At 40.1% G+C, this 115,343-nt stretch carries 119 protein-coding genes and 2 pseudogenes (1 of these 121 running past the window's edge); 55 read left to right on the top strand and 66 right to left on the bottom strand.

Translation table 11 applies throughout. From position 1 onward, the window contains the following. The 5 genes from ES896_RS20435 to ES896_RS16670 all read left to right on the top strand — a co-directional run. Window positions 1-399: the 3' portion of a CotZ-related putative spore coat protein gene (locus ES896_RS20435; RefSeq protein ID WP_035392640.1), read on the top strand. It extends 255 nt beyond the left edge of the window; 399 of the gene's 654 nt are visible here — the last part of the coding sequence; the start codon falls outside the window, past its left edge; it ends in the stop codon at window positions 397-399. A gap of 74 nt (window positions 400-473) precedes the next feature. After that, entirely contained in the window at window positions 474-818 is a 345-nt protein-coding gene (locus ES896_RS16685; protein ID WP_008343952.1) for a DUF3992 domain-containing protein, read from the top strand. A gap of 44 nt (window positions 819-862) precedes the next feature. Beyond that, a complete protein-coding gene (locus ES896_RS16680) occupies window positions 863-2,044 on the top strand; it encodes a BclA C-terminal domain-containing protein (protein WP_135227056.1) in 1,182 nt (393 codons plus the stop codon). A 245-nt stretch (window positions 2,045-2,289) separates the two neighbouring features. Then, on the top strand, window positions 2,290-3,402 hold the full coding sequence (locus tag ES896_RS16675) for a response regulator aspartate phosphatase (protein ID WP_135227055.1): 1,113 nt from the start codon (window positions 2,290-2,292) through the stop codon (window positions 3,400-3,402). Window positions 3,403-3,864: 462 nt separating this feature from the next. Continuing rightward, a complete protein-coding gene (locus ES896_RS16670) occupies window positions 3,865-4,086 on the top strand; it encodes a hypothetical protein (RefSeq protein WP_008343948.1) in 222 nt (73 codons plus the stop codon). 39 nt (window positions 4,087-4,125) lie between these two features. Here the strand turns inward: ES896_RS16670 and ES896_RS16665 are convergent, their stop codons facing one another. Beyond that, entirely contained in the window at window positions 4,126-4,821 is a 696-nt protein-coding gene (locus tag ES896_RS16665; RefSeq protein WP_008343947.1) for a YoaK family protein, read from the bottom strand. A 34-nt stretch (window positions 4,822-4,855) separates the two neighbouring features. Beyond that, entirely contained in the window at window positions 4,856-6,721 is a 1,866-nt protein-coding gene (locus ES896_RS16660) for a DNA ligase D (RefSeq protein WP_135227054.1), read from the bottom strand. A gap of 115 nt (window positions 6,722-6,836) precedes the next feature. Here ES896_RS16660 and ku point away from each other — a divergent pair, with 115 nt between their 5' ends. Next, window positions 6,837-7,685 carry a non-homologous end joining protein Ku gene (gene ku / locus ES896_RS16655; protein ID WP_007499384.1) on the top strand — a complete coding sequence of 283 codons (849 nt, stop codon included), beginning with the start codon at window positions 6,837-6,839 and terminating at the stop codon, window positions 7,683-7,685. Between the two features lie 28 nt (window positions 7,686-7,713). Here the strand turns inward: ku and ES896_RS16650 are convergent, their stop codons facing one another. After that, a complete protein-coding gene (locus ES896_RS16650; RefSeq protein ID WP_052321077.1) occupies window positions 7,714-8,157 on the bottom strand; it encodes a DUF2188 domain-containing protein in 444 nt (147 codons plus the stop codon). A gap of 159 nt (window positions 8,158-8,316) precedes the next feature. Between ES896_RS16650 and ES896_RS16645 the strand changes: the two genes are divergently transcribed. From ES896_RS16645 to ES896_RS16610, 8 genes are all read left to right on the top strand, one after another. Next, entirely contained in the window at window positions 8,317-8,790 is a 474-nt protein-coding gene (locus ES896_RS16645) for a VOC family protein (protein WP_052321078.1), read from the top strand. Window positions 8,791-8,838: 48 nt separating this feature from the next. Then, on the top strand, window positions 8,839-9,252 hold the full coding sequence (locus ES896_RS16640; protein WP_017367312.1) for an Rrf2 family transcriptional regulator: 414 nt from the start codon (window positions 8,839-8,841) through the stop codon (window positions 9,250-9,252). A 135-nt stretch (window positions 9,253-9,387) separates the two neighbouring features. After that, complete coding sequence (locus ES896_RS16635) at window positions 9,388-10,239, top strand: SDR family oxidoreductase (RefSeq protein ID WP_135227053.1); 852 nt, start codon at window positions 9,388-9,390, stop codon at window positions 10,237-10,239. A 224-nt stretch (window positions 10,240-10,463) separates the two neighbouring features. Then, on the top strand, window positions 10,464-12,062 hold the full coding sequence (locus tag ES896_RS16630; RefSeq protein ID WP_135227052.1) for a M48 family metalloprotease: 1,599 nt from the start codon (window positions 10,464-10,466) through the stop codon (window positions 12,060-12,062). A 245-nt stretch (window positions 12,063-12,307) separates the two neighbouring features. Further along, a complete protein-coding gene (locus ES896_RS16625; protein WP_135227051.1) occupies window positions 12,308-13,024 on the top strand; it encodes a (Fe-S)-binding protein in 717 nt (238 codons plus the stop codon). Window positions 13,025-13,045: 21 nt separating this feature from the next. Then, window positions 13,046-14,470 carry a LutB/LldF family L-lactate oxidation iron-sulfur protein gene (locus ES896_RS16620; protein WP_008343938.1) on the top strand — a complete coding sequence of 475 codons (1,425 nt, stop codon included), beginning with the start codon at window positions 13,046-13,048 and terminating at the stop codon, window positions 14,468-14,470. After that, window positions 14,467-15,189 (top strand): LutC/YkgG family protein, encoded by a 723-nt coding sequence (locus ES896_RS16615; RefSeq protein WP_008343937.1) that lies wholly within the window; start codon window positions 14,467-14,469, stop codon window positions 15,187-15,189. Before ES896_RS16620 ends, ES896_RS16615 begins: the two co-directional genes overlap by 4 nt. 330 nt (window positions 15,190-15,519) lie before the next feature. After that, window positions 15,520-16,428: a DMT family transporter gene (locus ES896_RS16610; protein ID WP_035391948.1), complete on the top strand. Its 909-nt coding sequence runs from the start codon at window positions 15,520-15,522 to the stop codon at window positions 16,426-16,428. A gap of 13 nt (window positions 16,429-16,441) precedes the next feature. On the opposite strand, the gene ES896_RS16605 is transcribed toward ES896_RS16610, so the two are convergent. After that, entirely contained in the window at window positions 16,442-16,633 is a 192-nt protein-coding gene (locus ES896_RS16605; protein ID WP_035391946.1) for a hypothetical protein, read from the bottom strand. Window positions 16,634-16,740: 107 nt separating this feature from the next. Here ES896_RS16605 and ES896_RS16600 point away from each other — a divergent pair, with 107 nt between their 5' ends. The 8 genes from ES896_RS16600 to ES896_RS16565 all read left to right on the top strand — a co-directional run bounded on the left by ES896_RS16600 (window position 16,741) and on the right by ES896_RS16565 (window position 28,601). Beyond that, entirely contained in the window at window positions 16,741-18,957 is a 2,217-nt protein-coding gene (locus tag ES896_RS16600; RefSeq protein ID WP_035391944.1) for an RNA ligase, read from the top strand. 64 nt (window positions 18,958-19,021) lie between these two features. Further along, window positions 19,022-19,732, top strand: coding sequence for a DUF421 domain-containing protein (locus tag ES896_RS16595; protein WP_135227050.1), 711 nt, complete (start codon window positions 19,022-19,024; stop codon window positions 19,730-19,732). A 228-nt stretch (window positions 19,733-19,960) separates the two neighbouring features. Further along, window positions 19,961-20,542 (top strand): TetR/AcrR family transcriptional regulator, encoded by a 582-nt coding sequence (locus tag ES896_RS16590; protein ID WP_007499369.1) that lies wholly within the window; start codon window positions 19,961-19,963, stop codon window positions 20,540-20,542. Between the two features lie 21 nt (window positions 20,543-20,563). Beyond that, window positions 20,564-23,707 (top strand): bifunctional cytochrome P450/NADPH--P450 reductase, encoded by a 3,144-nt coding sequence (locus ES896_RS16585; protein ID WP_135227049.1) that lies wholly within the window; start codon window positions 20,564-20,566, stop codon window positions 23,705-23,707. Window positions 23,708-23,951: 244 nt separating this feature from the next. Beyond that, on the top strand, window positions 23,952-24,860 hold the full coding sequence (locus ES896_RS16580; protein ID WP_048001486.1) for a trypsin-like serine peptidase: 909 nt from the start codon (window positions 23,952-23,954) through the stop codon (window positions 24,858-24,860). A gap of 146 nt (window positions 24,861-25,006) precedes the next feature. After that, the gene (locus ES896_RS16575; RefSeq protein WP_135227048.1) at window positions 25,007-27,001 is read left to right on the top strand and encodes a glycosyltransferase family 39 protein; all 1,995 of its coding nucleotides are present in this window, start codon (window positions 25,007-25,009) and stop codon (window positions 26,999-27,001) included. Window positions 27,002-27,228: 227 nt separating this feature from the next. Continuing rightward, a complete protein-coding gene (locus tag ES896_RS16570; RefSeq protein ID WP_224559893.1) occupies window positions 27,229-27,609 on the top strand; it encodes a NucA/NucB deoxyribonuclease domain-containing protein in 381 nt (126 codons plus the stop codon). A gap of 143 nt (window positions 27,610-27,752) precedes the next feature. Then, on the top strand, window positions 27,753-28,601 hold the full coding sequence (locus ES896_RS16565) for an STAS domain-containing protein (protein ID WP_048002683.1): 849 nt from the start codon (window positions 27,753-27,755) through the stop codon (window positions 28,599-28,601). 32 nt (window positions 28,602-28,633) lie between these two features. On the opposite strand, the gene ES896_RS16560 is transcribed toward ES896_RS16565, so the two are convergent. Next, the gene (locus ES896_RS16560; protein WP_017359584.1) at window positions 28,634-29,176 is read right to left on the bottom strand and encodes an IseA DL-endopeptidase inhibitor family protein; all 543 of its coding nucleotides are present in this window, start codon (window positions 29,174-29,176) and stop codon (window positions 28,634-28,636) included. 296 nt (window positions 29,177-29,472) lie between these two features. Between ES896_RS16560 and ES896_RS16555 the strand changes: the two genes are divergently transcribed. Then, the gene (locus ES896_RS16555) at window positions 29,473-29,916 is read left to right on the top strand and encodes a hypothetical protein (RefSeq protein ID WP_048002682.1); all 444 of its coding nucleotides are present in this window, start codon (window positions 29,473-29,475) and stop codon (window positions 29,914-29,916) included. A 47-nt stretch (window positions 29,917-29,963) separates the two neighbouring features. Here the strand turns inward: ES896_RS16555 and lexA are convergent, their stop codons facing one another. Beyond that, entirely contained in the window at window positions 29,964-30,584 is a 621-nt protein-coding gene (gene lexA / locus ES896_RS16550; protein ID WP_007499350.1) for a transcriptional repressor LexA, read from the bottom strand. Window positions 30,585-30,743: 159 nt separating this feature from the next. Here lexA and yneA point away from each other — a divergent pair, with 159 nt between their 5' ends. The 6 genes from yneA to ES896_RS16520 all read left to right on the top strand — a co-directional run bounded on the left by yneA (window position 30,744) and on the right by ES896_RS16520 (window position 35,160). After that, window positions 30,744-31,055 carry a cell division suppressor protein YneA gene (gene yneA / locus ES896_RS16545; protein ID WP_007499348.1) on the top strand — a complete coding sequence of 104 codons (312 nt, stop codon included), beginning with the start codon at window positions 30,744-30,746 and terminating at the stop codon, window positions 31,053-31,055. Window positions 31,056-31,072: 17 nt separating this feature from the next. Next, complete coding sequence (locus ES896_RS16540) at window positions 31,073-31,720, top strand: YneB family resolvase-like protein (RefSeq protein ID WP_017359583.1); 648 nt, start codon at window positions 31,073-31,075, stop codon at window positions 31,718-31,720. Between the two features lie 69 nt (window positions 31,721-31,789). Beyond that, a complete protein-coding gene (locus ES896_RS16535; protein ID WP_008343816.1) occupies window positions 31,790-32,020 on the top strand; it encodes a DUF896 domain-containing protein in 231 nt (76 codons plus the stop codon). 188 nt (window positions 32,021-32,208) lie between these two features. Beyond that, window positions 32,209-34,212, top strand: coding sequence for a transketolase (gene tkt, locus ES896_RS16530; protein ID WP_135227047.1), 2,004 nt, complete (start codon window positions 32,209-32,211; stop codon window positions 34,210-34,212). A 198-nt stretch (window positions 34,213-34,410) separates the two neighbouring features. Further along, on the top strand, window positions 34,411-34,857 hold the full coding sequence (sirA, locus tag ES896_RS16525; protein ID WP_007499339.1) for a sporulation inhibitor of replication protein SirA: 447 nt from the start codon (window positions 34,411-34,413) through the stop codon (window positions 34,855-34,857). A gap of 84 nt (window positions 34,858-34,941) precedes the next feature. Beyond that, window positions 34,942-35,160, top strand: a complete 219-nt coding sequence (locus tag ES896_RS16520; protein WP_003212379.1) for a YneF family protein — start codon at window positions 34,942-34,944, stop codon at window positions 35,158-35,160. A gap of 268 nt (window positions 35,161-35,428) precedes the next feature. Here ES896_RS16520 and ES896_RS16515 read toward each other — a convergent pair whose 3' ends face one another. Beyond that, window positions 35,429-35,602, bottom strand: coding sequence for an aspartyl-phosphate phosphatase Spo0E family protein (locus ES896_RS16515; RefSeq protein WP_369810454.1), 174 nt, complete (start codon window positions 35,600-35,602; stop codon window positions 35,429-35,431). Window positions 35,603-35,810: 208 nt separating this feature from the next. On the opposite strand from ES896_RS16515, the gene ES896_RS16510 reads away from it, so the two are divergent. After that, complete coding sequence (locus ES896_RS16510) at window positions 35,811-36,518, top strand: cytochrome c biogenesis CcdA family protein (protein WP_008343813.1); 708 nt, start codon at window positions 35,811-35,813, stop codon at window positions 36,516-36,518. Window positions 36,519-36,612: 94 nt separating this feature from the next. After that, entirely contained in the window at window positions 36,613-37,095 is a 483-nt protein-coding gene (locus tag ES896_RS16505; RefSeq protein ID WP_007499337.1) for a CcdC family protein, read from the top strand. A gap of 22 nt (window positions 37,096-37,117) precedes the next feature. Here the strand turns inward: ES896_RS16505 and ES896_RS16500 are convergent, their stop codons facing one another. The 4 genes from ES896_RS16500 to sspO all read right to left on the bottom strand — a co-directional run bounded on the left by ES896_RS16500 (window position 37,118) and on the right by sspO (window position 38,606). Then, complete coding sequence (locus ES896_RS16500; protein ID WP_007499335.1) at window positions 37,118-37,546, bottom strand: DUF2621 domain-containing protein; 429 nt, start codon at window positions 37,544-37,546, stop codon at window positions 37,118-37,120. Between the two features lie 257 nt (window positions 37,547-37,803). Next, on the bottom strand, window positions 37,804-38,193 hold the full coding sequence (locus tag ES896_RS16495) for an Hsp20/alpha crystallin family protein (RefSeq protein WP_025207398.1): 390 nt from the start codon (window positions 38,191-38,193) through the stop codon (window positions 37,804-37,806). A 102-nt stretch (window positions 38,194-38,295) separates the two neighbouring features. Beyond that, window positions 38,296-38,442, bottom strand: coding sequence for a small acid-soluble spore protein P (locus tag ES896_RS16490; protein WP_003211331.1), 147 nt, complete (start codon window positions 38,440-38,442; stop codon window positions 38,296-38,298). A gap of 17 nt (window positions 38,443-38,459) precedes the next feature. Next, the gene (sspO, locus tag ES896_RS16485) at window positions 38,460-38,606 is read right to left on the bottom strand and encodes a small acid-soluble spore protein O (RefSeq protein WP_017359581.1); all 147 of its coding nucleotides are present in this window, start codon (window positions 38,604-38,606) and stop codon (window positions 38,460-38,462) included. A gap of 220 nt (window positions 38,607-38,826) precedes the next feature. Between sspO and acnA the strand changes: the two genes are divergently transcribed. The 7 genes from acnA (at window position 38,827) to ES896_RS16450 (ending at window position 43,619) form a co-directional block, all read left to right on the top strand. Beyond that, window positions 38,827-41,556 carry an aconitate hydratase AcnA gene (gene acnA, locus ES896_RS16480; RefSeq protein WP_008343808.1) on the top strand — a complete coding sequence of 910 codons (2,730 nt, stop codon included), beginning with the start codon at window positions 38,827-38,829 and terminating at the stop codon, window positions 41,554-41,556. A 66-nt stretch (window positions 41,557-41,622) separates the two neighbouring features. Then, window positions 41,623-42,126 (top strand): TlpA family protein disulfide reductase, encoded by a 504-nt coding sequence (locus ES896_RS16475; RefSeq protein ID WP_135227046.1) that lies wholly within the window; start codon window positions 41,623-41,625, stop codon window positions 42,124-42,126. 76 nt (window positions 42,127-42,202) lie between these two features. Beyond that, window positions 42,203-42,328 carry an FbpB family small basic protein gene (locus tag ES896_RS16470; protein ID WP_003211002.1) on the top strand — a complete coding sequence of 42 codons (126 nt, stop codon included), beginning with the start codon at window positions 42,203-42,205 and terminating at the stop codon, window positions 42,326-42,328. Between the two features lie 51 nt (window positions 42,329-42,379). Continuing rightward, window positions 42,380-42,523: an acid-soluble spore protein N gene (locus tag ES896_RS16465; protein ID WP_008357830.1), complete on the top strand. Its 144-nt coding sequence runs from the start codon at window positions 42,380-42,382 to the stop codon at window positions 42,521-42,523. Between the two features lie 15 nt (window positions 42,524-42,538). After that, window positions 42,539-42,781, top strand: a complete 243-nt coding sequence (gene tlp / locus ES896_RS16460; RefSeq protein WP_017359579.1) for a small acid-soluble spore protein Tlp — start codon at window positions 42,539-42,541, stop codon at window positions 42,779-42,781. 103 nt (window positions 42,782-42,884) lie between these two features. Further along, window positions 42,885-43,307, top strand: coding sequence for an acyl-CoA thioesterase (locus tag ES896_RS16455; protein WP_008343800.1), 423 nt, complete (start codon window positions 42,885-42,887; stop codon window positions 43,305-43,307). Window positions 43,308-43,310: 3 nt separating this feature from the next. Beyond that, window positions 43,311-43,619: a hypothetical protein gene (locus ES896_RS16450; RefSeq protein ID WP_019744130.1), complete on the top strand. Its 309-nt coding sequence runs from the start codon at window positions 43,311-43,313 to the stop codon at window positions 43,617-43,619. Window positions 43,620-43,659: 40 nt separating this feature from the next. Here ES896_RS16450 and ES896_RS16445 read toward each other — a convergent pair whose 3' ends face one another. After that, on the bottom strand, window positions 43,660-43,947 hold the full coding sequence (locus ES896_RS16445; RefSeq protein ID WP_008343795.1) for a HesB/YadR/YfhF family protein: 288 nt from the start codon (window positions 43,945-43,947) through the stop codon (window positions 43,660-43,662). A gap of 96 nt (window positions 43,948-44,043) precedes the next feature. Continuing rightward, window positions 44,044-44,625 (bottom strand): glycerol-3-phosphate 1-O-acyltransferase PlsY, encoded by a 582-nt coding sequence (gene plsY / locus ES896_RS16440; protein WP_008343794.1) that lies wholly within the window; start codon window positions 44,623-44,625, stop codon window positions 44,044-44,046. Window positions 44,626-44,779: 154 nt separating this feature from the next. Between plsY and ES896_RS16435 the strand changes: the two genes are divergently transcribed. From ES896_RS16435 to parC, 3 genes are all read left to right on the top strand, one after another. Next, window positions 44,780-45,193: a CoA-binding protein gene (locus ES896_RS16435; protein ID WP_048001484.1), complete on the top strand. Its 414-nt coding sequence runs from the start codon at window positions 44,780-44,782 to the stop codon at window positions 45,191-45,193. Window positions 45,194-45,609: 416 nt separating this feature from the next. Then, window positions 45,610-47,577, top strand: coding sequence for a DNA topoisomerase IV subunit B (gene parE, locus ES896_RS16430; protein ID WP_017367329.1), 1,968 nt, complete (start codon window positions 45,610-45,612; stop codon window positions 47,575-47,577). A 2-nt stretch (window positions 47,578-47,579) separates the two neighbouring features. After that, a complete protein-coding gene (gene parC / locus ES896_RS16425; RefSeq protein WP_048001482.1) occupies window positions 47,580-50,021 on the top strand; it encodes a DNA topoisomerase IV subunit A in 2,442 nt (813 codons plus the stop codon). 53 nt (window positions 50,022-50,074) lie between these two features. On the opposite strand, the gene ES896_RS20430 is transcribed toward parC, so the two are convergent. The 3 genes from ES896_RS20430 to ES896_RS16415 all read right to left on the bottom strand — a co-directional run bounded on the left by ES896_RS20430 (window position 50,075) and on the right by ES896_RS16415 (window position 51,945). Then, complete coding sequence (locus ES896_RS20430; RefSeq protein ID WP_008343787.1) at window positions 50,075-50,200, bottom strand: hypothetical protein; 126 nt, start codon at window positions 50,198-50,200, stop codon at window positions 50,075-50,077. A gap of 29 nt (window positions 50,201-50,229) precedes the next feature. Beyond that, window positions 50,230-50,577, bottom strand: a complete 348-nt coding sequence (locus tag ES896_RS16420; RefSeq protein WP_008343786.1) for a hypothetical protein — start codon at window positions 50,575-50,577, stop codon at window positions 50,230-50,232. A 195-nt stretch (window positions 50,578-50,772) separates the two neighbouring features. After that, a complete protein-coding gene (locus ES896_RS16415) occupies window positions 50,773-51,945 on the bottom strand; it encodes an MFS transporter (RefSeq protein ID WP_135227045.1) in 1,173 nt (390 codons plus the stop codon). A 77-nt stretch (window positions 51,946-52,022) separates the two neighbouring features. Here ES896_RS16415 and ES896_RS16410 point away from each other — a divergent pair, with 77 nt between their 5' ends. After that, window positions 52,023-53,186 (top strand): isocitrate/isopropylmalate dehydrogenase family protein, encoded by a 1,164-nt coding sequence (locus ES896_RS16410; protein ID WP_056703236.1) that lies wholly within the window; start codon window positions 52,023-52,025, stop codon window positions 53,184-53,186. Window positions 53,187-53,188: 2 nt separating this feature from the next. Continuing rightward, on the top strand, window positions 53,189-53,743 hold the full coding sequence (locus ES896_RS16405) for a sugar O-acetyltransferase (protein ID WP_135227044.1): 555 nt from the start codon (window positions 53,189-53,191) through the stop codon (window positions 53,741-53,743). A gap of 210 nt (window positions 53,744-53,953) precedes the next feature. Here ES896_RS16405 and arsC read toward each other — a convergent pair whose 3' ends face one another. From arsC to ES896_RS16370, 7 genes are all read right to left on the bottom strand, one after another. Continuing rightward, window positions 53,954-54,373 carry an arsenate reductase (thioredoxin) gene (arsC, locus tag ES896_RS16400; protein ID WP_017367333.1) on the bottom strand — a complete coding sequence of 140 codons (420 nt, stop codon included), beginning with the start codon at window positions 54,371-54,373 and terminating at the stop codon, window positions 53,954-53,956. 14 nt (window positions 54,374-54,387) lie between these two features. Continuing rightward, on the bottom strand, window positions 54,388-55,692 hold the full coding sequence (locus ES896_RS16395) for an arsenic transporter (protein ID WP_395947868.1): 1,305 nt from the start codon (window positions 55,690-55,692) through the stop codon (window positions 54,388-54,390). Window positions 55,693-55,698: 6 nt separating this feature from the next. Beyond that, window positions 55,699-56,046 carry an ArsR/SmtB family transcription factor gene (locus ES896_RS16390; protein ID WP_017367335.1) on the bottom strand — a complete coding sequence of 116 codons (348 nt, stop codon included), beginning with the start codon at window positions 56,044-56,046 and terminating at the stop codon, window positions 55,699-55,701. A 695-nt stretch (window positions 56,047-56,741) separates the two neighbouring features. Further along, entirely contained in the window at window positions 56,742-57,194 is a 453-nt protein-coding gene (locus tag ES896_RS16385) for a VOC family protein (protein ID WP_025207410.1), read from the bottom strand. A gap of 106 nt (window positions 57,195-57,300) precedes the next feature. Further along, window positions 57,301-58,014: a DsbA family oxidoreductase gene (locus ES896_RS16380; RefSeq protein WP_035391913.1), complete on the bottom strand. Its 714-nt coding sequence runs from the start codon at window positions 58,012-58,014 to the stop codon at window positions 57,301-57,303. A gap of 126 nt (window positions 58,015-58,140) precedes the next feature. Then, complete coding sequence (locus tag ES896_RS16375; RefSeq protein WP_269380277.1) at window positions 58,141-58,452, bottom strand: NAD(P)H-dependent oxidoreductase; 312 nt, start codon at window positions 58,450-58,452, stop codon at window positions 58,141-58,143. A gap of 128 nt (window positions 58,453-58,580) precedes the next feature. Then, entirely contained in the window at window positions 58,581-59,225 is a 645-nt protein-coding gene (locus tag ES896_RS16370; RefSeq protein ID WP_135227043.1) for an NAD(P)-dependent oxidoreductase, read from the bottom strand. 231 nt (window positions 59,226-59,456) lie between these two features. Between ES896_RS16370 and ES896_RS16365 the strand changes: the two genes are divergently transcribed. Beyond that, entirely contained in the window at window positions 59,457-60,038 is a 582-nt protein-coding gene (locus tag ES896_RS16365; protein WP_017367339.1) for a TetR/AcrR family transcriptional regulator, read from the top strand. Window positions 60,039-60,406: 368 nt separating this feature from the next. Here ES896_RS16365 and ES896_RS16360 read toward each other — a convergent pair whose 3' ends face one another. Continuing rightward, complete coding sequence (locus ES896_RS16360; RefSeq protein WP_035391910.1) at window positions 60,407-60,988, bottom strand: NAD(P)H-dependent oxidoreductase; 582 nt, start codon at window positions 60,986-60,988, stop codon at window positions 60,407-60,409. A gap of 123 nt (window positions 60,989-61,111) precedes the next feature. Here ES896_RS16360 and ES896_RS16355 point away from each other — a divergent pair, with 123 nt between their 5' ends. Further along, window positions 61,112-61,456, top strand: coding sequence for a winged helix-turn-helix transcriptional regulator (locus ES896_RS16355; protein WP_007499303.1), 345 nt, complete (start codon window positions 61,112-61,114; stop codon window positions 61,454-61,456). A gap of 332 nt (window positions 61,457-61,788) precedes the next feature. On the opposite strand, the gene ES896_RS16350 is transcribed toward ES896_RS16355, so the two are convergent. The 5 genes from ES896_RS16350 to ES896_RS16330 all read right to left on the bottom strand — a co-directional run bounded on the left by ES896_RS16350 (window position 61,789) and on the right by ES896_RS16330 (window position 66,056). After that, the gene (locus tag ES896_RS16350) at window positions 61,789-62,892 is read right to left on the bottom strand and encodes a threonine synthase (protein WP_135227042.1); all 1,104 of its coding nucleotides are present in this window, start codon (window positions 62,890-62,892) and stop codon (window positions 61,789-61,791) included. 72 nt (window positions 62,893-62,964) lie between these two features. Continuing rightward, on the bottom strand, window positions 62,965-63,339 hold the full coding sequence (locus tag ES896_RS16345; RefSeq protein ID WP_135227041.1) for a RidA family protein: 375 nt from the start codon (window positions 63,337-63,339) through the stop codon (window positions 62,965-62,967). A gap of 11 nt (window positions 63,340-63,350) precedes the next feature. Then, on the bottom strand, window positions 63,351-64,001 hold the full coding sequence (locus ES896_RS16340; protein WP_135227040.1) for a helix-turn-helix transcriptional regulator: 651 nt from the start codon (window positions 63,999-64,001) through the stop codon (window positions 63,351-63,353). Between the two features lie 162 nt (window positions 64,002-64,163). After that, window positions 64,164-64,823, bottom strand: a complete 660-nt coding sequence (locus tag ES896_RS16335) for a TetR/AcrR family transcriptional regulator (RefSeq protein ID WP_038475220.1) — start codon at window positions 64,821-64,823, stop codon at window positions 64,164-64,166. 63 nt (window positions 64,824-64,886) lie between these two features. After that, the gene (locus tag ES896_RS16330) at window positions 64,887-66,056 is read right to left on the bottom strand and encodes an FAD-dependent oxidoreductase (protein WP_135227039.1); all 1,170 of its coding nucleotides are present in this window, start codon (window positions 66,054-66,056) and stop codon (window positions 64,887-64,889) included. A gap of 255 nt (window positions 66,057-66,311) precedes the next feature. Between ES896_RS16330 and ES896_RS16325 the strand changes: the two genes are divergently transcribed. The 3 genes from ES896_RS16325 to ES896_RS16315 all read left to right on the top strand — a co-directional run bounded on the left by ES896_RS16325 (window position 66,312) and on the right by ES896_RS16315 (window position 67,638). Further along, entirely contained in the window at window positions 66,312-66,500 is a 189-nt protein-coding gene (locus ES896_RS16325) for a hypothetical protein (RefSeq protein ID WP_108611257.1), read from the top strand. Between the two features lie 108 nt (window positions 66,501-66,608). Next, a complete protein-coding gene (locus ES896_RS16320; RefSeq protein ID WP_135227075.1) occupies window positions 66,609-66,776 on the top strand; it encodes a YdhR family protein in 168 nt (55 codons plus the stop codon). Window positions 66,777-66,870: 94 nt separating this feature from the next. Next, window positions 66,871-67,638, top strand: a complete 768-nt coding sequence (locus ES896_RS16315; protein WP_135227038.1) for a pentapeptide repeat-containing protein — start codon at window positions 66,871-66,873, stop codon at window positions 67,636-67,638. A gap of 43 nt (window positions 67,639-67,681) precedes the next feature. Here the strand turns inward: ES896_RS16315 and ES896_RS16310 are convergent, their stop codons facing one another. The 6 genes from ES896_RS16310 to ES896_RS16285 all read right to left on the bottom strand — a co-directional run bounded on the left by ES896_RS16310 (window position 67,682) and on the right by ES896_RS16285 (window position 74,262). Further along, window positions 67,682-68,104 carry a cytidine deaminase gene (locus ES896_RS16310; RefSeq protein ID WP_035391898.1) on the bottom strand — a complete coding sequence of 141 codons (423 nt, stop codon included), beginning with the start codon at window positions 68,102-68,104 and terminating at the stop codon, window positions 67,682-67,684. Between the two features lie 225 nt (window positions 68,105-68,329). Further along, window positions 68,330-69,256 carry an alpha/beta hydrolase fold domain-containing protein gene (locus ES896_RS16305; RefSeq protein WP_048001471.1) on the bottom strand — a complete coding sequence of 309 codons (927 nt, stop codon included), beginning with the start codon at window positions 69,254-69,256 and terminating at the stop codon, window positions 68,330-68,332. A gap of 26 nt (window positions 69,257-69,282) precedes the next feature. Beyond that, window positions 69,283-69,684, bottom strand: a complete 402-nt coding sequence (locus ES896_RS16300; RefSeq protein WP_017367349.1) for a MerR family transcriptional regulator — start codon at window positions 69,682-69,684, stop codon at window positions 69,283-69,285. 234 nt (window positions 69,685-69,918) lie between these two features. Continuing rightward, window positions 69,919-71,394 carry a glycoside hydrolase family 1 protein gene (locus ES896_RS16295; protein WP_058213716.1) on the bottom strand — a complete coding sequence of 492 codons (1,476 nt, stop codon included), beginning with the start codon at window positions 71,392-71,394 and terminating at the stop codon, window positions 69,919-69,921. 14 nt (window positions 71,395-71,408) lie between these two features. Continuing rightward, window positions 71,409-73,301, bottom strand: coding sequence for a beta-glucoside-specific PTS transporter subunit IIABC (locus tag ES896_RS16290; protein WP_135227037.1), 1,893 nt, complete (start codon window positions 73,299-73,301; stop codon window positions 71,409-71,411). Window positions 73,302-73,419: 118 nt separating this feature from the next. Beyond that, window positions 73,420-74,262, bottom strand: coding sequence for a PRD domain-containing protein (locus ES896_RS16285; RefSeq protein WP_108611251.1), 843 nt, complete (start codon window positions 74,260-74,262; stop codon window positions 73,420-73,422). A 373-nt stretch (window positions 74,263-74,635) separates the two neighbouring features. Between ES896_RS16285 and ES896_RS16280 the strand changes: the two genes are divergently transcribed. Beyond that, window positions 74,636-74,944 (top strand): magnetosome magnetite crystal formation protein family, encoded by a 309-nt coding sequence (locus tag ES896_RS16280; protein ID WP_007499277.1) that lies wholly within the window; start codon window positions 74,636-74,638, stop codon window positions 74,942-74,944. Between the two features lie 54 nt (window positions 74,945-74,998). Here the strand turns inward: ES896_RS16280 and ES896_RS16275 are convergent, their stop codons facing one another. The 16 genes from ES896_RS16275 to ES896_RS16200 all read right to left on the bottom strand — a co-directional run bounded on the left by ES896_RS16275 (window position 74,999) and on the right by ES896_RS16200 (window position 93,731). Next, complete coding sequence (locus ES896_RS16275; protein ID WP_135227036.1) at window positions 74,999-76,402, bottom strand: sensor histidine kinase; 1,404 nt, start codon at window positions 76,400-76,402, stop codon at window positions 74,999-75,001. A gap of 2 nt (window positions 76,403-76,404) precedes the next feature. Next, entirely contained in the window at window positions 76,405-77,112 is a 708-nt protein-coding gene (locus ES896_RS16270; RefSeq protein ID WP_008343743.1) for a response regulator transcription factor, read from the bottom strand. Window positions 77,113-77,243: 131 nt separating this feature from the next. Further along, window positions 77,244-78,509: a glucuronoarabinoxylan endo-1,4-beta-xylanase XynC gene (gene xynC / locus ES896_RS16265; RefSeq protein ID WP_081038966.1), complete on the bottom strand. Its 1,266-nt coding sequence runs from the start codon at window positions 78,507-78,509 to the stop codon at window positions 77,244-77,246. Between the two features lie 41 nt (window positions 78,510-78,550). After that, window positions 78,551-80,095 (bottom strand): glycoside hydrolase family 43 protein, encoded by a 1,545-nt coding sequence (locus ES896_RS16260; protein WP_057079472.1) that lies wholly within the window; start codon window positions 80,093-80,095, stop codon window positions 78,551-78,553. A gap of 223 nt (window positions 80,096-80,318) precedes the next feature. Continuing rightward, entirely contained in the window at window positions 80,319-81,779 is a 1,461-nt protein-coding gene (locus tag ES896_RS16255) for a CoA-acylating methylmalonate-semialdehyde dehydrogenase (RefSeq protein ID WP_019744147.1), read from the bottom strand. 372 nt (window positions 81,780-82,151) lie between these two features. Beyond that, window positions 82,152-83,483 (bottom strand): alpha-glucosidase/alpha-galactosidase, encoded by a 1,332-nt coding sequence (gene melA, locus ES896_RS16250; RefSeq protein WP_007499268.1) that lies wholly within the window; start codon window positions 83,481-83,483, stop codon window positions 82,152-82,154. Between the two features lie 31 nt (window positions 83,484-83,514). After that, a complete protein-coding gene (locus ES896_RS16245) occupies window positions 83,515-84,345 on the bottom strand; it encodes a carbohydrate ABC transporter permease (RefSeq protein ID WP_056703195.1) in 831 nt (276 codons plus the stop codon). Continuing rightward, complete coding sequence (locus ES896_RS16240; RefSeq protein WP_007499266.1) at window positions 84,345-85,277, bottom strand: carbohydrate ABC transporter permease; 933 nt, start codon at window positions 85,275-85,277, stop codon at window positions 84,345-84,347. Before ES896_RS16240 ends, ES896_RS16245 begins: the two co-directional genes overlap by 1 nt. Window positions 85,278-85,307: 30 nt before the next feature. After that, window positions 85,308-86,564, bottom strand: a complete 1,257-nt coding sequence (locus ES896_RS16235; protein WP_125588760.1) for an ABC transporter substrate-binding protein — start codon at window positions 86,562-86,564, stop codon at window positions 85,308-85,310. A 217-nt stretch (window positions 86,565-86,781) separates the two neighbouring features. Next, the gene (locus ES896_RS16230; RefSeq protein WP_081114674.1) at window positions 86,782-87,822 is read right to left on the bottom strand and encodes a LacI family DNA-binding transcriptional regulator; all 1,041 of its coding nucleotides are present in this window, start codon (window positions 87,820-87,822) and stop codon (window positions 86,782-86,784) included. A 183-nt stretch (window positions 87,823-88,005) separates the two neighbouring features. Further along, window positions 88,006-88,698 carry a D-allulose 6-phosphate 3-epimerase gene (gene alsE, locus ES896_RS16225; RefSeq protein WP_008343724.1) on the bottom strand — a complete coding sequence of 231 codons (693 nt, stop codon included), beginning with the start codon at window positions 88,696-88,698 and terminating at the stop codon, window positions 88,006-88,008. Window positions 88,699-88,715: 17 nt separating this feature from the next. Then, window positions 88,716-89,978, bottom strand: a complete 1,263-nt coding sequence (locus ES896_RS16220; protein WP_135227035.1) for a PTS ascorbate transporter subunit IIC — start codon at window positions 89,976-89,978, stop codon at window positions 88,716-88,718. 26 nt (window positions 89,979-90,004) lie between these two features. Further along, complete coding sequence (locus ES896_RS16215) at window positions 90,005-90,271, bottom strand: PTS sugar transporter subunit IIB (protein ID WP_017359544.1); 267 nt, start codon at window positions 90,269-90,271, stop codon at window positions 90,005-90,007. Window positions 90,272-90,286: 15 nt separating this feature from the next. Beyond that, window positions 90,287-92,359 carry a BglG family transcription antiterminator gene (locus ES896_RS16210; protein ID WP_276320962.1) on the bottom strand — a complete coding sequence of 691 codons (2,073 nt, stop codon included), beginning with the start codon at window positions 92,357-92,359 and terminating at the stop codon, window positions 90,287-90,289. A gap of 288 nt (window positions 92,360-92,647) precedes the next feature. Next, entirely contained in the window at window positions 92,648-93,088 is a 441-nt protein-coding gene (locus ES896_RS16205; RefSeq protein ID WP_008343720.1) for a hypothetical protein, read from the bottom strand. A gap of 199 nt (window positions 93,089-93,287) precedes the next feature. Then, window positions 93,288-93,731 (bottom strand): GNAT family N-acetyltransferase, encoded by a 444-nt coding sequence (locus tag ES896_RS16200; RefSeq protein WP_074042008.1) that lies wholly within the window; start codon window positions 93,729-93,731, stop codon window positions 93,288-93,290. Window positions 93,732-93,839: 108 nt separating this feature from the next. Between ES896_RS16200 and pdxR the strand changes: the two genes are divergently transcribed. Next, complete coding sequence (gene pdxR, locus ES896_RS16195; RefSeq protein ID WP_135227033.1) at window positions 93,840-95,216, top strand: MocR-like pyridoxine biosynthesis transcription factor PdxR; 1,377 nt, start codon at window positions 93,840-93,842, stop codon at window positions 95,214-95,216. 184 nt (window positions 95,217-95,400) lie between these two features. On the opposite strand, the gene ES896_RS16190 is transcribed toward pdxR, so the two are convergent. The 6 genes and pseudogenes from ES896_RS16190 to ES896_RS16165 form a co-directional block, all read right to left on the bottom strand. Further along, window positions 95,401-95,700, bottom strand: coding sequence for a contact-dependent growth inhibition system immunity protein (locus tag ES896_RS16190; protein WP_017359539.1), 300 nt, complete (start codon window positions 95,698-95,700; stop codon window positions 95,401-95,403). 113 nt (window positions 95,701-95,813) lie between these two features. Further along, a complete protein-coding gene (locus tag ES896_RS16185; RefSeq protein WP_017359538.1) occupies window positions 95,814-96,269 on the bottom strand; it encodes a hypothetical protein in 456 nt (151 codons plus the stop codon). A 15-nt stretch (window positions 96,270-96,284) separates the two neighbouring features. Next, window positions 96,285-97,883, bottom strand: a complete 1,599-nt coding sequence (locus tag ES896_RS16180) for a T7SS effector LXG polymorphic toxin (RefSeq protein WP_135227032.1) — start codon at window positions 97,881-97,883, stop codon at window positions 96,285-96,287. Window positions 97,884-98,185: 302 nt separating this feature from the next. Next, window positions 98,186-98,659, bottom strand: a complete 474-nt coding sequence (locus ES896_RS16175; RefSeq protein WP_017359536.1) for a GNAT family N-acetyltransferase — start codon at window positions 98,657-98,659, stop codon at window positions 98,186-98,188. 118 nt (window positions 98,660-98,777) lie between these two features. Then, window positions 98,778-98,913: pseudogene (locus ES896_RS20330) on the bottom strand (DUF6262 family protein); the annotation flags it as partial. A 35-nt stretch (window positions 98,914-98,948) separates the two neighbouring features. Continuing rightward, window positions 98,949-99,368 carry a MarR family winged helix-turn-helix transcriptional regulator gene (locus tag ES896_RS16165; protein WP_050805674.1) on the bottom strand — a complete coding sequence of 140 codons (420 nt, stop codon included), beginning with the start codon at window positions 99,366-99,368 and terminating at the stop codon, window positions 98,949-98,951. A gap of 169 nt (window positions 99,369-99,537) precedes the next feature. On the opposite strand from ES896_RS16165, the pseudogene ES896_RS16160 reads away from it, so the two are divergent. Then, window positions 99,538-101,059, top strand: a pseudogene (locus ES896_RS16160) (MDR family MFS transporter); the annotation flags it as partial. Between the two features lie 43 nt (window positions 101,060-101,102). On the opposite strand, the gene ES896_RS16155 reads toward ES896_RS16160, so the two are convergent. From ES896_RS16155 to ES896_RS16135, 5 genes are all read right to left on the bottom strand, one after another. Further along, window positions 101,103-101,972, bottom strand: coding sequence for a class II fructose-bisphosphate aldolase (locus ES896_RS16155; RefSeq protein ID WP_017359533.1), 870 nt, complete (start codon window positions 101,970-101,972; stop codon window positions 101,103-101,105). A gap of 2 nt (window positions 101,973-101,974) precedes the next feature. After that, window positions 101,975-102,433 carry a PTS sugar transporter subunit IIA gene (locus ES896_RS16150; RefSeq protein ID WP_017359532.1) on the bottom strand — a complete coding sequence of 153 codons (459 nt, stop codon included), beginning with the start codon at window positions 102,431-102,433 and terminating at the stop codon, window positions 101,975-101,977. Between the two features lie 15 nt (window positions 102,434-102,448). Further along, the gene (locus ES896_RS16145; protein WP_113747425.1) at window positions 102,449-103,864 is read right to left on the bottom strand and encodes a PTS fructose transporter subunit IIC; all 1,416 of its coding nucleotides are present in this window, start codon (window positions 103,862-103,864) and stop codon (window positions 102,449-102,451) included. 12 nt (window positions 103,865-103,876) lie between these two features. After that, the gene (pfkB, locus tag ES896_RS16140; RefSeq protein WP_041092776.1) at window positions 103,877-104,791 is read right to left on the bottom strand and encodes a 1-phosphofructokinase; all 915 of its coding nucleotides are present in this window, start codon (window positions 104,789-104,791) and stop codon (window positions 103,877-103,879) included. Between the two features lie 130 nt (window positions 104,792-104,921). After that, complete coding sequence (locus ES896_RS16135; RefSeq protein ID WP_007499235.1) at window positions 104,922-105,698, bottom strand: MurR/RpiR family transcriptional regulator; 777 nt, start codon at window positions 105,696-105,698, stop codon at window positions 104,922-104,924. A 161-nt stretch (window positions 105,699-105,859) separates the two neighbouring features. On the opposite strand from ES896_RS16135, the gene ES896_RS16130 reads away from it, so the two are divergent. Next, a complete protein-coding gene (locus tag ES896_RS16130) occupies window positions 105,860-107,266 on the top strand; it encodes a phospholipase D-like domain-containing protein (RefSeq protein WP_135227031.1) in 1,407 nt (468 codons plus the stop codon). Between the two features lie 12 nt (window positions 107,267-107,278). Here the strand turns inward: ES896_RS16130 and ES896_RS16125 are convergent, their stop codons facing one another. Genes ES896_RS16125 through ES896_RS16115 form a run of 3 tightly spaced genes read right to left on the bottom strand, consistent with a single transcriptional unit; the run spans window position 107,279 to window position 108,911 of the window. Further along, window positions 107,279-107,764, bottom strand: a complete 486-nt coding sequence (locus ES896_RS16125) for a DMT family transporter (RefSeq protein WP_024718278.1) — start codon at window positions 107,762-107,764, stop codon at window positions 107,279-107,281. 21 nt (window positions 107,765-107,785) lie between these two features. Beyond that, window positions 107,786-108,472 carry a Crp/Fnr family transcriptional regulator gene (locus tag ES896_RS16120; RefSeq protein ID WP_035704488.1) on the bottom strand — a complete coding sequence of 229 codons (687 nt, stop codon included), beginning with the start codon at window positions 108,470-108,472 and terminating at the stop codon, window positions 107,786-107,788. 13 nt (window positions 108,473-108,485) lie between these two features. Further along, window positions 108,486-108,911: a DMT family transporter gene (locus ES896_RS16115; protein ID WP_008343684.1), complete on the bottom strand. Its 426-nt coding sequence runs from the start codon at window positions 108,909-108,911 to the stop codon at window positions 108,486-108,488. A gap of 212 nt (window positions 108,912-109,123) precedes the next feature. On the opposite strand from ES896_RS16115, the gene ES896_RS16110 reads away from it, so the two are divergent. Further along, window positions 109,124-110,551 carry an aldehyde dehydrogenase family protein gene (locus ES896_RS16110; RefSeq protein WP_035391854.1) on the top strand — a complete coding sequence of 476 codons (1,428 nt, stop codon included), beginning with the start codon at window positions 109,124-109,126 and terminating at the stop codon, window positions 110,549-110,551. Window positions 110,552-110,730: 179 nt separating this feature from the next. Here the strand turns inward: ES896_RS16110 and ES896_RS16105 are convergent, their stop codons facing one another. Further along, entirely contained in the window at window positions 110,731-111,426 is a 696-nt protein-coding gene (locus ES896_RS16105) for a hypothetical protein (protein ID WP_135227030.1), read from the bottom strand. A gap of 159 nt (window positions 111,427-111,585) precedes the next feature. Here ES896_RS16105 and ES896_RS16100 point away from each other — a divergent pair, with 159 nt between their 5' ends. Both ES896_RS16100 and cysI read left to right on the top strand, forming a co-directional pair. After that, on the top strand, window positions 111,586-113,397 hold the full coding sequence (locus tag ES896_RS16100) for an assimilatory sulfite reductase (NADPH) flavoprotein subunit (protein ID WP_035391849.1): 1,812 nt from the start codon (window positions 111,586-111,588) through the stop codon (window positions 113,395-113,397). A gap of 33 nt (window positions 113,398-113,430) precedes the next feature. Beyond that, window positions 113,431-115,149 carry an assimilatory sulfite reductase (NADPH) hemoprotein subunit gene (gene cysI / locus ES896_RS16095; protein ID WP_035391846.1) on the top strand — a complete coding sequence of 573 codons (1,719 nt, stop codon included), beginning with the start codon at window positions 113,431-113,433 and terminating at the stop codon, window positions 115,147-115,149. The last annotated feature ends 194 nt before the right edge of the window (window positions 115,150-115,343 follow it).

Below are 115,343 nucleotides of genomic sequence, written 5' to 3'. Positions count from 1 at the left end.
TCCAGTTCGAAAATTCTTGTCGATCTTTCTTTTTTATGTGGAATGATTGAAGTAGAGCTTCCTGTATATGATGCGCTTATTTTAAAGAATATAGAATCTCACCACATCTTTCTTTGTTTTTCCACAACGCCCAGTTCGGTGGAAGTATGGCGGAATGGAACAAAATTTCTCAATACGGCAACTGTTGTGTTGCATCATCAAGATCATCAGGATGTACCAGTCGCAATTAGGATTCAAACTGGTACATTTTGTTATGATCTTCTTGTCCAAAAGGGAGAAAGTCGTGCGATTACTGTGAAAGATGTGAAATTTATCTTGAAATCTCCATCAACTGAAAGTGTGCAAGCACGATTAGACATGCAAATCAACATGGTGCAAAGAAGAAAAATAAAGCTTTGAAGCTGTGATAATCGCACAATCTTCAAAGGTCAATGGATCATAGTCTATCAAGACTAGGTTGAAGGAGGGTTAAAATGGCTATTTTAGGCGGATGTAGTAATGAACAAGCGGGCTTTGTAAATGATGCAGTATGCTTCACACTTGATTTAGCAGCAGCAGCTGATGCAGTTGTCGTCTGGACAGATGGAACACCTTATGTCATAAACGGAACCATCATGGTGGAAAACAATGGGATTGTGGCTGTAGCACCTACCGTGGCTTTAGAGGTAAACGGTACAGCTGTTCCTGATTTCACGGTACCGCCAGGAGAGAGTCGATCCATTACGCTCAGTGATCTGAACTCGATTGGGATTTTAGCTACTGGTGGAACCTCGACTGGAAGTATTGTCGTTTCGTTTTCTCTCAATTATCAGTATTAGTGTGTATGTCTTGAAGATTCCACAGTTTGAAAGTAGTGTGAGACATGTGCGCCCAACTTAATATGTGTGGAGGAATAACTGGTCCAACGGGAGCCACGGGCTCAACAGGAATAACCGGCTCAACGGGAGTAACCGGTCCAACCGGCCCGACTGGAGCCACGGGTTCAACGGGAGTAACTGGCCCGACTGGAGCCACGGGTTCAACGGGAATAACTGGTCCAACAGGAGCCACGGGTTCAACAGGAATAACTGGTCCAACAGGAATAACCGGCTCAACGGGAGTAACTGGCCCGACTGGAGCCACGGGTTCAACGGGAATAACTGGTCCAACAGGAATAACCGGCTCAACGGGAGTAACTGGCCCAACCGGAGCCACGGGTTCAACGGGAGTAACTGGCCCAACGGGAGTCACGGGTTCAACAGGAGTAACTGGCCCAACTGGTGCAACGGGCTCAACAGGAGTAACTGGTCCAACGGGAGCCACGGGTCCAACAGGAATAACCGGCTCAACCGGAGCCACGGGTTCAACGGGAGTAACTGGTCCAACGGGAGCCACGGGTTCAACGGGAGTAACTGGTCCAACGGGAGCCACGGGTTCAACGGGAGTAACTGGTCCAACGGGAGTCACGGGTCCAACGGGAGTAACCGGCTCAACGGGAGTAACTGGCCCAACGGGAGCCACGGGTTCAACAGGAATAACCGGCCCGACTGGAGCCACGGGTTCAACCGGTGCAACGGGCACAACTGGTGCCACAGGTCCAACGGGAGTAACTGGTTCAACCGGAGCCACAGGTGCCACAGGTCCAACCGGTACTAGTTTAACAACTAATTCGATGTACGCATCCAATACGTCGGGAAGTACGGTGCTGGTTGTTTTGGGCGGAACGGCAGTGACGCTGCCTAATAACCAAAGTTTAGATGGATTTACCGTAAGTGGTGGTAATACGGTGTTTACTGTACCTGTTTCAGGGCGATATTTTATCACGTATCAAGTAAATACAAGCGCTGCACTTCTGGCAGGAACAAGGGTGATTAACAACGGAACACCCATAGCAGGGTCTATTTTAACACCTGCTTTATCTACATCTACCTACAATGTATCTCTCATTACAACACTTGCAGCAGGGAATCAAATTTCTCTTCAAATATTCGGTTTAGTCGCAACCGTAGTATTACTTGGCGGGGGATCTGTTGGAGCGGCATTAACCATTATCAGATTGGAATAAATCCAAAAAGCCCAATAAGGGCTTTTTTTTCAATTCAACCGTGTCCTTTAATAGAAAAAAGACGGAATTTTTAGTGTATGCATCATTGACTAGGAGAAAGAAACGCAATAACAAAGGAATCGGTTATTGAAGATTCAAGTGATTCATATTAAAATGATGTCAAATGGACGAATTAGCAATTGCTAATAGAAGTTCCATATTTAGTGAAATCATGTGGTGTAGCTGAAGGTGATTGGGGGTGTAGAATGAGCAAAGTTCCTGTGGCGGAATTGGCATCACTATTAAATGACTGGAACATGGAAATCAAAAAAGATCATGCAGATGAGGCAGAACGGCTATTTGCTAAAGCGAAACAAGCAGTAGAGGAAATTGATGATGCTGACATCCTCATGTATTATTCTCTTCTTGAGAAAAGGCATCATATTCTGATGTACAATTTAAGAGGGCAAAAAGGCAATGTTTCAACGAAAAGTATAGAAGGCCATTATGGGAAAAAAGATGATGATTTGTCTAATCGCCTTGCTTACTATTTTGATTTTTATGAGGGTGTGTATGAACAGCATCAGGGGAATTATGAGGTTGCATTACAGATGTATCAAAGTGCGGAAAAGCTCTTAGATAAAATTCCAAGTGAAATTGAACGCGCTGATTTCGATTTTAAGGTCGCGTGGCTTTACTATCGCCTGAGTCATATCATGCTTTCATTAAGTTATATTCGCAGGGCTCTACACGTCTATAAACGTCACAAGCACTATGAAAGAAGAACTGCACTTTCATATTCTCTTATTGCAGCCAACCTTACAGAGATTGGCAGGTACGAAGAAGCGCTTGAGAATTATTGTTTAGCGGAAGAGGTGTTGACGAGCGAACAGGATGATTTTATGCTGGCTCAGCACCACCATAATGTGGCCATTTTATATTCATTTTGGAATAAACCGAAAGAATCCATACGACATCTTGAAAAAGCATTGTCTCATCAAGAGTATTATGATTCAGATTTCTTTTTCCATTCTACGTATCTGATCAGCCGAGAACTCTGTGTGATTGGTGAAAAGCAGCGTGCAAGCCAGTATATAGAGGCTGCATATGCCCGAATGAAAGAAGCTTCTCATGAAGTGTTTCAGCTCAAAATAGGCATCGTACATGATCTTTACTTAACCAATGTGCCACAAAGATTTCAGCAAATTGATGAGAAATTAAGAAAGTTAGAAGAAAAGAATGAATATCATGAAGTGAAAGAGCTTTCTCACTTTGCTGCAAAGTATTGTGAAAAGCAAGCACTTTATGAGCAGTCTGTTTTTTACTTGAATAAAAGTTTAGAAGCGGATTTACATATGAAAAGAATGGGGTTGATATAAGATGAAAACAGGATTAAAAGTATTATTCGTTGTGGGTTTAGCGGTCGCTGCGGCTGTTTTAACTGAAAATGTAGCGGGTTCTTTCGAAGTAGCAGAAAAAATCATTGGTGGTTAATCACCCAATCATTTCTCGCCCTTGTTGATGATGATCAGCAAGGGTTTTTTATATGTGTGAAAATAGGCTCTTCTTATTAAACGCTGCAAGAACGTTTAATAAGAAGAATTCGCAACAAAGGGGGTGTGCAAATTTGTTACCTGCTCCATTATTCTAAATAAATATAGGGCAGAGCAACAAGTTAAAAAGGTCACCTTTCTTTGCTTAATTTAATTTTTTGCAGGACTTTTCATTCAAATTTTAACAAATTGGTCTATTGTACATAGAAATTGTTACAAAAGAGGGAACACCGCTCCATTTGTCACGCATATGATGAGATGAAGTGTAAGTTGAAGGCAGGTGATTGTATGGATCCACGGGTGTATGGAGGCTTTCATGGCGGCGGTTTTAGCGGCGGAGCAGTGGGACCTCATATTGGCTTTGGCGGGTATTATGTGAGCCCTGGCGTGTTCTCGGGCTTAGGAGGTTACCCTGGATATGGAGGGTTCGGGACGTTTTCTGGATATTCTCCATATGGCTCCACATTCATTATGGGGCGTCCTCCTGGCTTTTATGTAAGAAGTTATTAATGTTTTATCACAGTGGTTGAAATAGCCATCTAAGATTGGCTATTTCAATTGGTGAAAGTGCTTAAATGTAGCTGTGATCACGATAACCCCTAGGATGCAAATAGGCAGCCAAATGATGATAAACGGATCGTAAGCATCTGTATACGCAGCTAAAGCAGCTCCTAGGCAGTAAAAGACAATAGAACCGATTCGCAGCAAGCTCACATGTTGAATAGGGGCTTTTCTTTTTTCCCGATTTGATAAGCGCTGCGCCAAATCTTCAAATAAGTTAGCAAGTGTACTCGTTAAAACTGTTGTAGAAATGCCAGCGACATTTAATTTGCGTGCGGCCGCCGTTTGCATGCCCATCGCCATACTTAAAAGGATAATCAGCATAAAATAAGCACCTTGCGTATAAGGGAAAATGGTCATAAGAGCAAATAGAAGCAAGATGATGACTTCTATGATAAAGATGCGTGTAACGGCCTTTGGCCAAAATGTTTTTTCTTGTTTTCCACCTATGACAACAGCTAATAAAACACCTAGAACAAATCCGCTAAGTGCCGTGATGGAATGAAGAGCGGTTAACTGCAATGAACTGCCTGCTGCAATGCCAAGCAGTACAATATTTCCCGTCATATTTGCTGTAAACACATGCCCAAGGCTTAAATAGCCAATAACATCCACTATTCCTGCGGTAAGACATAAGAACATCAGTGCAATGTTTCGTATTGAGTGTGCGGTCAAAATAGTCATCCCTTTCTTCCTCTCTAATGAATAAGTGTAACGCTTAATGACCGCGTGTGTCCATTTTATGAGCTGGTAATATGTCCTGCAGCTGATATAAAACTTGTCGAAAAGAATCATCATTCACATGGTGCCTCATTTGACGGAATGGATCGCCTTTTTCCTTTAGACGTTTCATAACAGCCGGCATCGTAAATAAAGAAGGATGACATTCTTCGCTATTTAATTCTTCCCATTCAATCGGTGTTGCAACAAGTCCAAGCTCGTTTCCTCTCGGGGAATACGGGGCGATGATTGTTTTTCCAGCATCATGTTGAAGGTAGTCTAAATATAAACGGTTGCCGCGGTTTTTCTTTAGACGCTCTAGCGTAAACAGCTCGGGTGCTTGTTCGCATAAAAATTGGCAGATGAACGCAGTGAATTGTCTAGTTTGTTCATATGTGAAGGCATTTTTCTTCAATGGGATATAAACTTGCAGCCCTTTCCCACCACTTGTTTTAATAAATGCGGTGAGAAAGAGTCCATCTAAAATGGCCTTGATTCGTTTGGCTGCTTCTATTGCTAGGTGAAACTCTTTAACAGAAGGCGGATCTAAATCAAATACAATTTCTACAGGCCGATCTGTATCTCTCGTTTCAAAAGGAATATGAAATTCCATCGCCAGCTGGTTACCAAGCCAAAGCAACGTGTCAGGATCATTACAGATTGTGTAAGAAATATCGTGCGCTTGATCTGTCTCAACAAAATCAGGCGCATAATCGGGCGTTGCCTTTTGATAAAAAGATTCTCCACCAGTGCCATGAGGAAAGCGTATTAACGTAAGACGTCTTTCACGTAAAAAGGGTAATAAATAGGGAGCGGCTTGCCTCAAATAAAGTAAGTAATCTGCCTTTGTGATATGAAGGGCAGGTACAACCGGTTTCTCTGGGTGGGTGACGTCAATCATAGCTGGGAGCGGATAAAGCTGTTTGAGCATGTGTTGAAAGGTACACGTTGCTGGATCTGCATCGAATAAAAACGAAAAGAACCGGGGCTCACGTAAGGCTGATCCATCAAAAGAAATACAGGCGATCTTTGCGACAATGGATGGTGGGATTTCATAATGTGATGCTCCAGTCATTTGACCTTTGGTTAGAAATAAGGTGCGCAGGGTTTGTTCTTCTTCTTTAGAAAAACCATGCTTAAATTGGACAACCTCTAAGAGATTCGTTTCTTGATAAAGACATCCTTGAAAATAGCCATTGTCTTTATCAAAACGAGTCACGATGACAGATACAAACCGCCAATTTTTGATTTTGAGCCATTCTTTCGAGCGGGTATGCTCCTGCCATTTACTCATTTTCTTTTTAGCAACTAATCCTTCCGCTAAATAGGTCAGCATGATTTTTTTCATGTCATCAGGGCTGCTATCGGTTTGGATGATTTGAAGAAGAGAAGGGTGATTCAGCTGAACGGAGGGAGGAAGATTTGCAGCTTGGAACACCTCATGCAGCTCAGCTTTTCTTTCAATCAGCGGTAAATCAACGAGGGATTTCCCTTTGCACCTCAATAGATCAAATGCAATCAAATGACATGGAAACCGCTTAGCCTGGCGTTGAATGGTTTCTGTGTTTTTCAGGCGGCCTCTTTGCTGAACTTTAGTAAAGTCGCTTTCTTGTTCACTCAGTAAAAAGACCAATTCTCCATCTAGGGTCAGCGGTAAAAAAGGTGCAAGCTGCTTTGTTAGTTGCTGGCACTGCTCAATGACTTCAGGAAATTGTTTGTTTAATCGTTTTCCCGCTCTGCTCTCTAAATGGATGGTGTCTTTTTCCCAAATAAGAATGGCCCTGAAGCCGTCATATTTTAATTCATACAGCCAGTCTGCTCCAGCAGGAATATCATGTGCAGACGTTAAACGCATCGGATTCATTGTGTTTTTCACTTCCTTACATCATGTGTTCTTATGGTGGGATGAAATTTTCATAAACATACATAACTCTGATGAAAACATTACATAGTAAGGAGAAAAGAACGGAGGCGTTACGATGCATACAGTATGGAAGGGCGGCATTAGCTTTGGACTGGTGAATATTCCAGTCAAGCTGTTTACCGCTACAGAAAACAAAGATATTAAATTAAGACAGCTTCATAAAGAATGCCATACGCCGATTAACTACAAAAAGGTTTGTGCTAACTGCGGCGAGGAGGTAGCGCCAGAGCAAATTGTAAAAGCGTACGAGTATGCCAAAAATAAATTCATTGAATTGGATGAGGAAGAACTCGAAAGGCTGAGAAAAGAAAATGAAGAAAAAGCCGTCGAAATTATTGATTTTGTGAAGATAGAAGAAATCGACCCCATCTATTATGAAAGAAGTTATTTTCTATCTCCAGATACCGGCGGAGCAAAGGCTTATTCATTATTAAGAAAAGCGTTGCAAGAATCAGGGAAAATCGGTGTAGCCAAGATCATGATTCGCTCAAAGGAGCAATTAGCGATTGTTAGGTGCTACGAACATATTTTACTAATGGAAACCATTCATTTCCCTGACGAAATTAGACAAGTATCAGACGTCCCGAATATCCCGCAAGAGGAAAACATCGTGAAGAAAGAGTTAGATACAGCACTCCTTTTAATTGAGCAGCTGACCACCACATTCGATCCAGCCGCTTATCGCGATGAATACAGAGAGCAGCTGATGAATGTCATTGGAGACAAAATCTCTGGAGAACATACCGTTCAACCAGCAACGACAGGTAAAAAAGAGGCTTCATCCAATGTCACTGATTTGATGGCCGCTTTGCAGGCTTCTATCGATCGATCAAAACCAGAAAAAACGAAAAAAGCAGCACCTAAGAAAAGAAAAGCACCCGCTAAAAAAGAAAAGAATGCATAAAGAAAAGACCGCTCGCCAAAGGGCGGTCTTATTTTGGCTTCACCACATCCTGAATCGTCCCATCTGTTCGGTGGATGACAACTGATGTTCCTTTTTTAGATGAAATCTCTTTCGCGCGGTCGATGGCTTCCTGTTTCGTTTCTTTTACCTCACTTGCACGCTTCGCTTTTTCAGTTTGAACCGCCCAGCCTTCATCATGTTTCACGACATGCTGCGCATGATCCATGAGCTCAGGTCGTGCAGAGCTGCTTTTCTTAGAAGGAGTCACAGAACCATGAGAGTGAAAGTCCTCCATTTCTTTTTCTGTCGCATTCTTTTTCCACTCTTTTGCTTGATTGATCGCAATTGGAATCGCTCTACCTTCTTCATAGCCTTCCTGCACCATTTTGTTGGCAATCTCAAGTGCTTTTTTTCGAATGACTTTGTCTAGTGATTGGAATGAAGCTGGATAATCTTCCATTGTCCAAGGCATATTGAACACTCCTTTCTTTTATTTGAACACCTTCCCCCATATGCAATGGATCAAACATTTAACCATCTCAATCCAATGGCTTGGTTGAAATACATCGTTTTGCTGAGGAAGAATGATTTCAATTCCTGCACAATAGAAGATAGTAAAGGAGTGAATGAAATGATGATGAAAGGCTTGTATGAAGCACATTTACCTGTGAGTGATTTGAAGGCATCCATTTCTTTTTTTGAAAAATTGGAATTAACCCTTGCTCATGAAAATGAACGAGTGGCCTTTTTATGGATTGAGAAAGGAAAGAGCTGGCTTGGCCTTTGGAAGGTTGATATGTCCACTGTTCCATATCATCCAGCGACGCGACATGTCGCCTTCCAAATAGAAACATCCAGCATTGAGCAAATCAAAGAATGGCTGATAGAAAAAGGGATCAGCATTCATCCGATGTTTGGTTTTTCGGAAGAGCAGCAGCCTTTAGTTCTTGATAATCCGCCACAATTTCATGCCGCGATTTACTTTCTTGACCCAGATGGCAATTTGCTTGAATGCATAGCACCGCTTGAAATTGATGCAGGAGAACATCATGAGATGATGACATTTGAAGATTGGGAAAGAAAGAAACATCCGTTTATTGATTGACAAATGCATTCATTGTAACTATATTGATTACAACGGTGGTGAAGGAATGTGAAACAAATTAGCAGCAGGTATACCATTGCTGTTCATATCTTGTCATTTATTGCGGGTGTTTCAAAAGAGTGCACAGGGGATTTTATTGCAGAAAGTGTCAATTCAAATCCAGTCATTATCAGAAAAATGATGGCTATGCTCAAAAAGGCGGATCTCATTGAGATTCGCCGAGGAGTTGGCGGTGCTTCCTTAAAAAGGCCGGCAGAGGACATCACTCTACTAGATGTGTACCGGGCTGTGGATGTAAGCGCAGATGAAGAGTTATTTAGCTTTCATCAACCAGTCATTGCATGTCCAATTGGTCAAGCCATGGATACGAGACTGCGGCAAGAACTTAAAGAAGCACAGTCCGCACTTGAGCATCATCTTAAACAAGTGACAATTAAGCAATTATTAATCGAGGCAGAGTAGAAAAAGCTCATACATAGAGCTTTTTTTACCCCTTCGTTGTAACCATTTCGATTATAACGAATGATCTGATGCAAGAAACCAGCTGCTTCATACATGAAACATCACCGTTGAACGAAAAATGAGGAGGTCAAATCAATGACATTATTAGTGACAGGTGCAACAGGACAACTTGGATCGCTCGTCGTCAAACATTTGCTCGCAAAAGTACCAGCTGAACAATTGGCGGTCAGTGTTCGAGATCCGCAAAAAGCAGTCCATCTAAAGGAAGCTGGGGTGGATGTGCGCAAGGGAGACTTCACACAGCCGGATACACTTCAATCAGCGTTTCAAGGGATTGATCGCCTTTTGATCATTTCGTCTGGGGATGGAGATCGCGTGAAGCAGCATATCAATGCCATCCAAGCAGCGAAAGCAGCGAATGTGTCATTTATTGCTTATACAAGTGTTGTCAATGCAAGAGAAAGTCAGCTTAACCTAGCACATGACCATGCAAAAACAGAAGAAGCAATTTTGACCTCTGGCATACCTCATGTTTTTCTAAGAAACAATTGGTATGTGGAAAATGAAAAAGATACGATTCTGGCATCAGTGAACGGAGCGCCGTTTATCAGCCCAATTGGTGAAGGTAAAGTCGGCTGGGCAACAAGAAATGACTATGCAGAAGCAGCAGCAAATGCGTTAACACTGCCGGCACATGATCAGGAAATCTATGAATTGTCAGGACCGCTTCGCACACACACTGAACTTGCACAAATGGTCAGCAAAGTGAGCGGGAAAGAAATCAAAGTAGAGCACATGGATGTAGATACATTTGGAGAATTTTTAGCGTCAAATGGTGTACCGAAAGAAGCTGTTCCATTTGTCAAAGCGATGCAAAGCGGAATTCGCGATGGGGCATTAGCAGTCGAAAGCCATGATTTCGAAAAACTATTAGGCCGCTCTTTAACACCTATTGAAGATAGAATACGAGAAATGATGTCAAACTAAACAATTAACAACGCCCTGTAAAAAGGGCGTTTTTTCTATCCTTGTTGATCCGTTATTTTGAAAATATAGGTGTAATGTCCATTTTGTCGTACATATTCTTGTATGTAGATGTTAGAATTTTATGAGACGATTCCAGCAAATGAATGACGCTTACTTTATTATGAAATACATTATTCAAGATATTCATTTTGTTTTAATCCTATTAAACAGCAGGATGTGATGACATGTTACGCAAAGCCTTCCTCTCTTATCTCACTGCCAGTATAATCACAATCATCGTCATTATGATTGAACTCGGTTTTCGTTCAGCCGTTGTTTCACCATTTGTTTTACTTGATTCGAACAAAGAAAGCAATCCAAAAGTATTCGTCGCTCATTCGCTATATCAGGGTGACGTTTTATTAACCTATCAAGACGGTTCTTTCAATGGCTCTTCAGAAGCATCCTTTCAATTAAGTGGAAAGTACATAAATCTCACACAGATCCCATCTGCGAATGGAATCAGTAAGATTGAAACAGACAAAATAATGAATGATAAGGCATTGGTTTTTCTAAGAAAAGGCTTTGTACCTATCCATGATGATACGATCATGATGGAACAGGTAACGCAAAATCCCTTCTTTTCTACATACAATCTAACGAATCTAACAGAAACAACTAAGATCAACACAAACTTTAAGTATAGCACCACATTTGTTACATTCATGACTTTAATGGGAATTCTTTTGCCCGCTTTGTTATTTTTCCTTTTTAACCTTCATGAATCGATGAAAAACCTATTCACATTATTCATTCCCTTTGTTCTAGCCATTTTTCTTCCCTTGGGATTAAATTATTATTTCTTAATGGGATACGTGCTATTAGTTACAGGATCTTATGTGTTGAGTATGATTCTCTCTATACTATTGCCTATTTTCCTGTCAGTCTTATTGACAGCTTATTCATTTGAGTATGTGACAAAAGATTCTTCTGATGTATTAGGAGAAAATGAAGCCACTTTAGGAAATTCATTCTTCCTGAACGTTAGGGAGCAAGCCGTTTTATTTGGTGCTATCACATTATCCTTGATATATTTCGGCTCTTATTTAGTCATGCCTTTGGCGTTTCAAGCGAAGGTTATGGATCATCTTTTTCTATTTTGTGCTTGGTATTTCGCCCTAGTCATCTTATTTATTATGGGTTACTCATTCATTCAAAAAATGATAAATAAGTATGAAATCTTACGGACGGACGAATTCATAAATATTTGCAAAGATATTGAGCATAAAACGAACCAAAAGGTAAATATATGGGTGAAAAAAGACTCACAACATGATGTGAATGCCTGGATATATTCATTTCAACTTCCATTTAGAAGAAAAGTCAATCTATATGTGACGGAAGGGTTATTAGATAAGTTTGATAGAGAGGAAATTCGTGCGATCTTATTCCACGAAATGGGACATGTAAAATTAAAACATGCGCATTTCACCATTTACCTCACTGTGATTGTCACCTTACTTATGGGAATCAGTATGTACTATGCCAGACAGGTGATGCTTGCCAATGGTTGGTGGCAATATATTTTGTTGTTCCCAGCAGGGTTATTGATCATGATATTTATGACGGAGTGGTTGCCAAAGAAAATGAGTCGCTTATTTGAGATTCAGGCGGATCGCTTTGCTGTTCACCATCTTGAGAATCAAACTCTATATCTCAATACTTTGATAAAATTAAGTCATTTGATTGAAGAAGATGGAGATGACGGAAGAAAATCTGAATGGCGTGAAAGTCATCCTTCTTTTGAAAAACGAATTCATCACATAAAGAAAATCATGAAGTGAAGGCGGTTTGTGTGAAAGACGACACTTCCTTCGGTAGTATGAAGAAATAAAAACATGAATGTTCTCAAACGCCCTGTAAAAAGGGCGTTTTTTCATGTATCACACAAGCATGATGTCCAAATTTTAGACAAATCCGTTCGTTGAAATTTCAGAAATTTGGGATTAAAATGAAATGAAGATCCATTATTCAGTCATCAGATGACCGGACATAAATCAAGGTGCAGCAAAAGAAAGGAAGTTCGCCGATGAGAGTCAGTTTATTTGTCACCTGTTTAATTGACACTATGCAGCCACATGTAGGAAAGGCGACTGTTGAGGTGTTAAAGCGGCTTGGTGTTGAAGTGGAATTACCTGAAGCACAAGTGTGCTGCGGGCAGCCCGCCTTTAACAGCGGCTATACAAAAGAAACAATCAAAGCGGCCAAAAATATGATGAAAGCCTTTGAATCAGCTGAATATGTCGTCACACCATCAGGTTCTTGTAAGGCCATGTTTTTAGAATATCCGCACCTTTTTAAAGAAGACCGAGCGTGGTTCGCCCGTGCTCAGGCACTTGCTGAGAAAACATATGAATTAACGGAATTTATTGTTGATATATTACATGTAACAGATGTAGGTGCGAGTTTGAAAGGAAAAGCCACCTATCATACCTCCTGCCATATGACGAGACTGCTTAGAATTAAGGAAGCGCCTCTCACACTGTTGTCAAATGTCAAAGATTTGGTGATGGAACCATTGCCTCGCGCTGAAAATTGCTGCGGATTTGGAGGAGCTTTTTCAATCAAAATGACACCCATTTCTGAGCAGATGGTCGATGAAAAAGTACAAAGCATAGAGGAGACAGGCGCTGAATATATCATTGGTGCTGATTGTGGATGTCTGCTCAATATCGGAGGAAGACTGAATCGTCTTCATAAGCCAGTCAAAGTGATGCATATCGCAGAAGTGTTGAATAGCCGCTGAAGCTAAGAGGGGGAACGGCACATGAGTATGAAAATTGGAGAGAAGGCTTTTAAAGAGCGGATCGGCGAAGGATTAGAAGACGCTGTGATGAGAGGAGCTGTTTCTTCGGCACAGGAGCGTCTGTATAAAAGGCGGATGACTGCAAGTGAAGAGCTTGGAAACTGGGAAAGGTGGCGTGAACTTGGAGAGGACATCAGGCAGCATACACTGGCCCATCTTGATGACTATTTATATCAATTAAGTGAGAGCGTGAGTAGACGTGGAGGTCATGTGTTTTTTGCAAAAACAAAGGAAGAGGCATCAGCGTACATTCAAGATGTAGCACAAAAAAAAGCAGCAAAAAAGATCGTGAAATCAAAATCAATGGTCACAGAAGAAATTGAAATGAATCAAGCGCTAGAAGAGATTGGCTGCGAGGTAGTTGAAAGCGATCTTGGAGAATATATTCTTCAAGTTGATGACCATGAACCACCTTCACATATCGTGGCACCAGCCCTTCATATGACGAAAGAACAAATACGGGAAGTTTTTCACGAAAAGCTTGGATATGATATGTCAGAGACTCCTGAAGAAATGACCAAATTTGTAAGAGCTTTGTTACGAGAAAAATTTCTTGAAGCAGATATTGGTGTGACGGGCTGTAACTTTGCTGTGGCTGACACAGGATCGATTTGTCTTGTGACGAATGAAGGGAATGCGGATCTTGTCACGTCTATTCCAAAGACACATATCGCAGTCATGGGGATGGAGCGGCTTGTACCAACGATGGAGGAGCTCGATGTCCTTGTCGGTCTATTGTGCAGAAGCGCAGTCGGTCAAAAGTTAACAAGCTATATCTCTGTCGTGGGACCAAAAGGAGAAGGAGAGGTCGATGGACCAGAAGAGTTTCATTTGGTCATTGTGGATAACGGACGGTCAAATATATTAGGGACGGAATTTCAGCCAGTTTTGCAATGTATTCGGTGTGCAGCCTGTATCAATGTGTGCCCCGTTTATCGGCATGTTGGCGGTCATTCGTACGGATCAATTTACCCGGGTCCGATTGGTGCTGTTCTTTCGCCGCTACTTGGAGGATATGACGACTACCAAGAGCTTCCTTTCGCCTCAAGTTTGTGCGCAGCCTGTACAGATGCTTGTCCAGTGAAAATTCCACTTCACGAATTATTAATCAAACATCGACAAGTCATCGTTGAAAAAGAGGGGAGAGCGCCTAAAGCGGAAATGATGGCAATGAAAATGTTCGGAATGGGCGCATCCACTCCTAGAATGTATCGATTTGGAACAAAAGCAGCCCCTGTGCTCTTGAAACGTATGGCTTCAAACGGACAGATTTCAAAAGGTGCGGGTCCTTTAAAGAATTGGACAGAAATTCGTGACCTCCCAGCGCCAAGCAAAGAAAGGTTTCGGGATTGGTTTAAAAAGAAACAAAAGGAGGAGCGACAATGAAAGGAACCATTTCTCATCGGGATCCATTTTTAGCACATATCCAGCAACAATTAGGCAAAAGCTCCTCCAAGCCTGCATCTATTCGGCGTCCGGTTTGGAAGCATCGAGTCAATTGGGAAACAAATGAAGGTCTGTCGAAAGAAGAATTGGTAGAGCAATTGAAGGTGCAATGTCAGCAAATTCATACGAAAGTGGTAGAAACAACGCCAAAAGAAGCACCCTCAACGTTACGATTATTGATGAAAGAGTATGGAGAAGGTCCTGTGATGACTTCGAGCGATAGACGTTTTGCACAATATGAATGTCATCCTATGTTTCAAGCCTTGCGGAAAGAAGGAATCTCAGTCACTAGCTGGAATGCAGATACATCAAGAGAAGAAAATATAAGGCGGGCAGAACAAGCGAAATATGCAGTGGTATTCAGCGATTACACACTTGCAGAATCCGGAACCGTTGTTCTTTCCTCCCATCAAGGTCAAGGGAGAGCACTTCATTTTTTACCGATGATGTATATCGTATGTATTGAAAAAAGCACAATTGTCCCGCGGATGATTCATGCTGTTTCAGCTCTTCATCGCCTAGTAGAAGAAGGAGAGCAGACGAAAGGCGCCATTCATTTTATATCAGGTCCAAGTAATTCTGCCGATATTGAAATGAATTTAGTCGTTGGTGTTCATGGGCCGGTGCGGGCTGTGTATGTATTAATAGATGATGAATGAGGGCTTTCGTGAAGAAAGCTTCAGCGTGTAGGCAAACCCTCGCATTCGGTGTCAGTCCTGCGCTTCGGTGCTCACGAATGTTAAATTCGCTCCGCGCCGATGCTCATCCTTCCTAGGACTGCAAAGGTTTTCTATCACGCTGAAAAGAAGACAAAGGGCTAAAATCAAGTTCATTTTAGCCCTTTGTCAACAATCTGGGGCTTTCGTGAAGAAAGCTTTTTTTATGTAAACATTCTTAAAATTCATCTTGCCTCTAGGCGAATGGTCATAGTAAGATGACGTCATACAAGATGAGAAGCTCATCTACTGCTGATGTAAAGGAAGCTGCTAATGGAAATGAAGACAAATGCTCCAAAGAAGTCGATTGCGGTGCCGCTTGTGATCTCCATCATTGCGATTTCGTTTTCGGCCATTATTGTGAAGTGGTCAAGTGCGCCTGCTGCTATTTTAAGTATGTATCGAATGATATTTGCGGCGGTTTTGATGCTTCCGTTTATTCTGCCGCGTCAAAAAGAGTTTGTCTCGTTAAAGCGGAGAGACTGGTTTTTCTTATGTATGTCAGGTTTCTTTTTAGGGCTCCATTTTGTTTTGTGGTTCGGCTCATTGAAGCTCACCACAGTGGCGAGCTCTACAATCATCATTGCACTTCAGCCGATGGTGTCATTATTAGGCGGATTTCTCATTTTTCGTGAACAAACAACGAAGTCAGCCATTTTCACAATGTGTGCGGCGATTGTTGGTGCGCTCATGATCGGATGGGGGGATATCGGACATAGCCAAGACGCCATTATAGGAGACATTTTATCCTTTTTCAGTGTAATCGCTGTTGTTTGTTATTTATTAATCGGTCAACAAGCTGTGAGAAAGATATCTCATTGGATTTATAGTTTTTGTGTATTTGGTTTTGCCGGCCTTTTTTTAATTTTATTTAACCTTATACAGCAAACGCCTTTTGTAGGCTATTCGGGTAAAGAATGGGGGATTTTTTTACTGCTCGCCATTATCCCTACCATGTCCCATGTCATTAACAACTGGCTGTTAACCTATGTGAATGCGACAACTATTTCAATGAGTATTCTAGGAGAACCTGTTGGGGCAACGATACTCGCTGTTTTACTGCTTGGAGAGAAAGTCACGCTGCTGCAAATGTTCGGTGGTCTTCTTGTCCTTTTAGGTGTCTTTTTCTTTTTGATGCAGCAGCGACAAGGGATCGTGATGAAAACAAAAAAATCCGGTTAACTCCCGGATTTTTTTACTCTTTTAAATGATTTTTTTCAATTACTTTGTTTAATCTAGCCTCGACTTTCTTCAATTCCACTTGTTTTCTTCTTATCATTCGAATCGCGATGACAACGATGGTCACGATCAATGCAATGAATAGAAGAGAAAATACTTGAAATACGATATCCCCAATGTTGAATGCAGTATTCGCTTCATTAGGCATGTGTAACCCTCCTTATATCTATATATTACCATAATCAATAAAAGATTGAGATTTATCCATAATTTATCTATAATAGGTAAAATATCACTCATTAAAGGAGAACCATTATGAGAACTTTAGTCCTTTTACGAGGTCTCCCAGGTGCAGGTAAATCAACTTGGATCAAAGAACAAGGCTTAGAACCATATACATTATCAGCGGATCAGATCCGTCTGTTAACCCAGCCTCCGCAGTTATCAGTCAATGGGAAACCGGAAATTTCAAGCAAACATGATCATAAAGTCTGGTCTTTATTATTTGAACTCCTCACAGCCCGAATGGAACGAGGAGACTTTACTGTCATTGATGCAACACATGTCACAAGTAAGTCCATTTCGCAGTATAAATCATTAGCTACTTCATACCGCTATAGAGTGTATGTCGTCGATTTTACGCAAGTGCCTCTTGAAACAGCCCTGCTGCAAAATCGCGGTCGAGAGCCGCACAAAGTAGTGAAGGAATCTGTGTTATATCAAATGAATGAACGGTTAAAGACAGAGAAGGTGCCTTCATGGGTAACCGTTTTGACGCCTGAGGAATATCCAGTCATTATGACGTATCAGCCCAGGTCTTTTGATCAGTATGAAGCCATTCACGTCTTCGGTGATATTCACGGCTGTTACACAGCTCTAAATACTTATTTGCAAGGAGACTTGAAAGAAAACGAGCTTTATATCTTTGCAGGTGATTTGCTTGATAGAGGAATAGAAAACAAGGAAGTTTTAGAATGGATGCTGGCACATAGAGAATGCCGCAATGTGATCGTCATTGAAGGAAATCATGATCAGCATCTTTACAAATATGCACATGAAGAAAAAGTGAGAAGTAATATGTTTAACCGTCATACTGCGCCTGAAATTGCGGAAGCAGGTTTTGACCTAAAAGAATTAAGGAAGTTTGTCAGAACATTTCATCAGCTCACCTATTTTACGTATCATGGTCAGACATTTCTTGTCACCCATGGTGGGCTTGCCCATTTGCCAGAAGAGCTTCTGCATGTCTCAACGCAGCAGCTTATTCACGGAGTAGGTGAATATTCAGATGACATTGACCACTTATTTGTGCAAAATACTTCTGGATTAGATATCATTCAAATTCACGGTCATCGCAATTTATATAGACTGCCTATTCAAGCGGCGGAAAGATCTTATAATCTCGAAGGTCAGGTTGAATTTGGCGGACAGCTACGTGTGTTAAAAATCACAGCAAGCGGGATTGAGACACATGAAATTGACAATCCTGTCTATAGAGCTTCTGAAAACAAGCAACCGGTCTTTGTTCAGCCCAATGTGACGCTGGATGATTTTTTAGCCCATTTAGATCAGCATGAATATGTACAAGAATTAAAGCTGCCACACGATATTTCATCTTTTAATTTCACCAAAAAAGCATTTAGTGAAAGACAATGGGATGAAATAAATGTCAAAGCAAGAGGGTTGTTTATCAATATGACTTCAAAGCAGATTGTGTCTAGAAGTTATAATAAGTTCTTTAATATTGATGAACGTCCTGAAACCAGAATGCAGCATTTAGTGAATCATCTTCAATTTCCTGTGACGGTCTATGATAAAGCAAATGGATACTTAGGCACGGTTGGGTTTAACGACATAAAAGATGAACTGGTGTTTACGTCCAAGTCGTATACGTCACATGTGAAGCAAAATCAGCATGCTGCTTGGGTCGAAGAGCTATTTTATGCGACCTTTGACGATGTGCAGGTCGACTACATCAAATCATACGTACGCGACAACCATGTATCCCTTGTATTTGAAGTCATTTTGCCAGAGAAAGACCCGCATATTATCACATATGATCATGATCAACTCATTTTACTTGATATCGTGAAGCGTCAGCTGAGCTATGAAAAAGAACCATTTGCTGAAGTGAAAAGGCTCAGTGAACAGCTTGGCATGCGGTGCAAACAGCAAGTGGCAGTGTTTCATGATTGGACTTCTTTCTATAAATGGTATCAATCTGTATCACATGATGACACAATCAAAGAAGAAGGTTATGTCATTGAGGATAACAGCGGCTTTATGACCAAGTTAAAGCTTCCTTATTATCAATTTTGGAAGCAAATGCGATCCATTAAACAGCGTGTTGCAGATAAGCGCTCCACCCAAAAATATATGCAGGCTTTGCAAACAGCAGAGCAAGCAAGATTTTATACATGGCTACTCGAGCAAGATCCAGTAAACGTGAGAAACAGCTCAATCATTGAGTTGCGTTCACAATTTGAGCAAACGGAAGCGGCCCATTTGAATAATGACGGAATAAATGCATAGTCTAACAAAGAGTCTTTTCTAGAGAAAAGGCTTTTTTTCATGAAATCGAAAGGTGGAAGCTGAAATGCCAGATCATATTGAAGTCATTCTTCGAACCATATTCGCTTTTGCTATTTTATTCGGCGGTGCCCGTCTTCTTGGAAAGCAAACCATTGCACAAATGAATATTTTTGATTTCATTGCGGCGATCAGTCTAGGTTCAATTGCGGCGAACTTGGCGTTTAATACTACACTTCCGCTTCATCACACAACCATTTCTTTTGTGACACTTGTGATCATTATTTATGTGATTTCTTTACTTGCTTTAAGAAGCCGGAAGATGAGAGGTTTTATGGCTGGTAAACCAACGCTTGTGATTCAAAATGGCAAAATCCTTGAAGAGAATATGAAAGGAATGAGGTATACACTTGATTATTTAAATCAACAGCTCAGAGAAAAGAATGTGTTTGACATTAGTGAAGTTGAATTTGCAATGATTGAAACAGATGGGCATATGTCGGTGAAAAAATACCCTTCATTTGATTATGTCACGCGAAAAGATCTTAACCTATGGATGCAGGCAGAGCGTTACATGCCCATTGAAGTCATTATGGACGGAAAGCTCATTTTGAAAAACCTTCATGAAAACCAATTAACGGAGCAGTGGATATATGAAGAAATTCAAAAAAGGCAGCTGTCTTTAAAAGACATTGTTTATGCGGTTCGTTCAAGTAATGGCAGTTTATATATTGATACATATGACGATCACATCCATTCTCCAATTGACCAAGAATGAACATATAGTTCAGACGACACCCGCGCGTCACAGAACTGCCAATATTTATAAGTCGTTTGGATGTCATCTATCTAGGTATCATTTCTCAATTATTATTATTTTCAGAAAATGTAGTGACGGAGAAAAATAAGTATGTTTAAGTATAAATAGAAGAATTTAAAATATTAATATAATATACACCAAGCGGAATGAATATTCATTCCTGATAAAACGAAAGGAGAGGATGAAATGCCCGCAGCAACTACTGATAAACAGGAGCAGATTATGAAGGCTTCTCTGGACTTATTTATTGAACGGGGTTTTGACGGTACAACGATGCCGATGATTTCGAAAAGAGCCAATGTTGGAGCAGGAACCATTTATCGTTATTTTGATAGTAAAGAGGCTCTTGTGAACATTTTATACCAGCGAAGCCTGACTGCATTTATCGACAAGGTGAATACAAACAGTCCAGACCCTAAAGCAAGCATTAGGGCTTATTTCAAACATGTCTTTTATTGCTTAGTGCTCTTTACAAAAGAGAATCCAAGTGGTCTGTACTTCTTAGAAATTGACAAACGCTCACACTATTTAGATGAGACAAGTAAAGAGAAGATGCAGCAGCTATTAAATGAGCTATTTCATATTTTTGAAGAAGGCAAAAAGGATGGAATTCATCCAAATCTTTCAGGGAGAACAATTTTATCCATTGTATTTGGAGCGTTCGTTCAGCTTCATAAACAGATTCTAGCAGAGGAAATTGAACCAACGATTGAATTTTTAGAAGATATTGAGCAATGCTTATGGCGTGCCATTAGCGTTGCATCATAAAGAAATAAAGGGAGTGGGCACATGCAACAAATATCAATCATTCCAAAACCAAAAACATACGGACCTTTAAAAAATATTCCTCATATCAAAAAAGGAGAGCTTTCTCAAACCTTTTGGCGGCTGGCAGATGAATTAGGGCCGATCTTTCAGTTTGAATTTTCAAAAGCAACAAGTATTTTTGTTTCCAGCCATGAACTTGCTAAAGAAGTATTTGATGAGAGGCGTTTTGATAAATTCATTGGAAGCAGTCTCAATAAAGTGAGAACATTTTCAGGGGATGGGTTATTCACAAGTTGGACAGAAGAGCCGAATTGGAGAAAGGCTCATCACATCTTGATGCCGGCGTTTAGCCAGCAGGCCATGAAGGGCTATCATGAGATGATGCTCGATATTGCCACACAGCTTGTACAAAAATGGCAAAGAACGGGCCGTGATGAAGAAATTGAAGTAGCAGAAGATATGACAAAGCTCACTTTAGATACGATCGGGCTATGCGGTTTTGATTTTCGATTTAACAGCTTTTACAAAGAAAATCAGCATCCATTTATTGAAAGCATGCTGAATGGTTTAAATGAAGCGATGGATCAAGCAAGTAGATTGCCGGTCGCAGATAAATTAATGATCAAAAGAAGAAAAAAATTTGAACAAAATGTTGATTTTATGAAGCAATTAGTAGATGACATTATTCAAGAACGGAAAAAACAAGATAAAACGGGCAATGATTTACTGTCTCTCATGCTACATGCAAAGGATCCTGAAACAGGTGAACGCCTGTCAGATGAAAATATCCGTTATCAAATCATTACCTTCTTAATAGCAGGTCATGAAACAACAAGTGGATTGTTGTCATTTGCGATTTATTTTTTACTAAAGAATCCAGACAAATTAAAAAAAGCCGTACAAGAAGCAGACGACGTGCTACAAGGCGAACTGCCGACATTTAAGCAGGTTCAAAAACTAAGTTATACGCGTATGGTCTTAAATGAAGCACTTCGCCTCTGGCCGACGGCGCCTACGTTCTCTCTTTATGCGAAAGAGGATACAGTCATTGGAGGGAAATATCCGATCAAAAAAAACCAAAGTGTCAATGTGCTGCTTCCTAAATTACATCGGGATCAAGCGGTTTGGGGGGAGGATGCAGAAGAATTCAAGCCTGAACGTTTTATGCATCCTGAAAAGATTCCACAGCATGCCTATAAACCGTTCGGAAATGGCCAGCGTGCATGTATTGGGATGCAATTTGCCCTTCATGAAGCCACGATGGTTCTGGCGATGGTTCTGCACAACCTTGAACTGATTGACCATACGTCGTATGAACTGGATTTAAAAGAATCCCTGACGATTAAGCCGAATGATTTTAAAATCAAAGTGCGGCCAAGAAAGCAGCAATTCTTTATGGCGCCTCCGAAAGAAGAACCAACAAAAAGCACGGCCTCTGCTGAAGCAAAAATAGCGAGTCATGGAACACCGCTATTGGTCTTGTACGGATCAAATCTGGGCACAGCAAAGCAGATGGCAAACGAATTTGCTGAAGACGGAAAAGCAAAAGGGTTTGACGTGACAACGGCACCGCTTGATGATTATACTCGAAAGTTACCAGAGTCAGGCGCAGTTTTAATTGTAACGGCTTCATACAACGGTCATCCGCCTGACCATGCGAAACAGTTTGTGGATTGGGTGACGCAGGATGAGGAGCAAGATCTATCAAACGTGACATTTGCAGTCTTTGGGTGCGGGGATCGAAATTGGGCGAGCACGTATCAGCGTATTCCTCGTCTGATTGATGAAGCACTTGAAAGAAAAGGGGCGAAGCGTGTAACGGATATTGGTGAAGGCGATGCGGGCGGTGATATGGATGAAGATAAAGAAACATTCCAGAAGACAGTCTTCGATGAGCTTGCAAAAGAATTCAATTTAACCTTGCAGGAGAAACGCCAAGAAAAGCCAAACCTATCCATTGCATATACGAATGAGCTAGTGGAACGTCCTGTTGCTAAAACATACGGTGCCTTTTCAGCTGTTGTATTGAAAAATCAAGAATTACAATCTGAAAAAAGTACCCGCCAAACAAGGCATATCGAACTTCAATTACCTGAAGGCAAGCACTATAAAGAAGGAGATCATATCGGAATCGTGCCAAAAAATAGTGCAACACTCGTTCAGCGAGTGACCGATCGTTTTAAGCTCGATCCAGATCAGCACATGATACTCTCTTCGGAAAAAGAAGCAAGTCATTTACCATTAAATCAGCCAATTCAAGTCGGAGAATTGCTGGCGTCACATGTAGAGCTGCAAGAGCCTGTGACACGTACTCAGCTAAGAGAACTTGCAAAATATACGGTATGCCCACCTCATCGTATTGAACTTGAACAAATGGCGGGAGAAATTTATCAAGAAGCTGTATTAAAGAAGCGTGTGACCATGCTTGATTTACTAGAACAGTACGAAGCATGTGAACTGCCATTTGATCATTTCTTAGCCCTTTTACCAGGATTGAAGCCTCGTTATTACTCGATCTCCAGTTCGCCAAAGGTAGATGAAAAGAGGCTTAGTATCACAGTAGCTGTTGTGAAAGGAAAATCATGGAGCGGACGCGGTGAATATGCAGGCGTCGCATCAAACTATTTATGCGGACTGCAAGAAGGAGATGAAGTGGCCTGCTTCCTTCATGAAGCTCAAGCAGGATTCGAAATGCCGCCTTCTCCTGAAATACCAATGATCATGATTGGACCAGGAACAGGTATCGCCCCGTTTAGAGGGTTCATTCAGGCAAGGGAAGCTTGGCAAAATGAAGGGAAGTCGTTAGGTGAAGCCCATCTTTATTTTGGCTGCCGCCACCCGCATGAAGATGATCTGTATTATGACGAAATGCAGCTTGCACAAGAAAAAGGAGCCGTCACCATCCACCGTGCTTACTCTCGCTACGAGGAGCAAAAAGTGTATGTCCAGCACTTCATTAAAAATGATGGAGCCAAGCTCATTGAATTGCTCGACAAAGGCGCCTACCTGTATATTTGCGGGGATGGAAAGGTCATGGCACCAGATGTCGAGGCAACACTTATTGAACTGTATCAGACTGAGAAACAGTGTGCGAAAGAAACAGCTGAACAATGGCTGACATCTTTAGCCAATGACAACAGATATGTAAAAGATGTATGGAGCTGATCATGTTGAAAAGAAGACAAAGGGCTAAAATAAATCACTTTTTAGCCCTTCGTCAACAATCTTGAAACCGCCAAAATGGCGGTTTTTCTTTTTTCATAGAGAGATCGCTAGAATAAATATTTGGAAGATACGAAACACCTAATTTACAAATGAAATATTTTGTAAAAAATAAGAATATTCTCTCATTTACTCCAATATGAAACAATCGTATCATTTTTGATATAGGACATAAAGGAGGAATATGATGAAAAAGGTGAAAAAATTAATCCCTTCTCTACTCGTTTTTGGTGCTTTAAGTGTGCCTAGTTTTGCCCATGCAGCATCTGATTCAGTACTTACGTCTGATTATGACATGGTGACTTCTGACGGAAAGGTGATTTCTTCAGCTGACTTCCACAACGATATGAAAACCCCCTCATCCTTTGACAAAGTGGATGATCTCTCTTCTACTATTGGCGAAAAAGTAAAACCACTCACAAAATATTTAAAAGACTTTCAAACAAAAGTAGTCATTGGAGACGATGGTAGAACAAAAGTGACGAATACAAGAGTAGCACCCTATAATTCTATTGCCTATATTACATTTGGTGGATCTAGCTGCACAGGAACACTCATTGCTCCAAACAAAATATTGACAAACGGACACTGCGTCTACAATACAGCCACAAGAAGCTATAGTGCAAAAGGGTCTGTCTACCCAGGCATGAATGACAGCACGGCTGTGAACGGCTCAGCAAACATGACCGAATTCTATGTACCAAGCGGATATATCAACACGGGGGCGAGTCAATATGATTTTGCCGTCATTAAAACAGATACGAACATTGGAAATACGGTCGGCTACCGCTCTATTCGTCAAGTGACAAGTCTAACAGGTACAACGATTAAAATTTCTGGATATCCAGGTGATAAAATGAGATCGACTGGCAAAGTGTCACAATGGGAAATGTCAGGTCCAGTCACGAGAGAAGATACGAATCTCGCATACTATACGATCGATACATTTAGCGGAAACTCTGGCTCTGCGATGCTAGATCAGAACCAACAAATCGTCGGGGTCCATAATGCGGGTTATTCAAACGGAACGATCAACGGCGGACCAAAAGCGACTGCTGCTTTTGTTGAATTTATCAACTATGCGAAGGCGCAATAAAAAATAGGGCATTCAGCTTGTTTCCTTTACAGGGCACAGGCTTTTTTTATCGTCAATTGCAGAAAAGTTTCTTTTTTTGTTCATCACTATTTCATATTTAAAAGCTATGCTGAATGAAATAAATGAAAAAGAAAGAAGAGATATGAGTGAAAAATAAAAAAATAGATATGATATTGTTGTTGATTTTATTGATTGCAGCTTTTCTCTACACTTATCAAATTTGGCAGAATGACAGTGCCAATCAATATTATTTAGCTGCAGTCAAAAGTATGTCCAAAAGCTTCCATCACTTTTTTTATGCCTCATTTGATGCAGCTGGATTCGTATCAATTGATAAACCACCCGTCGTTTTTTGGATTCAAACCATCAGTGCACTTATTTTTGGCTTTCATACATGGAGTGTGATATTGCCGCAGGCACTTGCTGGAGTGGGATCTGTTCTTCTTCTTTATCTCATGATAAAACCGGCTTTCGGTCAAGGTGCTGCAAGGGTGTCAGCGGCCGTTATGGCTCTCACACCAATTGCCGCAGCTGTGAGCAGAACAAACAATATAGACAGTATGCTCGTCTTCACATTACTTGCGGGTACGTATTTCTTGATGCGTGCTGTAAAAAGCAGGAAGATGCGCTGGCTTCTTATTGCCTTCGCTTTGGTAGCGGTAGGATTTAATATGAAGATGCTGCAAGCGTTTATGGTCGTTCCAGCATTTATTTTCTACTATTTTATTGCTGCTCGCGTACCGTTAAAAAAGAAAATTTTCTCGCTATTATGCTCGATCGTCGTATTAGCCTGCTTATCTCTATCGTGGGCAGTTACTGTAGATATGACAGCTGAAAGTGAGCGCCCTTATGTGGGAAGCAGTCAAACAAATTCAGTGTTAGAACTTGCCTTTGGGTATAACGGCACGGAACGGCTGCTTGGTCAGACGACAGGGAAATCCTTTGGTGACATGAACCAGCAAGCAGGTATGGTGATGCCAGACAATTCTGGATTAGGCGATTCGTCAGAGGATCAGTCAAACAGAAATCAGCCGCCGCCACCCCAAAATCAAATGATGCCACCTCAACATGGTCCAGATGGTGGTTCTCCGCCTGGAAGTGCTGTAGGTCAACAAAGCATGAATATGTATGGCACTGGGAATCCCGGTATATTTCGTTTATTTCAATCTGCATTGTCAGGTCAAATCAGCTGGATGCTGCCGTTTGCTTTGTTTGGGCTTTTAGGGATGATCATCAGCTGGTGGAAGGAGAGAAAAGCTCAATTAAATGAATGGAAACAAACGATGTTTTGGACAGCATGGCTGATTCCTGCTGCCGGATTCTTTAGTATTGCGAGTTTCTTTCACCATTACTATCTCATTATGCTTGCCCCGCCTATTGCAGCACTATGCGGCATAGGAGCTAAGAAGCTGGGAGAGTTATTTAAGGCTAACAAAGGAGTATCTGCGTATTTGCTTCCAGCAGCAATCGCTGTTACAGCCATCTTCCAAGGGTATATTTTGAGTAACTATACGACTCAAATCAGTAGTATTTGGATGTATGCCATTGCGATTGCGGGAACAAGTATTGCTATCCTATTGCTGATGTATAGAGAAAAACAATTGATCATGAAACGACTGCTCATCACTGCTTTGACAACGCTGTTACTGTTTCCAGGTTTTTGGTCCGCCACCCCAATCATATATGGTGGAAATGCTGTTCTTCCAGAGGCAGGTGTACAGCTGGCTAGTTCACGAGGAGGGAACATGTTTACATCTAGTGTCGATCAAGGCTTACTCACTTATTTAAAGGCGCATCAAACAGGAGAAACGTATTTATTTGCAACGCTTACGACTGTTACCGCAGCGCCATATATCATTGATGAAGATGAGAATGTCATGGCCTTAGGCGGTTTTAATGGGACAGATCCTATTTTGACTATCAACAAATTAAAAGCACTTATTCAACAAGGAAAGGTGAAATACTTTTTATTACCAGACAATCAGTCATCAGCTAACAGCAAATTGGTGAGCTGGATTAAATCACATGGTACAGTCATCTCATCAGAAGAATATAAACAATCCTCATCAGCTGAAGAGGGGATGCCGTCCGAGATGTCTTCACAAAACGAAACATTATATAGAGTAGATGAAATATCTTAAGTAGAACAAGGCGAATGATGAAGAAATCATTCGCTTTTTCTTATGAATCTTTTGCTAGGCAGATTCAGCTCATGTTTTTCACATGTCATCACGCAGCCACTCATACATTAAAAATGACTCATTTCCTTCAAGTCAACATCATTTCATCAAAAGTATGAGGAGGTCACGAGCTTTTGAAGATGAGAAAAGGCTGGATCGCTGCTGTCGTTCTTTGTTTTGTCATTTGGATGGGTGCGTTATTAGGTGGTTTTGGAGAGGATCGTTCCGCAAAAGGGGCAGATCGTTATGATCATGTGATTCAATTTCCTAAGGAACGGTATCCTGAAACAGGCAGTCATATTCAAGAAGCTATTCGAAAAGGGCACTCAGATGTGTGTACCATTGACCGAAATGGGGCAGATGCCCGCAGGCAAGAATCATTAAAAGGAATTCCCACAAAACCTGGTTTTGACCGGGATGAATGGCCGATGGCAGTGTGTCTTGAAGGAGGAAAGGGGGCGAGCGTTCAATATGTCAGTCCATCAGATAATAGAGGCGCTGGTTCATGGGTCGGGCATCAAATCAGCGGGTATCCTGACGGGAAACGAATTTTATTTATTGTCAAATAAGCATAGACAAGAGGCTCCTTGAGGGGGGCTTTTTTTGTTCAACAGGAGCGTATTCGAGCTAGCAGGTACAAAAGATTCAGTGGTACAATCAATCCATCAGGTACAAAGACTGACAAGTAGAAAATGTGAAGGGACATATGCTTATGGAAAAGAACCGTGCATTATACGATTTTTTCATGCAACATGCAGAGAAACTGACTGAAACATGGTATGAATCAATTGAGGATGATGATCCAGAATCCATTTATCGTTCAACAGATTCCAGCATCATAGCAGAGCTAAAACGGCAAAATCAAGATTATTATCAGCATTTTATACGCGCACTTATTGAAGACAAGACGTATTTACATACGAAATTTAAAAAATGGTCTGAAGACTTAGCAAGTGATCCAAAGCACTTGAACACGCCATTAGATTACGTCGTGAGAGAATATATGTCCAATCAAAGAGTGGTTCTTCATTACTTAAAAGAGTTTATAAAACAGCATCAAGGTGATATTGACATTGACCGAATATTTTATTGGTATGATTTGATATCTGAGGCATTTAACATTTCAATTCATGTCTTTATTCAGCAATATGTGAAAAATACCACCAAAAAACTCGTTGCACAAAGAGACATGATTTATGAGTTGAGTTCCCCAGTCATTGTGTTAAAAAGTCATGTTGCCTTATTGCCTTTAGTTGGAGATATTGACACTGCGCGAGCAAAGATTATCTTAGAAAATACATTAAAACAGTGTTCGCAAAAAGGTGTTCAACATTTATGTATTGATTTATCGGGTGTCGTCATCATTGATACGATGGTAGCACATCAAATCTTTGATCTTGTCACGTCACTTCGGTTAATCGGGGTTGATACGACCATTTCAGGTATTAGACCAGAAATTGCTCAAACGGCTGTACAGCTTGGACTTCCTTTTAATGAATTTCAAACGGCTTCATCACTTGCTCACGCTTTAGATCGTATGACTGAATTTTCATCCAAATAAAAACCAGGCCTAGTGAACGGCCTGGTTTTTATTTAGATCACAGCGTCAATTTTTGTTACTTTCCACTCGTTTTGTACTTTCTCGAAAGTGACAGTACGTTTTACTTTGCGTCCATCAAGTGTTGGTACTGTGAATTCGTATGTGCGGATTGTACTTTTCTTAGAGACGAGTTTAGGTGTTGCCTTATCCCAATTAAGCATATTGTCTCCGTCACCAACTGGCACAGCCATTTTTCCTTTATGAACGATGAACTGATAGTCTTTTAAACCGTGAGTAATGGCATCTTTTGTGAACACTTGAGATAGATAGCTGTTTAGTTTTTTCTTTGTATCAAATGTTTTAGACAGGTAGTTGTAAGTCATATCTTTATAAGTAAATGATTTTAATTTGTAATCTGAATGCTCTTTAATGTTGTAGCCTGACATCGCACTCCAAAAGTGTTCTCTTGCATCAAGGGCAATATGTAACGCTTCTTTATTTGTCAAAGCGGCTGATTTTTTGGAAGCGGCCAGTGTTGTTGTTTGTAATGAGATCATAAGCATAATAGCGGTTAATAAAACAAATAATTTTTTCAAGGCGATTGCCTCCTTTTCTCAATGAAAACTTCTTATGTTACAAATGTTACAATAGTTACAGAGATATTACAAGTATTAAATCTAAATGTTTTTTATTTCTTTTCTTTCTATCTATATAACGTTTGAGGGAGACAAAAAGTTTTCATTTTTTTATTTTTTTCTTCCTCATTAGTATTTAACCGTTCTAAAGAAGAATAAAACGTCTTTTGGAAAGATTTCTATTTGTCTCTTCAACACTCTTTTTTTATGTATGACATATACTGTCGTGATGAATGTCTAAGAAAGTGGTGTTTAGTATGTATAATCCATATGAAGGTACGTGGAATGGGTACTTTTACGATCGGCAGGTCCAAAGCATGCCGGCGTTTCCTATTTCTCAAGTTGGAGGATTTCCCGGCTTGCCATTCGGAGGGACTGGGCAAGGGCAAGGTGCAGGAGGACAATCGGTCCCGCCAGCCCCGCCGCAGCATATCATCTCGCAATATCAACAAGCAGTCTCTCAGCCTCAAAGTATGCAGCCGCTCATTGCAGGGCAGAGTGTAGGCGGAAGCCAGCAAACGGTTCAATTTGCAGCTGGATGTAATAGAAGGTGGACCATTGTGTTCCTTAGAAACGGTCAAGTATTTCTCATGTATGTTCTTTCCTCGCAGCCTTTTGGCCGTACAACGGGTTTTATATGGCCGAACTTTACATTTGGCTCGTTCCCAAGCTCCAGTATTCTTGCATATTCTTGTTCATAAAAGAAAAAGCCGGCTCTCATCAGCAATTGATGAAATACCGGCTTTTTTTAATGAATATTTCTAAATACGCCAATCACTTTACCTAGTATACTCACATTCTGTAAAATAATCGGTTCCATTGATGGATTCTCGGGCTGTAATCTAAAGTGTGTATCTTCCTTATAAAAACGTTTCACTGTTGCTTCATCTTCTTCTGTCATAGCCACCACAATATCTCCATTGTTGGCAGTGCTTTGCTGACGCACAATGACGTAGTCTTTGTCCAAAATACCTGCATCAATCATACTTTCTCCCATAATTTCAAGCATAAATACTTGTTCATCTGGCGCTGCAAAAGTTTCTGGAAGTGGGAAATATTCTTCTACATTCTCAACAGCCGTGATAGGCAAGCCTGCTGTGACTTTTCCGATGACTGGAACATTCATTACAGCGCTCTTTGGAATATTCATTTCCTCTTCATCTAGTACTTCGATCGCTCTAGGTTTCGTCGGGTCTCTTCTAATTAAACCTTTCGTTTCTAGTCTAGCTAAATGTCCATGGACAGTTGAACTTGATGCTAGACCGACAGCTTCGCCAATTTCACGAACGGATGGGGGGTAACCCTTGCTTTTTACTTCTTCTTTTATGAATTTCAGGATATCGAGTTGTCTTTTTGATAGCTTCGTCATCTTTTGCACCTCAAAACGTCAATTTTAAAGAAATTATAGCATGTTTTTCCTAACAGTACAAACATAGGTTCGAAAAAAACGTTTGACAGAAACGTTTGTTCGTATTTATAATGAGTGTCAGAAAGAACGAACACACATTCTATTAGGAGAGATGACATTATGAGGTTAAAGGAATCTATTATTTTTATTGGGCTATTCTCATTCATCGTTGGCATATTTCTCTCACTTATTGCAGTCACTAGCCATAATGATCCAAATCAATATGTTAAAATAGAGGTTCAATCAGGTGATACTCTTTGGGGATTAGCTGATCAAGTAAACGACAGTAAATCAATCGATAAAAATGCTTTTATTGACTGGGTAACTGAACACAATGATCTCGCTTCAACTGACATCCAGCCGGGAGATATCCTTGTGATTCCAGTTAAAAAAGAGCATCCAGTCGTATATCAACTTGCAACAGTACAGTAGAAAGGTCGATTGAAGACATGAATGCAATCATTTATGCGAGAGTAAGTACTGCCAAAGAAGAGCAAGAAACCTCGCTTAAAAGACAAGAAGAAGAACTGCTTGCTTTAGCTGCAGCGCACAAGATGAATGTAGTCAAAGTGATTAAAGAAAAAGCGAGTGGTTACGATCTTGATCGTGACGGTGTTTTTGACATGCTGGCTGCGCTGAAAGAGGAAGAAATCGATGCTGTTCTCATTCAAGATGAGACACGCCTTGGAAGAGGGCAGGCGAAAATCGCTCTTCTTCATTGTCTGTTTAAAGAAAAAGTCAAGGTGTACAGCGTATTTCATAGAGGAGAGCTTGAGCTTTCAGAAGCAGATGAAATGGTCATTGAAATTGTAGGCGTTGTAGAAGAGTATCAGCGGAAAATTCATAATTTAAAAATTAAGCGTGGGATGAAAAAAGCTGTTGAGCGAGGGTATCAACCCGAACTAAATTTAAAACACCAAGAACAGGCGCCCGGCCGCGAACGTATTGAAGTACCGATTTCTGAAATTGTTCGATTAAGAAAAAACAACATGACATTCGCTGAAATTGCAGTGACATTGCAGGCACTTGGTTTTGACATTTCAAAAGCAACCGTCCATAGAAGGTACCAAGAATATGAAAAAGGGCTTGCGACTTAAAGCGTGATTTGTTGTAAAAATGACTGATATTTAGTAGTATGTAGAGAAAATGTTTTAAAGGAGTTTGTCATGATTTCTAAAGAACAGCTTGCAAGAATCAATGAGCTTTCAAAAAAGTCGAAAGAGGCCGGTTTGTCGGACGCTGAGAAAACAGAACAGAAGCAATTAAGAGAGGAATATTTAAAGGCTTTTCGTTCTTCTATGAAAAATACACTCAAAACCGTGAAAATCGTCGATCCAGAAGGAAACGATGTCACACCAGAAAAATTAAAAAGAGAAAGAGACCAGAATCTTCATTAAAGGTCATCATTTCTTGATTTTTGAAAAGATGGGAGGAATATTCTCATCTTTTTTCATATTTGTATAAGTTTTTAGGTGATCGATAAACTAAATGTGACAAAATCCTTCTTTTTCGGCGTGAAATAGTTGTGAAAAAAGGACAGTAGATTTATGATAATGGTGTACACAAGATACGGAAGGGGATTTATATGGAAACGATTGAATTGAAATCTATTGCAACAATACGTACTCTCTCCATAGACGCAATTGAAAAAGCGAATTCCGGTCACCCTGGAATGCCGATGGGCGCTGCACCAATGGCGTACGCTTTATGGACGAATCACTTAAACGTAAGTCCGCAAAATCCAAATTGGTTTAACAGAGACCGTTTTGTGTTATCTGCGGGACATGGCTCTATGCTTTTATATAGCATGCTTCATTTAAGCGGATACAATCTGAGCATCGAAGATTTAAAACAATTCCGCCAATGGGGAAGCAAAACACCTGGACATCCTGAGTTTGGACATACAGAGGGCGTAGATGCGACAACAGGTCCTTTAGGACAAGGGATTGCGATGGCTGTAGGAATGGCACTTGCAGAAAGACATCTTGCAGAAACGTATAACAAAGATAACTTTAATGTTGTGGATCACTATACATACAGCATTTGCGGAGATGGAGACTTAATGGAGGGCATTTCCTCTGAAGCTGCTTCACTTGCTGGTCATTTAGGCTTAGGCCGTTTAATTGTTCTTTATGATTCAAACGACATTTCTTTAGATGGCGACCTCGATCGTTCTTTCTCTGAAAATGTGAAGAATCGTTTTGAAGCGATGAATTGGGAAGTTCTTTATGTAAAAGACGGCAATAACATTGACGAAGTGACGGCTGCCATTGAAAAAGCCAAACAAAGTACAGACAAACCTACACTTATTGAAGTGAAAACGACAATCGGTTTCGGATCTCCAAACCGTGCGGGAACGTCTGGGGTGCACGGTGCACCGCTTGGAAGTGAGGAAGCGAAGCTAACGAAGGAAGCTTATTCTTGGACGTTTGAAGAAGATTTCCATGTACCTTCTGAAGTGTACGATCATTTCAAAACAGCTGTTAAAGACGCTGGACAGAAAAAAGAATCAGCGTGGAATGAACTGTTTGAGCAATATGAAAAAGAATATCCAGAACTGGCAGCTCAGCTGAAGCTCGCGATTGAAGGGAAACTTCCTGAGAATTGGGATCAAGAGGTTCCTGTATATGAAGCAGGTTCAAGCCTTGCCTCTCGTGCTTCTTCTGGAGAAGTATTAAATGGCATTGCAAAACAAGTACCATTCTTTATTGGCGGGTCTGCTGACCTTGCTGGATCAAATAAAACAACCATTAAAGATACAACTGACTTTGGCAGAGAGAATTATGCTGGCAGAAACATTTGGTTTGGTGTGAGAGAATTCGCAATGGGTGCAGCATTAAACGGTATGGCACTTCACGGCGGACTTCGTGTATTCGGCGGAACATTCTTTGTTTTCTCAGACTACTTAAGACCTGCCATTCGTCTTGCTGCATTGATGGGACTTCCTGTCACTTATGTATTTACGCATGACAGCATTGCGGTTGGGGAAGATGGACCAACGCATGAGCCAGTTGAACAGCTCGCTTCATTACGTGCGATGCCTAATCTTTCTGTTATTCGTCCAGCTGATGGAAACGAAACAGCTGCTGCATGGAAAATTGCTGTATCTTCAACGAATAAACCGACAGCGCTTGTTCTTACTCGTCAAAACCTTCCAACGATTGATCAAGCACCAGAGAAGGCGTATGAAGGCGTAGAAAAAGGTGGATATGTCGTCGTTGAAGCAGCTGATGCACAGCCAGAAGCTCTTCTACTTGCCTCAGGATCTGAAGTAGGTTTAGCCATTGAAGCGCAAAAGGCACTTGAAAAAGAAGGCATTCGCGTTTCTGTCGTGAGCTTACCTGCATGGGATCGCTTTGATGAGCAGTCAGACGAATACAAAGAGTCCGTTCTTCCTAAAGCAGTGAGAGCACGTGTTGCAATCGAAATGGGTGCTTCACTTGGCTGGGAACGTTACACTGGCCTTGATGGCGATGTGATTGCGATTGATAAATTTGGCGCTTCTGCACCGGGCGAAACCATTATTGAAAAATACGGTTTCACTGTCAGCAACGTGGTGAGCCGCGTAAAAGCAAAGCTGAATAAATAATCAGTCTCCAAGCATCATGCTTTTTTGCAGTCGGTTTGCAGAGCTTTTCACTATGCTCTGCAAACTTTTTTCTTTTTTCTTGTTTTTTTGACAAAACTAGTTTCTTCTTGCTTCATATATAGACAATTCTTTCTTTCACATTTTTGTATAATACAAGCAATAAGCGAGATTGACGAAATGTGAAAGGAAGGGATAGACATGGAACGCCATTATTATATTTATTGGATTGAGGATGAGTTTGCTCATCATTATTTTGGTAGAGAATCTATTTTGTTTCATTTGTTTGAATCGTTACACTGGACGAACCGCAGTGATGACGAATTAGTCATGCTTGTTAAGCAAGTGGATTATGTAACGAAACGAATCCCTGCTTTTCATATGCACCAGCGTTTAATGAACAATTTAACCAACATTCACTATACACAAATAGGCTCAATATACAGTGCATCGCTGCCAGATGGAAAAGGCACAGCCGCATTCATTATAAAAGACCGTTACATTCAAATGTCTGCCACAGGCAGTTATGAGGCAGAAGCTGTGTTTTTTGAAGTACTCAGAAAAATTAGTCCTTGTTTCCTGGCTATGGACTTTGGATCAAAGAAGCACGGGTGGCTCAATCCGGTAAAAGTGAGGAATTTTGTTTAAAAAAATAAAATTGAACGTGAAATGTTGTATAATAGCCTTTTGTTTAGTACACTTTATACGAGACAACATGAAGGAGGAAGAATTATGGATTTATGGGTTGTCATCCTTGTAGGCGTTGTTGCACTGCTTGCAGGAGTTGCACTCGGATTCTTTATTGCTCGTAAGTATATGATGAGCTACTTGAAAAAGAATCCACCAATTAATGAACAAATGCTTCGAATGATGATGATGCAAATGGGCATGAAACCGTCCCAAAAGAAAATCAATCAAATGATGAAAGCCATGAACAACCAAGCGAAATAATACGTACGTTATTATGATCATAGATGGAACATGGTCCCTAAAGATTGGACAAGCGATGTCCTTTCTTTATTGAAGTCACCTTCATCAGACGCATAAAACCACTGTACTTGCATGAATAAAGCAGGGAAAGTGGTTTTTATTTTGCCGTGAACCGTCCGTTAAAGATAAAACAAAAAACCCCTGTGAGCAGAGGTTTTCGTTTCTTTTATTGTCACACATATCAACTTTTCTAAAATCGTGCGGCATTTGTTTCTATCTTGAGATATCATTAGTTGGCTGAGTTTGAGTGTAAGTGTCGTTGATATTGTAAGAGGAGATGATCTAGCTGCTGGCTATGTTCGATGGTCACTGTTGATGTCATCCCATTATGCAAGACAACTTTCATCAACTCTTCTCTTTTTTCTTCAATTTGAGTTAATAATGATGTTTTTACCAAAGTCATGTTCCTTTCATGCAAATCTTGATAAAAAGAATCGGTTCTATTATATCCATTTTAAGGTTTATTTTCAAATTTAAAGGGTTTGGTATCTTGATGTCAAATTAAATTATATAAGGTTTTAAGAGATTAGACCATCTTTATTGAGATGATGTAAAAAAAATGAAATGAATTTGTCATCTCTTATTGTATATTGTAAGAAGGGGGTGTTCTTTTGTCAGATTTGAATTACTTTTTAGCGTTTGGAGCAGGGTTTCTTTCTTTTATCTCACCGTGCTGTCTGCCACTTTATCCAGCCTTTTTATCCTATATTACGGGCGTTAGTATAGATGAAGTGAAATCTGAGAAGGTGATGCTGAGAAGGAGAAGTCTTCTTCATACATTATTCTTTTTAATTGGATTCTCTCTCATTTTTATTGCCATTGGATTTGGGACATCGTTTGTTGGGAAGTTTTTCATTGAATATCAAGATGCGATTCGTCAAATTGGTGCCATTCTCATTATTTTCTTTGGCTTTATGATTCTTGGTGTATTTCAGCCTTCTTTTTTAATGGGAGAAAAGAGGTTGCAGTTTAAGAATCGTCCAGCCGGTTTTTTTGGATCGATTCTCATCGGAATGGGTTTTGCTGCTGGTTGGACACCATGTACCGGCCCGATTTTATCAGCTGTCATCACACTTGCCAGCAACAAGCCAGAGTCCGCTGTGACCTACATGATTGCGTATGTATTAGGTTTTGCTATCCCATTTTTTGTTCTTTCCTTTTTCATCACAAAAATGGCTTGGATCAGAAAGCGCCAGCAGCTCATTATGAAAACTGGCGGGATTATTATGATCGTGGTAGGAATCTTGCTGTTCTTTGATCTTCTGACATGGATCATTATTATGTTTTCATCATTATTTGGAGGATTTACGGGTTTTTGAAATCGTTTTCTACAGTCGCGGCGAATGGTTTTTTTTCGTCAATTGGAGTATATTATACATAGACTGACCTTAAAGAATAAAGGAATGATTTGATATGATGATCATAATTTCTTCTATAGTGGCGGTATGTATGGCGGTAGCCGTCATGTTTATTCGCATTAAATCATCTGCAAAACCTGCAACCGCGAAAAAAATTATATTACCTCCTATCTTTATGAGCACTGGTGCACTGATGTTTTTTGTGCCAATGTTTCAAGTAACTGGAGCTGAATTTTTAGAGGCGATTACTGTAGGGATGTTTTTCTCTATCTTTTTAATTAAAACATCGAAATTTGAAATTAGAGGCAATGAAATCTATTTGAAGCGTTCAAAAGCATTTGTGTTTATTCTCATTGGGCTTCTTGTCCTTCGTATCGGAATGAAGACGATTTTAAGCTCTTCCATTGATTATGGTGCGCTTAGCGGGATGTTTTGGATTCTAGCCTTTGGCATGATTGTCCCTTGGCGGGTTGCGATGTATTTGTCGTTTAGAAAGATGTCTAAACAATTAGATCTGCAGCAGGCCCAAATAAATTAAACCTCCTTTTTTAAAAAGGAGGTTATTTTAATAAAGATTCATATGGCGAATGGTCGATCTTTTTTTCTTGAAGGCGCTTTAGTAGAAATTTATGATCCCGCTTCGGTGTAGCGATAATATAGCCACGAATGATTAAGTCTAAATTAATGCTGGCCGCTTGTTCTTTAAGTGCCAGTTCGCCAATTTTACCGGCGATTTTTTCTTTGGCGACATCTCTAAACAGCTCTGGAACCGGTAATACTAGCTCATTTAATAGCTGTTTGTCTTCATCGCGCCATAGGTGCAGGCTCTTTTGAATATATTCATCCTGCCAATCAAGCTCTGATTTCCCGTCTTCTTTCGGCAATCGTTTTAAAAACTTGCGAAACATAAAAAAGCCACCGATCGCTAGTAATCCAATCATCACTGTACCCCAAAATAAAATGAACCACAAAAACCAGCCGCTTAACATGTTCTCACTCCCTATATCCCTTCTCTCTATTCTATTTTACATGAAGGGAAGGTAGAAGAAAATAACAAAAATGTATGTGTTTTTTCTATAAACGCCTTTTTTGATCAAGAGGCGCCCATTTACTAGAATGACCCAAACCATTTAGTAGAAAAGGAATACATTATGGTATAGCGACTCTACTATTTGGCCATGGTGGTTCGCACAAGGTATTGACTTGAAACGAACGGAAGAGAGCCCGCCTGTATACAGGCGGGCTCTTAATGTTTGAAGTGCGGCATTTGAAAGGAAAATGCTCCGTCTTGACGATGGGCATCCTTTTTGATTTTGATTGATATGATTCTGTTTTCGTAATCTGTATCAATGTCTTTGTCATTCAAATAAAAAGGGAGCATGACACTTTTTTCAATCGGCTGTTCTCTTTCATCAATCAAATAAGCGAGGATGAGCTCACATCCGGAAAAGGTCAGTTTTAAATCAGTGATCGATAGGGTGGAGAGGTCGATCTCAATAATATAATCACGGCTCGTTTCATAAAGATCTATTGGGAGCTGTTCGTCATACCATGCAAAAGGATCGTCCATTAATACATTCAGCCAATCATCTATTTCAAGAAAATCAGAGGAATTCACTTGCTTTTCATTCTCCATAAACACTCCTCCATCACATCTCATAATAAATCATATGATAAAAGCTGAAATGTGTGAAAGACCTAAAACATCCCGTTTGGTCACGGGCTTAAGAGAAAATGTTTACATATCATGATGTGAATTGTGCTTTTGTCTTGTATGGTTGCGGTTTTTCACTTTTTTACTGCCTGATAGTGGCTCAGGCTGCCCGCCTTGATGCTCTTTAGGAGAGTTTTGACGTATGTCTTTCCCAGTGTTTTTGTTCGTCATCATTTCTCACTCCTTTCTTATTGGTTTTTTTTACGCTTTTTATTGTTTTGCTTTTGTTCTTCTGTTAAAACGAGCTGATCATTTTCTATATAGCCTGCACCATTTCCTTGGCTTTTGGCTGCGTTCATGCCGTCAATGACATGATTTGCTTTTCTTTTTGTCATGTTCTATCACCTCAGCATTAGTATGAACCCGTGCTGCTCAGTTTATGAGGAGTAATCATTTCCTTGTGATAAGCTAAACTTATTGAATTTAATAAAAGCATTGTTATTTACTTATGTATGAATTTGTTTTAAGATGAAATTGTGAGAAAATTGTGGTGAAATACGACGATTTTTCTGAGAATTGAAATTGATCTTGATCATCAAAAGGGGGATTTTGGACATGTCGAAACAGCAGCAAGTCGCTAAACAAGACGCTTTTCAATCTAGAAAAACGTTTTCGACAAATGGGAAAACGTATCACTATTATTCGTTAGAAGCACTCGAGAAACAAGGAATCGGAAATGTTTCTAAATTGCCTTATTCCATTAAGGTACTGTTAGAATCAGTGCTTCGCCAAGTAGACGGTAGAGTGATCAAAAAGGAACACGTTGAGAACTTGGCAAAATGGGGAACTGCCGAGGTAAAAGAAATTGATGTTCCATTTAAACCTTCTCGTGTTATTTTACAAGACTTCACGGGTGTGCCAGCTGTCGTTGACCTTGCTTCTTTAAGAAAAGCAATGGCAGATGTGGGCGGAGACCCAGATAAAATCAACCCTGAAATTCCAGTTGACCTGGTCATTGACCACTCTGTACAAGTCGATAAAGCTGGAACTGAAGATGCATTAAACATTAACATGGATTTAGAATTCGAACGTAACGCAGAGCGTTATAACTTCCTTAGCTGGGCAAAGAAAGCGTTTAACAATTATCAAGCTGTTCCGCCTGCAACAGGGATCGTTCACCAAGTGAACTTAGAGTATCTTGCAAGTGTTGTTCATGCAATCGAAGAAGATGGCGAGATCATCACTTACCCAGATACATTAGTTGGTACTGACTCACATACAACAATGATTAACGGTATCGGTGTACTTGGATGGGGCGTTGGCGGTATCGAAGCAGAAGCTGGAATGCTCGGTCAGCCTTCATACTTCCCAGTACCAGAAGTCATTGGTGCTAAATTAGTTGGAGAGCTTCCAAACGGAACGACTGCAACTGACCTTGCCTTAAAAGTGACACAAGTTCTTCGTGAAAAAGGCGTAGTTAACAAGTTCGTCGAGTTCTTCGGACCTGGTGTTGCACAATTGCCGTTAGCAGATCGTGCAACGATTGCAAACATGGCGCCTGAATACGGTGCTACTTGCGGATTCTTCCCAGTAGATGAGGAAGCTCTTGCTTACCTTCGCCTTACTGGACGTGATGAAGAGCAAATTAATATCGTTGAAGAATATTCTCGCGCAAATGGCTTATTCTATACGCCAGATGCAGAAGAGCCAATCTTTACTGATGTTGTGGAAATTGATCTTTCTCAAATTGAATCAAACTTATCTGGTCCTAAACGTCCACAAGATTTGATTCCACTTTCTCAAATGAAAGAGACGTTCCATAAACACATCGAAAGCCCAGCTGGTAACCAAGGTTTTGGCTTAGAAAAATCAGAGCTAGACAAACAAATCGAATTTGATCTAGCAAATGGTGAAAAGGCTGTGATGAAGACAGGTGCGATTGCGATTGCAGCGATTACGAGCTGTACGAATACATCGAACCCATACGTCTTAATCGGAGCAGGTCTTGTTGCGAAAAAAGCAAGTGAGCTCGGTATGAAGGTGCCAAATTACGTGAAAACGTCACTAGCACCGGGTTCTAAAGTTGTAACAGGGTACCTTGTGAATTCGGGACTTCTTCCATATTTAAGAGACCTCGGATTTAACATTGTTGGGTATGGCTGTACAACATGTATCGGAAACTCAGGACCGCTTGAAAAAGAAATTGAAGATGCTGTCTCTGAAAATGATCTGCTGATCACTTCTGTTTTATCAGGTAACCGTAACTTCGAAGGTCGTATCCACCCGCTTGTAAAAGGAAACTACCTTGCATCTCCACCATTAGTTGTGGCTTATGCACTTGCTGGTACGGTGAATATTGATTTGACAAAAGATCCGATCGGTGTCGATAAAAATGGCGAGAACGTTTATTTCAATGACATTTGGCCATCAATGGATGAAATCAACAGCGTCGTCAAAAGCACTGTCACACCTGAGCTATTCCGTTCAGAGTATGAAACTGTTTTTGACAACAATGACCGCTGGAATGAAATTAAAACGACGGATGATGCATTGTATAAATGGGATGAAAATTCCACATACATTGATAACCCGCCATTTTTTGAAAACTTATCAGTTGAACCTGGTAAAGTTGAACCACTTAAAGGATTGCGCGTAGTGGCGAAGTTCGGTGATTCTGTCACAACAGACCATATTTCTCCTGCTGGAGCAATTGGTAAAGACACGCCTGCAGGTAAATACTTGCAAGAAAGAGGCGTTTCGCCAAGAGACTTTAACTCATATGGATCTCGTCGTGGTAACCACCATGTAATGATGAGAGGTACTTTTGCAAACATCCGCATTAAGAACCAAATTGCACCAGGAACAGAAGGCGGGTATACAACGTACTGGCCAACTGGTGAAGTGACATCCATTTATGATGCATGCATGCGTTATAAAGAAGATGGAACTGGTCTTGCGATCTTAGCAGGCAAAGACTACGGAATGGGTTCTTCACGTGACTGGGCTGCAAAAGGAACAAATCTTCTTGGAATTAAATTCGTTCTTGCGGAAAGCTTTGAGCGTATCCACAGAAGTAACCTTGTCTTCATGGGCGTACTTCCTTTACAGTTTAAAGACGGTGAAAGTGCAGAAACTTATGGACTAACAGGAACAGAAACATTCGAAGTAGATGTTGATGAAACAGTTCGTCCGCGTGATCTTGTCACTGTAAAAGCAATTGATACAGATGGCAACGAGAAAACATTTGAAGTAATTGTTCGCTTTGACAGTGAAGTCGAAATTGACTACTACCGTCATGGTGGTATCCTTCAAATGGTATTGCGTGAAAAATTGGCAAGCAACTAATAAAGCAAAGAAGAGAAGGCGATTAGACAGCTTTCTCTTCTTTTTTAACATAGTGGAGGATCAATCATGTGGAAAAAAGGAATGGCAAGCGCTGTTTTACTTGTGTTGATTGGTTTACTTGCATGGAATGTATTCGGACCAAAAGAACCCGCCATCGGTCTTGAAACAGGGGACAAAGCCCCTGATTTTGAGCTCAAAACCCTTGATGGCAAAATGGCATCGTTATCTGATTATCGAGGGAAAAAAGTACTCCTCAATTTTTGGGCGACATGGTGTAAGCCTTGCCGAACAGAAATGCCAGATCTAGACGCAATTAGAAGTGAAAATGAGCAAGTTGAGGTACTAGCGGTGAATTTGACGAACACTGAAAAGAGTGTGGATCACGTCGCCTCATTTATTGATGAACTTAAGGTCAGTTTTCCTGTTTTATTAGATCAAAAAGGTATTCAAGCGAGATATCAGGTACTTTCCTATCCGACGACATACATACTAGATGAAAAAGGGCGTATCCTGACTGTAAAGCATCAAATGCTCACAAAAAAAGAAATTGAAAAAGAGCTGGATCTATAATGATTCAGCTCTTTTTTGCTTATTTTCTAAATGTTTTGGCGAAAATGGTATGAACAGAGTGGAGGTGGTGATAGACATGAGAAGAAGAAAGCGCCGTACATTTGAAGAACTTGTGCTTGAAAATAAAAAAGAATTATTAAGCAATGAGGAATTTTTAAACCAGCTTGAAGAAAAGTTGGAAGAGCGATTTAGACAGAAATAAGTTATGTTTTGACCTTTTTCGTTCATCCTAAAGAAGAGGGAGGGATGAATGATGGGTAGAGAGCATGATAAACAAGCGCAGTTTACACCAGACCATTTAGGGACAAAACCTGTAGCATACAAACGAAATAAAGGCAAAAAGATGCATAATAAATCGAATGAACAGCCTGATGTGATACAGACGAAGGGCGAATAATAGGAGGGAAGCATGATGAATGACAAGTCATATCAATCCAATCCAGATGATCGTTCTGATAATGTTGAGAAGCTGCAGGATATGATCGAAAACACACTTGAAAATATTGATGAATCTGAAGCAGCAATGGGTCTTTCAACAGAGGAAGAAAAGCAGATGATCAAGCAAAAAAATGAAAACCGTAGAACAAGTATTGACGCAATGCGTTCTGAAATAAAGGACGAGGAAGCAGCAAGAAAGAGCGGTTACACTGAATAAACCAGGGATTCCTGGTTTATTTTATTGCCTCTTTTTAGAAGAACCATTTGGAATGTGGTAAAATGTCAGAGACGTTAGGTTTTGATAGGAGAGCGATGAAAACGTGTATGTATCTAAAAAAGAAATAGAAGTCCGTTATGCAGAAACAGATCAAATGGGTATTGTGTATCATGCCAACTATTTAATCTGGATGGAAGTCGGCAGAACAGCGTTAATTAAAGAATTAGGCTTTTCCTATGCCCAGTTAGAGGCAGACGGTGTCCTTGCACCTGTTGTCGATCTTCAGGTTCAATATAAAAAACCACTACTGTACGGTGAAACGGCTACAGTTCACACATGGATTGAAGAATATAACGGCGTGAAAACAGTGTATGGCTATGAAATACAAAAACCTGATGGACAAACGGCTATTACAGGGACCACCTCACATATATGTGTGGACAAAGAAACCTTTAGACCGATTCAATTTAGAAAAGCTTTCCCTGCATGGCACAGCGTATACGAACAGTCCAAGAAGCAGGTTTGATTCATGGCATTTGGAATTAAAAGAAGAGATTTGAATGCTTGGAAATCAGCTGTTCGGCAAGGGAATGTGGCCTTTTTGACACACTATTGGCTTGATGACCGTTTTCCGCATGCGAATACTGTCACAAAGGCAGCCTGTCAGGATATGGAGCAATTAATCGCTTGGGGACAAAAGCATGGATTAAAGAAAGAATGGATCCATGTTCGCGAAGGTTTTCCTCATTTTGATCTCATCGGTGATTCGCAAAAACGGATTTTACAAAAAGAGCGGTCGTTAGGAAACATTCAGGAGTATGGACTTTATATTGAGTGATAAACAAAAAAGATACCCGAGGGATGAGGTATCTTTTTGTTTATTCATAATGAAATTCTGGTTCTTTCACGGACTCGTTATAATCAATATGCAGATCATGGTTGTCAAAATACCAAATATCACTTTCTTCCACAAAGAAAGTAATGCCTTCTACTTCAGCGGTTGCGCCGGCATTTTGAGGTTCATCTTTTGCGACGCCGAGAGAAAAGCCTTTTTGTACATTACTGCACCCGCCATATCTGACAAAAAAGCGAACATGATCACCTTTTTCTAAATCCAGTTCATTCTTGTACCAATTGAGTGCATCATCTTTTATCGTTAATTTCAATGTGATCGCCCCTTTTTGAAGTCATGCTGTTTTTAAATGCAGGATGCAAAAACAGCTTTTCTTTACTTTTACCACATATTTAAATTGATGAAACGGCTAAAGCCATTTGATTTTCGGTTCAGTTTTGTTGAGAATTCGTTTGAGGTTGGCGATGTGTCTGAAGATCACAAAGCCAGCAAGAACAGCAACAACAATAATTAAAAATAGATCTTGGGTGAATATGCTGTAAATGAATGTGTAGATCCCAGTCAGCATAGATGATAATGAAACATATTTACTAATGTATAAAAATAAGAAAAAAGCAGCGATCATCGTGATAAATAAGAACGGGGCATAAAATAACAGCACGCCGCCTGATGTAGCGACCGCTTTTCCCCCTTTAAATTTTGCAAAGACAGGAAAGCTGTGACCGATAACAGCAGCAACTCCTGCTAATAAGGGATGAATGTCCAGTTGCATGAAAAACGGTAAAGCCGAAGCAAGAGTCCCTTTTAAAATATCAGCAGTGATAACGATGGACCCTGCTTTCACACCTAGCGTACGGAATGCATTCGTCGCACCTAGGTTCCCGCTGCCATGTTCACGGATATCGATTCCCTTTGCAGCTTTCCCGACAATGAGACCTGATGGAATACTGCCGAGAAGATAAGCCAAAATAAACATCAAAGCAATTAACATCTGCATAACTCCTTTATATTCTCCCTCTTGTCTTACATTTTAACATGATCTTATGAAAAACATGGCGATCTTTTTTTGAAAAAAACGATGGCCGATGAATTCAGCTTTGTTTTTAACAAGAAATTCGCTAAAATAGAAGAAAAGGAGTGTCTGGATGAAACATCCTTCAAAACAAGAAATTGGGCGTATATTAAAAAGCAGTAAGCGAATTGCGGTTGTTGGTTTGTCAGATCAGCCGCACCGAACGTCCTATATGGTTTCAAAAGCCATGCAAGATGCCGGTTATGACATCATTCCTGTCAATCCAACGATTGATGAAGCACTTGGGGTAAAAGCGGTCGACTCTTTAAAAGACATAGAAGGGCCTGTTGATATCGTCAATGTCTTTAGACGTTCTGAGTTTTTGCCTGAGGTGGCGAAAGAATTTCTTGAAATAGACGCACCTGTTTTTTGGGCGCAGCAAGGCGTATATCATGAAGAGGCAAAAAGGCTGATTGAGGAAAATGGCAAGGTCGCCATCATGGATTTATGTATCAAAGTGGCTCATGCGATGACAAAAACTCATTAAATCGTCAAAAATCCTTGGTTTTTCAAGGATTTTTGCTTTTTTGTTGCAGAAATATATTTGCGATTCTAGAAGAAAGCGATAAAATAAGGCGACAGGGACCTATCGGTGACCTTGCATATCGAGAAAAAGAGCGATAAGATAAATATAGAACATTTGTTCTGTTTTGCTAAAACCATCATATGATTGCATTTGGCTTATGAAACAGTCTTGTTTATAATGGACTTCTAGTTCTGATTGCAAAATGTAGAACATGATTCATAACCGTGCAAAAGAGCATGTATCGCTGAATCACACATGCATGGTGATGATGCAGCTTATTAAAGTGGACAGTAATGAGCAGCATGATCATCATTAAAATCTAGAGAGATCATTGATGATTAGCCGGTTATGTTTGTTAGTGAAAGGGGATTAAGCATTTGGTTAAAAAGCAGCAAGTAGATTATAACGATGATTCTATTCAGGTGCTAGAGGGGCTTGAAGCGGTCCGTAAACGTCCAGGGATGTATATTGGATCGACGGATTCCCGCGGTCTTCATCACCTTGTCTATGAGATTGTAGACAACTCTGTCGATGAAGTGCTCGCTGGCCATGGAGATCATATCATTGTCAAAATACATAAAGATAACAGCATTTCCGTCCAAGATAAAGGGCGCGGAATGCCTACTGGTATGCATAAGCTTGGAAAACCGACACCTGAGATCATTTTAACTGTCCTGCACGCAGGCGGAAAATTTGGTCAAGGTGGTTATAAAACAAGTGGTGGACTTCACGGGGTTGGGGCGTCCGTTGTGAACGCACTTTCAGAGTGGCTCACCGTGACGATAGAACGCGATGGATTTATTTATCACCAGCGCTTTGAACATGGCGGAAAGCCAGTCACATCACTTGAAAAAATCGGGAAAACGAAAAAGACCGGTACACTGATTCATTTTAAGCCAGATCCAACGATGTTCAGTGTCACCACCTATAATTTTGATATATTATCAGAGCGTTTAAGAGAATCAGCCTTTTTATTAAAAGGGCTAAAAATAGAGCTGATTGATGAGCGCCATGATGTGCAGGAAACCTTTTATTATGAGACAGGTATTGAAGCGTTCGTTGCTTATTTAAACGAGGAAAAGGATGTACTTAGTGAAGTCGTTTCGTTTGAAGGCGAACATCAGTCCATTGAAGTCGATTTTGCCTTTCAATTTAACGACGGATATTCAGAAAATATTTTGTCGTTCGTCAATAACGTAAGAACCAAAGATGGCGGTACGCATGAGTCTGGTGCAAAAACGGCCATGACGAGAGCCTTTAATGAATATGCACGCAAAGTGACCCTTTTAAAAGAAAAAGATAAAAATTTAGAAGGTACGGATATTCGTGAAGGCTTGTCAGCTGTTATTTCTGTCAGAATTCCTGAAGAACTTCTTCAATTTGAAGGGCAAACAAAAGGAAAGCTTGGAACGAGTGAGGCAAGGTCAGCTGTTGATGCCGTAATTTCTGAAAAATTGGCTTATTTCCTTGAAGAAAACCGCGAAACGGCAACACTGCTTGTCAAAAAAGCGATTAAAGCGCAGCAGGCAAGAGAAGCGGCTAGAAAAGCAAGAGAAGAAGCAAGGAGCGGCAAGAAACGGAAAAAATCTGAAGCAACACTCAGCGGAAAATTAACACCTGCTCAATCTAGAAACCCGGCAAGAAACGAACTGTATCTTGTAGAGGGCGACTCAGCGGGTGGATCAGCCAAGCAAGGACGTGATCGGAAATTCCAAGCGGTGCTGCCGCTTCGAGGTAAGGTCATTAATACAGAGAAAGCAAAGCTTGCGGATATTTTCAAAAACGAAGAAATCAACACCATTATCCATGCTATTGGCGGCGGGGTTGGTGTCGATTTTAATGTAGAAGACATCAATTATGACAAAATTGTCATTATGACAGATGCTGATACAGATGGCGCGCATATTCAGGTTCTATTGCTTACATTCTTCTACCGCTATATGAAGCCGCTGATTGAGCATGGCAAAGTATTCATTGCCCTTCCGCCTTTATATAAAGTCAGCAAAGGCTCAGGGAAGAAAGAAGTCATTGAATATGCTTGGTCTGATGAAGAAATGGATGACGTACTAAAGAAAGTTGGAAAAGGATATACGATTCAGCGCTATAAAGGTTTAGGTGAAATGAATGCCGACCAGCTATGGGAAACGACAATGAATCCAGAGTCGAGAACGCTTGTCAGGGTGAAGATCGATGATGCTGCACGGGTGGAGCGCCGCGTCACGACACTGATGGGTGACAAAGTAGAACCACGCCGTAAATGGATTGAAAAGAATGTCGCCTTTGGACTTGATGAGGAAAGCAACATTCTTGAAAATGAAAACTTGTCGCTAGCTGAGGAGGTTTAAACATGGCACAACAAGAACGATTTCATGATTTACCGTTAGAAGAAGTGATTGGGGACCGTTTTGGTCGCTATAGTAAATATATTATCCAAGATCGTGCACTTCCAGATGCACGTGATGGATTAAAGCCTGTACAACGAAGAATTTTATATGCGATGTATGCAGAAGGAAATACACAAGATAAAAACTTCCGTAAAGCTGCCAAAACAGTCGGTAACGTCATTGGTAACTATCATCCGCATGGTGATTCATCTGTTTATGAAGCCATGGTGAGAATGAGCCAGGATTGGAAAGTGCGAAATGTGCTGATTGAGATGCATGGAAATAACGGGAGTATCGACGGAGATCCTCCTGCTGCCATGCGTTATACCGAAGCAAGGCTTTCTGCCATTGCATCAGAGCTTTTAAAGGACCTCGACAAGGAGACAGTCGAATTTGTCGCGAACTTTGATGATACAAGCAAAGAGCCTGTTGTCTTACCAGCGATGTTTCCCAACCTTCTTGTGAACGGTTCAACAGGGATCTCAGCCGGTTATGCGACTGATATTCCGCCGCACCATCTAGGAGAAGTGATTGATGGCGTGATTAAGCGAATTGAACAGCCGCATTGTACGGTTGAAGATTTAATGACAGTCATCAAAGGGCCTGATTTCCCAACAGGCGGGATCATTCAAGGTGTGGATGGTATTAAGAAGGCATATGAAACAGGAAAAGGAAAGATTATGATTCGCGGAAAAGCGGAGATTGAAACCATTCGTGGTGGACGTCAGCAAATCGTGATCACAGAAATTCCTTATGAAGTGAATAAGGCCAATCTTGTCAAAAAGATGGACGAGTTCCGCATTGAAAGAAAAGTAGAAGGAATTTCTGAGGTTCGGGATGAGACGGATCGTACCGGCCTTCGGATTGTTGTAGAGCTGAAAAAAGAAGCGGATGCGAATGGTGTCTTGAATTTCTTATATAAAAATTCTGATCTGCAAATCCCATATAACTTTAATATGGTCGCGATACATAACAGAAGACCGACTTTAATGACGCTTACAACTGTACTAGACGCTTACATTGCTCATCAAAAAGAAGTGGTGACGAACCGCTCAGCATACGAGCTTCGAAAAGCAAAAGAACGTCATCATATTGTAGATGGATTAATTAAAGCTCTTTCCATTTTAGATGAAGTCATTGCGACGATTCGTTCGTCTAATGACAAGCGTGATGCGAAAAATAATTTGATGGAGAAATATGATTTTACAGAAGCTCAATCAGAAGCGATTGTTTCTCTCCAGTTATATCGTTTAACAAATACAGATATCACTCAACTAAGAGACGAAGCAAGAGAGCTTGACGTGCGAATTGCAGAGCTTGAAGACATTTTAGCAAATGAGAAGAAGCTGTTTAAAGTCATTACGAACAACTTGAAGAAGTTGAAAAAGACGTATGCTGATGAAAGACGATCCGTCATTGAGGAAAAAATTGAAGAAATTAAGATTAACCTTGAAGTGATGATCGCATCAGAGGACGTGTACGTCACAGTCACAAAGGATGGATACATCAAACGGACAAGCCAGCGTTCCTATGCTGCATCAAACGGTAAGGACTTCGGTATGAAGGATACAGACCGACTGATTCACCAGTTTGAAATGAATACAACAGATGTTCTTCTGCTCTTTACGAATAAAGGGAGCTATATTTACTGTCCAGTTCACCAGCTGCCAGATATACGCTGGAAAGACATGGGGCAGCATATTACGAATATTATTTCGATTGATCGCGATGAATCCATTCAAAAAGCGATCCCAATTAAAGAATTCGATGAATCATCGTATCTCCTGTTCTTCACAAAAGGCGGTATGGTAAAGAAAACAGAGCTTCTCCAATATAAAGCGCAGCGCTATTCAAAACCGCTTGTCGCCTTGAATTTAAAAGGTGATGATGAACTTGTAGATGTTCATGTCACAACAGGTCAGCAAGAATTGTTTATTGCAACGAAAAATGGCTATGGATTATGGTTTGATGAAGAAGAAGTGAGTGTGGTCGGTCCGAGAGCGGCTGGTGTGAAAGGCATCAATTTGAAGGATGGAGACGAGGTGGTCTCTGGACAAATCATTGATCCGAAGAACAATGTGCTTGTTCTCACGACACAAAGAGGTGCTGTGAAGCGGATGAACCTCTCTGAATTTGATAAGACATCAAGAGCAAAACGTGGAGTCATCATGCTAAGAGAATTAAAGAAAAACCCTCACAGAATTGTTGCTGTGATTGCTGCTTCACTGCACGATACACTTGAGATTGATACGGAAAAGGGTGCCACGATCCCGCTCGATATTTCCACACTAAGGGCAAATGATCGTTATAGCAATGGATCGTTTATTTTAGATGAGGAAGAGCAGGGAGAAGTAACTCAAGTTCTCTTATCACCTGCTGCATCTGACCAAGATGACAATAAATAAGCAAAATGAAAACCCCCTGCGTAAGGCAGGGGGTTTTTTATGATGAGGTCAATTTAACTCTCGTGATTGCCAAACATGCTTGTGATGGCATGCACTACTTCAATTCCTTGGTAAACGAAAAGAGAAAGTGAAGTGACAGAGAACAGACCTAGAATGAATACTCTTAAGAAAAATAACATCGTGTAAAACCTCCCAATTTTTGTTTGATTTAAATGGTTGGGTTAACACGAGCTACTCGGAAATTCGAAGACTGGTAGAACACTGCAAGTAAATGCTTCTTTTTCCGGTCAAATCGATCAGTATAAGTGATGCGTGCAAATCCAGCTGCCATACTGCCAATGACTAGCAGTGCTGTAAATGCCGCAAATACTGCGTTCACATGTTTTTGTTTCTTTTCATCGCCTGCTGTCTGAACGATTTTCATTTCATGTGATTCTTGATCAGCAACCACCTTTGCATGATGATATACCTGAACGGAATGAGGCATTGAGAACAAATGAAAACTTGCAAGTGCTATGAATAAGACTGCTAATTTTAACAGCATATTTTTTTTCATTTTTCTCACCCCTTCCTGTTTATTTTCATGATCTTACCACGTTTTCAGTTATTTGAAAAGTCTTATTTTTTTACTTTCCCTCTTTAAAAAAGCGCTAAACATCAAGACATCTATAGGACTGTTTCACTTCATGAAAGGTTTCAATTTTATTTTTTAAATTTAAAAAAAGTACCGAGATCAAAGATCTGGCACTTTTCAAAAAGAATGTATTGATGTCGGTTTTGCAACAGCTTTTGTGAAGATTCCCGCAATACAAATGGCAAACAGAACAAAAATAAACGCATGAAGCAGTCCGACTTGATTGGCGAGCAGTCCTAAAACAGGGGGCCCTGATAGAGAGGCTGTATACCCAGATAAAGTGACGATACTGACACGTTTGACAGCATAGCGGCTATCATCACCAGCTGCTGAAATGGTCAGCGGGAAGCCTAAGGACGCGCCAAGTCCCCATAAAAAGATAGATATCATACACACGACGAGTGAAATCTTTAAAATCACCAAGAATAGTCCGGCGACAGCAGATAAAATCGCGACTCTTAGCAACAGCACCCTGCCAAAGCGATCAATGAAACGTCCGCTCAGTAATCTGCCACTAATCATTCCGCACAAAAATAATGCATAGATGACCGTACTCATTGAATGAGAAACCTGATAGCCATCAACCATTGCTAGTGGAATCCAATCATTTGCAGAACCTTCTACAAATGCGAGACATAAGGCAATCATCGCTAATGAGATCGTTCGTTTGTTCAGCCATGATGTTTGAGAAGCCTCTACTGATTCTGTCTGCGTCTCATCCTGATCTTTTCCTGTCCCGTGCGGAATAAACCGTGTACAAATCAGGATGCTGAGAAAGAAAAGGAGTGCAATGGTGAGAAGGTGAATGAAGACAGACACACCTAAATAAATAAAGAGTATTCCGGCACCTGCACCAATTAACGTTCCAATACTGAAAGAAGCATGCAAAATCGGCAGGATCGTTCTCTTGATCTGATACTCAATCTCCGTTCCTTCTAAGTTCATGGCTACATTGCACATGCCTGAGCCTGAACCAAAAAGAAAAAGACCAGCAGTGACAATCAGCGTAGAAGAGAGGGCGGCGCCGATTGCAAGGGTTGAGAATCCAATAAACATCAAAAAAGCGCTGACCACAATCGCCACTCGGCCGCCTTTTTTGCGAACGAATACATTGGAAAGAATCAGCCCGACAATGGAACCTACAGATAGGCCGAGTAAAATGAGTCCCATTGTGCCTGTATCTGCTTGCAACAAATCTCTCACTTCTGGTGTCCTTGAAAACCAAGTGGAGATGGAGATCCCAGACATCGTAAAAATAACAATGATCGCTTTATACCACTTTAATTTCATCTAATCCCTCATATCTATGTAGTCTTACAGAACAAATCTACTCGATTATAAAGGAGACTTCTTGATTCGTAAATAACATGAGGGAGGATCATCATGAAGAAAATATTCCAACTTCATCATTCTTTGATAGAATAAAGACAAAAGGGGCGATACATATGTCATATCGAATAGGTGTTTTAAAGGGAGACGGGATTGGACCGGAAATTGTTAATTCTAGTATGCGTATTTTTAAGACAGCGCTGTCACAGTTCAATGAACCATTTGTGGAATTTGTAGAGTGTCCTATCGGTGCTGAAGCCATTCATTCTCATCAAGATCCAGTGCCAGCTTCTACGATAGCCGCCTTGAAAAAATGCCATGGCTGGATATTAGGACCTCATGATTCAGCTTCATATCCTGATCAATTGAAAGAAAGAAGAAATCCAAGTGGAGAACTGCGTCATACATTTGATTTATTTGCAAATATTCGTCCATCGCAATCGCTACCAGGTGTGAAAAGCGTTGCCAGTGGCGTCGACCTTGTCATTTTTCGAGAAAATACAGAAGGCTTTTATCCAGACCGGAATATGTATCAGGGGACAGGAGAGTGGATGATTACACCAGATGTCGCCATATCTACAGGTGTGTTTACAAAAAAAGCAATTACCCGTATTACCCACGCGGCCTTTCAACGTGCAGTGGAGAGGAGGGGGAAAGTCACCATTGTTCATAAAGCGAACGTGATCAAATTAGGATCTGGCTTGTTTTTACGAACATGTCAAGAGGTAGCGAAAGCATATCCGCAAGTGGAGGTTGAGGATATTCATATTGATGCGATGGCTGCTCATTTAGTGAGACGTGCAGGTGATTTTGATGTGATTGTGACAGAAAATATGTTTGGCGACATATTATCTGATCTTGCAGGGGAACTAGTCGGCAGTTTAGGAATGGCACCCTCATTAAATTGTAACGAAAATCAAGCGATGGCACAGGCGGCACATGGTTCAGCACCGGATATTGCTGGTCAAAATATCGCCAATCCAATGGGCATGATTCTTTCTACAGTGATGCTTTGTAACTGGCTACATGTGAAATATCAAGATGAAAGATTAAAACAGACAGCCAGTCTGATCGAACATACTCTTGGTGAGACCTTAAAAAAGAACTTGAAAACGAAGGATTTAGGAGGAAATGAGACGACGACACAATTCACCGAGGCATTCATTCAAACGATGAATGAAGTTTCAATAAAAGGGAGATGAACATGAAAACAGAAAAAGAAAAGATGATCAAGGGAGAATACTATCATCCAAATGACCACACATTGATGGCAGATCGAGCAAAAGCGCGACAATTGACATTTGCCTATCAGCAAACAAATGAGCCATCACAGAGAAAGGCCATTTTAAAGGAGCTTTTAGGCGCTTGCGGAGAAGATGTGGTGTTTGAAGGCAGAATACAATGTGATTATGGATACAATATCGAGGTTGGTGAGCATTTTTTTGCGAATTTTGATGCTGTGTTATTAGATGTTTGCAAGATTACAATTGGAGATCATTGTTTGTTAGGTCCGAATGTACATATATACACAGCTGGACATCCGTTAAATCCAGAAGAACGTCAAACAGGTATTGAATTCGGCAAACCAGTCACAATTGGACATCATGTGTGGATTGGCGGCGGCGCCATTATCAATCCAGGTGTGACAATCGGAGATCATGCTGTCATTGCATCAGGATCTGTTGTGACAAAAGATATTCCGGCAAATGTGATTGTTGGCGGGAATCCTGCAAAAATCTTAAAACATTTAGAGGAATGAAAATCTGACGAATCAACTGTTGGATTTTCATTTTTTGTTTTATCTCAATAAGATAAGTATACTTAATAATGAGACGAAGAAAATTCAATTGTTATTTAACTTCCTAGAATATATATTATGTAAACTAGATATTAATTAATGCAAAAAGAGAATCTTTGACTTGATCCTCTTTATTATTAGATTTTATATTCAATTGACTCAAACGCAGCACTATTTTCCAGTCTCAGCAAACTGTTTCAATCGATCTCCAATTTCATCTCTTACCCTTTGGAAAAATGACCACTTCTCTTCTTCTGTTCCTTCTGCTTTTGCTGGATCATCAAAGCCCCAATGGACACGTTCGACATGAGGAGGAGTCATCGGGCATTTATCAGCTGCGTCACCGCATAGTGTTACGACTAAGTCAGCGTGATGCAATATTTTCTGATCAATCAGGTCAGACGTTTGATGAGAAATATCAATCCCTATTTCTTTCATTGCTTTTACAGCATTCGGATTTAATCCATGAGCTTCGATACCAGCACTATAGATCTTCCACTCATCTCCAAGATATTTTTTAGCCCAACCTTCAGCCATTTGACTGCGGCAAGAATTACCGGTACATAAAAAGTATATTGTTTTCTTTGACATGTTGATCGTCTCCTTTAATGTATAATCATTAGCCAGAAATACAACGCTAAAAGTGTGATGAATAGTGTTGGTACAGTTAAAATGACCCCTATTTTGAAATATGTCCCCCAGGAAATCTTCACACCTTTTTGAGAAAGGACGTGGAGCCATAGTAGTGTTGCTAAGGAGCCAATGGGCGTAATTTTTGGTCCTAAATCAGAACCAATGACATTTGCGTATATTAACGCTTCTCTCATCATTCCTTGTGTATCGGTGCCGGATATGGCCAATGCATCGATCATGACCGTTGGCATATTATTCATGACAGATGAAAGAATCGCTGCTATAAATCCCATACCAAGAGTCCCTGCTAATAAACCTTGATCTGCTACAGCTTGAATCACGCTTGAAAGAGCATCAGTAAGCCCTGCATTTCGCATGCCATAGACAACAACGTACATACCTATGGAAAAGAAAACGATCGCCCAGGGAGCTTCTTTTAGAACGCTTTTTGTTTGAACAGCAGGGCTTTTTTGTGCAATGACCAAGAATAAAATGGCAATCACTCCAGCTATGACCGATACAGGTATAGATAAAAATTCGCTTGCAAAATAACCAATCAACAAAAAAGCTAATATATACCAAGATAATCTAAACATCTTTGGATCTTTTATTGCTTCCCTAGGTTGCTTTAACTCAGTCATATCATAGCGTTTTGGTATACTCTTTCTAAAGAAAAGGTACAGCACAGTGATACTCGCTAGCAATGAAAAAAGGTTTGGAACAACCATTCTGGATGCATATTCAATAAATGTAATGTTGAAATAGTCGGCTGTTACAATATTCACCAAATTACTTACGACAAGTGGAAGCGACGTTGTATCTGCAATAAACCCACTCGCGATAATAAAAGGGAATACTATTTTTTCATTGAAGTGTAATGCTCTGACCATGGCTAAAACAATGGGTGTCAAAATAAGTGCTGCACCATCGTTTGCAAATAGAGCAGCGACGATTGCACCAAGGATGGTCACATACACAAACATACGTAGCCCACTGCCTTTTGCAGCCTTTGCCATATGCAATGCTGCCCATTCAAAAAAGCCGATTCGATCAAGGATGAGTGAAATGACGATAATGGCGACAAAAGCTAAAGTCGCATTCCAAACAATGCCTGTCACGGTGATCACATCGTCTACATTCACAACACCTACGATTAATGCTAAAATAGCTCCTCCACAAGCGGACCACCCTATGGATAAATTTTTTGGCTGCCAAATAACCAGTACCAAAGTGAACAAAAATATGATTAATGATAAAACGGCAAAACTCAAACCCATCCCTCCTTACGAACAAGAAATGTTTGTTGCTTTATGTTGTATACTTTTTAAAAGGTCATCTTCTTTATCAATTTGATTTAAGATGATCCGAATCGTCTCAAATTCTGGAGACAGTGTATTGATTGAATAATAACGCCACTGCCCTTTTCTGTTCTCATGAACAAATCCAGCTTTTTTTAATTTTCGTAGATGCTGACTAATCGCTGGTTGACTCATTTCGAACATATCTACCAGTTCACAAACACAATATTCTTTCTCCAAAAACAATTTCATCATGATCAGTCTTGTTTGATCACTGAGTGTTTTTAAACAATTCGACATATATGTCACACCAATTGAAACATCTGTAGTCACAATGATTCCCCCTCTTTTCAACTCCTTCAATAGTATATAACTGAAAACTTATATAATCAATTGATTATATGAATTCAAACAAAGATTCATTCGTGTGAAAATGATTGATTTAAATACCCACTTCTCTTCTTTAAATGAAACCACATAGTTATTTAAATAGCCCAGTCCTCCTAATTGGCAAAAAGGTGTTGATAAAAACAAAAGACAGAGGTCTTGTGCCTTTTATCATTCGAGTGAAATTAAATAATCAAGAAGAAAAAACTTACGAGCAAAGGCGGTTATACATGCCACTGGTACGTGGAAAAACCCTAACCCAATAAATGCTGAAGGGATTATGACAGAAAATGAAAAAAGAGTTGCTAATCGAATGGCATTCCTGATATTTTAAATCGCGATCTGACTCGGTATCAGAATTGCATTGGGCATTCTGCTGTTAACACTTTGCTAGAGCTGCCAAAGCTAAAAGAGACATCAAAAAGCACAGAAATGATATGGATTTTAAGAAAGCAGGATATTAGTGAGGTATTAAGAGGAGAAAACAATGATCAATTGCCTGCAAGAGGTCAATTAGATGGAAAGGACCCTTCTTGGTGTCCTATGATCAGAAGGTGAAAGAGGGTCCACAAATTAAGATACAGTTATTGTTTCAACTAATTAAAGGACCCTTGTTCTTGTCTTGGTACAAATTAGATAGGTCATAAAGGTTTTTGGGGTAATTCCATTATTTGAATCTCCATCCCCCATGAAGTTGTGATATAGAAAAATCCAAGAGAGCTCAGCTCTCTGACTTTAACATCAGACTGTTCTGCAAAATATTTTAAAGCCTCTTCTATATCGGTAACTGTAATAGCTAGATGGGCTACACCGATATCACTGGGTTTTAGGTGAACATTCTGTTGATCTGGCGTCGACCATTGAACCAGTTCGATCTTTCTACCGCCATATTGCAAAAATGCCGCCCCTTCTACAACTGAATGTTCGTGAACCCCAAAGTACCTTTTTAAACTATCGTCCTCAAACTGCATCCGTTTTGGCCGGAACAAGACTTCAAAACCCAAAATATGAGTGAAGAATTCAACTGCTACTTCGATATCGGGTACTACAAATCCTGAATGCTCGATTGTACCTTGAAAAATTGTATTTTTCATATCGCTAAACCCCTTTGATTTTTGGAAGTAAATGTTTCATTATAAAGTGGTATTTAAAGTAGCTATATCAATCTTTTGTGATTTCTATATCTTTTTTGAATATCCATTAAAATTTACATGTTCCATCTGAACAATATTCATCGAGCGACGACTCTAATTTATGCTCTTCAACCTTACGATTCCCGTACTCTTCTTTCCATACCTGTTGTAATGTTTCTAAAAACACTTCGCTAGGTTGTGCTCCTGAGATGACATATTTATCATTCACAACGTAAAAGGGCACGCCCTGAATCCCAATTTTAGATCCCTCGGCTCTATCAGCTGCGATATTCTCGCTATATTGATCATTTGATAAAACATCCAAAGCTTCGTTGCCATCAAGACCTATTTCACTTGAAAGTTGAGCAAGTGTTGCGTGATCACCGATATCTAGTGAATCTGTGAAATGAGCTTTCAAAATACGTTCCATAAACTCCCGAATCTTCCCTTTCTCTTTTGCATAATAAGAAAGACGAAGTGCATCATATGAATTCGTAGGAATCATTGTATCAAATTGATAATCTAACCCAACCTCTTTTGCTTTCTGTTTCAATTGATTGTTCAGTACTTTTGCTTTTTCATATGGGACACCATGCTTAGAGGATAATACTTGATGGATATCCATTCCTGTATTTTTTTTCGCATATGGATCTAATTGAAAATGTCGAAATAAGACTTCGACCTCTTCTTTATGTTCAAACTGTTCTAACCCTATTTCAAATTGACGTTTGCCAATATAACAAAACGGGCAAACAAAATCAGACCAAATTTCTACTTTCATCCTATGTTCCCCCTTTATGATTTTAATGAATGTATTTTGTCTATTCTTCTTTATTACGCTTTTGAACGTGCGAGGTGGGATGATGTTAATTAAAATCTTTTTAACTAATCCCACCAATGCTCTTTTTTAAAACGTTCGTGCTACCGTTTTTGCTTTTTCAATTGTTGAAGTAACAATTTCTTCTTCTTTAGTTGGATCATAGTCAATACCTTCAACAAAAATCGTTGGTTCCACTTCAATTCCAACAAACTTCAGCGCACCTCTTACGTAAGAATCGGAATGTTCCATTCCAATTGCCTGCGAATAAAATCCTCCCATACCATGAATATGGATTGCTTTTTTCCCTTTCATCAATCCTTCTGGACCTTCTGATGTATATTTAAACGTTTTTCCAGCACTCATGATTGTATCAAAATAGGCTTTTAATAAAGGTTGGATTCCTAAATTCCACTTTATGATTTTGATTTTGAATACTTATAAAAAGAATGCACACGCAATATTTTGGTATGACCCTAAATGATTCCTATAATTTCTGCTGAATCAACAACCTCATACAAAAAGCTGATTTAATGATTATAGACAATGGGCATTTTTTCGATTAATTGGTGTTGCCTAGCAGCGTCATACATGAGTTTAGCGACATTTTCCCTAGATACGGACATTTTAGCTGGCTGATCGCCGAATGAATAACCGTAAGATTGCCCGTTGTATTTGATATTAGGATTAATGATTCGAACGACTGTCCAATCCAGGTTCGATTCTTTAATCAGTTCTCCTATCTTCTTCATTTCGGCATAACCATTTGGCATGAGAAGTTTAGGCAATATTCTTGGCAATATCGTCGATAAGCTTTTCTTATCGTCTTCAGATTGCAAGGCTGGCGTCGCGAGTGTAATCAACCTTTTTTTGGTGAACTTCTTCATCGCTTTGACAATTCGGTTATGTCCATCGGCGATCGGTGTACCTTTTTGTTTTCGAGACAAATCAATGCCGGGACCTAAGGTGCTTATCACGACATCAGCTTCTGAAACTGCCGTTTCAATAGCTGAAGTGTTCGTTAGTTCACCCGTTACAATGCGTAAATTCGAATGCTTTTGCTTGATTTTCTCAGGGTTTCTAACATATACCGTAACGATATCTCCGTTTTCTAATGCAAACTGTGTTAAAAGTTGACCGATTGCACCAGTTGCACCAAAAATAGTGATGTTCATGGTCGTCTATCTCCTTTTGTTATTCAGAATGATCACAATGATTTCCTTGATCAAAAATCTTTCGTAATAACATGTGTTATTTAAGCAACGCGCGTTGTATAATTGATGATAAGATGAAAAAGAATAATAAACAATAACCAAAATAGCCAATATGTAGTTTACGCAACACTTCTAATGTATTGTCGTTTTTAGACAAGATGATGAACCCTAAAAGGAGAAGAAAAAATAATTATGCCAAAAAAAGATCCGAGAATACTTCGTACAAGACAATTGATTGTAGACTCTTTTCTTTCGTTAGCTAGTGAAAAAGATTTCAACCATATAACGGTACGTGATATCACAGAAAAGGCTACTATTAACCGGGCTACATTTTATGCGCACTTTGACGATAAATTTGATTTATTACATTCTACAATCACCAATACATTTACAGACAAATTGAAAAAAAGACTCAATGATCACGATGGATTCAATGAAAAAGTCATTGCAAATATTTTTCTAGCCATGTGTGATCACCATAAAGAGATAAGCGACCTATGTCCCAAAGGTTATCATTCTTTAGGAACTATTATCGAAAGTAAAATTAAAGAGGAGTTACAGAAACTAATAGCTGATCTTATGCTAAAAGGAACTAAAAACATCATCGAATTAGAGGATAAACAAATGGTAGCAACCCTATCTACTATGCTAAGTTGGGGGATATACGGAGCTGCATACACATGGAATAAGGATGGAAGACTTATTTCATCAGAAGAGCTAGTGACTAAGACCCTGCCTATCTTTAAAAATGGCATGAGTCAGTATTATCTTTAATGAAAATGATGTTAACAATCTGCTTGAGCCGGCAGTGCTATAAAAAATATTAAAAAAACACAGAAATGGTATGGATTTAAATAATGGTGTATTTGGAGGAGTGCAAGAGGTCAATTAGGCAGGCACGATTTGTTGTTGCTTAAATGACTGGTGATAAAGAGTCTGCTGAAACGTGTAGCACTAAAGTTATAAAGCTTTACTTTAAATAGTGGGATTCTTATACGGCTATTGTTTATCAGGTCATACAATGGATCTGCATTTACCATCTTGTTCAAGCCTATCCTTTTGTTTGTTTTTCAAAACTTCTACGACCTTCTCAATAAATTAAATCGGTCGTAGAAGTTGGCCCTTATTTGTTGTACTGTAAATCAAATATTCTGGGATATTTCTTTTAAGAATTGCTTTCTCTTTTCATCTGTTGTTAAATTCACTCTAGAAAAATGAATCCATTTCGTGGATTCATTTTTCAATCCCAAATCTGCTAGCGTTCTGTTAATAAAAACGCTTTGAATGGCATTTCCAGCTTCAGATTCTATATACTCTTTATCTGTAGTTGATGTTGAGATCACGGTTGTTTTTTTTATATTTGTTAATAAACCTTTTAAAGTACCAGTATTTTGATCTTCAATGAATGCGAAACCGCTTAACATCACTTTATCAATAAATCCTTTTAAAATAGCAGGTAGATCCCACCACCAGACTGGGAATATAAATATCAATTCTGTTGACTGTTTTAATTTTTCTTGATAATCCTTCACTAATGAATAAGGCGTTTCTCCTTTATGAAAATGCTTTAATTCTTCAGCTGTAAAAACAGGATTAAATCCATCTTTATATAAATCGATTACTTGAAACGGTTCTCTCTTTGTTTCTAATTTTTCTGTTATGGAAGTCAAAATGGCATGATTATAGCTTCCATCCCAAGGATGTGCATAGACAATCGTTTTCATTATTCATTCACCCTTTTTCTGAGTTTTGCATCATTTTTTGATGTACATTGATTTTATTGTATGCTATAACATACTACAAGTACGGTAATCAAAGTGCGATACTAACCCAAAGGAGAGTATAAAATGAATGAGGAGTCCTTCCAGACGAAAGCTGAGCTAAAAGATACTGGTTTTGGGTATACTTTGTCATTAATTGGTGGGAAATATAAAATGCCAGTTCTGTATGCTTTATATTCAAACGATGGTCCTGTTCGCTATAATCAGCTGAAACGTAAGCTCGGAACGATTTCTTTTAAAACATTAACCAATACACTAAAAGAGCTTGAGGCGGATCACTTAATTCATCGTAAAGAATATCCCCAAGTGCCTCCAAAAGTAGAATATAGTTTATCTGAAAAGGGCTTATCACTGATGCCTGTATTAGATGAGATATGTTATTGGGGAGAGAAACAAATGAAAAATAATTAGGTAGAGTGGAAAGAAAGCTACTACGGTTTAAACATACTTTTTAAAGTAGCTTTCTTCTCATCTTATATCAATCCGATTGGCTCATTTTGTTGATGCGCTAACTCCATTTCTTCTGCCAGATAGAGAGCGTTCTTCCCGATACATGCTGCTAACTTGCATCTAAAATCATGGAAGTCGGTGTAAGACCAATGTGCTTCGAAATGAGTAAAATCCATTCCCACGAATCATTCCTCCGTTTTCAAATTGTGATGGTCAATGTATTCAACATTCGCAAATATTACTCCTGATTGATCCTATAATAGGACAACGAGGCACGCAACGGAGTCCTAAGGTTATTTTGATTTAATCCCTGCCCCACAAAGAGGGATGATAATGGTTTCTTCTGATTCCTTTTGATATTTCATGTAGCCAGCAAAATTGATGGCAGATGTCACTTCGACATAAAATCCTTTCTGACTCAGTTTAGAGCGTGCATGTATAATTTCTTCTTCTTCAATATCAATAAACGTACCATTCGTCTTGTATACAGCTTCTAAAATTTGTTTAGAACGCGCTGGGGCAGCAATAGCGATCCCTTCTGCTACAGTCCCTTTATTTGTGACAGGTGATGCTGATTCCTCCGCATGTTGAAAAGCTTTCACAAGTGGTGCGCAGTTCTTTGCTTGTATGGCAATAATTTTCGGTATTTTATGAATGAGACCATTTTCGAATAACTCTCTAAAGCCATAATACGCACCGAGCAGCAGAGTGCCGTTTCCAACCGGAATGATTAAAGCATCCGGTGCCCCTTTTAATTGTTCATAGATTTCATAGGCGTATGTTTTTGTACCTTCGAAAAAATAAGGGTTATAGACATGGCTTGCATAAAAAACGTTTTCTTCGTCTACTGCCTTTTGGGCCGCAGCTGCAATGTCCTCTCGTGTACCATGAATTTCTTTAATCGTTGCCCCGTGGGCTTTTATTTGAGCGACTTTTTTAGGTGATGTTTGATCACTTAGATAGATGTCACAGGCAATACCACAACGCGCCGCATACGCAGCAATTGCCGTTCCTGCATTCCCGCTGCTATCAGCAATGACTTTTGTTACCCCTAATTCCTTAGCTTTTGTCATTAACACAGCTGCTCCACGGTCTTTAAATGATAGTGTAGGCATCATATAATCAACTTTTACATATGTGTTTGGCTCATTAGGATCTAGAACGATTAAAGGAGATTGGCCCTCGCCCATTGTCACAGTTTCCCACGTCTTAGAACCTTTTGGAAATGGCATGGTTTCAACATAACGCCATAATGAATTTGGATAGTGCTCCCAAGCTGTGACGTCTATTTTCGGGGTATCTTTCACTAGATTGAATACTCCACCACAATCACATTTCCATAGAGTTGGTGTCATCTCATATTTTTCCCCGCAATGGTTACAACTTAATTGATTCATTCTTCATCTGCCCCTTTGAATATTTTTTTATACAAAATATAATTTTTTATATAGGGTGGTCAAAAAAATATTCTAAATATATGCAATGGCATCCATTTCAATTTTGAAACCAAAATGTAATTCATTCGTTGGTACAATCGTACGAGCTGGTTTATGTTCACCGAAAAATTCGGTATAAACCGCATCTACTTTGTCCCATAATTCAATATCTGAAATGTATAATGTCATGCGCAAAATCTTTTCTTTTTGACTTCCAGCAGCCTCTACAATCATCTCTACACTCTTAAGCGCTTGTAATGTCTCTTTTTCAATGGGGCCGAACTCTTTTTCTGTCGTTTCAGGATTGATAGCAAATTGTCCCGACACATAGACCGTGTTTTGATGAATGGTTGCGAATGCATAGTGTCCGTTTGATTTTAGATTTCCTACCTCGAGTATGCTTTCCATTTTGACACTCCTTACCTCGATTTATTTTTGATTTCATCCAAATAGCTATAGACCGTTACTTTGGAAATGCCTAACATAGATGCGACCTTCTCAACAGATCCTTTCATTAAAAAAATGCCCTTTTCATCCATGAATTTGATTAGTTCAATTTTTTCACGACGTTTCATAACTGGATGAACACTGTTTTGAATGATTTGTTGAATCAATTGATCTACTATTTCTTCTACATTTTCAAGATCATCATTTGATGTTGTTTCTTTTTCTTGAGCTTCCACTTGTGTAGAAAGAAAAGTATCCATAAATTGCTGCATTTGATTCAGTGCTTCAACATCAAAATTGATACAGAAAGCTCCGATCACTTTTTGCTTTGAATCACGTATTAATGAAGTCGAAGAACGAATCGTACGCTTATCTTCTGTTACAAATGTATAACCAGCCAAATAATCTTCTTTAAAATCTTCTGATTGTAATACAGTCTTGACTAGATGATCAAATGATTGGCCTATTTCTCTTCCTGTCACATGGTTATTTACTGTAAACATGACAGATGCTTGAGGATTCGTTAAATCATGAATCACCACTTCACAATTTGTTCCAAACATTTTTGCAGTAGATTTTGCTAAAGGAATATAACTCTCTAATAACTTTTTAATATGTTCCACGCCTAAGCACCTCATTTTTTTATTCCACTAGATTATATAATTTTTTATATATAAAAACAATATATAGATTTATTTATATATCATAATGCTCACAAGATCACAAATATGAAAATCACCATATAAAAAAAGCAGCCATTGACTGCTTTTTGCTTGTGCTCCTTTCTAATTGTCTTCCTGCTGGATGCCATACAAAATGACGTCAATTCCCCATCGGAACCGTTTCATTGATACGGTATCACCTGCAAACATTTCTTCTTTTACACGATGAATGAAAGGAAACTGCGTTTTGTCTGCTTGAAGAAATGCTTTTTTTGTGTCTGTAATTTGTGAAGAGCCTTGTTTCTTCCAAGAGACCTTTTCGTATGCTACAGAAGATACGTATAACAGCAATAGGTCTACTCCCCATGCTGCGGATGTAGATTTGATCCCGCCTTCATGCAATGCAGCGAGAAGATGTTCGGTCAACTGAAGAAAGTTCGTTCCTTGTGGAATGGTGGAAAGAGAAATTTCAGCGAGACCAGGTTTTTCGAATAGCAGGAGGAAATAAGTATGCAATAGGTCGAATAACTGTTCTTTCCATGTGCTATCCTTTGAATCTGGATAGACCATTTGTCCGAGACCATAATCCAATACGTAAGCACTGAGTTCTTGAACATTGTTCACGTAGACATACAAGGATGCAGGTCCCGTATCCAATGCTTTAGCCACCTTACGCATACTCATGCCCTCTATCCCATGCTCCTTAAGAAGCTCATAGGCCGTTTTCACAATAAGCTCACGGCTTAAGGGTTCTTTAGCCGGCCGAGACCGGCGACTGATCATACGACGATTTGAATTGTTCATACTCTCTTTATAACATGTCAAAGTAAAATAGTAAATTGAGCATCAATCATCATCCTTTTGAAAAGAATTCATCATATTTGCAAGCTTGACCGCAGCGTCATTTGAAAAACACAGTTTTAAACTATTCTCCGATTCATTAGCTTTTTTCGATGAATATTCGTACATCATGTCTTCGTATTCTTCAATCGCCTTTTCAAAATGATGAGGATGCCGGACAATAGCAAGTGCTAGCTCCCTTGCATCAAACATCGCCATGTTCACACCCTCGCCTGCGAATGGCGACATGACGTGAGCTGCATCACCGATAAGCGTTACTCCTTTATGACGATTCCATTTGAAACCGACAGGAAGCGTATAAATCCGTCTTGGAATGATGGCATCTTCTGCATAACGAATATAATTTTTCAGCTGATCATCCCAATCACTAAATAACGCTAATAATTGTTCTTTTGCTTCTTTCGCTTGATGAAACGGTATACCACAAGTCTCGATCCAGTTGCGTTCTACCATAAGGCTTGCATACACTTTGATTCGGCCATCTCCGTTTAACTGCCCAATCAGTCCTTTGTGGTCTGCCAAAGCAAACATCTTACCTCGTTTATTAAATTCAGCTAAATCAGGGTGTTTCTCCTCTACGCTTAAGACATTCAGTTCTAGCATCGTGAGCCCAGAGTATTCAATCTCAATATCTGTTAACAGAGGACGCACACGAGAAAAAGCACCATCAGCCCCAATCAAAAGGTCAACTGTTTCGACAACTCCGTTTTCAAAATGAAGCTCTGTCATACCACTTTCTAATGAAACGCATCTTTCTAGTTTATACCCATATTTGATGGTTTCAGCATCAATTTGTTCTAACAGTAGTTCACATAACACACCACGATCAATTTCCGGGCGAGTACCTGTTTGATCTGATTCCGTTTCTTCATCTAAATAAATTCTTCCTGATTTATCAAGTAATCGGAAATCTTCCCCTTCATAGCGGGCGTTCTTTTGAAATTTCTCATAAACTTCTGCTTCTTTTAAGGCATTTTGACCTGTTTCTTCGTGAATATCCAGTGAGCCGCCTCGTTCAAGGCTCTTGTCATGCATCTCTCGTTCATAAATGGTTGTTTGTATACCGTAATTTTGCAAAATTAAGGCAAGTGTTAGTCCCCCAGGTCCTCCTCCGATGATAGCGATTTGCTTTTGATTCTTAGATAATGACGTCATCTTCTGCATCTCCTCATCCCTTTGTGGAAAGCGTTTTAAATTTCATTTCATTTATATTATAACGAACACCGTTCGTAAAGAACGGTGTTCGTTTAAAGTTGTTTGTTGTACGATTGTGTTTTCATGAAAAAAAACAATCTCCTACCATCATATGATACACTCCATTTAGGACGGTTAAAGGTTGTCGAATCATAACAATGATACTTAGATCAGTAGGTCTCCATTGTTCTCACTCTAAGTGTAAGAGGTGTTTCTATGAATAAATTATTGGCCATGTTGATATTAGGATTAAGCTTTAGTGGTGCTGCGCTCATTCTTTCAGTCCCTTTGTTATTCAAACCGAAACCAGAACAATTTGAGCTGGTGTTTGCTGCTGGATCGGCGGGCGTTTTCTCAGTATTCGCTGTCTCATGCCTAGTTCTTCGAAAACGATCCAATCGCTAAAAAACCTAAACAAATACCCATTGTTTATGACGGTGGATTTTGTTTAGGTTTTTGTGATTTACCTTAGTGTTCAGTCAAAGAATGTATACAAGCTGACCCCGATAGGGAATCTACTTATTCAAAACAAAAGAAACCGCTGAAACATATCACGATATGCACGCTAAACGAATCACTAGCTTTGGCATAATAGACATCAATGCGAAAATCTGTGATATTAATTCTGACATTCCTCATATCACAAAAGGTCCATTAAACGCATATCGTATTGTGATATAATCTTGAGTCAAAGACAAGAGCTGATGGAAAATGAACTTGCTGAATGAACATCATGATGGTGAAAAATTTCTGAAGAAATGATAGGGTGATAGCGATGAGAAGACTTGAGTCTGGTATATCAGTAGACAACGAAGCATTTTCTGATGTGACCAGGTATGAAAACGAAACAATCAGCAGAACGACAATCATCAACTCAAATATTCGTTTTCCTATTTTTTGGAGCTGTCACTTGGATCATCTTGTATTTGATACGTGTGATCTGACGAATGCGAGATTTTTTGCCGGTAGTACGATTGATCATTGTACTTTTAGTCATTCAGATTTGCGCTCTGTGGGCATTGGCAAAAACGAAGCTGTCTTCACCAATTGCGAATTTTCTTCCTGCGATATGAGGGGAATGACATTGGAGAATGCTACGTTTATCGATTGTACTTTCTCTAATTGTAGATTCAATGACCGTGTTTTACAGGCAGCGAACATCGTCAATTGTACCTTTGCTGGTAAGCTAATAGATATAACGTTTGAGGGAAATGGCAAACAAAAGCTGATCGCCAATTTTGAAAACTGCACCCTTGATGGTGTTCGTTTTATAGGCTGTGACCTAGCGGCATGTATTCCGCCAGCATCCAAAAACCATTTATATGTTGAACATGTATCTGCACGTGTGAAAAAGGCCTTAGAGAAGATAGATGATGATCCTACTCTGTCTGATCATGATCGGAAAATACTAGTGCGGAGTCTGCGGAAGCTTGAACAAATGGAACAGTATATTTTTAACACGAAATATATGGAGAACATACATGGGGCCGCTTTTGTTGAACGCTTTTTCAGTCATCTTGGATGTAGCAAGGATCACATGTAACGTTTGCTACATCTCTTTTCCTATTTTATCTTTATGTGGTACATCAGTTTCGAGTATATTTGAGCGGAATGAGTTCTTCGATTTTCACCTTGACCAGCTCCCCATCCATATCAAGGATGACAAAACATGTTGGTCCAAAGTCTGAAATGAGCTCTCGGCAGATGCCACAAGGGCTGACTACCCTAATTCTTCTATCTTCTTCATCTGAATAAGGGTGTCTCACTGCAACAATTGTATCAAAATCTTTGTATCCATTCGATAAAGCGCTGCCAATCGCAATGGCTTCTGCACAAACAGTTACCCGTCCGATATAGGCTTCTATATGGACAGCTGATATGATTTCTCCTGTTTTCATGCGGATCGCTGCCCCTACATGATGCTTGTCATCTTCATAAAGACTGATAATCCTCTTTTTTGCTTCGTCTATTAATTCGATATCATCTTGTGATAGATCAAACGTTTTCATCGCGTTTCCCCTTTCGCCTCACTGCTCGTATGTATTATACCAAACATGAGGTGATGAACTGAACTTCACTCTCCTTTACTAACCAGCCAAAAGACCGTTTAATCTGTAGTGAATGGCCATTTTGAATTTATTTCATATTCAATTGAAAAAGGCTGCTTTCAAGTAAGCAACCTTTTCCCTTATTTACATCAGAACATTTACCCTTTCTAGGTGTGAACTGAATCCCTATCGATTGATCACTTGAATGATTTTCTTCAGAGCATCTGCCGCTTCTGGAATTGGCATGACAACAAACACATGCAGCATTTCAGGATAAACAAAGGTTTTGATGTCCATTCCTTGTGCTGATAGTTTTTCATCGAGCTTTATGGCATCTGGATATAACATATCATGTGTTCCGATAAAATGAGTGATCTTCCCGAGCCCTTTAAAGTCACCGTAAATCGGACTAATCAATGGGTCTGTGAGACTTTGATCAGCTGCCCACAATTTTGTGATGACTCCCATTCCTTCATGACCTAGAATCGGATCTTTTTTTGCATATTCAAATATGAGAGGGTTGCTCATACTCATATCCACACACGCAGATAGTAACACGATATCCTTCGGCTGCGGCAGATCCTCTTTCTTTAAAAGGTGCGCAAGACCAAGTGAGATGTTTCCGCCAGCTGAATCTCCCATGATCGTCAATTGATTGGCACTTCCAGCAGTTTTCAGAAGGTCTTTATATAGGTTAAGCATTTTCGGATACGTATCCTGGTTGCTATAATGAGGTACTTTTGGGTAAATAGGAGCGACTACTTTCGCACCTAGTGATTGCGCCATTTTATCCATGAACCACCAATGGACATTCAAAGGCTGATTTGTCCACGCACCACCATGTAGATAGAGAATGACTTTTTGATTTTGTGATGCTTGTTCATTCAATGTGAAAACTTGCATGCCTTCGAATGTCTGCTCTTGTACCTCACTGATTAACTTCACATCATCTCCAATGGCATAAGGCTGTGTATTTTCAATTCCTTTTTGCTCAAGAAATTTTTTTGTCTGTTCGATACTAGAGAAACTCTCTTTATTACTTTGCGAAGCGAATAATGTTTCAAATTGAATACTTTCTTTAGAACGTTCACCATGATACATTTCTACACTCATTTTTTTCTCTCCTTCACCCAATAGGTTTATTGATCATCCTGCTTCGGAACACGAAATGATTCCAAGTAGACTTGTACTTTTTTTTCAGGGGTTTTTAATAAGTTAGATAAAAGGTCTTGAATGAGACGAAGGCTTTTAATTTTCTTTTCAATTTCTTCATGTTTAAGATGGACAATTTGTCTTAGGGTATCAAGGTCTATGTCTTGACTTAGCATGTCCATAATTTCAGCTATTTCCTTTAATGAATAACCGAGCGTTTTCGCATCTTTGATCAATTGAATTTTCACAACATAGTCGTCTGTATAGAATCTGTAACCGTTTGAACGTCGTCTTGGAGCAGGTAATATGTTGTGCTCTTCATAGTAACGAATTGCGGCAGGACTTACTCCTGTTTTTTTGGCAAGTTCTCCTCTAGTCATCAACTCCATCGTTACTCCTTTTTTATTATTTTTTTTACTATATGTACATTATAAAGGTTGAACTATACTTCAAGGTCAAGGTGAAACATTTTTCGGCCAACTTTTGTTATCAAATGATTGTAGCAAAGAGATCTCTAGCGCTTGCTATGACATAATTGAGGTTACTTTTCGGTAAACAAAAAAACACCATCGTACCCGGCCAATTAAGGCGGATGCAATGGTGTCATCATCATTCTATCTGGATTATGATAAATCTTCCCCATTTGTTGCAATCACTTTTTTGTACCAGTAGAAGGAATCTTTTTTGTAACGATTTAATGTCCCATTCCCTCTGTCGTCTTGATCTACATAGATCAAACCATAGCGTTTACTCATTTGAGATGTTCCGCAGCTAATTAAGTCAATACAACCCCATGGTGTATACCCCATTAAGTCGACACCTTCTTTGACTGCTTCTTTCATCTGTTCAATATGTTGTTTTAAATAATCAATTCGATAATCGTCGTGAATTTCTCTGTCTGGTGTCAATGTATCTCTTGCGCCAAGTCCGTTTTCACAAACAAATAAAGGTTTTTGGTATCTGTCATACAGTTTAATTAATGAAATGCGCAGACCCATTGGATCAATTGGCCAATCCCATTGTGATAACTCCAAATGCTCATTTTTAATTGGACTATCAAATGTACCCGCTAGCTCGGCTGCATCTTCTCGGGCTTCTGCTACGTGGGACATATAGTAGCTGATCGCCACAAAATCAACGATGCCCTCTTTCAAAATTTGCTCATCCTGCTCTTCGATATCAAGTTTGATGTCGTTGTCAGCAAAATATTTCACCATGTATGTTGGATATTCACCTCTAGCTTGAACATCCGGATAGAACATATTCAATTGGTTCGATTTTACCGCTTGCAGCTGGTCCTCTGGTTTCGTTGTTTTTGCATAGGCTTCAATTTGGTTTATCATACAGCCAATTTGGACATTTGGAATGATTTCTTTTGCAGCCTTCACAGTGAGAGCGCTGGCGATAAATTGATGATGTGATGCTTGATACGCAGCCTGTAATTTATGGTCTACTAGGTCCTCTAAAATTCCAGCACCGGTGTAAAGGCTGTTGAGGTTCATATTCATTTCATTGAATGTAATCCAATACTTCACTTTATTTTTATATCTTTCTAAAATGGCACGGGCATATTTTTCAAACAACGGGACAAGCTCTCTACTCATCCAGCCATTATATTTCTCTGTTAAAGTAATCGGCATTTCATAGTGAGACATCGTGACTAACGGTTCAATTCCATATTTCGCACACTCATCAAATACGTTATCGTAAAAAGCCAATCCTTCTTCGTTCGGCTTGTCTTCTAAACCAGTTGGAAAGATTCTTGCCCATGAAATAGACAAGCGAAACACTTTAAAGCCCATCTCTGCAAATAGTGCAATATCCTCTTCATATCGATGGTAAAAATCGATTCCGCGTCTTTTCGGGAAATCAAATTCATCGGGTTGTTCCTTGTATCTTGTTAATTCAGCTGAACTCACATCGAAAGTAAAGTTGTTCACTTTTCCTTTTTCATAAGGATCTTTATATGCAGCAAAGTCTGATGTCGACAGGCCCTTGCCACCTTCTAAGTATGCGCCCTCTATTTGATTGGCAGCAGTTGCGCCACCCCATAAAAAATCATCTGAAAATCCTTTTTTTAATTCTTTCATTTCAATCATCCCTTCTCTTTATATTAGTGAATAAGCATTAAGAGCTTATTTTGACCTGCGGTGACATGAGTGTCACCTGTATGAATCACATCAAGGTATTGCGTTGAATTTGTGACGATTATAGGTGTCACTACATCTAAATGGTTTGATTGAATGCCTTCTATATCAAACGATAATAAATGATCCCCCGTCTTTATCTTATCGCCCTCTTTTACCAGTACATCAAAGAATTGGCCGTTTAGGCTGACCGTATCAATCCCCACGTGGATCAATAATTCAATCCCATCATCTGAAACGAGTCCGATGGCATGTTTAGTAGGTGTAACAGTCACTACTTTTCCTGAGAACGGTGCTTGTACCACCCCCTTATCAGGCAAAATTGCGACTCCCTTCCCCATCATTTCACTTGAGAACACGGAATCATTCACTTCAGATAAAGGAATGACCTTTCCACTCATAGGTGCTTGAACTTCATAAGGGTTTGTTTGCTTAGACATTTGTTGATTCTCTGTACTCTCAGTGTGATTTGGCTTTTCTGCAGCTTGCTCATTAAAAGCCGTGACAGACTCCTGAAATCCAAGGAGAATGGTGATGAGAAGTGACACGATGAAGCTAAGGGCGATTCCAATCAGAGCCAGCTGGAAATTATTTGTCCCTTTCATAATGTAAGTTGGCAGTGAAGTAATGCCTGGGATCGAAAAGGCTGTCGTTTTAACTGAAAATAAACCGTAAAAACATCCACCGACTGCGCCGCCAATTAATGAAGCATAAAAAGGTTTTTTTAGTCTAAGTGTGACTCCATAAATGGCTGGTTCTGTGATCCCGAAGAAACTAGGAAGCAATGTTGAAAGTGCTAAAGACCTTGTTTCTACCCGCTTGGTGCGGATGATGACACCTAACACAGCGCCTGCTTGTGCCATATTCGCAATGAAATTCATCGGAAGCAGCATGATATCGTAACCCACTTTTTCAAAGCTGGCTAACGTGCTTGGGAAGAATGCGTAATGCATTCCAGTTAACACAATGAGTGGCATAAGGCCCCCCATTAATAAACCGGCAATCGGACCAGCGAAATTGAACAAAGAAGTGAAAAAGATTTCTAAATATTGCCCAGAAACGTTCCCAATAGGAGCGATAAAAGCCAGTGTAAGAGGAGCCGTGATCATCAGGCTCAGTACCGGTGTAAATACGATACTTAAAGATTTTGGGATCGCTTTTGTTATCCACTTATCGACAAAACTTAGTAATAGCACACCTAAAATAATTGGTAATACAGAAGATGTGTAATTATTTAGTGGAATACTTAACCCTAAAAAATTTAATGGATCTGCTCCTTTTGCTGCACCTTCGATCATCGTTGGATATAGTAAAATCCCTGCTAATGCGAGCGCAAGAGATTCTCGCGTTTTAAATTTCTTCGCTGCCGAATAAGCAATGAGGAAAGGTAAAAAGTAAAAGACAGCATTTGAAAAAATTTGAAGTACTTGATAGGTAGAACTTGTCTCCGTCAGCCAGCCTAAGCTAACGAACAGTGCCATGATTCCTTTGATCAATCCACTACCAACAATCGCTGGCAAAATAGGTGTGAAAATCCCGCTGATCACATCGAATACGACTTCAATTGGGTTCATCTTTGACGTGTTTTTAACAGGAGCAGAATTATTGCTACTATGACCGGCTAGATGATCGATTTCCTCATAAACCTCTGCTACCTTTGCTCCAATAATGACTTGGAACTGTCCACTTTGGAATTGAGCACCTAAAACACCATCTAATGTTTTCAGCTCATCTACTTTTACCTGACTTTCATCGTTGAGATTAAATCTTAGCCGTGTGATACAATGCCAACTTTGAGATATATTTTCGGTTCCACCAATTAATTTTACAATTTTTCCAGCCAATTCTTTGTTTTCCATGCTTTCACCCCTTCATTTTCACAAAAAAAACCTAAACAAAATCCACCATAGAAAAGATCATTCTTTCTCATGGAGATTTGTTTAGGTTAATGCTTTTTCATAACACGCCTAAAAGAAATCATTTATTTTTTTGGTGTTCCTTTGTGATTCGCTCAATATGGATGACTAAAAAAACAAGTTCGTCTTCTGTCACATTCCAATTGAATTCTCGTTTTAACATTTCTTTGATGATCAATCCGCAGGCATAACTCTTCATATAACGATCCTGTATTAATTCTTTTAACGAGTCATCCATCTGCTGCGGTGGTTGATTGGTTTCCTGCCTGACAATAAAATATCTCAAGTGGGTAATAAACCTCGAATAATTAATGGATGATTTATCCAATATCAACTCGAAAATATTTTGAATGATTTTGACGATTTCTTTCGTCAGGTGAGTCATCTTAATGGTGTCTCCCATAGACTGACCATCTATTTGAGCGTTTACAAAATGCAGGGCAATGAGTGAAGCTTCAGTATCTTCAAAAGAAATGCCCATCATCTTTTGAATAATTGTCAGTGCTTTTTTCCCGACTTGATATTCTTGAAAATAGAGATGTGGAATTTCCCACACAATGGGGTTTTCATACGCCATTTTTTCTTCGTGCCTTTGAATAGCGAAGGTGAGATGATCGGATAGCGAAAAGAGCGCGCTGGAACCTAACTTCTTATTCAACATCTCTTCGCCTACGCGAATGATTTTTTCAGTTAATAAAAGGATATCAGTTGGGATAGCGGCAAGTTGAGATTCTAATGGAGACGTCTGATCAGAATAAAATGTCTTACTGACAGCGCTCTCATCAAGTGTATCACCTTTCTTCTTTTTAAAACCTATTCCTGTTCCAAACACAACGACTTCATTTTGAGCCTCTGTTAGAGCTAATACGATATTATTATTTAAAACTTTAACGACGGTGAACATCCTCATCCCACCTTACCTAAAATGCTAAAAAAGCATAAAAAAACACCAAAATCTCAGCAAACAACGTACAAATGTACAATCTGTTTACCTGACTTGGTGGTGCCTGATCATATCAGTAACACTCCTGCATCGGTTACGACTTTATTTTAAATAGAGGAATGACCAAAGTCAACTATTTTTTTCTGAAAAAATAGATTGAAATACCCAGAATCATTTTATCTTTCCTTGTCTTTTTACAGTTTAACATATTTAAGGTTGCTGTAAGGTTCGGATTAATACGAGTTAAGGTTGAGGTTGTACAATGGGTTTGTAAGGAATTGAGGGATGAGTCAAATGGTCCCCTCTTCTAAATCAATCATAGAGGTGAAAAGCTTTGAGAGAAAATAAAATTTTGTCTTCATTATGTTACTTCAGTATCTTTTTTGCACCGTTTCTATTTCCGATTATCGTTTATTTCTTAGGAAAAGACGAAGTGAAATACCATGCGAAAAAATCACTATGGACACATATTATTCCTTATTTGATTTTCGGTCTTGGTATTGCCGGTTCAGGTTTACTTGGCATGAACGATATCAGTCATGCTGGTCCGTTCTTAATTGCAACATATGCTGTGACATTCCTTGTGGCGATCTACTTCTTCATTTGGAACATTGTTAAAGGCATAAAAGTGTTTTCAGAATAAGAGTTAGAAAAAACGGTTCTGTGATTGAGCAGAACCGTTTTTTTGTATGTCCGTTTAAGCGGGTAATTGGATATCAATCGTTGTTCCTTCTCCTATCATACTTTGTATTGTAATATCTCCCCCATGTTTTTGGATGATATCTTTTGCAATCGCCATTCCAAGGCCTGAGCCTGCATGTGTCCCTCCAGTATTCGTCCCTCTATAGTAGCGATCAAACACTTTTTCTAGCTCTGCCTCTTCAATTCCTTTGCCGTTGTCTTGAATGGTGATGTGGGTATGTTCTTTTTGTTCAAGCTGTACAATGATTTTCACATCAGCATCATTGTGAACAAGGGCATTTAAAATGAGATTGGTGACCGCTCTTCGTATGAGGATCGTATCAATATTCAGCATGAGCTTGTCTACATGCGTTTGCAGCTCAATGGTCTGATCTGCATATCTCGAATCGTTGAGGATATCAATTAACGTTTCACGCAGCAATGGCACAATGTTCACCAGTTCTTTATGCAGCATCACGTCGTTATTTTTCAGCCTTGTTGTTAAATTTAGATCCTCCATCACATCTTTGATGTACAGTGATTTATTCTCTATGATGCTGGCATAATGTCTAATGTCTTGATTTGAAAGAGGATAATTTGGATCTTTCATGATTTCTGCATAGCCTTGAATAGAGGATAATGGTGTTTTAATATCATGAGAAATATGACTGATCCACTCTTCCCGCATTTGCTCTAATTTGTCTTTTTCTTTTTGGCTTGAAGCGAGCTGCTCTGATAAGTGATTGACATTATAGAACACATCTTTATATATCCCCTTCGTTGGCAGTTTCGTCGTATAATCTCCGTTTGCGAGCCTCTGGATGCCATAAATGGCACGGCCGAGCGGTTTGATGAGTTGCCGGCTGAATAAGTATCCAATGAATAAGGCAATGATGGCATCAATCGATAATAAAATCATCGTCCCGATATTGAATTGCGCTATTAATTCTTTCGTATCAAAAGAAAATAAATATTTTCCGATGGAAGGGTCCTTAAATCCGATGAAGTAGCTGTATTCCTTACCCTTTCCATTTTTCCCGCCAGCATAGATCGTCGACATCAATTGCTTATCTTTATATTTATGTAAGTTTACAATTTCTATAGGTGTGTATTTGCTTTTTAAGCCTTTAGGTGCTAGTGCATGATAGACGTCTTGTCCATTTTCGTCTAATATTTGAATCCACGCATTTTGTTGTTTTAAAGCTTGCTGTCCTTCTTTATTCACAGTGATATTTTGATTAGACAAGGTGATGTATTGTTCAAATGTTCTTGTGAAGGTTTCCGGCGTATTTTCTTCGTTTTGCTGACTGCTTGCTTGTAGTACAAGCCATATCATGAATCCAAATAAGTTAATAAAGACCGTGATAATGGTCACGATAATGACAGAGACCATGTATCTGCCTGTTAATCGCCATTTCATCTTTACGCATCCTTTACAACAAATTTATAGCCAAGTCCTTTGACCGTCACGAGAAATTCTGGTGTAGATGGGGAATGTTCTATTTTTTCCCGCAGTCTTCGTATATGAACCATTACCGTATTATCAGAACCGAAGAAATCCTCTCCCCAAACCGTTTGATAAAGCGTTTCTTTACTGATGACGCGATTCGGATGCTGCAAGAAATAAGTCATCAACATAAGTTCTTTCGGTGTGAGTTCAATTGCCGCTCCGTTTTTCGTCAGTTCGGCTTGCTGCTCGTTTAACTCAAATGGTCCTTTTTTGATCACGGGCTCCGCTTGAGAAGGCTGTAAGTAGGATGACCGTCTTAGCTGGGCTTTTACCCGGTAGGCGACTTCTTTTGGACTGAACGGTTTTGTAATGTAATCATCGCCGCCAATGGCAAGTCCTACAATTTTGTCTGATTCCTCTCCCTTTGCTGATAAAAAGATAATCGGAACATGTGAGACATCTCTGATTTGTTTGCAAATATCGTAGCCTTCTCCGTCTGGCAACATAATATCCAGTATGACGAGATCTGGTTGTTCTTGATGAAATTGCGTGAGCCCATCACGGGCAGTTGAAGCTGTTAACACCTGGTCAATGCCTTCTCTTGTTAATACGGTATGGATTAATTCTAAAATTTCTTTTTCGTCATCTATAATCAATACTTTGCTTTGAACCTTTGGCATAATGATCACTCTCCTGAAGTCATTGTTATTATTATACCCAAAGTGTTGACGTCGTGAAAAATCAACTTTCTATTTACACAGAAAAAAGCCAATTTTCTTTTTTAATGAGAAAATTGGCTTTTCGTGTTTCTCTAGCGTTTGACCACAAATGTTGTCACACTTTGAGCAGGGAGATGAGCCCAAAATTGATTTCCTGATATGTTTAAGTCAGTTCCAGGTTGAAGGTTGCTGCTGCCGCTCGTCACCCATCTAGACGCCTGAGAAACAGAGCCATTTTGCACGACGAAGTGTTGATTGACCCCTGCATTGTTTTTATTAATCGCCACAATGACGACCTGATTGTTTCCTTTATAAGCTGAGACGAAAACATTTGATTCAGGGCTTTTCGTTGCATCAATTCTGACGTACCCTGGACGCACAAACTTGGAGAAATGCGCCATGTTGTATCCGCGCTTGCTAATCATTCCATCTTCTTTCATAGGACCGTATGATCTCCGGATGTACCACCACACATACGCCTGAAAGTCCCCTTCCACCATTGATTGGTGAATATGCTCTGATACCCCTAATGCCTCAGGCCAGCGGTCCGCTGAATTGTTATCACTATTCGGATAGTAGACCTCTGTCATCCATAGCTCTTTCCCTGCCCCTTTTTGTTTGAAAAGAGGGTACGGAAGCTGGCTAATTTGGGTTCCGTATAGATGAGCGCCGAGAATGTCCATATTCCTTAGCGCCTGCGGATCGTTTAAGATAGGATCTGAGATATTCTTAAGGTATTGAAACGATTCTGGTGCAATCACACGTGCATTAATGGAGCCGGCATTTTCTCTCATGAATCGCAGGATTTCCTGAGGTGTCCACCATGTCCATTCATGCGCATAATCAGGCTCGTTTTGTACAGAAATGGCATAAAGATTGACTCCGTTGTTTTTCATGTAAGTGACAAAATCATTCAGATGCTGAGCATATGCTGCGTATTGATTGTATTTAAGCCGCTTGGCAGGTGATCCATTCCGGTTAAATGTTTCAACCATACTGCTTGGAGGATTCCAAGGGGAAGCAATGACTAGAGCACCATGCTCGATCGCTCGTTTGGCCGTCGCGACTTCTCTGCTCCAATTGTTTCTGTTTTCGTCTACATAAATTCTAAGAATGGAAAACCCTAACTGATTTTGTCCATTGCCAAAGGCAGTCTCCCTTTGTGGCGCTGTCAAATCACCAATCCAAGCTGGATGGTTCATTCCGCCAAAACCACGAATCACTTGTCTTTCTGCATTAAGGTTAATGTTTGCGTCAGCTGCTGATACTTCAGCTACTCCGGGGCCTATGAACATGACAGATAGCATGGTGAAACACACCAATAAAGCAAGCATTGGTTTTTTTATACATGACATCAAATTTCCCACTCCTCTATCAAACATTTAAGCACCTTTATTCGCTACCTTTGAGTAAACTGCCAAGAATCAAATTGGAATAGATTTCCCCCGCCTGTTCCGGTAAAGACAAAAAATACGTTGTGCACTCCGGATGCGCCGTTAATCGCTGTTTCTATTTCCCGCCAGTTTTGTGTTCCACCGGTGGAAGGGACATTCAGTGTACCGACCAGTCTGCCGTTTGCGCTGTCAAGGCGTACTTCTATTTTCCCGCCTACTGTCGATGCGACATTGGCTTTAAATGTTCTAGCGCCATTTGAACCAAAGTCTACATTCCCTAAAGCCACCCAATCGCCATTTTGAATATTGGTGACATGCTGGTTATTCACTGGTCCTCCTGGTGCTGACGAGGCTTCTGTCAAAATGCGTCCATTCCAAGCGAATGTTTCAGCTTCAACACGTTGATATGGATTCAGATTAGATAGCTGTTTCACCCCTTCATAATTGGCTGCTACTTCTCGAAGGGAGCCATCTGCATTATGCACAAGCTTGTTAATATGTGGAGAGCGATAGCCTTTGCCACTTCCGTATAAGGCAGAGCTAACGGTTTGCGTATGATACACCACATACCACTCATTTTTAAAATTGAACACCGCATGATGGTTGTTACCGCCGCCACCAAAAAAAGCACCCGGATTTTTCAGAAAGTGTCCTTTATACGTGAAGGGTCCCATCGGACTTGAGCTCGTCATATAGCCGATTTCACCAGGTGGTTTATCGGCAGGATGTGAGCCGCCAAAATTGATGCAATAGGAATAGTAATAGGTTCCGTTATACTTATGCATCCCTGAGTCTTCAAACATAAAAGGAGCATCAATGGTGGATGCGCTACTGGCCACACTTGTCATATCAGCACCTAGCTTCAGGACTCTTGCTGTTTTAGGATTTGCCCATTGTCCCTGCGTTGGATTGGAACCGCCTGGAACGCCTCCGCCGGCATATAGATAACCAGTACCGTCATCATCTACAAATACGGCCGGATCAAAAAGCCATACAACTCCGGACATGCCAGGTGTACTTGGCGTAACGAGCGCTTTTCCAATTGGATCAGTCCATGGGCCAATCGGGCTGTCTGCTGTAAGGACTCCAATCCCTCCGCCGCTATTAGCGAAATAAAGGAAAAATTTATCCTTTCCATTGATCTTCTTTACCGCCGCTGATGGGGCCCATGATGCGCCTGCCCATTTGGCAATGCCTCTGCCGCCATTTGCCCCATTTGCCCCCGCTACTGGAATCGCTCCGTGATCGGTCCAGTTGACCATATCCGCCGAAGAGATGACGAATACTCTATTCAGATTTGCAAATGAATTGTCCTTAATCGTTCCGTTGCTTTGATATTCATAGTCATCACTCGACATATAAAGGTACACTCTTCCGTTATAGGTAAGCGCAAACGGGTCTGCTCCTAAGTGATGATCAATGAGCGGGTTTGCATTTCCTACTTGCTTGGCAATAGGAGTGCTTGCCGCATTTGCTTCATATACCGGCAAACAACTCAGTACCAAAGTGAAGATCAATAAACAAACGCTACACTTCATCCTCGTCCTCATCGTGTCATTTCCTCCTGTTTTCATCTTCCTGATATTGGGGTTTAGGCCCAATTTCAAATTATGTTGATGTTTCGTGATGAAGAATGAATACAAAGAATGATTTCTCCCTGCGAATCCCTGTAAAGAGTGCAATGAAAACCCTTACTTTTTAACTAGAAGACAACAAAAAAATGCAGTCTCCATGATGGAGCTGCATTCTTCCTCAATGTTCAATAAATGTAGACTACATATAACGAGCGGTCACCATTTTCTTTCTCGTGTAAAACTCTACTCCGTCTGTTCCATTGGCGTGCAAGTCTCCGTAGAAGGAATCTTTCCAGCCAGAAAATGGGAAGAAAGCCATTGGAGCAGGAACACCAATGTTAATGCCTAACATGCCGGCTTCGATGTTTTCACGAAATTCTCTTATGCTTGAAGCGCTGTCTGTGTATAGGCAGGCACCGTTTGCGAATTTTGATTGATTGGACAGGTCGATTGCTTCTGCGAGTGATGAGACACGGACAATGGATAAGACTGGGGCAAAAATCTCGTCCTGCCAGATTTTCATTTGATTTGTGACATGATCAAAGATCGTTGGTCCGACAAAATACCCTTCTCCATTTGTTTCGTTATCTTGTCTGCCATCACGAATCAGGCTTGCGCCTTCTTCAATTCCTGATTGGATATATTGAAGAGTTCGTTCTTTATGCTCCTTCCGAATGACTGGTCCGAGAAAGACATCTTTATTTATTCCGTTTCCGATGACAAGCTGGTTGGATTCATCGACCAATTGTTGAATCAAGTCGTCTGCCACGTCTTCTTCCACTGCGACAACAGCTGCTGCCATGCAGCGTTCACCTGCTGATCCAAAAGCAGCGCCAATGATCTGTTTTGTGGCCGATTCTAAATCAGCATCTTTCAAGACGATGGAGTGATTTTTTGCACCGGCAAGTGCTTGTACACGTTTACCATGTGCTGTCCCTTTTTTATAGACGTATTCTGCGACTGGCTGAGAGCCGACAAACGAAATGGCTTTTACCTTTTCATGTTCAAGCAGACCGTTTACTACATCGTGAGCGCCGTTGACAATGTTGAGCACACCTTTTGGAAGTCCTGCTTCTTCAAATAATTCTGCTAACCGTGCAGCAAGGATTGGCGTCCGTTCTGAAGGTTTTAAGACAAATGTATTTCCGCAGGCAATGGCAAGCGGGAACATCCAGCATGGGACCATCATCGGAAAGTTAAAAGGGGTAATGCCACCGATGACGCCAATTGGGTAGCGGTACATGCCAGACTCTAGACCAGTCGCAATATCAGGTAGTTGTTTCCCCATCATTAAGGTTGGTGCACCAGCGGCAAATTCCACACATTCAATTCCTCGTTGCACCTCTCCTTTTGCTTCTGTTACACTTTTTCCGTTTTCCAGCGTGACGAGTTCAGCTAACTCATCCCATTTCTCAACGAGTAACTGTTGGTATTTAAATAAAATACGTGCGCGCCGGGGAACAGCTGTTTTAGACCAAGTGGTGAACGCTTCTTGTGCAGCTTGGACTGCATGTTCTACATCCGTTTTTGTTGAAAGCGGTACTTCTGCGATAACCTCGCCAGTAGCTGGATTATAAACAGCTTCCGTTTGGTTCGTTTCGGCGTCCACCCATTGTCCGCCAATATAATTTTTCAACGTTTGTACATCTGTTTTGGTCATGTTCCCTCTCTCCTCTTTGTTTGGATTGTGATGCAATCGTGTGTTGATTTATCGTCATTGTCTCATCTAAGGGGCCTTCATCTGTATACACTCTTTGTCAAATGAAACCACAGTTCTGCTTTACGTTCTGATAAAACATGTGAAGTCTATACCTTCTAGCTCTTTTGGTTCCGAAGATCTGTCCCCCTTTTAGGTCGTTTTGTCTGTTTGTCATGTGGCATGATCATGTTAACTAATTGATGATGTATTTTTGGTTAACTGTTGGTTAACTTTAGAAAAATCATAATATTAAAAACGCTTCCAGTCAATGATCAGTTTGTTGATCTAAAAAACCTGATGCCAAGTGCATCAGGCTAAGACTGTTTATGTTAGTTATTTAGAAGAAATTGCGTATTGACTCGGCTCTGTATAAGCCGGGAGCATCTCCCCGTGTGCTTCAATTAATTCATTACATAGTTTGATGGTGTCATCAATTGATAATTCAGCACTTGTATGCGGGTCTAATAATGCCGCTTGGTAAATGTGTTCTTTTTTGCCGCTGATTGCAGCTTCAATCGTCATGAGCTGTGAGCTGATATTGGTCCGGTTGAGTCCAGCCAATTGTTCAGGTATCTCTCCGATATAACATGGCATGATACCGCTCCGGTCTGCAACACATGGCACTTCGACACAAGCTTTTTCAGGAAGGTTGTGAATGAGTCCTCCTGTGTTCAGTACATTTCCACCAAATTTAAAGGGAACGTTCGTTTCAATCGCTTCAATGATACGTGAACCATATTCTTTAGAGCGCGTATGCGTGATTTGTGTGTTTCCCACAAGGTCATGTTTCATCGTATTCCAATTGTTGATTTGTTCCTCGCAGCGTCTTGGGTATTCATCGAGCGGAATGTTAAACTGTCCAATCAGTTCTGGATAACGAGATTTGATAAAATACGGATGATATTCTGCATTGTGCTCTGAGGATTCGGTGACATAGTAGCCGAATTTATCCATTAGTTCAAAACGAACCATATCAGGATGCCGCGTTTTTTGTTTTTCTTTTGCTCTTGCTTTGATTTCTGGATACAAGTCTTGACCGTCTCGTTTCACTTCTAATAACCATGCCATGTGATTAATGCCGGCAATTTTTTCTTCAATGCCTTCATGGTCCATTTCAAGTGATTGAAATAAATCTTTCGTACACACCTGTACGCTATGGCAAAGACCAACCGTTTGAACCCGAGTATAACGCAGCATAGCGCCAGTCAATGTGGCCATTGGATTCGTGTAATTTAATAATAAGGCGTGTGGACATACTTCTTCCATATCCTTTGCGAAGTCGAGCATCACGGGAATGGTTCGAAGTGAACGGAAAATACCGCCGATGCCAACCGTATCCGCAATCGTTTGTCTTAATCCATATTTTTTTGGAATCTCAAAATCAATAACAGTGCTTGGCTGATAGCCTCCTACCTGGATGGCATTGATGACATATTTCGCATTCTTTAAGGCTTCTTTCCGGTTGTGATACGACTGAATGGTCACATGTGCACCGTAGTTCTCTTTTAAGTGACGTAGCATCGTTTCTGATTCTTTCAGCCGGTTGTGGTCGATATCATATAACGCAAATTCAAAGCCGGCAAGTGCGGGAACGAACAGACAATCTCCTAATATATTTTTAGCAAACACGGTACTTCCTGCACCGATAAATGTAATTTTAGACATAGACGACACTCCTTTTTACATCAAGGTTGGATTACCCTTTAACAGAGCCTTGAGACAGCCCTGCGATAAAGTATTTTTGCAAAAGTAAAAACATCGTGACCATTGGCAGCATCGCAATAAGAGCAGCGGCGCCAACGAGCTGGAGTTGGTGTTGATTTTGACCAAAGAAATTGGATAAGGCGACTGTAAGTGTATGCATCTCTTTATCTTGCAAGAAGAAGATGGCAAATTGATAGTCGTTCCAAATATACACACAGGCAATGATTAAAACAGAAGCGGTAATCGGCTTCAGCAGCGGAAAAACGACGGTGAAAAAGACTCTGAGTGTTCCCGCGCCATCAATACGAGCGGCTTCTTCAAGCTCCTTTGGAATCGTCGACCGGATAAAACCGGCATATAGAAAAATCGTCAGTGGCAAAAAAGCAGCAACATTGTTTAAAATAGCGATTTGATAAGTATTCATCATGCCAATTTGTACAACCATTTTGTATAAAGGGACAAGGGCTGTGAGCGGCGGTATGACCATAATGGAAATGAATAAGAGATACACCGCTTGATTCAGCTTTGTTCCTCTTCTTGCAAGCGGATAGGCGGCAAGTGATCCAAAGATGATGAGTAGGGCAGCCGAGCTGAACGTAATGATCACTGTATTCAAAAAGGACTGGCCAAGCTGAGCATCTGTCCATGCCATCAGAAAGTTTTCAAAATGAAGCGTTGATGGGAACAACCATTTTGAGCTAAAATCTCCTATCCCCTTTAGAGAGGTCGTGACTAAAATATAAAATGGAATCAGGTGCAGCAATGTAATCGAAAGGGCGAGTAAGGAGTACCATCTTTTCTTTCGTTTATAGGCGTTATCCATCACACCTCGGTCTCCTTTCGTTTGAAATAAATGAGCGCTGCGACACTAACGACAAGGATGATAATAGCCATGAAGACACCTTGCGTCGCTGCATAGCCTGCATCCTGCCGTTTGAAATACAAATCGTACATAAAAGTCGACATCGATTGAGAGGAATCTCCGGGTCCTCCACCAGTGAGCGCGACAATGACATCAAATAATTTAAGTCCACCGATCACATTGAGCACAACATTGATGGTGATAGATGGCATTAAAAGCGGTAATGTGATGCGCCAAAATTGCTGAAGACCTGAAGCTCCGTCGAGTTGTGCTGCTTCATAATAATCTTTAGGAATGCTTTGGAGTCCTGCTAAATAAATGATCATGGCAATCCCGACGAATTGATACGTATTCACAAACACAATGATCCAAGTGTTTAGCTGCGGATTACCAAGTGCGTTCATTGGATCAAATCCAAAAAAGGTAACAACGTCGTTTAAAGCACCACCTTGGTACGCAAAGACAAAATACCAAATATAGCCCATAGCAATCGGGCTGATCATGACGGGTAAATAGATCACCGTTCTTGTGATGGCTCTCATCTTTAAACTTTGATTTAATAAGAGTGCATATCCAAGACCAATCATATTTTGTAAGATGGTGCTCCCGATGCCGTAAAGAAGGGTATTTTTCACAACAAGCCATGTGGTTGGATCTTGCAGTAGTCGTTTGTATTGATCCAGCCCAATCCACTCATACTGTTGTGAAAAACCGTTCCAATTTGTAAAAGAGAGCTGAATCCCGTTAAAAAAGGGATAAATGATAAAGGCACTGACAACGAGAACAGCAGGCAAGTACATCCACCAAAGTGAAGAATTTTGGCTATTTTTCATCTTCTGTTTTGGAAAAGAGGTAAATGTCGCCGCCTGTTTTTCTTTTGTGATGTCACTCATTGGCTTCACTCCTGTTTCAGCATGAGCCTGCTATTGTTTTTTCAGACGCTTATATTCCTCTTCCATTTTCTTCGATAGTTGTTCCGGTGTGATGGAGCCTGCTAATAATTCTTGACCGGTCGTTGCCATGACAGCCCACATGCCGCTCGGTAAGTATTTCCGATCAAAATATGGTTCAATCTTAATATCTTCATATTGCTCGTAAAATGTAGAATAATAGTTTTTGGCTTTGACTTCTTTTAATGCCGTTTCAGAGGAAGTGCCCTCTGCGATTTTTTTTGCGTTTTCAGGCTTTGCTAAAAAGTCAATGAATTGTTTTGCTTCTTTTAAATGCTTTGAGTCTTTCCATGCCGCAACAGTAAAGCGTTCTCCACCAATCCAGCTTTGCTCATCTCCTTCATGAATAGCTGGTACGGGCATGGTGCCTACTTTGATCGATTGATTGAGTTCAGTCGCCTCAGGTCCTAAAGATCCTCCCACAAAGGTGAAAGCGATTTTGTTTTGTGCCATCAGCTCAGGTGCTTGGGATAGTTTCGCCGTGAGCACATCTTTGTTTAAAAGCTCTTCATCTTTCAGCTCCTTCATAAACTGTGCAAGCGGTGTATAGTGAGACCAATCAAATGATCCATTTTCAAGGTCTTTTCCGTATTGATGTTTTTGATCGGTAATGAGTAAAGGCGTTGCCAGCTCATCAAAGACTTGGGCAATATTTGAATTGTCGCCTCCTGGAATCCAGAGTGGCACCACTTCCCCGTTACTTTTTTCTTTGACAGTCTGTAAAGCACTTTTCAGTTCATCCAGTGTTTTAGGAACTTTCAGGCCATATTTTTTTAATAGATTGGCATTAAAACTAAGTCCGTCTTTTGCTTGGTTCAGCGGATAGGCATAGACTTTGCCATCTTTGTCTTTTAAAATTTGATCGAGTGAAGGATCGAGTTGTTTTACCCAGTCCATCTCCTTTAGATCAGCCACGTATTCGCTATATCGCAGCTTGGCCCAGCCGTGTGTATCAAATAGGTCTGGCATATCGTTTGCGCCCATTTTGACGCGTATCATATCTTCATAGCTGTTGCCAGGGAAGTTGGCATCAATTCGGATGTTTTGATGTTCTTTTTCAAAATCACGGATCACTTCTTCAAATGCCTTTCTCTCCCCGCTGTTACTCATTGTGGAGAATAGGGTCAAGGTCACTTTCCCGTTTGCTTCAGACGCACCGTTATTGCCGCAAGCAGACAAGATCATCGACAAAACTAGAGCTACACACAGCATCAGAATTTTTTTACTCATCGTTTCCTCCTTTTGATCACTGAAAATTCAGACGATTATCGGTAGAATTCATGCAGTTGCGGAAACAAAAGAAGTCCATTATACTGGAATTCTATTCTTTTCAAAGAGATAAGAGAGCAATTGGGTAAACTGCGTTGTTTTCAGCATGATCTGGCCATCATGCTCAGCAGCTTCCTTCCTGCTTTTTTGTCTCTTTTTTGTTTACTGAAATGCTTATTCACCCCCTTTCATGGATTGGGCATGTGCTGCCTCTTTGCATGAGCTTTGTTGGCACGACGACTTTTAGGGGAAGCTTTCTTCCTTCTATCCGCTCAAGCAAAAGCTTTAGACCTACTTCCCCCATTTGTTCTGTATATACTTTAACCGTTGTGAGCGGCGGGCTTGAAAAGGAAGCGGCTTCGATATCATTAAACCCCACGATTGAGACATCTTGAGGTACACGAAGACCGGCTTCATGTAGCGCACGCATAGCGCCTATTGCCATAGAATCACTTCCGATAAAAAAGGCTTCTGGAAGCTTTCCTTTCTGAATGGCTTTTTGCATAAGTGAGTAGCCTTCTTGCATCGAATATTCGCCTATGTGGATGTCATTCATATGAAGAGTTCCCGCTTCTTGCATTCTTTTGATAAAAGTTGTTTGTCTTTCATCCTCAATCACAGCATTTCCTTCAAAATAATGCTCCCTCTCTTTCCCGCCAATATAGCCTAGATGTGTATAGCCGAGAGATTGCAGATGACGAATGGCACGATCTGCCGCTCTGACAAAATCCACATGTACACAATCATACAAATCTTCATCTGCATAATGATTGATAAAAACAATATGTTCCATTCGGTTTGTCATCTTTTCAACCGTATCAGGGCTGATTCGTCCAATGACAATCAAACCGTCAATATCCTTTAGTATCACCCCTTTATCCATGTTTCTTAGGCGAAAGGTATGGAGAGTGGACAGACCTCGTTTGGCATATTCTTTTTCAATTCCTTTTCGAATCGATGAAAAAAAAGGATCATTTAATTCTTCGTCAATGGATTGGGCGACAACGACACCGATGACTGGGGAGGCGGGTGGGCTTTTTACTTCTACTTGATTGGCTTTTCTTGCTCTGACGGGGGTATAGTTTAATTTCTTGGCTATGTCGAGGATGTTTTGTCTTGTTGCGTGTGAAACGGCAAGCGTTTGGTCGCCATTTAACACACGGGATACAGTAGAGACGGATACTTTTGCATCATGAGCAATATCTTTGAGTGTAGTCATAGGTAAACTCCTCATCATTTTTGACTAAATGTTTACTAAAGATATTTGAAGAATAACACATAAATAAAGCGCTTTCAATTATAAATTTGTGCTTTTATGAAGTTTTTGAGTATGTTTTGATAAGGAGATAGTTTGTTTAGTAAAATTGCGTAAAAAAGAGGATGGGCTTCATCCTCCTTTTTACTAAGGTGATTTCATTGTGGCTGTTTCTTTTGCGAACAATTGCTTCATTATTTCCCATGCTTTATCTAATTCTTCGTGAAGGCCAAATAAACCTGAAGTGCCAATGATGTAAATTTCATTTCCTGCCTCAGCAAGCAACCGGAACGTGCTTTCATTACAAGAGCCGTCTACCTCAATTGAAAATGAGTATCCCCCCTTCTCTTTGATTTCTTTCACCTCTTTCATTTTCGGAAGCATTTCTTTGATAAAAGGCTGACCCGCAAACCCTGGATCAATTGTCATGATCGTCACCCGGTCTATTAAATGAATAAAAGCATCTAATGCTGCAACTGGTGTGGCGGGATTGAGAACAAAGCCGACCTCACACTTTCTTTCGTGAATATGCCGAATGATTCGAAAAACGTCTTTTTGCACCACTTCTGGATGTAAACAAATCATCGTTGCGCCTGCATCAATACATGCATCAATTAAAAATTCCTGAGGCTGTTCGGCCATTAGATGAACATCAATCGGAACGTCTGTCAGTTTCCGAAGTTGTTCAATGAAAAAGGGTGATAAGGTCATATTTTTTACGTAATGACCATCCATGACGTCGACATGATAACGGTCTGCCCTTGTGTTCAGAAGCTGAATTTGTTCACGGAAGTGTGTTAAATCCATGCACATCAATGAAGGTGAGAAAATAGCTGTCATCCTGAAATGCCTCCTTTTTAAAGATGAAATAAAAATTTGATCAATCCAATCAATATTCCGATGATACCGAAGTCTGTATCGCCAAATGTTGTCCCTTCAAAGCCAAGAGTGCCTAACACAGGGAGTAAACAAGCTGGTAAAAATGAAAGGAGTATTCCATTCACAAAGGAACCGGCGACTGCACCTCTCACTCCCCCCGTTGCATTGCCATATACGCCCGCTGTCGCACCGCAGAAAAAGTGTGGCACAAGTCCAGGAACAATGACAGTTAAACCAAACAAAGGAAGAAGGAAAATAGACACGATGCCTCCTGCAAAACTGCATAAAAAACCGATGATCACTGCATTTGGAGCAAATGGGAAAACAGTTGGCGCATCAAGTGCTGGCTTTGCCCCTTTGACGAAACGATCGGCAATCCCTTTGAAAGCAGGCACAATTTCCCCGATTGCCATCCGTACACCTGCTAAAATAATGTACACCCCAGCAGCAAAGGTAATGGCCTGAATGAGAATGAAGATAGCAAAGTTCGTACCACCACTAATGTTTTCTATGAATGAAATTCCCGCAAACGGTGCAATCGCAAAGAAAAGCAAAGCCATCGTAATGGAGATGGCCACCGATGTATCTCTTAGAAAGCCGAGTGACTTAGGCACTTGAATGGTTTCCGTTGATTTCTCTGGGCGCCCGACCCATTTGCCGATCATTCCCGCTGTAAAATAGCCGAACGTACTGAAATGACCGAGCGCCAAATCATCACTTCCAGTGACTTTCCTTGTAAACGGCTGAAGGATTGCGGGAGCAATGACCATCGCTGCACCTAATACGATTGAACCAGTGGTGATCAGCAGCGTCCCTTGCATGCCGGCTGTTGAAAGAACAACTGCAAGCATAGCCGCCATATATAGCGTATGATGACCAGTTAAAAAGACGTATTTAAAGGGTGTGAATTTTGCCAAAAGCAAATTGACCAACATACCAAAAATCATAATGAGCGCTGTCTGTGTACCGAATTCCTTTTGGGCAATGGCCGCCATGGCATCTGTATTTGGGACAACCCCTTGAATGTGAAAGGCTGCTTCAAACATCTTCCTGAAAACCCCAAGTGAATCAGATACGACTGTGGCGCCCGCTCCTAATATTAAAAAACCCATTGTTGTTTTTAAGGTGCCTGATACAGTATCGGCAGCTGACTTTTTCTGCAAAAGCAAACCAGCGAGTGCAAACAAACCGATGAGAATTGCGGGTGTGCCCAATATATCGTTCATGATCAGTTCTATCATGATGTGAATCCCCCTTTTTCCGTCGATTATATGTGTTTACGAAGGACGTCTTTAATGGCTTCCTGGTCTAACAAGTTATTTAATCCAGCGACCTTTCTTGTGCCGTCATCCAGCTGATCGATAATATCTGTTGCGCCAATATAGAGGTCTGCTTGTTCATTTTTGCTTGTACTGAGATCGGTGTGATCTACTTCTGCTAAAAGTCCTAATTCTTCTAATGCCTTTTTGACATTCATTTCAACAATAAAGCTGCTTCCTAAACCGTTTCCGCATACAACTAGAATTTTTTTCATCTTCTTTTTCCTCCTTTATACTTGTGAAAATTGATTGATTAGTTGTTGAATGGCTGCTAATTCCTCTGCTTCAATCAATTGTCTCACCCGTTTTTCTTCACTTAACAGCATCGTCAGCTGTTTGAGTGCTTTCAGGTGGGTCATACTGTCAATGGCAGCTAATACAATGATGAGACGAACTTGCTTTTTTCCATCCTTTGAAAAGGAAACGGGCTGATGACATGACATAAGTGACATGCTTAATTTGTTCACGCCATCCTCTGGTCTGGAATGCGGAATCGCCACTTGTGGCGCAATCACAATATAAGGGCCATTTTGATGAACAGACTGGATCATCGCTTTCACATAACTTTCCTGAATCGCTTGTTGATCAAGCAAAGGCTGCGCTGCTTTTGTAATGGCCTCCTGCCATGTGTCTGCTGTTTGCTGGAGCTGAATGGTTTCTTCTGTTAATAAATCGTTTAACACTGGTTTCCACCCTTTCTGGTGTGATACATATGTGGGATGAAGCAGCTCCTTCAGGTCATGAAGCAATGCTTTTTCATTTTGAACGATGGTATGCTGCTGAATGATATTGAATAAAGCATTCACATGGTGCTCATCAAGCTTAGGTTCTGAGCCTTCTCCATATTGAAGCAATGTTTTTTTCTCATAAGCAGTGAGAATAGGGTGAACGAGATGAACAGGTTTTCCTTTAAACGAAATAGGTGTCGTTGACACAACAAAGTCGGCATCAATGGATGTTAATTCTTCATATGAACGTTTTGATAACAGTCCGCGTATGTCGATGTAGCCGATTAATTCAAGAAGCTGCGTTTTCAGCATGTGACTTGTGCCAATTCCTTCTCCGCAGACAATGTAAACAGAACGTTTCGCAATCGATGAAATCCCTTCTCTTCTCATCCAGCCGCCAAAATGCATCGCCACATAGGCAATTTCATGATCGCTCATCTTTGAACAGGCTGCCTTCTCTAAATGGCAAGCAACCTTTTGCGTGATGTCAAACACCTCTGGCTGTGCATGTTTCATGGAATCTGTTAATTCATTGATGATCTCAATGTGATAGATGAGCCTATAATAGGCCGGAATTAAATGCATGGTTAAGTTTTGTTCCAAGACTTCTACTTCCTGGAAGGAAATACACGCATAACGCTGAAAGTCCATGATCATTTGTCTCGCAATGGTTCGAATGAGATGTTCTTCTGGTTTTTGACTTGTTGGAAGTTTTTGTTTTTTGGCACTGAGCCATAAGGTGCTAAGAAAATAGATTTCATCATCATGAACCAAAAGACTGGTTTCTTTTTGAATTTGCGCCATGAAACGAATAGCAGCCAAGCATTCATCTGTTTCCTGCAGTGTCCGTTTTTCTTCTGTTGAAATGTGTACAGCACGTCCTAGCTTCATCCGTTTAAAGTAGAAAAAGAGATCCATAGACAGCTGATCCAGCATGTCATCTGCAAATTCAAGCTTCAGATCTTGTTCGGATTGTTGAAGGAGATCATGTATTCTCTTATATGAGATAGGACCCTTTAACCAAACCGATGGAAACGTTTTTTCATTTTTTATCATGGTGCGAATGAAATGAATATAAGGTTTCAGCGCCAACCGAATTGTTCTTTCTTCTCCTGAAATTAAATAGCCACTGGCCGCCTGATAATGAAGTGTAAGCTGCTGTTTTGAAAGTGCTTCTTTTAGTTGTTTCATATCTTCAAGCAGTGTATTGCGGCTTACCTTCGTCATCTCCATAAAATCATCAATTTTTAGATGCTTTTCACTGCATGCAATGGATAGGAGCAAGATGGCACGTCTTTCTTTTACACATGGTTCATAGTCATGACCGACAAGAACAGTGTCAGCTTTTTCGATAATGACTTCTTTCTCGTGTGGATGTAAATAGTAGCCTCGTTGATCTTTTCGCTGGACGCCACTAAGCTGATGGGTTTCCAGCCAACTATTCATTCGTTTGATTTCAGCGTAGACCGTTCGAGTAGAGACATTCAGTCGATTCTGTAAATCTTCAATTGATAGATAAGTGGTCGTGTGAAGCAGCATCGATAATAAAGTCGTGCCCCTTTTGGTTAAGTGCAGTTGGAATCCCTCCCCTCTTCCCTTTGGTTATAAGTCTAATCAACTCGCATGAGTCAAAGAAGTCCAAATGTTTTCAGTAAATGTTGTGCAGGTTTTTGGGTGTTCTTTTGTTATAAGAAAAAGCACACTCGTTTGAGTGTGCTTTGAGACTTGTATACAAAGAGCTCTTTGTCTTCTTTTACGTGTTTGAGGACGAATAAACGCAAAAAACCTAGAATGGTATAAAGCCAGTCAAGGTTTTTTCACTTCTTATTCATTTTTTATTTTTCCTATATGTGACGCTTAAACTTATTTTTTGTTTAAACTAAATCCGAAATCCAAATCGTTTTCAAATGAAATACAAATACTCCAATCACCTTCTAATGATATAAAGTAGTGGTGCTGTGGGATATCTAAAAAATAGACTAGTAACTCTTCTAGATGTTTTAATTCAAACTGGTACCCAAACTCTGTAAGGTTATCCCCTATGTAAATTACTTGTAAGTTATTATCTAAATATTTTTCTTTTAATTCAGTTATAAAGAGAAGAGCATCAGAAAGTAACGATTCATGATTTGAGCTCTTACTATAATGTTTATTGGTTTGTAACCAATCTATTTTTGAACCAGCAAAATCAAATTTTTGTTCTATTAAGTCTAAATAAATTTTTGGATTTTTATGTACTTTGACATATTTAAGAAGGTCTTTTAATTCCAAATCCTTTATTAGATCTTCATCATAAGAATTCAATAAAATTACCCCCCTTTGTGTTTTTTAAAGTCTTTCTTGTCAAAATCCATAGGAATCGCTGTTTCGTCATTTTGTTGCAATCAATTCAGTGTACAATGCCATTGTAGCTTGCTGATCCGTCTCTGACAAAGCATATTCATCTTTTTTTGACCGAGTTATATTAAATTTTCTGCCATCCCAAAACTTCATTCTTCTGCGTTCAATCCCAATAATAAATATAGTGCTGAGTTGAAGAATCGCTTGTCATGCCCATTTTTTCATACAATTGTTGTGCTTTTATATTAGAAGTCGCTGTTTCTAAACAGATAAATCTGGCTCCTTTATCGTTTGCAAATGAAAATGCTTTTTTCATCAATTCCTTACCTACTCCCTTTTGACGAAAATCGTTTATAACAAACAAATCATTTAAAATGAACGCATCTTTCATCGCAACAGATGAAAATGTGGGATACAGTTGTACAAATCCTACATATTGTTCACCTTGCTTTGCAACAAACAAAATAGACTCTTGTTTACGGTATCGTTCCACTAGAAAATGATAAGCACCTTCTATATTAGAAGTCTGTTTATAAAATTGACGATATTGATCAAATAGAACCGAAACTTGTTTTAAATCATTTTCATTAGCTCTTACTATATCCACTCTTCTATCCCCTTTTCATATCAATTAGTAGTATAATAATCGATATTCTGACATGTAAAAATGTACAGATTTATACTTTATTAAATGTCAGAAGGGAGGAATGAAGAAATGAAACATTATATTTTCCCTTTCAGTGCCAATCAACCAAAATATAAACAAATTTATGAGCAATTTAAAAAGTTAATCGAGGAGGGAAAGTTAAAAACAGGAGAAAATCTTCCTTCCATTCGTTCACTAGCCAATGACCTAGGTGTTAGTCGCCACACTACACTACAAGCATATGATCAATTATTAGCTGAAGGATATATTCAAGCCAATGAGCGTAAAAGCTATAGTGTCAATGAATTTGAACCGATATTTCTTCATACCTCTATTTCAGAAGTACCTAGAAATGAACCAATACAATTGATCGATTTCATTGATTTCAAAGCAAGTACTGTTGATGAGGAACAATTCCCTTTAAAAGTTTGGCGGCAAATTTCCAACAAAGTTCTGCAGCAATCTATTAGCTTTCAATATGGAGAACCTTTTGGAGAACCGGGGTTTAAACAAGAACTGGCTGATTATTTATTTCAAGCCAGAGGTATGATCATTAACCTCAAAAATATTATCGTTGGAAGTAATACACAGCAACTACTGTTGTATTTGGGATTTCTATTAAAAGAACGTTTTTCTAGTATGATTGTTGAAAACCCTGGTTATAGCGGTGTACGTGAGGTCTGTCATTTACATGGATTTGAGATTGAAAGTATTCCTGCATCAAAACAAGGTGTATTATTGGACTCACTCGTAAATAAAAGCGGGAAATTATTGTACATAACACCTTCACATCAATATCCTACTGGTACTGCACTATCGATTCAACAGAGAATTGAATTGATTCAATGGGTACGATCAAATAACGGTTTCTTATTAGAGGACGATTACGATGGAGAATTTCGATATGGACAAAAACCATTTCCTGCTTTAGCCTCTTTAGATGCTGCACATGTCATTTATTTTGGTACGTTTTCAAAAGCATTTCTACCAGCTATACGATTAGCATATATGGTGTTACCTGATTCATTAATCAATATCTATATGAGCAAATTTGAACATTTCGAACATAATGCTTCGTTATTGCACCAACTGACCATGACTGAATTTATGAAAAGTGGTGAATGGACAAAGCATATTAAGCGTATGCGCAATACTTATAAAAGGAAAATGAATTTATTGGTACAACAAGTTCAACATTTATTTGGAAAACAAATTGAGATCATTGGTGACAATGCAGGGTTATATATCATGTTACGTATACACACTCCCTATTCCGAAAAAGAATTAATTGAAAAAGCTCTTCAACAGCATGTTAAAGTTTATCCAACAAGTCATTTATTTATCGAAAATCCACCTGTACAACCGCACATACTGCTCGGTTTCGCAAACCTTTCTCTTGAACAAATCGAAAGAGGTATTTGTTTATTAAAAGAAGCATGGGAATAAGATTGGTGGTTCATGAACGATTTTGTTTGAAACTTAGAGCGTGAATTTCATAATTGAATGTTGTGAATCGACTCTTTATCAAAATACCACTTCAACTTTCTATTTTTATCTCCACTTTTTTCGGTATGAAGTTCAATCAACACAAAAAACCTTGAAAGGTATTAGCCAATCAAGGTTCATTTTGTTACTGCATTTTCACTGCTTTTTTCATTTCCTCTATTATTTGATTAAACCACTGTATAGGGTTTAATGAGATCGCCGGAAAGTATATTTCTGCATTATTTTCAATAAAGCTTTCTTTTTTTTGTATTGTTAGAGTACTATTCAAAAAACCCTGACAATCCTTTATAGTAGACAGCAGACATTCTTTGCTAGCTTCATGGATAAACTCATCTAACGCTTCCTCTGGTGAATCAATATCCTGATGAAATGTCCCACCTAAAAAATCTTCTAACTTCTTTAAATAACTAGAGCTCTCATTCATTGAATCACCTATTATCATTAAAATTATCAGTTTAAATAGTCGAGTTTAAAAACCTTCATCTCATAGAAAACAGGTTGTGGTTCTGCTCTTTGATCAATTAATCTTGCTTACAATTAAATTGCGCAGTTTCCAATATGAAGTTCAAAGTGTTTTTCTTCTGAAAATATTTGAGCAATTTTACCTGTTATTTTATCTGCTACAATGATGCTATGATTCTCTGAAAATAGCCAAATTTCTTCAATTGCCTTATCGAAATCTAAAGCTTTTACATTTGCCCAAACAGGAAAAGGGTCATTTTCAATTAAAATAAACCATTCTTTTTTCTCTTTGAGAAAATCTAATGAATTTTTTAACCAAGTCATAATCGAGTCTTTGTCTGTATTTGTTAATATTTCGGAAGGTGTTGAATCTATTTGACGAAATTGTTTTAATACTGTTTCACATAATTTTAGCCATTGAGAAGTATCATCTTCAAAATCAATTACCTCAATATATGCTAAATGTTGTATTTTCTTTTTAGCATTCATCAAAGCAATTTTTTTCTGTATTTTTTCATTTTTATATGCCATATTTTTCATACCTCGTTATTCATTGTAATAGATATGGTGATCACCATTTGGTCCATATATATTTGAATATCTTTCTTTTTTAAAATCATAATTAAATGGATCTGCACCCTCTTTTGGTTTCCCTGCGTGAGTGTGTAATTTTCCATCATTAGTATGTTGCACTATAACTCTTTTTCCTTTTGGGGTATCAAATTCATAGTACCGGCCATGGTGAGTATGGTTAGAACTGTACTCATAATTACGATATTCTTGCCCTTTCTTAAAAACATTATCTCCTACTTGCCATTGACGAGTAGGCTGTTGAGACCTAGGTATCCCCCCTAAATCCTTAGCGTGTCGCAAAGCCCTTTTTCGATTAAATCCTTCTGGACTTTGAGAACTTAAACCTATCTTCCCATGAAACCCTTTTGCCCCAAACGGCAAAAGCATCCCCAGCGCCGCATTCATACTCGCTTCCTGTTGTTCTTTCGAGATCTTATTTCCAAACATATCTCGACCCGTAATCGCTTCGCTGAAGCCGTTTGTTGCGGTGAGGCCATATAAGCCTTTTTGAGACGTTTTCAGGGCGTCAAAAGACTTCTGTGATGTCTTGTAAATGTCGACCGCTCTGACTGCGGCGGACGTGGCTTGAGTCGTTTTATAAACGGCTTTACCGCCTTTGAAAATACGTCCTGCCCATCCGACGATCGGGATGTAGCCTGCTGCTGCCATGCTGCCTGCGGCGACTCGCTGTCCTGCGGTGAGTTCTTCACCTGTGATCGGATCGACACCTGTTGCGGCACGTTTTGCATCGTTCACGCCTGTCAGCTCATTAACGATATTCCCACCGTAATCAAGGGCTTTTTCATACCACGGACGGTTGGCGAGCGCTTCTTGTTCCTTTGCGATCTTGCGGGCTTCTTCTTGATCTTTTTTGATTTTTAGATATTCAGAAGTTTGCTTCTCAATATCGCTTTTTGCCTTGTAGATTTCGCTATTTTGATACGCTTTCTTGTCAAAATTCATAGGCGAAATGGATTTTCCGTCATTTGTGGCATTGATCATTTCTGCGTACAATGCCATTGTAGCTTGCTGCTCCGTCTCTGACAAAGCATATTCATCTTTTAAATTTTGATCAAGCTCTCTTAGTTCTTTGACCGTCTTTTTTCGTTCATCTTCCGCATCTTCTATTTTTTCAGCAAAGGTTTGGCTATCAAATACCTCTAGGGAAATGAGGTCATCAATATCTTGAAAAATCGTTTTGAGTGCCTGTTTTTGATCTTTCACAATGCTTTTTGCATTCTTGATGCCCATATGTACTGCATTGTCTAAAAAGTGTTCCTCTATAAAGGTATCGCCGCCAAAGCTCGTATCATCCAGTGTCCCAGAAACACCTTCATGAAAGGCTTTTTGCTTATCATTAAAGCTAATAAACATGTCTACATTTCCAGCGAGTTCTTTATAGAAGCTTTTAATGTTATCGGCACCTTTTCCAGTGAAATCATCACCGAGGTTGGCAACACCTTGTAATGCCTTTTTTAAATCTACCATTTGTTCGCGGAGTTCCTGATAGTGTTTTGACCTTGTATCCATGGCACTGGTTAGTGCTTTTGCATCAAGTATCTTCCCCAGCAGAATTCACTCCTTCCTATTCATTGACAAGGTCAATTTTACCAACACAAGGAATGTCATGAAATAGGAATAAAGATACAAAAACAGCTTCTATTTAATCAGAGAAAGGTGCGTTTCTTCAAAAAACGGACACCAATCAAGGCATTTTAAGTGCTCAATGATCAGCGTCCGCAGGTTCTTCTTTCTGGACAACATATTCGGTTCATTTTTCTTGTCTATTAAAGGGTATAACATATTTTATATAACGAATATGTTATACCCTTTCTTCTTAAACTAACGCACCTGTTAGCATAACAAAAAAATGATTATTTTATTTTTTTTAGCATTTTAAAATTAGCCAACTTAACCCCCTTTTTTTCCACAGTTTGTGAACAAACAATTTTGTAACCTAGATGTTCAAAAAATGGCTTAGCTGTGATACTTGCTTCGGTATCAATTTCTAAAAGCTTTAGTTTCTTTGCCTCAGATTCGAGCATATCAACTAAAGCTGTGGCTATACCTTGTCCTTGATAATCTTTATGAACGAATAGTCTATCTAAGTACCCGGTATGCGTTAAATCGCTAAAACCAACAACTTTACCATTCACTTTAGCAACAAATGTTATATTTTGACTCAATGATTCCTTCCAAGAATTCATTTTAGATTCTTTTTCATCTCTTGGTGCCCAAGCATCCAATTGTACTTGGGAATAATCTTTTGAATTTACGGAATGAACTGTTTCATAAAACAATGAAATAATCTCCTTTGTATCAGTTTCCTTAAACTTTATAATCTCCACTTTCTGTTATACCTCCCCTTTTTAGGATAAGCATCCTAATATACTTATCATTATTTCAGCAACTTCTTCTTGCGCTATACTGCTCCGTTAGTTGAAGGAGGGTGAACGTTGTTCTCTCTTATAAATTTTTATAGACATCTGCATATGCTACTTTCAGTTGCTCTCTTAATTGCCTATTTTCCTCTTCCAACTTTTTGTTTTTTTAGAGATGCAATGAGAGCATCTTTGTTGTTTTCGTTCATTTCTCGCTTTACTTATTTCGGTGTAGTTAACGCATCAGTGTGCTTTCTTACGATTTAGACTTAAGCAATTGCAGCTCTTGATCCATGATTTCAGCTGCTTCTGAAATAAATTGAATGATTAAATCCAATTCTTCTGGCTTGTATTCATTTGTGAGTTTTTTGGTGGATGCCGATAAAGATTGAAAGAGTTCCTTCACTTGTGATTTCCCAGCCGTTAATGGAACAATGATGACTCTTCGCTTGTCTTTTGGGTCCTTCTCCCTTTTGACGTAGCCTGCTTTTTCTAACCGGTCAATGAGAGCGGTGACCGCACCTGAGCTAAGACCAGTTTTTTCACTTAATTCACCTGCTGTGAGTGGTCCAAGTTCGTTTAACAAATCTGCTGATTTGAGATCTGTTGGGAAAAGGCCGAGCGATTGAGCGGCTGCTTGGTGAAATAGGACTGTTCGTGTAGCAAGGCGTCTCATCGTATGAATGATCTGGTCCGCTCGATCTTCAGCCTCGTTCTTTATTGACAACTTGTTCTCCTCCCTTTAAAATCAATTTATCTTGATCATCAAGATAAATGTTCTCTTACTTTATATTTAAGTTGATCATAGCAAAAAAGTGAAGAGAACGTAAGCAGGAGGTAATGAAATGAATAACGTGGATCATAAAGGCAAGGCATCCACTCGCTTTGTTGTCATCGGTTTGCTGTTAGGAATTTTTATGGCAGCGATGGACAACACCATTGTCGCAACAGCAATGGGAAGCATCGTCGCCGATTTGGGCAGTTTTGATAAATTTGCTTGGGTGACTGCATCTTACATGGTGGCAGTGATGGCAGGTATGCCGATTTATGGAAAGCTTTCAGATATGTATGGTCGAAAGCGTTTTTTTCTGTTTGGACTTATTTTCTTTTTAATTGGATCTGCGCTGTGCGGCATCGCACAAACAATGGATCAGCTCATTATTTACCGTGCGATTCAAGGACTTGGAGGCGGTGCTCTTCTTCCGATCGCTTTCACGATTATCTTTGATATCTTCCCGCCAGAAAAACGCGGGAAAATGTCCGGTATGTTTGGTGCAGTTTTTGGTCTATCCAGTGTATTAGGACCGCTGTTAGGAGCAATTATTACGGATTCGATCGGCTGGCATTGGGTGTTTTATATTAACGTACCAATTGGTATCGTCAGTGTATTCTTAATCGCCAAATTTTATCAAGAATCGCTTGAGCATCGCAAGCAGAAAATTGACTGGTCAGGTGCCATTACACTTGTCGTTGCGGTTGTCAGTTTAATGTTCGCTCTTGAGCTTGGCGGTAAATCGTATGCATGGGATTCTGTTCAAATCTTGACACTATTTGCTGTGTTTGTTGTCTTCGGCACCATCTTCTTCATTGTTGAACGGAAGGCAGAAGAACCGATTATTTCATTTTGGATGTTTAAAAATCGTCTGTTTGCGACATCTCAAATTTTGGCGTTTTTATATGGCGGGACGTTTATTATTCTAGCTGTCTTTATTCCTATCTTCGTCCAGGCAGTGTACGGTGAATCTGCAACAAGTGCTGGGTTTATTTTAACACCGATGATGATTGGGTCCGTGATTGGCAGTATGATTGGTGGAACGATGCAGACGAAAGTACCTTTTAGACGATTAATGACCATCTCTGTGATTTCATTTTTTGCTGGGATGCTGCTGCTTGCCAATATGTCGCCTGATACAGCAAGATTGTGGCTTACGCTCTTTATGATGATTTCAGGTTTTGGCGTTGGATTTAGCTTCTCCCTTCTGCCATCTGCTTCAATGAATGATCTCTCTCCGCGCTACCGCGGCAGTGCTAATTCTACCAATTCGTTCATGAGATCACTTGGGATGACTTTAGGCGTGACGATTTTTGGAACGATTCAAACCAATGTCCTGACAAATCGTTTAGCAGATGCTTTTAGCGGAATGAAAGGAGCTTCTTCTCAAGTTGGTGATCCACAAGCCATTTTCCAAGAGGGGGCACGCTCACAAATTCCGCCTGATATTTTAAATAAAGTGATTGATGCGATGTCACAAAGTATTACGTATGTATTTATGATTGCTTTATTCCCGATTGCACTTGCGGCGATTACGGTCGTATTTATGGGAAATGCACGAGTACGTACATCAAATGAAATGAAAGAAAGCGAATAATGTGAAAAAAGCAGAGCGATGCGGCTCTGCTTTTTTTCATCTTATTGATATAAAAGTTGGGCTTTTCCTTCACTGCCAACGATCTTTATTTTAGATGTGACCATGTCTTTGGCTGCTTGTTTTGCTTTTTGTAAATACATACGCGGATCTAAGCTTTCAGGTTCGTTTGAGAAATGATCACGAATCGCTTCAGAGTATGCATTTTTCAGTTCAGTGGACACATTGACCTTTGCCATACCGAGTGCGACACATCTTTTGACATCTTCATCTGGTACAGCTGAACCACCATGAAGGACAAGCGGCACATCGACAAGCGCTGCAATTTGTTCAATGCGGTCAAAGTCGATATCCGGCACCCCTTTATAGATGCCGTGGGCCGTGCCGATCGCAGGTGCTAAAGTAGGTACACTAGTTTCTTCTACAAATTGACGGCATTCAGATGGAATGGCTTTTTCAGCATCTTTTTCATCCACGACAATATCATCTTCTACCCCGCCTACCTTGCCTAACTCGGCTTCCACATTCACTCCTACTTTTAAGGCAAGGTCCACCACTTCTTTTGTGCGGCGTACATTTTCTTCATATGAATGCATGGAAGCATCGATCATCACAGATGTATATCCTGCTCGTATACAAGTAAGAATCACATCAAAATCAGTGCAATGATCGAGATGAAGGCCGATTGGTATTTGGTATTGATCCGCTGCCGCCTTTACTGTATCTGCAATGGCTTTTGCGCCAAGCGATTGGACCGTGCCAACCGTTGTTTGCAAAATGACAGGTGATTTTAATTCAGCTGCCGTTTCGAGTACCCAGTAAATACTATCAAAGGAATGTACATTGAATGCGACAATTCCGTATTTTTCTTTTTTTGCTGCTTCAAGCATAGGTGTTGTGGAAAGTAAAGGCATGGTCAAACATCCTCTCTCGTCAAAATATCTGTTTTTAATACAGCGAGCATTTCTTCATTTGTTCTTGTTTCGAGCAGTTTTTGCCGTTTCATTTCATCCATTAATCCGCGTGAAAGAGCAGAAAGTGCTTGTAAGTGAGTGGTTCCTGCTTCACTTTTTGGAATGAGCAAGGATAAGAAGAAAAAGCAAGGCTTCCCATCAAAAGCGTCCCATTCGATTCCGGTTTCTGTACGGACGATGACGAGTGCCGGTACTTGAATGGCGTCTGACTGTGTATGCGGAATGGCAAATCCATCTTGAAAGCCGGTTGTACTCAGAGCTTCTCTTTCAGCTAGTCCTTTTTTGACAGCCTCAGGAGATGTACAAATCCCTGCTTCAGAGGCAATGTCAGCTATGGCTGCGAAAACGCCAGCCTGTGAAGAAGCTGTTTCATGCAGATTCATATAAATATGTTCCATCATTTCTCTTCCTCCCTATTAAACTGCGGGTTTGTCTATTTTCTTGCGGTAAAGTCCGTATAGAATCGCACCTACAAGTGAGCCGATGAGTATGGAAAGCACCCACTGAAATGCGCCTGTGACGACTGGAAGGACAAGGAATCCACCGTGCGGAGCAGGAACCTGTACGCCAAAGAGATACGTCAATATAGCAGAGATGGCGGAACCAAACATGATAATTGGCAGGACAACGACTGGGTTTTTGGCTGCAAATGGAATGGCTCCTTCGGTAATATGAGTCGCTCCGAGAATATAGTTGATCATCCCAGCATTTCGTTCCTGTGGTGTGAAATGTTTTCGGAAAATCGTTGTGGCAATCGCAATGATAAGCGGCGGTGTGATACATGCTGCTGACACCCCTGCCATGAAGTAAAGGTTACCTTCTGCGAGTAAAGCCGTTCCTGTGACATAGGCTGCTTTGTTAAAAGGTCCTCCCATATCAAATCCACACATGGCTCCAACAATTAAACCTAAAAGCAATGGATTGGTGGATTGAACTGATGAGAGAAAATCCATTAATGAATGATTTAGCGCTGTAATTGGAACTAATAGCGGGGTCATGACAGCCCCGATTAAGAAAATACCAATGACAGGATAGATGAAAATTGATTTTAATCCGTCAAGTGATGCTGGTAATTTTTGAAGCAGGAATTGAAGAAGTACGATGATATACCCTGCTGCAAAACCTGCGATAATACCACCTAAGAATCCAGCGCCTCCATCGTTTGCAAGCAAGCCACCGATAAATCCGACAACCATCCCTGGGCGTTTGGCGATTGAATCAGCGATAAATGCTGCTAAAATAGGCACCATTAAGCTGAAGCCGAGTCCGCCAATGTTTTTCAAGTAGGCAGCAAACGGATGATACGTTTCATGCTGAGGATCAGCTGAGTAAATACCGAATAGAAAAGATAAAGCAATTAAGACCCCGCCTCCAACAACAAATGGAAGCATGTGTGATACACCGTTCATTAAATGTTTGTAGATGGTGTGTATCCACTTATTCGCTGACTTTTGTTGAGCTGATGAAGGCGCAGATGTTTTTTCTGTTCCAGAAGCTCTTCCTTTCACTTGATGAACGGGAGCTTCTCCATTGATAATGCCTTGAATCAGTTCATTTGGTGTGCGAATCCCCTTTGCTACAGGCACTTCAATGAGTGGTTTGCCGTGAAAACGATCTGTATTCACATCTTTGTCAGCAGCGACAATGACCCCATCGGCCTCCAAAATGTCTTGATCCGTTAAAGCGTTTTCAATTCCTACTTGACCATGCGTTTCAACTTTGATGTCGACCCCTAATTGCTCAGCTGCGATTTTTAATGCCTCAGCTGCCATAAATGTATGCGCAATGCCTGTTGGACAGCCAGTGGCAGCGACAATTTTCTTGCGGCTCATGTGAACTCCCCCTTATATGTTCTGAATGTGTATTTGCTCAATTAATGAATCAATGTCATGTAAATCACTTAACCCTTTTGAAAAGGCGGTAGATGCCCCTGTTGCAATGCCGTAGCGTAAGCATTCTTCATGTGGTTGTCCTTCCAGCTGTTTACTTAGGAATGCAGCGAGCATGGCATCACCAGAACAAGCCGTGTTTACGACCGTTCCTATTGGTGCATTTCCTTTTAATACGGCTTCATTTGTAAGGAATAGTGCACCTTCTCCTCCTCGGGAAATGAGTACTTGCTCTGCACCCATCTCGATCAGCTTTCGTCCTGATTCAACGAGTTCTGTTTCTGATAAACGGTGGGTTTTTCCAAAAAATGCGGCAATCTCTTCTTCATTTGGTTTTAGTAAATATGGTTTGTACTGAAGAGTCTCTAAAACCGCTTTAGAGCTTGTGTCTAAAATAAATTTCACGTTGTTTTGATGACAAATAGCGGCTATCTCTGAGAAAATGCTAGCAGGAACGCCTTTAGGCAGACTGCCTGACATAATGAAGATGCTGCCTTTTGGAATGGTCGAGATTTTTTCGCGAAAGGCATCAAGCGCTTTTGCCTCAATAGCAGGTCCTTGATTCACAAGCTTGTATTCTTCCGTTGTGTTAATAAATACATTAATGCGTGTAATCCCATCCACTGGGATAAAATCAGTTTGAATGGAGAGATCGTTTAACGATTGTTCAATATATGAACCTGAAAACCCAGCAATAAATCCTAATGCAGTGCTGGTGAAGCCATATTTCTTTAGCATAATGGAGACATTAACACCTTTTCCATTCGGCTGATAATCCTCATCTTCCGTGCGGTTGACTGTATCTGCCCGCATTTCTTTTAATGCAATATATAGGTCAATAGCAGGATTTAAGGTGCAGGTATAAATCAATTGGTTTCACCTTCTTTCTTTTCTCTAAAGAAAGTATCTCATACGATTCAGTGAAAATGTTTTCAGATTGTGTAAAGGTTTTCACGGTAAAAAGCCCCCCATCATAAAGTGTGGAAGGCTTTTTGAGTGTTTATTTCATCCGAATCACATAGGCGTCTAGTAAAATACGGGCAATGACATGAAGCGACAGGCGGGACCTGACTTCATAATCTGGGAAGAATGATTGTTCCCCTTTATATCCGACGAGTGTCATATCTGATATTTTACTTAATGTAGAATCAATTCTAGTTGTGACCGTAATGGTCGTGACCTGCTTCATACTGAGGTTTTGGCAGGCTTCCACTAGTTCCGACGTTTCTCCATTTAATGAAACAAAGATGGCAAGCTCGTTTTTATCAATGTCACGTGATTTGAGCCGAATGATATTCGGGTCGTCATGAACTTCACATGTTTTTCCGATGAGCTGCAATTTGATGGTCATCTCTTTGGCGATCATCTCTGAAAAGCCTCTGCCAAAAATATAAATTTTGTCTGCATCATGGATCTTTTGAACCGCATCCTCAATTTGCCCAATACTTTGCAGTTGAATCGTCTTTAAGACCTCTTCTTCATTTTTTCGAATGGCTAGTTTGATGTCTTCGTCAATATTTTTTAGTTGATCACTATCATCTGTCATTTTCTTTTCTTGTTTCAATCGATATTTAAAGGATGTATAGCCGTTGTATCCGATTTTCTTCATCAGTCTGACAATGGTCGCCGTCGATACGTTGGCTCTTTCACTTAATGTGACGATGGATAAGGTGGAGATATCCTCTAAATGCTGGTGAATATAATGCAGTAAATAACGTTCTGTTTCACTTAACGTTTGGTACACATCACTTGGTATATTAAATAATGGTTCATTCAATGCGATTCCTCCTTACTCATTTCATACTATAATTAAATGCCCTATGAAAACAAGGTGATTCTTTTATCCTGTATTTTTCATTGGGAAAGCTGGATGAGTGAAATTTTGTTTTTAACATAAACTAAGAAAAAGAACGGTTTGTGTGAAAGGAGTTGATCACTGTGCTTCAATTCTTGTTTTTTCTGATCCTTTTATATGTGGTGTATGTATTTTTGACCGCATTTGTCTTGTTTTATTTACCGTTTCAAAAAACATGTAAAGAACATTGCATCTATAAAGCTTCTTCCATCTCAGGAGACGACCAAGGCATAAATCAAGTCATGCTGCTTGATGACGGATTTGAATCGGGTCAAGTGAGAGTTCAAATGATTCGCGAGGCTAAAAAGAACATTCGTTTGAGTTATTATTCCATTCAAAAAGGAAAAACCGCCGAATGGGTGCTTGGTGCTTTAATTGAAGCGGCTGATCGAGGAGTAAAAGTTCAGCTGTTGTTAGATGGCATTTGCCATAGCCTGCGTGGACCGCTGAAGCATTTGCGTTATGCTGTGGCGAATCATCCGAATATGGCCATTCGTTTTTATGAGCCTTTTCGTTTGTTCAAGCCATGGACGTGGCATAACCGCCTTCACGATAAGCTTCTTTTGGTAGATGGCAGGGTCGCTGTCATGGGCGGCAGAAATATTGGTGATAAATACTTTGCAGATCAGCCGCCGAAAGACTTTGCATATGACCGAGATGTGCTGCTCTACAACGCCAAAAAAGGAAAAGTATTAGATGAAATGGAGCAGTATTTCGTTTATTTGTGGAATCATGATTTTACGAAAAGAACAAAAGATGTATTTTCCAAGGCAAAAGCGAAAAAAGGAAAAAAGCTAAGAAAACAGCTACTTCGATCTTATCAGGAAGCCATTCGTACAAAAGAACCCTTTGTCACGTCCACATATGATTGGGCAAAAGACGCCATTCGTGCAAAGCAGATTGCATTTTTCACAAATCCAGTGGAACGCTTAAATAAACGTCCGCTCGTCTTGAAAAAGTTAAACGATCTCGCACAGCGGTCAAAGCGTTCGGTTCTGATCCAGACGCCTTATGTCATACCGACACGGCCAATGAAAGACGGACTCACGCCATTACCAAGTGATATTCAAACGACGGTCGTGACAAATTCTCTTACAGCGACACCAAACCCTTTAGCATTTGCAGGATATTTAAGCACGAAAAAGGAACTCATGAAAACGGGTGTTCATTTGTATGAATATCAAGGGCCGTATTCAATTCACGCGAAATCAATGGTCATTGATGATAACTTAAGTATTATTGGAACATATAATCTAGATGCAAGATCCAGCTTTTTAAATACTGAATCGATTTTGGTGATTGATAGTGCACCATTTGCGTTATCTCTTACGGAAGCAATCGAACGAAAAATCGCTTATAGTGTTCTCGTAGCGAAAGATCGAACAGAATATAAAGCAAGCGACTATGGACAGAAAAAAAAGCCTTTCATGAAAAGGCTCCTTTTAACTGGTTTATCTACCATAACGGTTTTATGGCGGCGGTTGATTTAAATAAAAGGGCAGCTACTTTTGTGGCAGCCCTTTTTCTCTTGACTGCTCCTCTTCTACTGGTTCCAGCTTGGTTAACTTAAATACGAGGATTCCTGCCACAATGACAAGTACACCTAATAATTTTGTAAAAGAAAATGTTACTTTTTCTAACCCAAGCCAGCCAAGCGAATCAAATAGAAGCGCACAACCTAGCTGGGAGGTGAGAACAATCGAGATTCCATAAGTGGGACCGAGACGTTTGATGCTCTGAACAAGACAGATGACAACGCCTACCCCGATGGCTCCGCTTATCCAGTACCAGGCTTCCATATGCCTTAATTGAAACATGCCGGTTCCTTCTAACAAAAGACCCATCAAAAGTGAAGCAATAAAGCCCATTCCTAGAACTAGCGTCGTTGTTGACCAAGAGCCTGTATGCTCATTAACTTTACTATTAAAAATGGTTTGTAAGCTGACAAGTGCCCCAGCAGTGACAGCTAATATTATTCCTATGATCATATATAAGTCCCTTCGTTTCTTCTATTCATAAATGTTGTGTTCTGCTATTTCTAAAAGCCCTTTTTGATCACAAATCGTAATCTTTCCTCTTCGCCTTTCAATCAGCCCTTTTTCTTGGAACTGCTGAATGACCCGATTAATATGGCGGTAGCTTGTTCCAATTAAGCTCGCTGCATCCGTGAGGCGAAGCGGCCGTGCGTGCGCGTCATCATCACCTGTTAAAACAGACAATAAATAGCTTGCAAGCCTGACCTCTACAGGGTATAAAAGGTGGAAGCTTAAATCATTTGATTTTGTATAAAATTTGTTTGTGATGCCCTTGAGCAAAAAGGTTAAAACTCGTGGATCGTCCTTTGCATGCCGCATGAGGGCTTGATGAGAAATCCTGAGCATATGTACTTCTGTAACGGCTTCAACTGTATTGACCATATCTGTCTGCTGAACGTATTCAATATCTCCAATCGCTTCAAGTGGGTTTTTAAAGCAAAGAATAAATGTTTTTCCTTCCTTTGTGGTGGTGAAAATCTTTAATTTTCCTTTCACCAGCAAGTACATATACTCCCTTTTATCCCCTTTTGAACAAATCAGCTCACCTTGCTGATAGCGCCACAAGCTCACATGTGAGATGAGTTTTTGATGAAAGACATTCTGTAACTGATGCGTCTTCATATAAGAGGAAAAAAGAGATTCATCATGCAGCTCCTCCATCTGATGCCCTCCTTTATAGTTTTAAGATGATGACGCCTGCAATCATTAAAAAGATGCCTGCATAATGGGGCCATTTCATTTTTTTCTTCTGAACACCAAACCATCCTTTTGCATCGATGGCAAAGGTAAACGCAAGCTGTGCGATAAGTAAAGCAGCGATGGTGAGTGTCACACCAATGATTTGAATGGCAGTGACCTCATTAAAGATAATAATGGCTGCAAATGCACCTCCAATTAAATAAAGAGGCTGCACTTTTTTGTATTCCTTAAAGTGGCCATCCCGTACGATGAGTAAAATGACGAGAGAGATGATAAACCCTGTCAGCTGCGTGATCGTTGCCGCCTGCCACGTCCCGATATCTTGACTAATTCTGGCGTTGGCTACGCCTTGCAGTGTAATACAAGCGCCTCCTAATAATGCGAAAATAACACCTTTCATTCGTTCAAAAGCTCCTTCTTTTTTCAGTCTAGTTCCATTAAATGATAGATGCCCTCATGTTGAAAAGGACATATGTCCCACTTTGCGTATTATATCAGAAACTTTTTCTTATGCAGTTTCTCTGTTTTAGATTTTTCACAGTGGGTACAGTTTTATATCAGCTGAAAACAAAATAATGGATTGAATCACACATAAAAAGGAGACATGTCAGAATGAGAAATCAAGAGAAACACTTTATTAATGGAGAATGGGTCGCATCAACAGGAAACGAAACGACGGAGGTCATTAACCCTGCGACAGAGGAAGTCATTGGCACCATTAGTTTAGGAACGAAAGAAGATTTAGATAAGGCAGTCAAAGCAGCCCGAGCCGCCTTCCCTTCTTTCTCAAAAACATCTCGAAATGAACGAGTAGAAATGCTGGAAAACATTGTGCGCGGGTACGAAAAACGCAAGGATGAACTTGTAGAAGTGATGACAAAAGAGCTTGGTGCACCGCTGAAAGTGTCCGAAGAAGTTCATTACAAAATGGGTTATGAACATTTTTCTAAAGCAGCGGAAGCACTGAAATCTTATACATTTACCGAAGATCGTGGTGGACATACGATTATAAAAGAGGCAATTGGTGTCAGTGGATTGATTACACCGTGGAACTTCCCGACGAATCAGACATCTCTTAAAATTGCGGGTGCCATTGCGGCAGGTTCACCAGTTGTCTTAAAGCCAGCGGAAATTACCCCTTTTGCTGCGATGATTCTTGCAGAAATTATTGATGAAGCAGGTGTACCGAAAGGAGTCTTCAACTTAGTAAACGGAACGGGTGACGTGATTGGTGACGGCATTAGCTCACACCCTGATATTGACTTCGTTTCATTTACAGGATCAGGTGCCGTCGGCTCTAAAATTATGGAAAACGCAGCGGACAATGTGAAGAAAGTAGCACTTGAGCTTGGCGGAAAATCCCCTCTTATCGTCTTAGACGATGCAGATGTGGACGAAGCAGCAGAAACAGCCATTCATCATATTGCGATGAATACAGGTCAAGTGTGTTCTGCAGCTACACGTGTGCTGATCCCAGAATCAATGAAAGGCAAGTTTGAAAAAGCGCTGCTGAACGCCCTGCCGAAGTTTACAGTTGGTGATCCGAGAGAAGATCACGCTACTGGCCCGCTTGTTTCTAAAAAGCAATGGGATACGGTGCAATCTTATATTGAAAAAGGAATCGAAGAAGGTGCTACCCTTCTTGCTGGGGGAACTGGAAAGCCAGACGGAATCGATAAAGGGTATTTCGCCAAGCATACCATTTTCACCAATGTGAAAAATGATATGACCATTGCGCAAGAAGAAATCTTTGGGCCGGTCATGAGTGTGATCACGTATCAAGACCTCGATCATGCCCTTGAGATCGCCAACGATACAGTGTATGGTCTTGCTGGGTATGTTGTTGGTCAAGATGAAAAAACATTAAAATATGTCGCTGAACATATTCGTGCCGGTCAAATCACCATTAACAATGCTGAAACAGATTACTTTGCCCCATTTGGCGGTTTTAAGCAGTCTGGTATCGGAAGAGAATGGGGAGACTTCGGTATCGAGGAATATTTAGAAGTGAAAGCTGTGATGGGACTTCCAACGGCGTAATTTAAGAAAGGAGAAAAACCTTAAGGTTTTTCTCCTTTCTTTATTTAACAATAAGAACCCAGTTCGAATTTTAAGAACATCTCATACTCTCCTATTTATTCTTATCCATAATGATTAGATCATGATAATACTTATCAATAAGAAGAGTATTATTTGATGAATAATCGAGAATTTAATTTTTAACTAATTCCCAAAATTACTTCAACTTCTTTAATATGGTCTAATTCATAGAACATAAAAAATTCAGCTTCTTTTAAATTTGGAGATTTCATCAAAATCTCTAAACGATCAGAATAATAACCAAAAGAGATTACTTTCCAATTCACAGCTCTTATCTTTTGCAATTGTCTATAATCCTCTTGGAATTTTTCCTCTCGTTTTAATTTCATTAAATATATTTCATCAATTAAATTGAAAAGTTTATTTGTTTTGGAAACATCAAATCTTCTAATGAGAAGAACGATAAAAACAATTATTAAAATACTTGAAGCACAATATAAATAAGTATCAAATATACTGAATGAAAGTTTATCAAAATCATTCTGCTGCTCATGTGAGCTATCAAGTAATTTCGGATCGTTAGAATTGTATTTTCTAGAAATAAAATTTAATCCAAAGTTAAAATATGAATTAAAGTAAGAATTCAAAAATAAAAATATTGGCACAATTGTTATTGTAATAATTGAAGCTTTTGTAGAAAAATTGGCAGCTCTTTCGTATTTATCTTTCGCATAAATTCGTAAATCAGAAATTTGACTCAGATTTAATTTTTCTAATTCCTTTCTATGGATTGACACATTCTTTGCTAACTTAAACTTAACTTTTGGATCTTCTAAATCTCTAATAATACTAATATTACCTCCTTGACTAAACATGTTCATTTCACCTTGCACAGCTATTAGAAATCTTAATCATGACAATCAATATTATATATTTTACTTAATGGCAAACTTTCGGTAAAGTTCAAATTGAACCTATATATATAATTCCTATCGAATTAATCTATGTTTATATTCCTTGTGAGGTGGATATTGTTGCAACTTCATGTATTGAACAGTCCGTTTAGCCAGGAGCAGGCAGAGTTACTCAATCAGCTGCTTCCGACTTTAACAGATCAGCAAAAAATTTGGCTTACTGGTTATTTATCAGCGCAGGCAGCGCTTGCCGGCTCAGAAGCTGTCACTCCGGCGCCTTCTGCCGCAGCACCTGTACAGCCTGTGAGCAAAGATGTGACCGTGCTTTATGGGTCGCAAACAGGCAATTCCGAAGGGTTAGCAAAAAAGACAGCCCAGCATCTTGAAGAGAAAGGCTTTCAAGTGACGCTCTCTTCTATGTCCGATTTTAAACCGAATAATCTGAAAAAAATAAACAATTTACTGGTCATTGTCAGCACACATGGCGAAGGAGATCCGCCGGATAATGCCCTTTCGTTCCATGAATATGTTCACGGCAGACGTGCGCCAAAGCTCGATCATTTAAGCTTTTCTGTCCTTTCATTAGGTGACAGCTCATACGAATTCTTCTGTCAGACAGGAAAAGAATTTGATGAACGCTTCCAAGAGCTTGGCGGTACTCGCCTGTTTGACCGAGTGGACTGTGACCTTGATTATGATGAGCCGTTTTCAGAATGGCTTCAAGGTGTTGCCTCTTCTTTGAGTGAAGGTGAAGCTGTCTCACTGCCGCAAGAATCAGCGGGAGCCAACAGTACGGCCGTTTCTGAATATTCAAGAACGAATCCTTTTTATGCTGAAGTTCTTGAAAATATCAACTTAAATGGGCGTGGATCTAATAAAGAAACACGTCACTTAGAGCTTTCTCTTGAAGGATCAGGCCTCGTGTATGAGCCAGGTGACAGCCTTGGCATTTATCCGACAAATGATCCTGCGCTTGTCGACGAACTGATTCAAACATGCGGGTGGAATGCAGAAGAATCCGTCACCGTTCATAAAAATGGAGACACTCTTCCTTTAAAAGACGCACTCACCTCGCATTTTGAGATCACGGTTTTAACAAAACCACTTCTTCAAAAGATCGCTGAACTGACAAAAAGCGAATCCTTGCATGCCCTTTTAGAAGAAGGAAACGAAGAAAAACTGAAAGAATATATCGCAGGCCGGGACTTAGTAGATGCGGCTCGTGATTTCGGTCCTTTTGAAGGAACCGCCGCAGATTTCACGTCCATTTTAAGAAAAATCCCTGCACGCCTTTATTCCATTGCAAGCAGTCTCAAAGCAAATGACGAAGAGGTTCATTTGACGATAGGGGCTGTCAGATATGATGCGCACGGCAGAGAACGCCAAGGTGTCTGTTCGATTCTATGTGCAGAGCGCCTGCAGCCAGGTGATACGTTACCTGTTTATATTCAGCACAACCAAAACTTTAAGCTTCCTCAAGATCCAGATGCACCGATCATTATGGTAGGACCAGGCACAGGCATCGCCCCTTTCCGTTCATTTATGCAGGAGCGTGAGGAACTGGGTGCAAACGGAAAGTCATGGTTATTCTTCGGTGATCAGCATTTTGTGACGGATTTCTTATACCAAACGGAATGGCAAAAGTGGTTAAAGGACGGCGTCTTAACGAAAATGGACGTGGCTTTTTCAAGAGATACTGAGGAAAAAGTATATGTCCAGCACCAAATGAAGAAACAAAGCAAAGAATTATTTGAATGGCTTGAGCAAGGTGCTTACGTGTATATTTGCGGAGATGAAAAGCATATGGCGCATGATGTCCACAATACCCTTCTATCCATCATTCAAGAAGAAGGTGCGATGAGCAAAGAAAAAGCAGAAAGCTATCTTGCCAACTTACAGCAACAAAAACGCTATCAGCGTGACGTTTATTGATTTGATGCTTGAAAGAAAGGAGCTTTTACTTACATGGTGAAGACAGCATTAACAGCGCCGGATGGACCTCCGAGCGACGTAGAGGAAATCAAAGAAAAAAGTGATTATTTACGGGGTACGTTAAAAGAAGTGATGCTTGATCCGATTTCAGCGGGAATTCCTGATGATGACAACCGTCTGATGAAGCATCACGGCAGCTACTTACAAGACGATCGTGATCTGAGAAATGAACGACAAAAACAAAAGCTTGAGCCTGCCTATCAATTTATGCTGCGTGTCCGTCTGCCTGGCGGAATCGCCACATCTAAGCAGTGGCTTGTGATGGATGAGCTTGCTCACAAATACGGAAACGGTACGTTAAAGCTGACTACTCGTGAAACCTTTCAGCTTCACGGTATTTTAAAATGGAACATGAAAAAGACCATTCAAGACATTCATTCTACTATGCTTGATACAATTGCTGCTTGCGGCGACGTGAACCGGAATGTCATGTGTACTTCAAACCCCTATCAATCAGAAGTGCACCATGATGTATACGAGCTGGCGAAAAAATTAAGTGATGACCTGCTCCCGCAAACAAGAGCTTATCACGAAATTTGGCTTGATGAGGAAAAGGTTGCGGTAACGCCAGATAAGGAAGTTGAACCGATGTATGGTCCGCTTTATTTGCCAAGGAAATTCAAAATTGGTGTGGCGGTCCCTCCTGCTAACGATATTGATGTCTTTTCGCAGGATTTAGGCTTTATTGCCATTATCGAAAACGATCAACTGGTCGGTTTTAATGTCGCAATTGGCGGCGGAATGGGTATGACGCATGGTGATACAGCGACTTATCCGCAGCTTGCAAAGGTCATCGGTTTTTGTACACCTGAACAAGTCGTAGAAATTGCCAAACAAGTCATCACCATTCAACGTGACTACGGAAACCGTTCCGTGCGAAAAAATGCCCGCTTTAAATATACGGTGGACCGCCTTGGTCTTGAGAATGTAAAAGAAGAACTTGAGCGCCGTCTTGGGTTTACTCTTTTAGAGGCAAAGGACTATCACTTTGATCATAACGGTGACCGTTATGGCTGGGTAAAAGGCATTAATGGCAGATGGCATTATACGATGTTTGTAGAAGGCGGACGCATCACAGATTATAATGATTATCCGCTGATGACAGGCATCCGCGAAATCGCCAAAGTTCATACAGGTGACTTCCGTCTAACCGCCAATCAGAATTTAATCATTGGGAATGTGACAACTCATAAAAAGAAACAAATCGAACAGCTCATTCAGAAGTTTGGTTTATCAGACGGCCAGCAGCATTCCGCCCTGCGCCGCAGCTCAATGGCTTGTGTATCTTTGCCAACTTGCGGTTTAGCGATGGCTGAAGCAGAGCGCTACCTTCCACGATTGATTGATAAAATCGAAGACATCGTTGAAGAAAACGGATTAAGTGATAAAGAAATCACCATTCGAATGACTGGTTGTCCAAATGGTTGTGCTCGTCATGCGCTTGGAGAGATTGGATTTATCGGAAAATCACCTGGTAAGTATAATATGTATCTTGGTGCCGCATTTGATGGCAGCAGATTAAGTAAATTATACCGTGAAAATGTGGGTGAGGAAGACATTCTAAAAGAACTTGGCTCTATTCTCCCCCGCTACGCAAAAGAACGAGAAGAACATGAACATTTCGGCGATTTTGTCATTCGTGCAGGGATTGTGAAAGAGACAACAGATGGAACGAATTTTCATGTGCAATAAAAAGAGACAGGAATTATCCTGTCTTCAGCTTGTAGAGAAACTCATGTTTTTCTACAAGCTTTTTTATTTTCACCATCATTATGATAGGTGAGATTAAATGAAAAATATGAAAAAGGTCTCCCACACACCTAGCCTAGCTTTGCTAGGTGTGTGGCAATCTTCTTCATGTTCTGGCAGGCAGCTGTGAGAAGCAC

Origin of the sequence: Bacillus sp. 005/A4HT-01/001 (assembly GCF_004634445.1) — a bacterium.
GTDB lineage: Bacteria > Bacillota > Bacilli > Bacillales > Bacillaceae > Bacillus > Bacillus altitudinis.
The sequence above is the reverse complement of the archived record's forward strand: the minus strand, read 5'-3'. Positions and strand labels throughout refer to the sequence as shown.

Bases quoted from the DNA above. Each gene is read 5' to 3' on its own strand.
- ES896_RS16155 (WP_017359533.1), bottom strand. From the start codon at position 101,972: ATGCCTTTACTTTCCACAACACCTATGCTTGAAGCAGCAAAAAAAGAA.
- ES896_RS16410 (WP_056703236.1), top strand. From the start codon at position 52,023: ATGAGGGAGGATCATCATGAAGAAAATATTCCAACTTCATCATTCTTT.
- parC (WP_048001482.1), top strand. From the start codon at position 47,580: ATGGCACAACAAGAACGATTTCATGATTTACCGTTAGAAGAAGTGATT.
- ES896_RS16490 (WP_003211331.1), bottom strand. From the start codon at position 38,442: ATGACGAACAAAAACACTGGGAAAGACATACGTCAAAACTCTCCTAAA.
- ES896_RS16680 (WP_135227056.1), top strand. From the start codon at position 863: ATGTGCGCCCAACTTAATATGTGTGGAGGAATAACTGGTCCAACGGGA.
- cysI (WP_035391846.1), top strand. From the start codon at position 113,431: ATGGTGAAGACAGCATTAACAGCGCCGGATGGACCTCCGAGCGACGTA.
- ES896_RS16260 (WP_057079472.1), bottom strand. From the start codon at position 80,095: ATGAGGACGAGGATGAAGTGTAGCGTTTGTTTATTGATCTTCACTTTG.
- arsC (WP_017367333.1), bottom strand. From the start codon at position 54,373: ATGTCAAAGAAAACAATATACTTTTTATGTACCGGTAATTCTTGCCGC.
- ES896_RS16255 (WP_019744147.1), bottom strand. From the start codon at position 81,779: ATGACCAAAACAGATGTACAAACGTTGAAAAATTATATTGGCGGACAA.
- ES896_RS16500 (WP_007499335.1), bottom strand. From the start codon at position 37,546: ATGTTAAGCGGCTGGTTTTTGTGGTTCATTTTATTTTGGGGTACAGTG.
- ES896_RS16580 (WP_048001486.1), top strand. From the start codon at position 23,952: ATGAAAAAGGTGAAAAAATTAATCCCTTCTCTACTCGTTTTTGGTGCT.
- ES896_RS16120 (WP_035704488.1), bottom strand. From the start codon at position 108,472: ATGGAGGAGCTGCATGATGAATCTCTTTTTTCCTCTTATATGAAGACG.
- ES896_RS16150 (WP_017359532.1), bottom strand. From the start codon at position 102,433: ATGATGGAACATATTTATATGAATCTGCATGAAACAGCTTCTTCACAG.
- yneA (WP_007499348.1), top strand. From the start codon at position 30,744: ATGAGGTTAAAGGAATCTATTATTTTTATTGGGCTATTCTCATTCATC.
- ES896_RS16230 (WP_081114674.1), bottom strand. From the start codon at position 87,822: ATGACTACACTCAAAGATATTGCTCATGATGCAAAAGTATCCGTCTCT.
- ES896_RS16415 (WP_135227045.1), bottom strand. From the start codon at position 51,945: ATGAAATTAAAGTGGTATAAAGCGATCATTGTTATTTTTACGATGTCT.
- ES896_RS16600 (WP_035391944.1), top strand. From the start codon at position 16,741: ATGAGAACTTTAGTCCTTTTACGAGGTCTCCCAGGTGCAGGTAAATCA.
- ES896_RS16685 (WP_008343952.1), top strand. From the start codon at position 474: ATGGCTATTTTAGGCGGATGTAGTAATGAACAAGCGGGCTTTGTAAAT.
- ES896_RS16515 (WP_369810454.1), bottom strand. From the start codon at position 35,602: ATGACTTTGGTAAAAACATCATTATTAACTCAAATTGAAGAAAAAAGA.
- ES896_RS16330 (WP_135227039.1), bottom strand. From the start codon at position 66,056: ATGACGTCATTATCTAAGAATCAAAAGCAAATCGCTATCATCGGAGGA.
- ES896_RS16535 (WP_008343816.1), top strand. From the start codon at position 31,790: ATGATTTCTAAAGAACAGCTTGCAAGAATCAATGAGCTTTCAAAAAAG.
- ku (WP_007499384.1), top strand. From the start codon at position 6,837: ATGCATACAGTATGGAAGGGCGGCATTAGCTTTGGACTGGTGAATATT.
- ES896_RS16355 (WP_007499303.1), top strand. From the start codon at position 61,112: ATGAATGAGGAGTCCTTCCAGACGAAAGCTGAGCTAAAAGATACTGGT.
- lexA (WP_007499350.1), bottom strand. From the start codon at position 30,584: ATGACGAAGCTATCAAAAAGACAACTCGATATCCTGAAATTCATAAAA.
- ES896_RS16290 (WP_135227037.1), bottom strand. From the start codon at position 73,301: ATGGAAAACAAAGAATTGGCTGGAAAAATTGTAAAATTAATTGGTGGA.
- ES896_RS16115 (WP_008343684.1), bottom strand. From the start codon at position 108,911: ATGAAAGGTGTTATTTTCGCATTATTAGGAGGCGCTTGTATTACACTG.
- ES896_RS16495 (WP_025207398.1), bottom strand. From the start codon at position 38,193: ATGGAGAATGAAAAGCAAGTGAATTCCTCTGATTTTCTTGAAATAGAT.
- ES896_RS16325 (WP_108611257.1), top strand. From the start codon at position 66,312: ATGAATAAATTATTGGCCATGTTGATATTAGGATTAAGCTTTAGTGGT.
- ES896_RS16405 (WP_135227044.1), top strand. From the start codon at position 53,189: ATGAAAACAGAAAAAGAAAAGATGATCAAGGGAGAATACTATCATCCA.
- ES896_RS16665 (WP_008343947.1), bottom strand. From the start codon at position 4,821: ATGACTATTTTGACCGCACACTCAATACGAAACATTGCACTGATGTTC.
- pdxR (WP_135227033.1), top strand. From the start codon at position 93,840: ATGAAACATTATATTTTCCCTTTCAGTGCCAATCAACCAAAATATAAA.
- plsY (WP_008343794.1), bottom strand. From the start codon at position 44,625: ATGTTAATTGCTTTGATGTTTATTTTGGCTTATCTTCTCGGCAGTATT.
- ES896_RS16350 (WP_135227042.1), bottom strand. From the start codon at position 62,892: ATGAATCAATTAAGTTGTAACCATTGCGGGGAAAAATATGAGATGACA.
- ES896_RS16595 (WP_135227050.1), top strand. From the start codon at position 19,022: ATGCCAGATCATATTGAAGTCATTCTTCGAACCATATTCGCTTTTGCT.
- ES896_RS16220 (WP_135227035.1), bottom strand. From the start codon at position 89,978: ATGATAGAACTGATCATGAACGATATATTGGGCACACCCGCAATTCTC.
- ES896_RS16635 (WP_135227053.1), top strand. From the start codon at position 9,388: ATGACATTATTAGTGACAGGTGCAACAGGACAACTTGGATCGCTCGTC.
- ES896_RS16335 (WP_038475220.1), bottom strand. From the start codon at position 64,823: ATGATCAGTCGCCGGTCTCGGCCGGCTAAAGAACCCTTAAGCCGTGAG.
- ES896_RS16245 (WP_056703195.1), bottom strand. From the start codon at position 84,345: ATGGATAACGCCTATAAACGAAAGAAAAGATGGTACTCCTTACTCGCC.
- ES896_RS16360 (WP_035391910.1), bottom strand. From the start codon at position 60,988: ATGAAAACGATTGTCTATGCACATCCTTGGGATGGAAGCTATAATCAT.
- melA (WP_007499268.1), bottom strand. From the start codon at position 83,483: ATGTCTAAAATTACATTTATCGGTGCAGGAAGTACCGTGTTTGCTAAA.
- ES896_RS16235 (WP_125588760.1), bottom strand. From the start codon at position 86,564: ATGAGTAAAAAAATTCTGATGCTGTGTGTAGCTCTAGTTTTGTCGATG.
- ES896_RS16470 (WP_003211002.1), top strand. From the start codon at position 42,203: ATGAGAAGAAGAAAGCGCCGTACATTTGAAGAACTTGTGCTTGAAAAT.
- ES896_RS16630 (WP_135227052.1), top strand. From the start codon at position 10,464: ATGTTACGCAAAGCCTTCCTCTCTTATCTCACTGCCAGTATAATCACA.
- ES896_RS16570 (WP_224559893.1), top strand. From the start codon at position 27,229: ATGGGTGCGTTATTAGGTGGTTTTGGAGAGGATCGTTCCGCAAAAGGG.
- ES896_RS16345 (WP_135227041.1), bottom strand. From the start codon at position 63,339: ATGGAAAGCATACTCGAGGTAGGAAATCTAAAATCAAACGGACACTAT.
- ES896_RS16520 (WP_003212379.1), top strand. From the start codon at position 34,942: ATGGATTTATGGGTTGTCATCCTTGTAGGCGTTGTTGCACTGCTTGCA.
- ES896_RS16190 (WP_017359539.1), bottom strand. From the start codon at position 95,700: ATGAATGAGAGCTCTAGTTATTTAAAGAAGTTAGAAGATTTTTTAGGT.
- ES896_RS20430 (WP_008343787.1), bottom strand. From the start codon at position 50,200: ATGTTATTTTTCTTAAGAGTATTCATTCTAGGTCTGTTCTCTGTCACT.
- ES896_RS16395 (WP_395947868.1), bottom strand. From the start codon at position 55,692: ATGGGTTTGAGTTTTGCCGTTTTATCATTAATCATATTTTTGTTCACT.
- ES896_RS16555 (WP_048002682.1), top strand. From the start codon at position 29,473: ATGTATAATCCATATGAAGGTACGTGGAATGGGTACTTTTACGATCGG.
- ES896_RS16615 (WP_008343937.1), top strand. From the start codon at position 14,467: ATGAAAGGAACCATTTCTCATCGGGATCCATTTTTAGCACATATCCAG.
- ES896_RS16145 (WP_113747425.1), bottom strand. From the start codon at position 103,864: ATGAGCCGCAAGAAAATTGTCGCTGCCACTGGCTGTCCAACAGGCATT.
- ES896_RS16450 (WP_019744130.1), top strand. From the start codon at position 43,311: ATGGCATTTGGAATTAAAAGAAGAGATTTGAATGCTTGGAAATCAGCT.
- ES896_RS16315 (WP_135227038.1), top strand. From the start codon at position 66,871: ATGAGAAGACTTGAGTCTGGTATATCAGTAGACAACGAAGCATTTTCT.
- ES896_RS16585 (WP_135227049.1), top strand. From the start codon at position 20,564: ATGCAACAAATATCAATCATTCCAAAACCAAAAACATACGGACCTTTA.
- ES896_RS16275 (WP_135227036.1), bottom strand. From the start codon at position 76,402: ATGAAATGGCGATTAACAGGCAGATACATGGTCTCTGTCATTATCGTG.
- ES896_RS16645 (WP_052321078.1), top strand. From the start codon at position 8,317: ATGATGATGAAAGGCTTGTATGAAGCACATTTACCTGTGAGTGATTTG.
- ES896_RS16625 (WP_135227051.1), top strand. From the start codon at position 12,308: ATGAGAGTCAGTTTATTTGTCACCTGTTTAATTGACACTATGCAGCCA.
- ES896_RS16420 (WP_008343786.1), bottom strand. From the start codon at position 50,577: ATGAAAAAAAATATGCTGTTAAAATTAGCAGTCTTATTCATAGCACTT.
- ES896_RS16285 (WP_108611251.1), bottom strand. From the start codon at position 74,262: ATGTTCACCGTCGTTAAAGTTTTAAATAATAATATCGTATTAGCTCTA.
- ES896_RS16125 (WP_024718278.1), bottom strand. From the start codon at position 107,764: ATGATCATAGGAATAATATTAGCTGTCACTGCTGGGGCACTTGTCAGC.
- ES896_RS16215 (WP_017359544.1), bottom strand. From the start codon at position 90,271: ATGAAAAAAATTCTAGTTGTATGCGGAAACGGTTTAGGAAGCAGCTTT.
- ES896_RS16370 (WP_135227043.1), bottom strand. From the start codon at position 59,225: ATGAACATCACTATTTTTGGTGCAACTGGTGCAATCGGTCAACTTTTA.
- alsE (WP_008343724.1), bottom strand. From the start codon at position 88,698: ATGACAGCTATTTTCTCACCTTCATTGATGTGCATGGATTTAACACAC.
- ES896_RS16590 (WP_007499369.1), top strand. From the start codon at position 19,961: ATGCCCGCAGCAACTACTGATAAACAGGAGCAGATTATGAAGGCTTCT.
- ES896_RS16295 (WP_058213716.1), bottom strand. From the start codon at position 71,394: ATGATTGAAATGAAAGAATTAAAAAAAGGATTTTCAGATGATTTTTTA.
- ES896_RS16610 (WP_035391948.1), top strand. From the start codon at position 15,520: ATGGAAATGAAGACAAATGCTCCAAAGAAGTCGATTGCGGTGCCGCTT.
- ES896_RS16105 (WP_135227030.1), bottom strand. From the start codon at position 111,426: ATGTTTAGTCAAGGAGGTAATATTAGTATTATTAGAGATTTAGAAGAT.
- sirA (WP_007499339.1), top strand. From the start codon at position 34,411: ATGGAACGCCATTATTATATTTATTGGATTGAGGATGAGTTTGCTCAT.
- acnA (WP_008343808.1), top strand. From the start codon at position 38,827: ATGTCGAAACAGCAGCAAGTCGCTAAACAAGACGCTTTTCAATCTAGA.
- ES896_RS16385 (WP_025207410.1), bottom strand. From the start codon at position 57,194: ATGAAAAATACAATTTTTCAAGGTACAATCGAGCATTCAGGATTTGTA.
- ES896_RS16365 (WP_017367339.1), top strand. From the start codon at position 59,457: ATGCCAAAAAAAGATCCGAGAATACTTCGTACAAGACAATTGATTGTA.
- ES896_RS16435 (WP_048001484.1), top strand. From the start codon at position 44,780: ATGAAACATCCTTCAAAACAAGAAATTGGGCGTATATTAAAAAGCAGT.
- ES896_RS16185 (WP_017359538.1), bottom strand. From the start codon at position 96,269: ATGGCATATAAAAATGAAAAAATACAGAAAAAAATTGCTTTGATGAAT.
- ES896_RS16305 (WP_048001471.1), bottom strand. From the start codon at position 69,256: ATGAGTGTAGAAATGTATCATGGTGAACGTTCTAAAGAAAGTATTCAA.
- tlp (WP_017359579.1), top strand. From the start codon at position 42,539: ATGAATGACAAGTCATATCAATCCAATCCAGATGATCGTTCTGATAAT.
- ES896_RS16465 (WP_008357830.1), top strand. From the start codon at position 42,380: ATGGGTAGAGAGCATGATAAACAAGCGCAGTTTACACCAGACCATTTA.
- ES896_RS16660 (WP_135227054.1), bottom strand. From the start codon at position 6,721: ATGAATCCGATGCGTTTAACGTCTGCACATGATATTCCTGCTGGAGCA.
- ES896_RS16270 (WP_008343743.1), bottom strand. From the start codon at position 77,112: ATGCCAAAGGTTCAAAGCAAAGTATTGATTATAGATGACGAAAAAGAA.
- ES896_RS16380 (WP_035391913.1), bottom strand. From the start codon at position 58,014: ATGAAAGTAGAAATTTGGTCTGATTTTGTTTGCCCGTTTTGTTATATT.
- ES896_RS16565 (WP_048002683.1), top strand. From the start codon at position 27,753: ATGGAAAAGAACCGTGCATTATACGATTTTTTCATGCAACATGCAGAG.
- ES896_RS16240 (WP_007499266.1), bottom strand. From the start codon at position 85,277: ATGAGTGACATCACAAAAGAAAAACAGGCGGCGACATTTACCTCTTTT.
- ES896_RS16165 (WP_050805674.1), bottom strand. From the start codon at position 99,368: ATGAGACGCCTTGCTACACGAACAGTCCTATTTCACCAAGCAGCCGCT.
- ES896_RS16675 (WP_135227055.1), top strand. From the start codon at position 2,290: ATGAGCAAAGTTCCTGTGGCGGAATTGGCATCACTATTAAATGACTGG.
- tkt (WP_135227047.1), top strand. From the start codon at position 32,209: ATGGAAACGATTGAATTGAAATCTATTGCAACAATACGTACTCTCTCC.
- ES896_RS16620 (WP_008343938.1), top strand. From the start codon at position 13,046: ATGAGTATGAAAATTGGAGAGAAGGCTTTTAAAGAGCGGATCGGCGAA.
- ES896_RS16310 (WP_035391898.1), bottom strand. From the start codon at position 68,104: ATGAAAACGTTTGATCTATCACAAGATGATATCGAATTAATAGACGAA.
- ES896_RS16540 (WP_017359583.1), top strand. From the start codon at position 31,073: ATGAATGCAATCATTTATGCGAGAGTAAGTACTGCCAAAGAAGAGCAA.
- ES896_RS16605 (WP_035391946.1), bottom strand. From the start codon at position 16,633: ATGCCTAATGAAGCGAATACTGCATTCAACATTGGGGATATCGTATTT.
- sspO (WP_017359581.1), bottom strand. From the start codon at position 38,606: ATGACAAAAAGAAAAGCAAATCATGTCATTGACGGCATGAACGCAGCC.
- ES896_RS16110 (WP_035391854.1), top strand. From the start codon at position 109,124: ATGAGAAATCAAGAGAAACACTTTATTAATGGAGAATGGGTCGCATCA.
- ES896_RS16650 (WP_052321077.1), bottom strand. From the start codon at position 8,157: ATGCCTTGGACAATGGAAGATTATCCAGCTTCATTCCAATCACTAGAC.
- ES896_RS16475 (WP_135227046.1), top strand. From the start codon at position 41,623: ATGTGGAAAAAAGGAATGGCAAGCGCTGTTTTACTTGTGTTGATTGGT.
- ES896_RS16505 (WP_007499337.1), top strand. From the start codon at position 36,613: ATGATGATCATAATTTCTTCTATAGTGGCGGTATGTATGGCGGTAGCC.
- ES896_RS16670 (WP_008343948.1), top strand. From the start codon at position 3,865: ATGGATCCACGGGTGTATGGAGGCTTTCATGGCGGCGGTTTTAGCGGC.
- ES896_RS16300 (WP_017367349.1), bottom strand. From the start codon at position 69,684: ATGGAGTTGATGACTAGAGGAGAACTTGCCAAAAAAACAGGAGTAAGT.